Raw genomic sequence first — 115,343 nt, forward strand, 5'->3', positions numbered from 1 at the left:
CCTGAGCACGATCGCATCGGTCGCCGCCTCGAGTTCCATGCGCCTGACCGACAGGAACGGAAAGGCATCGTTGGACACGTCGCTATGCGTTATTTCTGCCAGAATCTGCCGCGCGTTCGGCCCGGCGAGCATCAGCCCGCTCCAGCCGTCGGACAGGTTCTCGACCGAAATGCCTGGTGTCTTGTGCGCATCGAACCAGCGCATATGCTGGCCCTGCATGGTGCCGGCGCCAAGCAGGAGATAGCTGCCGTCGTCGAGCTTCGACACGGTCAGGTCGCCGATCAGCCGGCCTTTTTCCGACAGCATCGGCGACAGCGCGACTGCGCCGGGTCGTTCAGGAATCCGTCCCGCCAGCAGCCACCGCAGCCAGCCGCAGGCGGCCTCGCCCGAGATGCGGTATTTGGCGAAGGTGGATATTTCGAACAGGCCGGCAGCACTGCGCACCGCCTTGCATTCCTCGCCAACCGTCTTCCACCAGTTCTGCCTGCTATAGCCGAAGATGTCGCGCTGCTCCTCGCCAGGCCGCGCAAACCACAGTGGCTGCTCCCAGCCATTGTTGAAGCCGAAGACGGCGCTCTTGGCCTTCTGTGTGGCGTAGGCCGGAAATGTCCGCAACGGCCGGCCGGCGGCGCATTCGAGATGCGGGTAGGGGCGCTCCTGCCGGTTCTCGTAGTAATATTTGGTCCGCTCGAAGGTGAAGCGCTTGCCGGCCCAGCGGCCGAAGCGGGCGACGTCCCAGAAATTCACGTCCATCTCCGGCTCGCCGTCGACGATCCATTCCGAGATCACCTTGCCGATGCCGGCGCCCTGGTTCAGGCCGCTCATCACGCCGCAGGCGCAGAAATAGTTCTTTAGCTCCGGATGCGGTCCGAGCAGCGGCCCGAGATCGGGCGAAAAGATCATCGGCCCGTTGATGACGCGCTTGATGCCGGCCTCGCCGAGACATGGCATGCGATCCATCGCCACCTCGAAATTGCGATCCATGCGGGCCAGGTCGTTGGGCAGCAGCTCGTGGCCGAAATCGAGCGGCGTGCCGTCGAAGGCCCAGTGATGGCAGGTGTTTTCATAGGCGCCGAGCAGGATGCCCTTGCCCTCCTGGCGTGAATAATAGCCGGCTTCGCTCTCGCCGATGGTCGGCAACTCATGGTCCATCGCTTCGATTTCGGGGATCGCTTCGGTCACCAGATAGTGGTGTTCGACCGGCAGCAGCGGCAGCTTGATGCCGGCCAGCGCGCCGACCTCGCGCGCCCACAGGCCGGCGGCGTTGACGACGAATTCGGCGTGGATGGTGCCGCCTGGCGTTTCGACGTCCCAGCCGCCATCTGCGCGCGGCGTCGTTGCCGTCACCGGTGTGTGGCGATGGATCTTCGCGCCAAGCTTGCGCGCCGCCGCGGCAAAGGCATTGGTCGCCGAGGACGGATCGACATGGCCCTTGATCGGCTCCCACAGCACCGCCTTGAGGTTTTTGGTGTCGAGGACCGGCGCTCGGTCCCTGGCCTCTTCAAAGGTGATCCATTCCGCCTCGACGCCGTTGCGCCGGGCGCGGGCCCGGGCAATCGCCAGCGTCGTGACCTCGTCGTTCGAGGCCGCCAGATGCATGCCGCCGGTTGGATGGTAGCCGACAGCCTGTCCGCTCTCGCGCTCGATCTCCGGATAGAGATTAATCGTGTAGACCTGCAGCCGCTGGGCATTGGAGGGCCTGGTCAGCGAGAACAGATTGCCGGCGGCATGCCAGGTCGAGCCGGATGTCAGTTCCGAGCGCTCCAGCAGCACCACATCCTTCCAGCCCTTTTTGGCCAGGTGATAGAGGATGGCGCAGCCGGTTATCCCACCGCCGATCACCACCACGCGGGCATGTGTATCCATTCCGTCAGAAATCCACTTTTGCTGTTTTCAATGGGTGCTAGCGCAGGGCTTCGAGTTCGATCTTGCGCCGAGCGACATAGTCCTCGAGCTCTTCGATCACGGCCGGGTCGATGGCGGGCGCCTCATACTCGTTGACCATCTGCTTCCAGATGCCGTTGGCGCGGCGCGCGGCGTCGGGGCTGCCCTTGTCCTGCCAGTTCTCGAAGTTCGACCAGTCGGAAACCAGCGGCTTGTAGAAGGCGTTCTCGTAGCGCGCCAGCGTGTGCGCCGTGCCGAAGAAGTGGCCGCCGGGACCGACCTCCTTGATCGAGTCGAGGCCGATCGTATCGGCGTTGACGGTGAGCGGCGTCATCCAGGCGCACATCATGCGCACCATCTCGATGTCGAGGATGAACTTCTCGTAGGAGCCGACCAGGCCGCCCTCCAGCCATCCGGCGCCATGGTTGAAGACGCTTGCGTGGCCGGTCAGCGCGCCCCACAGCGACATCATGGATTCGTAGGCCGCCTGCGCGTCCGGCGCGTTCGATGCGTTGACGTTGGACGAGCGCCACGGCAGGCCGTACCGGCGCGCCATCTGGCCGGTGGCCTGCGCGCCGAGCGTGAATTCGGGCGTGCCGAAGGCCGGCGATCCGGTCTTCATGTCGGCATTGCAGATGAAGCCGCCATAGATGTAGGGACAGCCGGGGCGGATGATCTGGGTCAGCGCGCAGCAAGCCAGCGTCTCGGCATTCTGCATCACCAGCGCTCCGGCGACGGTGGCCGGCGCCATCGCGCCTGCGAGGCCGAAGGGCGTCACGCAGACGACTTGTCCGAGCCGCGCATATTCTATGACGCCTTGTGCGATCTCGCCGTCGAGCACCAGCGGCGTGTTGGTGTTGGTGTTGACGAAGAACACCGGATTGGCGGCGAGGCTGTCCTCGTCCTCGCCATACCAGATCTTGGCCATCTCGATGGCGTCGCGGGCGCGATGGCGGCCGATGGTCAGCGGCTTCCACGGCTTGTCCGAAAGCTTGCAGCAGGCGAGGTAGAAATCGAGATAGCGTGTGTCGGCCGGCAAGTCCTGGGCCTCGACGCTGGTGCCGCCCTCGATCTGCAGCACGTCGGTCATATGCGTCATCTTCAGGAAATTTTCCTGGTCGCGAAACGTGCCGGCGCGGCGTCCGTGGTCGAGATCGGACACGAAGGGCGGACCGCTGACCGCTGTGAAGGCGACCTGGCCCTGGCCCATGAACAGCTTCTTGGCCGGATCGCGGCCACGCACGGTGACGACCGGCGGCGCCTTGGCGACCAGCGCCAGCAGGCCCTCGCGATCGAAGACGACACGTTCGGTGGCGTGGTCGACGGCAAAGCCGGCGCTGGCGAAGAGTTTTCGCGTTTCCTCGTCCTGGATGCGCATGCCGACATCCTCGAGCACCGACATCGAAGCGTCGTGTATCGCCTCGATCTGCTCTGCGGTCAGCACCTCGATCGGCGCATGCGGGTTGCGCAGTTGCAACCATTCCCTGGAGAATTCCAGTCTGCCGTCGCGCACCCTGCGCACTCTGGCCGTCGTTCGCATGCTTCCCCGCAGAGGTTCGATCTCAAGCGGCGAGTTGAGGAGCTTTGGCGACGAACGGCAATTGAAAACGCTTCAGCCGGCAATGAGGCGATTTCGTCGTCTGCGCCGTCATCACCACCACGCATGGAAGCCAACTACGACTTCGCCGCCACCGGCGCATACTCCAGCGCTACAACGCCGTTGCTGAACGGCGTGGCAGAAATCAGTTCGAGCGGCAGCGACTCGCCGGCTGGGAACAGCGGCTTGCCCTGGCCGACGGCGCCGGGATAGCTGAGCAGCCTGACGCGGTCGACCAGGCCATGGCGCAGCAATTCCTGTGCGACGCTGAGGCTGCCATGCACATAGATGTTGCCGCCACTGCCTTGCTTCAGGATCCTGACCGCTTCCGGCAGCGGTCCCTTCAGCAATTCGGCCGGCTTCCAGTCGAGCGCCTTCAGGCTGGTCGAGGCGACATATTTCGGCAGCGCGTTGAACCGGTCGGCAAAATCTCCGGTTTCCGTGGGCCAGGAGCCGGCAAAGATCTCATAGGTCGTGCGCCCCAAAAGCATGGCGCCGCTATCAGCAAGCTCGTCTTCCTTGAACCTGTTCATCGCGTCGTTCCAGATCACGCTGGGCAGCTTCTCGACCTCGGCAATGCCATCGACGCTGATGAATTCGGTGACGATAAGTTTTCGCATGGTGCTCTCCTTCTTCGGTCAAAGGACGGCCTGCGCATGCCCTTTGCGACATGTTTCGTGAAAAAACATAGCTTCACTTTGTTGGAGGATGGACTTTCAGCGCGAGCTTCCGAGAACCGATACCATGGGAAAAGTGAGGCCAGCCTGGACTAAAGTCCCCAAGTTCGGATTTTGGTGTTACATCCGAGGCGGTTGTTCCCAAAAAGGCATTGCAGGAGATCATGGGATTCGGGGTCTTCATTCACCGCTCGGATTCGCGATACAACGACCGCCCCGCAGAGCAATACCAGTTTCCTCGCCCGTATCTGCGCCGCGTTGAAGCATGTGTCGGCAAGTGGGTCATTTACTATGAGCCCAGCAAGGTAACCGATACCCGGGGCTACTATGCTGTGGCGAAAGTCCAGCAGATCATTCCCGATCCTGTCACACCAGACATGTACCTCGCTCTGATTAAGCCCGGAACCTACCTCGATTTCGTCAATCCTGTTCCATTTAGCGGATCTGATGGTCTCGTCGAGCGAGGGTTGCTCAACGATGAGGGGCGGATTTCCGGTCGTGCCCAATCTGCCGTCCGCGCCCTTAGCCCGAGTGACTTCAACCGCATCATCGATCTGGGCCTGGACACGAATGAGTTGTTGCTGCCGCGCGTTGATGAGGTCGGCACATTTGCCGGCTTTCAGGATGAGCAGGCGCCACTCGAATTCGAGCAGAGTCGTGATCGGGTAGGCTATATCGGATCGCGAATCGTGCGGGATCGCATTTTCCGTCGCATCGTCTTACGCGCCTATGATGAGCGCTGCGCGATCACCGGACTCAAGTTGATAAATGGCGGCGGCCGGGCAGAGGTTTCTGCCGCACATATTCGACCGGTCGAAGCGAACGGGCCTGATGTCGTCAACAATGGGATCGCACTGTCCGGCACTGCGCATTGGATGTTCGACCGTGGATTGATCAGCCTATCGGACGATTTGGAAATCCTGATCTCGCGACAGGTCAATGACTTCGACAGCGTGCAGGGCTTCATAAACAAGACGCGCCGCGCGCTTCCGCCTCGCCGACAGTTCGAACGCCCACATCCTCATTTCTTGCAATGGCACCGCGAGCACTGTTTCAAGCAATAAGCGGTGTCTCGAAGCTACCCGCCTGTCCATGGGGCTTTGCTTGCAGGCCTTTGGGCGAGAAGAACCCCCTCAGTCCTTCGCCCGCTCCACATAAGCCCCATCGGCCGTCATCACCACCACGCGAGTGCCTGGCGCGATGTGCGGCGGCACCAGGGTGCGCACGCCGTTGGACAGCACGGCCGGCTTGTAGGAGGACGAGGCCGTCTGGCCCTTGGTCGTCGGCTCGGTTTCCACCACTTCGAAGGTGGCGCGCTGCGGCAGCACCAGGGAAATGGCAATGCCGTTGAACTGCGACACCTGCACGGCCATGCCTTCCAGCAGGTAAGGCGCCATGTCGCCGACCACGGCTTCCGACACCGCGACCTGGTCGTAGCTTTCCGGGTTCATGAAATGAAAGCCTTCGCCGTCGCGATAGAGGAACGTGTGCTCGCGCTCTTCCACATAGGCGCGCTCCACTTGCTCGGTGGTGCGGTAGCGCTCCGAAACCTTCACCCCGTCGCCGATGCGGCGCATGTCGAGCTGCGTCACTGGGGTGCCCTTGCCTGGATGGATGTTTTCGGCAAAGAGGATCACATAAAGCTTGCCGTCCTTGTCGACGACGTTGCCTTTGCGGAGCGAACTGGCGATGACTTTCACCACGGTTTTAAATCCTGCAAGAAGAGTTGACTGGCGTTTGCCGGCTAGTGCGGCGCTGGATGGGGGCCTACCGCATCTTGGCCGCCGCCGCCAGCCCCATTCCACCATGATCTGAGCCCCATGACCGAAGCTTCGCCCTGGTGGACGCCGCATGTCCATGCCGACCGCCGCCCGCGGCTGATGCTGCGCAACGGCATAGCGGCCAGCCTGCGCGGCTGGTTCGCCGCCCATGATTTCGTCGAGGTGGAAACGGCCGCCTTGCAGGTCTCGCCCGGCAACGAGGCGCATCTTGCGGCTTTCGCCACGGAAGCGGTCGGGCCTGACGGCGCGCGGTCGCCACTTTATCTCCACACCTCGCCGGAATTCGCCTGCAAGAAGCTGCTCGCCGCCGGTGAAGTCAGGATTTTCAGCTTCGGTCCGGTCTACCGCAATCGCGAGCGGGGCCCCTTGCATCATCCTGAATTCACCATGCTCGAATGGTACCGGGTGGGCGAGGCCTATGAGAGCTTGATGCTGGATTGCGCCGCCTTTCTGGCGCTGGCCGCGACGAGGGCAGGGGCGACGCGCTTTTCCTTCCGGGGCCGCGACTGCGATCCGTTTGCCGAGCCGGAACGGCTGACGGTGGCGGACGCCTTCACCCACTATTCCGGCATCGACCTGCTGGCCACGGTCGCCGCCGACGGCGGCACCGACCGCGACGCGCTGTACGCCGCTTTGGACCAAGCCGGCTTGCGCACCGCGCCCGACGACAGTTGGGCCGACCTGTTCAGCCGGGTCATGGTGGAAAAGGTCGAGCCCTTCCTCGGGCAAAGGCGGGCGACCATCCTGTGCGAATATCCCGTGGCCGAGGCGGCACTGGCCCGACCGAACCCGCGCGACCCCCGCGTCGCCGAGCGCTTCGAGCTCTATTGCTGCGGCGTCGAACTCGCCAACGGCTTTGGCGAACTCACCGATGCCGACGAGCAGCGCCGGCGCTTCGTCATCGAGATGGACGAGAAAGAGCGCATCTATGGCGAGCGCTATCCGCTGGACGAGGATTTCCTCGCCGCCCTTGCCATCATGCCGCCGGCCAGCGGCATCGCGCTCGGCTTCGACCGGCTGGTGATGCTGGCGACCGGCGCGCAGAAAATCGAGGACGTGATCTGGACGCCGGTGGCTTGAGGAGTGACCAGGATCAGGCGGCCGCAACCGGCCGCCGCTGGCTGCGCCGGGCCAAGAGGTTGGCGACGACCAGCAGCACGATGGAAAGCCCCATCATCAAGGTCGCTGCGGCTGTGATGGCCGGGGAGAGCTTTTCGCGCAGGCCAATGAACATTTCGAGCGGCATGGTGCGCTGGTTGGCGCTGGCCAGGAACTGCACCACGACCACCTCGTCGAACGAGGTGACGAAGGCGAACGCCGCGCCCGAAAGCACGCCGGGCAGGATCAGCGGCAGCATCACCCGGAAGAACGAGGTCACCGGTTTGGCGCCGGAGATGGCGGCGGCGCGCATCAGATTGCGGTCGAAGCCGGTCAGGCTCGCCCCCACGGTAACGACGACGAACGGGCTGGCAAGTGCCGTATGCGCCAGGATGATGCCGGCATAGGTGCTGGCCAGGCCGACGCGGGCATAGAACAGATACGAGCCGACGGCGGTGATCACCACCGGGACGATCAACGGCGATAGCAGCAGCGGCATGACGATGCGGCGGCCGGGAAATTTGTCGTCGGACAGCGCGATCGCGGTGAGCGTGCCGAGCGTCGTTGCGATCAGCGTCGTTCCGAAGGCGACGATCAGGCTGTTGCCGATCGCCGACTGCCAGCGCTGGGTGCCGAGCACGACCTCGTACCAGCGTGTCGAAATCCCCTCCAATGGGAAGATGAAGAAGGCGCCGCTGTTGAACGACAGCGGCACCGGAATGAGGATCGGCACCAGCAGGAACAGGATGACCAGGCCGCACCACAACCACAGCAGGCCGATGCGGATGCGTTCGCCAAGGGTGGGGTAGGGGGACAACAGCATGGCTACACCAGCTTGAGGCGGTCGAGGCCGAGGATGCGGGCGAAGATGCCGAACAGCGCCAGTGTGAAGACCAGCAGGATGAAGCTGAGAGCCGCGGCCATTTCCCAGTTCAGCTCGACATTGACGTAATTGGCGATGAAGTTGCTGATCAGCTGATCGCTGGCGCCGCCGATCAGCGCCGGGGTGATGTAGTAGCCGAGGCACAGGATGAAGGTCAGCAGGCAGCCGGCCATGACGCCGGGAAAGACCTGCGGAAGGTAGACGCGGCTGAACGCGGTGAAAGGTTTTGCACCGAGCGAGTAGGCAGCCTTCATCTGCGAGGGCTGGATCGTGCGCATGACGCTGTAGATCGGCAGCAGCGTGAACGGCAGCTGGATGTGGGTCATGGCGATGATCAGGCCGATGCGGCTGTACATCAGGTCGAGCCGGGCGTCAGTGACGCCGAGCCACAACAGCAGGTCATTGACCAGGCCGAATTTCTGCAACAGCACCGTCCAGGCGGCGGTGCGCACCAGGATCGAGGTCCAGAACGGCAGCAGCACCGCGACGATCAGGATGGCGGCAAGGCCCTTCGGCACGCTGGCGATGAGATAGGCCAGCGGAAAGCCCAGGATCAGCGTCGCCAGCGTTACCGCGGCGGCGACGAAGAAGGTGCGCATGAACACCTGCAGGAAGATCGCCTGTTCGGGCGGCACGCGCTCAATGCCGCCGTCATTGTTCCAGCGCAGGTCGAGGGCGCTCATCAGATAGAACGAGGTGATGCTGTGGGTGCCGTTGGCAATGGCCGGCCAGGTGCCGGGCTGCGACCAGAATGGCACCGATTTCATGATGTCCAGCGGTGGCTTGTCGCCGGCGCCCTCGATCTGGCGCACCGTCTTGAGCACCTGGCTGCGGGCGCCGGGTAGACGGGCGTTCAGGCTCTTGGCAAGTTCATAGGCCGTGCCCTTGGCCTGGTTGCTCTTGAGGTCGGCGGCCAGCGCCAGAAAGGCGGCGTCGTCGGGCAGGCCTCGGCCGTTCCAGCCGCTGAGCGCCTGGGCGGTCTGCGGCAAGGCATTGGCAATCGTCGGATCGTAGACGGCGCGTGATAACAGAAGCACGATCGGGATGCCGAAGCTCAGCGCCAGAAGCACCAGCAGCGGTGCTGCCAGCGCCAGCGAGCGCAGCCGGTCGCCGAATTCGGCGCGCCGCAGTGCTGCCGCCACCGGCTTGGCCGGGCCGGTGGCTGACCGGCCGCGGGTTGTCCGCGACTGGTCGAGTTGCGTTGGCTCCAGCGCCGACATCTTGCCTACTGCGCCAGCCAGGCGTTGAAACGCTTGACCAGGTCCTCGCCATAGTCGCCCCAGAACTCGGTGTCGGCGACGAGGTAGGCGCCGGCCAGATGGTCGGGCGCGTTGGGCAGTTTCGGCAAGGCATCGGCCGCGACGAAGGATGCCGCATCGGTGCGCACCGGCCCGTAGGTTATGTAGCTGGCGAGCTTGGCGTTGTTTTCCGGCGTGCTGATATAGGCCAGATATTTGTAGGCCAGATCCGGATTCTTGGCGCCCTTCGGAATGGCGATCATATCGTATTCGAGGATCTGGTTGTTCCATACGATCTTGAACGGCTTCTTGTCGGTGTCGATGGCGTTCTGGATGCGGCCGTTCCAGGCCGTCGTCATCACCACTTCCTGGGAGGCGAGAAGCTGCGCCGGCTGTGCGCCGGCATCCCACCAGACGATGTCCTTCTTGATCGTGTCGAGCTTCTTGAAGGCACGGTCGACACCTTCCGGTGTGCCCAGCACCTTGTAGACATCGGCCGGCGCGACGCCATCGGCCATCAGCGCCCATTCGAGGTTCTGCGCCGGGAATTTGCGCATGGCCCGCTTGCCCGGAAATTTTTTCGTGTCGAACAGGTCGAGCACCGAGGTCGGCGCTTCCTTCAGCACCGTCGGGTCGTAGGCCAGGATATCGCCATAGGCGTCGAGGCCGACGCCGCAGTCGAGCGCCGAGCCTTCGATGAACTTGTCGCGCGGCGCGATCTTGGAATAGTCGAGACGCTCGAGAATGCCGGCGTCGCAGCCCTGCAGCACGGTCGCCGTCTCCACCGTCACCAGGTCGATCGGCACATTGCCCGTGTCGACCATGGCTTTGACCTTGCCGAGATCGCCGAGATATTCCTGCTCGACGATCTTGGTGCCGGTTTCCTTGCTGAACGGCTCGAACCACGCCTTGCGCTGCGCATCCTGCCAGGCGCCGCCGCTGGCCATGATCGACAGTTCGTCGGCGAATGCCGCGTGCCCGATGGTGGTGAAGGCTGTGGCCGCTGCGAGCACGAGCAGCCGGGTTTTGGTGATTTTCATTTTCTTTTACTCCCCTGTTTGAATATCGGCCTGTTTGAAGATCAGTCTGTTTGAAGATCAGTCTGTTTGAAGATTGGTCTGTTTCGGCGCGCCCGTTGCGGGATCGACCGGGAAAGCGCGGCAATCACCCAGCGCGCAGGAAACCATCACCGGCTCGCCATTCGCCATGGTTGCTTCCGGGCCGACCTTGACGGTCAGCACCTGTCCGTTGTCGAGCCGGGCCAGCAGCCGTTGGTGGTCGCCGAGATAGATGCGGCCATCGACCGTCGCCGCCAGTCTGTTTTCTGCCTGTGCGTCCGCCACCAGGCTGAGCCGCTCCGGGCGGATGGCGACATGACAGGCGGCACCGTCCGCGACGCCGATGGCTTGCGCGGTGATGGCTCCGCCGCCATCCAGCGCGATGCGGCATTCCTGGCCAATCACACGCTCGACCTTGCCCGCCAGCGTGTTGTTCTCGCCGATGAAGCTCGCCACGAACGAGCTTTGCGGCGTGTTGTAGAGATCGTCGGGTGAGCCGAGCTGTGCGATGCCGCCATTGTTGAACACGGCAACGCGGTCCGACATCGTCAGCGCCTCGCTCTGATCGTGCGTGACATAGACGATGGTGACGCCGAGCATCGTGTGCAGCTGTTTGATCTCGAGCTGCATGTGTTCGCGCAGCTTCTTGTCGAGCGCGCCGAGCGGCTCGTCCATCAGCACCAGGCTCGGCTCGAACACCAACGCGCGGGCCAGCGCCACGCGCTGCTGCTGCCCGCCGGAAAGCTGCGCCGGTCGCCGGTCGCCGAACTGCTTGAGACGCACCATGTCGAGTGCGCGCGCCACGCGGGTAGCGATGTCAGGCTTGTCGATCTTGCGCACGGACAGCGGGAAGGCGACGTTTTCCTCGACGCTCATATGCGGGAACAACGCGTAGTTCTGGAACACCATGCCGATGTTGCGTTCATAGGGCGGCAACCGGTCGACCGAGCGGCCTTCGAGTGTGATGACTCCGTTGGTCGGCCGCTCGAAACCGGCAAGCATGTTGAGCGTCGTCGTCTTGCCCGAGCCTGAGGGGCCGAGCAGCGTGAGGAACTCACCGCGGGCGACGCTGAGGTTCAGCCGCGTCACCGCAAAGGCGCGGCCGTCATAGGATTTCTCGACGTCGACGAACTCGACGAAGCCCTGGCGGCCGACATCGGCTCCTGGTGCCTGACCGGCGCTTTCGATCGATGCTTCTGCCGCTTTGGCGATCACCGGCGGGAATCCCTGAAGCGGCTGGAAGGCGCGCGAGTCGAAAAGAGCTGTTGCTTGCCGTGCATGTCCGAGTCTCGCATGACGCTGGCCGCGCAGGAGCGGCAATCCAAACTTGTATGCTCACACAATCGATGATTAATGGACCATAGATGCAGACAAGTTTGCCCGTCAAGCGGCATTTTGCGTAATTGTGTGAGATTTATGCGGCGGGATTTTGAATTTGACATCAGACAAGCGCTATTGTCCGGAACATTGTCTTATGCTAGATGCGCCGGTAGCCAGATCGTATCAACCCGCCGAAAGCCGCATGCTCCAAGACCTCCAGCTCGCCTCGGATGAAGGTCCGGTCTATCGCCGCCTTGCCGACGCGATTGCCGAACGCATCGCTGCCGGCACGCTCGCCGTCGGCGACCGGCTGCCGCCGCAGCGCGAGATCGCACGCGCGCTCGGCATCAATGTCACCACGGTGACGCGCGCGCTGTCGACGCTGCAGCAGCGCGGCCTGCTCGAAGCACGGCCAGGACGCGGCACCACGGTCGCTGCTCGCGACGCCGGCGACAGGCCGGGCTTCGTCTCGGCCCCGAGCGACGACACCGGCGTCATCGACCTTTCCGTCAACCGGCCGGCAACCTCCGCCTATCTTGACGCGCTGGCGCTGCTTTTGCCGCGCCTGGCCAAGGACCGCTGGTACCCGACGCTGCAGGACTATCACCCGCCCGAGGGGCCGCTATGGGCGAGGGTGGCGATTGCCGAATGGATGCGGCCGGTCGCGGGCGACGGCGATCCCGGCCGCGTGGTGCTGGCCGCCGGTGCCCAGCATGGGCTGGACTGCGTGCTCGGCGCGGTGACCAGGCAGGGCGAGGTCGTGCTCGCTGATGAGGTCACTTATCAGGGTATCAACGCGCTGTGCCGCGTGCATGGGCTGGATCTCCGAGGCGTTGGCATGGACCGCGGCGGCATGCGGCCCGACGCATTCGAAGCGGCCTGCGCGCAACTGCGTCCGCGCGCGGTGTTCCTGGTGCCGACACTGCACAATCCGACCACCATCACCCTCAGCGAACAGCGCCGGCACGAGTTGGTGACGGTCGCCCGGCGCCACAATGTCCTGATCATCGAGGATGACGTCTATCGTCCGCTGGCCGACAATCCACCACCATCGCTGGCCAGCATCGAACCCGAACTGACCGTCCATATCGGTGCTTTGTCGAAATGCCTGGCGCCGGGGCTGCGGCTTGGCTTCGTCATTGCGCCACGCACCATAGCCGGCCAGGTGGCGGCGGCTTTGCGCATCAATTGCTGGAGCATCAGTCCGTTGACGGCGCTGATCGGCACGCGACTGATCGAAGAAGGTGCTGCCGCCCGCATCATCGAGGCCCAGAAACAGGAATTACGCCAGCGCCAGGCTATCTTGAGTGAAATCCTCGGCCGTTACGATGTCCAGAGCTACGCCACTTCGACCCATGCCTGGCTGCGCCTTCCCGAACCATGGCGCGGTGCCGGTTTCGCCCGCACCTGTCTGGAACGCGGCGTGGCTGTCCTGCCCGGCGATGCCTTCGCCGTCGGCCGCGAGCCGGTGCAGCACGGGGTGCGCATCAATGTCGGCGCTGCCCGCTCGCTGGACGACCTGCGTATGGCGCTGACCACGATGTCGGAGCTGCTTGCGGCCGGCCATTTGCAGTTGCCCGGCTTCGTTTAGACCATGATCCCGAAAAGTGGGGGCCGGTTTTCGGACAAGATCATGGTCAAACAAGAAGATCCAACATTGTCAGCTTCTGAAACAGTCGAAATCGCCATTGTCGGCGCTGGCGTGGTCGGGCTGGCGACGGCGCTCCGCCTTGCAGCGGACGGTCGCGAAGTGTTGCTCATCGACCCCAATGAGCCGGGCTCCGGCGCCTCATCAGGCAATGCCGGAACGATTGCCGAATACGCTTGCATGCCGGTCGGCACGCCTGCCGTGCTGCGCGCGTTGCCAAAGCTGCTGCTCGATCCCGACAGCCCGTTTTCGCTGCGCTGGCCGGCACTGCTGCAGTTGGCGCCGTGGCTGGTCCGGTTCATGCGGCAATCGCTGCCGGCGGCGACCCGGGCCAATGCGCTGGCGCTTGCCGGACTGTTGGCCGACGCCTTGCCGGCCTGGGAGGAAATGGCTGGGGCGGCCGGCCTGGAGGATCTGCTGCGCCGCAATGGCTGCCTCTACCTCTATCGCCGCGAAAGTGATTTTGCCGCCGGGGCCGGCGGCCGGGCCATGCGCGCCGGGTTCGGCATTCATCAGGAGATCATGACGCCGCAAGAGGTGGCGGCACTTGAGCCGGGCCTGCCGGCGACTGCAACGCATGGCTTGTATTTTCCGGACTCGATCAATGTGACCGATCCGGCAACGGTGATGCGGCGACTGCTCGGTGCTGCGGCCGGCCGTGGCGCCTCGGTGAGGCAAGCGACGATCACCGGGCTGCAGGTCGAGACCGGCGCTGTCCGGCTCAGCGGCCCCGGCTTCAGCATCAAGGCGGGCACGGTGGTGATTGCCGCCGGTGCACGGTCGCGCGCGCTGGCCGCGCAGGCCGGCGACAGGATCCCGCTCGAGACCGAGCGCGGCTATCACCTGGAATTCCAGACCGACTCTCCGTTGCTGACACGGCCGGTCTGCCCCGTCGATCTCGGTTTCTACATGACGCCGATGGCCGGCCGGTTGCGGGTCGCCGGCACCGTCGAACTCGGCGGGCTTGCCGCGTCGCCAAATCCGCGCCGGCTGGCGCTGCTCGATCGTGGCGTCAGGCAATTCTTCCCCAAGCTCGGCCCGCCTTCATCGGAATGGCTCGGCTTCCGGCCGTCCCTGCCCGATTCCAGGCCGGTCATCGGCCCTTCGCGCGGCAGTTCCCGGGTGATCCATGCTTTCGGTCATGGCCATCTCGGCCTGACGCTGGCCCCGATCACGGCACGGCTGGTCGCCGACCTGATCGGCGGACGCGGCGATCCAGCGCGCGTCGCACCGTTTGCAGTGGATCGTTTCGGTCGCTGATCAATCGGTGCCTGCGTCCTGGTTTAGTGCGCGAAAACCTGCTCCAGAGAACGAAAACCCTTGAATTCCAAGGCATTGCCAGAGGGGTCGCGGATGAACAGCGTCGCCTGTTCGCCGGGCTCGCCCTTGAAGCGGACCATCGGCCGTTCCAGCCAATCGATGTCGTCGCGCGCCTCCAGCCGCGTCGCCAGGCGCTGCCAGTCGTCCATCAAAAGCACGGCGCCGAAATGCGGGATCGGCACGGTGATGCCGTCGACCTTGCCGTCACTGGGAGCCTGTGCGGCCTGCGGCCGCAGATGCGCCGACATCTGGTGGCCGAACAGGTCGAAGTCTACCCAGGTGGTTGACGAACGCCCGATCGCGCAGCCCAGCACCTCGCCATAGAAAACGCGGGTTTCATCGAGATCACGGACCGGAAAGGCAAGATGGAAGGGTGTCATCGAAAATGCTCCGAGCAGGCTGGGGACCGATTTTGCGTCACAGGGTTCGCGATTTGAACCGTCGTCCCGCATTTTGATTGAAGCCTATGCCATTGCACAAGCCGGACCGGAACAATAGATGGGTGGACAACGGCCAGACGCCGGCCGCACCAGCAGGATTTCAGGCATGACCGATATATCAGACGCAGCAAAATTGACCGACCGCGTCGCGGCTCTGGTCGAGGCTGCCAAGAAGGCCGGCGCCGATGCCGCCGACGCGGTGGCCGTGCGCGGCCGCTCGACCGGGGTGTCGGTGCGTCTCGGCAAGGTCGAGGGCACCGAATCGTCCGAGAGCGAGGATGTCGCGTTGCGCGTTTTCGTCGGCGGTCGGGTGGCGAGTGTCTCGGCGACGGCGGCCTCGGATCCGAAGGTGCTGGCCGAACGCGCCGTGGCGATGGCGAAAGTGTCGCCCCGGGATCCCTATCAGGGGCTGGCCGACCCGGCATTGCTCGCCAAACAGACGCGCGATCTCGACCTGTTCGATACCACCGAAGTGTCGGCCGACCAGTTGAAGGAGGCGGCACTTGCGGCGGAAGCGGCCGCCCTTGCCGTCAAGGGCGTGACCAATTCGGCCGGCGCCAGCGCCGGTGCGGGGCTGGGTGGCCTGGTGCTGGCCACCTCGCACGGCTTCCTCGGCCACTATATCGGCTCGCGTTTCTCGCGCTCGGCCAGCGTCATTGCCGGCGAGGGCACCGGCATGGAGCGCGACTATGAATTCTCCTCGCGCCAGCATTTTGCCGACCTCGACGCGCCCGAAGACATCGGCCGCAAGGCCGGCGAGCGCGCCGTGCGGCGCATTGGCGCGCGCAAGGCGGCGACCGGGCCGATCGACGTGGTGTTCGACCCGCGCGTCGCGCGCGGCATCGCCGGCCATCTTGCCGGCGCCATCAACGGCGCCTCGGTGGCGCGCAAGACGTCGTTCCTGCGCGACATGATGGGCAAGCAGGTGGCCGCGTCCGCCATCACCGTCACCGACGAGCCGCTCCGGCGGCGTGGCCAGGCCTCGCGTCCGTTCGACGGCGAAGGCGTTGAGGGCGAAAAGCTGTTCATGGTCGAGAAGGGCGTGCTCAACCACTGGTTCCTGTCGACATCGGCCGCGCGCGAGCTTGGTCTGACCACCAATGGGCGCGGCGCGCGCGGCGGCTCTTCCGTGACGCCATCCTCCACCAATCTCGCCATAGAGCCTGGCGAGCGGTCGCCGGAAGAGCTGATCAAATCGCTCAAGACCGGCTTTTACGTCACCGAGGTGTTCGGCCAGGGTGTCGACATGGTCACCGGCGAATACAGCCGTGGCGCGTCCGGCTTCTGGATCGAGAATGGCGAACTGGCCTATCCGGTCGCCGAGGTCACAATCGCCTCGAACCTGAAGACCATGTTCCTCAACATGGTGCCTGCGAGCGATCTCGACCGCAATTTCGGCACCGCGGCACCGACGCTCCTGATCGAAGGCATGACCCTTGCCGGAGCATGACCTGACCACTGCCGGGGCCACCGAAGACTTGCCGCTGCTGCGCGATGCCGCCCGCGAGGCGGGGGTCATCGCCATGCGCTATTTCGGCAACAAGCCGCAAGTCTGGATGAAGGGTGGCACATCGCCGGTCAGCGAGGCGGACCATGCCGCCGACGCCTATCTGCGCGAAACGCTGCTGGCAGCGCGACCGGACTATGGCTGGCTTTCGGAAGAAACAGTCGACGATCCGGTTCGGCTTTCGGCACGCCGCACCTTCGTCGTCGACCCGATCGACGGCACGCGCGGTTTCCTGGAAGGCCTGCGCACCTGGTGCGTCAGCGTTGCCGTTGTCGAGCGAGGCCGCACCCTGGCCGGCGTGCTGGAATGCCCGGCGATGGAGGAGACCTATTGGGCGCTGCCCGGCCAGGGCGCCTTCCGCAACGGCAAACGCATCGCGGTGCGCAAGCTGGCGGATACGGCCGAGATTTCCGGACTGAAGCAGTTGACCGACCTGATGCCGGCCGAATGGCAGGCGCGGCTGAAGCGGGCGCCCTACAGCCCTTCGCTCGCCTATCGGTTGGCCATGATTGCCAATGGCGCGCTGGATGCCACTTTCGTCAAACCGAACGCGCATGACTGGGACATTGCGGCGGCCGATCTCATCCTGCGCGAGGCCGGCGGCCAGTTGCTCGACCAGCACGGCCGCGCTCCGCTCTATGCCGGCGAGGTGACCCGCCACGGCGCGCTTGCCGCCGGCAGCGGTGAATTGCTGGCCGTGCTCGCCGGCGTCATCGCCGGGCTGGATGCGTGAAAGCGTTTTCCTAAGCGAGGTGAATTCATCTCGCTCTAAAGGTTCCAAAGTCGGCGGCTTTGGTCTAGACCTGTCACAAACTCACGATATGTGAAGGACCGACATGGCCGCGGAAGACGGAAAGAAACAGCTTTTGCATCTGGTGTTCGGTGGCGAACTGAAGAAGCTTGGCGGCACCGATTTCCGCGATCTCGACGGGCTCGACATCGTCGGCATCTATCCGGACTATCAATCCGCGCACACGGCGTGGAAAGCCAAGGCGCAAGCCAGCGTGGACAATGCCCACATGCGTTATTTCGTCGTTCATCTGCATCGCCTGCTCGACCCCGACAACAAGGCTACCGGTTGACCTCGATGGAGCATGATCTGGCGAAAGGGCCAGCGAACGAGGCCGCGCCCACGGGCAGGGGACGCAGCCGCACGACCAAGGCCTTCTGGCGCAAGATTCGCCAACCGCTGGCGCAGTCGCGATTCGTCAAGAACGCCATCGCCAGCCTGTTCGCCCAGTTCGTCCGGTTCGTGCGCCTCACCAATCGCCTCGTCGAAGGATCGGCGCGGTTTTCGGGCGGGGCCTATACCGAGTTCGAGCCTGGCATCATCGCCCTGTGGCACGGCCAGCATCTGCTGACGCCAGCCTACTACCCCAAGCGCAAGCCGCTCGTCGCCATGGTGTCACGCAGCGCCGATGCCGAGCTCAACGCGCTGATGCTGGAGAAATTCGGCATCGAAGCGGTGCGCGGCTCGGGTGGGCGAGAAAATGCCAGGCACCTCGACAAGGGCGGGGCAAAAGCACTTATCGCCCTGAAAAAGTCGCTCGGTGCCGGCAAGAACGTCGCCATGATAGCAGACATTCCGCACGGTACGCCGCGAGACGCAGGGCTTGGTATCGTTCTCCTGGCACGGCTCTCCGGTCGGCCACTGCTGCCTGTCGCCATCACCACCAGCCGCCGCAAGGTGCTGGAGAAGAGCTGGGACAAGACCACCATCAACCTGCCGTTCGGCCGCTCGTCGATCGTTATCGGCACGCCGATCTTCGTGGCGGCCGGCGCCGATGAAGCCGAAATGGAGCGCAAGCGTCAGGAAGTGACCGTCGCGCTCAATGCCGCGACCGCCGAGGCCTACCGTCTCGTGGATGCTCCGCGATGAGCGGTCGCTGGGCGCGAGCCATGCTGTCGGCATACCGTTTCGCGGGTGCGGCCGCTTATCCGCTGGTCGGACCCTATGTTGCCTGGCGCACCTCGCGCGGCAAGGAAGACCGTTACCGCCGCCGCGAGCGCTATGGCGTCGCCGGCCGCGCGCGCCCCGAAGGGCCGGTGATCTGGATCCATGCCGCGAGCGTCGGTGAGACCATAGCCGTCGTGCCGCTGGTCGAGAGCATTCTCGACTATGGCGTCAACATCGTACTGACGACGGGCACCGTCACCTCGGCGCAGGTCGCCGACGAGCGGCTCGGCGATCGCATCATCCACCAATATGTGCCGCTCGACCTCAAGCCGGCGGTCAGCCGGTTCCTCGATCACTGGCAGCCGGATCTGGCGATCATCGCTGAATCCGAGATCTGGCCGATGACCATCCTCGAGCTTGGTGCGCGCCGCGTGCCGCAGGTGCTGGTCAATGGCAGGCTGTCCGACCGCTCGTTCAAGTCGTGGAAAAAACGGGCCAACATCGCCGAGGCGTTGTTCGAGAACCTGGCTCATGTGGTGGCGCAGTCGGATGTCGATGGCGAGCGGTTTCTGGCGCTCGGCGCGCGGCCGGTGACGGTGTCGGGCAACCTCAAGGTCGACACGTCGCCGCCGCCGGTCGACGAACGGGTGCTGGCGACGCTGCGGCGGCAGATCGGCGCGCGCCCCACCTGGGCGGCGATATCGACCCATGACGGCGAGGAGGTGGTCGCTGCCGAGGTCCACGCGACACTGCACAAGCGTCACCACGGTCTTCTGACGATCGTCGTTCCGCGTCACCCCGATCGCGCTGAGGCGCTGGCGGCACAGATTTCCGGCATGGGCCTGAAGGTCGCGCGGCGCAGCAAGGGCGACAGGATCACTGCCGATACCGACATATTGCTTGGCGACACGATCGGCGAGATGGGGCTCTATCTCAGGCTGACGGAAATCGCTTTCGTCGGCCGCTCGCTGACCTCCGAGGGTGGCCAGAACCCGCTGGAGCCGGCCATGCTCGACACGGCGGTTCTTGCCGGGCGCAATGTGCAGAATTTTCGCGAGGCCTACCAGCGTCTGCTCGACAGCGGCGGCGCCAAGCTGGTGCGCGATCGCGACATGCTGGCCGGCGCCGTCAATTTCCTCCTGACCAACGAAGTGGCGCGCCACGAGATGATGGCGGCGGGCGTGGCGACCGTCGACGAGATGCGCGGTGCGCTGGCGCGCACGCTGAAATCGCTTGAGCCCTACATCCAGCCGCTGGTCGTTAAGTCGCGCCTGAAGGGCGCTAACGGGCGCTAGCGTGGCTTCCGAAGCACCACCATTCTGGTGGGAAGAGCCGGACTGGCGGGTCCTGGCTCTGTCGCCGCTATCGGCCATCTATGCGGCCGTCGCCGGCCGCGGCATGCGGCGGGCCAAGCGCGAGAAGATCGAGGCACCGGTTCTGTGCGTCGGCAATTTTACGGTCGGCGGCACCGGCAAGACACCGGTGGCCATCGCGCTCGCCGAACAGGCCAAGCGCATGCATCTCAAGCCGGGCTTCCTGTCGCGCGGTCATGGCGGCTCGTTCGCCGAGCCGCATGTTGTCGATGCCCATCATGACAGCGCCAAGCATGTCGGCGACGAGCCGCTGCTCCTCGCCGAACACGCGCCGGTGGCGGTGACGCCGAACCGCGCCGCCGGCGCCCGGCTGCTGCTGGAACGGCATGGCTGCGATTTCCTGATCATGGACGATGGATTCCAGAGCGCCCGCATCCACATCGACTACGCGCTGGTCGTCGTCGATGCGCGCTATGGGATCGGCAATGGCCGCGTCATTCCGGGCGGTCCGCTCCGCGCCAGGGTCGTCGACCAACTGGTCTTCACCAGCGGGCTGTTGAAGATGGGCGAGGGCACCGCGGCCGACGCCGTGGTCCGCCAGGCGGCACGCGCCGGCCGGCCGATCTTCGAGGCCCACACCGAGCCAAACGGTAAGGCAGGGCTTGCAGGCAAGCGGTTCCTCGCCTTCGCCGGTATCGGCCATCCCGAGAAATTCTTCGACACCGTGCGCGAGGCCGGCGGCGAACTGGCGTTGACGCGGCCGTTTCCGGACCATCATTTCTATGCCGAGGACGAGCTTGCCGAACTGGCGGCGACCGCACGCGCCGAAGGCCTAGGCCTCATCACCACGGCCAAGGACGCCGCCCGGCTGCGCCACGGCGCCTCACAGGACTTTCTCGATCGGCTCGAGGTGCTGGAGATCGATACGGTTTTCGAGCTCGACAATGTTCCCGAGCGCATCATCGGCGAAACGCTCGATGCCTGGCGCCAGCGTAAGCTGAAGGGCTAAAGCAATTCCAAGAAAAGTGTGAAACGGTTTTCCGTCCGGAATTGCGTCAAAACAACTAGCCCCGCTTACGCAGCTCCGGATGCGCCTCGATTTCGCGGCGCAGCGATGCGGTGGCGTTGATGTAGGGCTCTTGCCTGGCAACGCTCCAGTATTTCAACTCGTCGAGCGGAATGCTTTCGCCTGTTACCGCGCAGCGCACAAATGCGCCGGGGCTGGTAACCTGGAAGTCGCCATCGAGGTAGCGGATGCGGGCTTCCTTGCCGCCGGGGCCTTCGAAACGGTTCATCATGCAGGGACGCCGAGGTTCATGGGGATTTCATCGCCATAAATTCCCGGCGAGGTCAAGCATGCGACAAGCCTGAGACAATGCTGACCCCCTATTGTTGGGGAGAAAAATGCTGAAGTCGGGGCACTATGGACATTTCCTCCACTCGCCTTGCCGCCTTATCCAGGGAAGCGATGACGCCGCAAGCCGTGCCGTTGGCAAAGGCCGATCCAGTCATGGCGGCACTGGTCAAGGCTCTGGTCCAACCGCCTGCGCCGTCCATGCTTGCGCAACAAGCAGCACCGGCATTGTTGGCTTTGCCGGCGGCGCCGATGGCCGTCAAATCGCAGCAGATCGCCTCGGCTGGCATCGTCGAGGCCTATCTTGCCCAGCTCAAGACGGGGGAAGAAGCGGCGTTGGCAACGGTCGTGGCAAGAAAGGCAACGCCTGAACCCGAAACGCAACGAGCCGTCTTGCCGCCTTCGGCAACGGCCAATGACAATGCCCCCTCCCGGGTTGCGGGGTTGTCATTGCTGTCGCTTATCCCGCCGCAGGCTCCGGTCCCGCGCAGCGCTGCCGCCCTGAATACGCCGACGGGCCGGCACAGGCCGGCGAATCAATCCCATGGTGCGGCGCCGAACCCCGAGCGCCTGCTGGTGAAGATAGGCTTCGTTTCGACAATGGCCGGATTGTTGGGAACCGTGATCCTTGGGTTTGTTCTGTTGTTGCTTCGCTGAATTTCGGATCGGCTGGTTCTCGAGATATGCCGGGCGGAAGGCCTATCGCTCGGCTTCAATGAACGCCTCGATCTTTTCCGGCGCCAGCCCGGCCTGCACCGCGATACGGCGCGCCAGTTCCGCCGCGGCGGCACGCGGCCGTCCCATCGGCCGGTCGAGCCAGTAGGACACCGGATTGAGCGCGGTGCGTTCGTCGACGGGAGTGATGCGGCCCGACTTCAATTGATGCCCGGTCAGCGGTGGACGCGCCAGCGCGATGCCGAGCCCATAGGCGGTGGCGTCGAGCACAAGATTGTAGTCCTCGAAGCGGCGGTCCTGCGGGCGCGGGCGGTAGTCCATGCCTTGCGCAGCAAACCAGGCGCGCCAGGCCGACGCGTCGGAATCGTTGATCAGCGGAAATTTGAGTAGCCGGGCAGGGTCGCCGCGGCCGATCTCGCGGGCAAGCTCCGGCGAGGCGATGGGGAAGACATGTTCCTCGAAAAGCTGCACCGAGATACGGCCCGGAATGCCGCCGCGGCCGCAGCGGATGGAGAGATCGATACCCTCATCGGCAAGGTCGGCCTGGCGGATGTCGACATCGAGCACGATGCGCAGCTTGGAGGGATTGTTCTCCAGCGCCGCCATGCGCGGCATCAGCCACAGCCCGCTGACCGAGGGGATCGAGGTCAGCCGCACCACGGCGGTGCCGCGCGGCTCGACCCAACGGTCGGAATGGCTGGAAATCAGCGCGAAAGCTTCCGCTGTACGCAAATGCAGCCGGTTGCCTTCGATCGTCAGCGAAACGCCGCGCGCACCGCGATCGAACACTTTCAATCCCAGCCAGTCCTCAAGCTTGGCGATCTGCCGGCTGACCGCGCCGTGGGTGATATTGAGCTTTTCAGCCGCGGCCGAAAAGCTGCCTGTCCGCGCCGCCGCGTCGAAGGCGCGCAGCGTTTCAAGCGGCACCATTGTGTCTGAGCTGTGATCCATAGTCACAGGTGATCCTTGATTTGGTCGTTTGTCAATCGGCTCGAAAAGGCGTTTTCTGCCTTTCAAGACCGAAGAACACGAGGGTGGTGAGATGAGTGCGATGACGGGCACGTTGAATTCGACACAGCGGATGGACACCACGGCGGCCATCGCGGTGGCGCTGACTGTGGTTGGCTGGGCCTCTGCTTTTCCGGCGATCCGCGCCGGTCTCGCGGCCTTCGGACCGCTGGAACTGGGTGCGCTGCGCTTTGCCATTGCCGCCGTGCCGGCGGCGATCTTCCTCGCCGTCAAGCGCCCGGCGCTGCCCAGGCTGGACGAAGTGTGGCGCCTGGTCTTTGGCGGGGCCATCTTCGTCGCGCTCTACACCGTAATGCTCAATTTCGGCGAATTGACCGTCTCGGCCGGTGCCGCCGGCTTCATCATTAATGTCAGCCCGATCTTCACCGCCATCATGGCAATGGCGCTGCTCGGCGAACGCTTCTCGGGCATGGCCTGGGCCGGCACGATGATTTCCTTCGCCGGCATTGGCGTCATCGCCATGGCCGACGGGCATGGCCTGCATTTCAATGCCGGCGCTCTCCTGGTGCTTGGTTCGGCCTTGTGCTCGGCCGTCAACACCATCGTCCAGAAGCCGCTGTTTGCCCGCCACCATCCATTGACCATTTCGGCTTCGAACATGGTGCTCGGTGCGCTCTGCCTGTCGCCCTTCCTGCCGAGCGGCTTTGCGCAGGCAGCGGTTGCCAACACCGCCGGCCTCGGCGCTGTGATCTTTCTCGGCATCGTGCCCAGCCTGATCGCCTATGCCGCCTGGGCGACCGCGCTGTCGCGCCTGCCTGCGGCACGTGCCTCGAACTTCCTCTACCTTGTTTCGCCCATGTCTGCCCTGATCGGCTTCTTCTGGCTGGGCGAAGTGCCGACACTGCTAGGCATCCTCGGCGGCGCGCTGGCGCTGGGCGGCGTCATAGTGGTGAATTTGAAGAGGTAAAACAAAAGGCTGGAGCTGTTTGCGGACTCAAAGCGAGAACCGCCTTCGCCCGCATACAGACACCCAGGGCAAGGACAGCTATGGTGAGCTGCATTCGCTGGGGGACGGAATGGGAAAACTCTTCATATCGACACTCTTTTGCGTTTTGCTGCTGACCGGGGAAGCCTTCGCGGGTTGGTATCAGGTCGAAAATTACGAAGGGTCGATCGGGGCCAAACCAGTCCATCTGTCGTTGCAGAGGTATGACAGTTTCGGCAGCGGGATTACGGTCGAGGGGAACTATTTCTACGACGCCAAGCAAATCCCGATAGCGGTGTACGGCAAGATCAGTGGCACCAGCGTCTCCCTTTGCGAGATTGCGGACGACAAGGAATTCGAGCGGGTGCTGGCCATAGGGAAGAAAACGCCCGTCGACATCACCGGATGCCCGTTTTCTCTCAACGTCGGCAAAAGCGGCGCAACAGGGACCTGGAGCAAGGGCGCGGACGCATATCCGGTTGTCCTCAGGAAAGTCGCCAGCCTGGACGATACGGGCGAGGCAAAGATCGACGGGACCGTTGAGATTCCGTTCTGGGCTGAGACCGCCGCCGCCAGATTTTCCGGCGTTTACGTGAATACCAGCTCTGGCATTTGCATGACGAAAATGCTGGTCATCAAAAAGAACAGCGGCAAGGTCGTGCAGAAAATCCCCTTCGATGAAGATGATTGCGATGCGGGCATGCTGATGACGTCCATCTATATGAACGTCGAGAAAGGGGTGGAGCGTGGCAAGGACATCATTTCCGTGAATTTTCGCGGCGGTGGCGCCGGCCACACCACGGACTACGTCTTCAACCGTGCGACTGGGAAGTATCAGCAAAGGAAATGACGCAGCGTACCCAGCCTTGCAGTGGGCGGTTGGACAACCAGGACACGCCTAGCGCCGTCCGAACAGCCTTTCGATATCCGCCAGCTTGAGCTCGATATAGGTCGGGCGGCCGTGGTTGCAGGTGCCGGAGCCGGGCGTCGCCTCCATCTGCCGCAACAATGCATTCATCTCTTCGGCCTTGAGCAGGCGGCCGGAACGCACCGAGCCGTGGCAGGCCATGGTCGCGGCGATCTTGTCCAGCCGTTCCTTCAGCGTGTCGACCGTGTCGTTGTCGGCGATCTCGTCGGCGAGGTCACGCACCAGTTGCTGGACATTCGTTTCGCCGAGCATCGATGGCGTCTCCCGCACTGCGACGGCGCCCGGGCCGAAGCGCTCGATGCCGAGGCCGAAGCGGGCCAGTGTTTCCGAATGCAGCGCAAGCCGTTCTGCATCCTCTTCCGGCAGGTCGATGATCTCAGGCAGAAGCAGCATCTGCGAGGGCACGGGGCGCGAATGCAGCGCATTCTTCAGCGCTTCGTAGACCAGGCGCTCATGCGCCGCATGCTGGTCGACGATGACGAGCGAATCCTTGGTCTGCGCGACGATGTAGTTCTCATGCACCTGGGCGCGCGCAGCGCCCAGCACCGCGCCAAGCAGCGTCTCGGCCGCCTCATCCTGCCCGGCACGCACATCGGCGCTGGCAAGCGGGCCGGCATCGAACGCCGCCTGCTCGTTCTCACGCAAACCACGATGCTCGAAGCCCGCGCCCTCGAAACCCATGTCGAACGGCCGCTGCGGCGACCGGGCCGGATCGAAGCCGGACGGACCTGACGCGCGGTAGGCCGCGTCGTAGCTGCGGTGACCGTTTGCCGGGCCGCCGTGGCCGTAAGATGCAGCACCGGGCCGGAAGGCCGCCATCATGCCGGCCGCACCCGTGGTGGCGGCGCGGATGCCGGAATCGGCCAGCGCCTGGCGGATGGCGCCGACGATCAGCCCGCGCACGAGGCCGGGATCGCGGAAGCGGACATCGGCCTTGGCCGGATGGACATTGACGTCGACGATGGCCGGATCGAGCGACAGGAACAGCACCGTCACCGCATGGCGGTCGCGCGGCAAAACGTCGGCGAAGGCCCCGCGAATGGCGCCGGCGATCAGCTTGTCGCGCACCGGCCTGCCGTTGACATAGGCATATTGTTGCAGCGCGTTGGCGCGGGTGAAGGAGGGGATCGACACGTGACCGGTCAGGTGCACGCCTTCGCGCATCGCCTCGATGGCAATGGAATTGTCGGGAAAATCGGCACCCATCACCTGGGCGACGCGACGCAGGCTGCCTGCCGCACTGTCGTCCGTCGCCGGCAGTTCCAGCGTTGAGCGGTCGGAACCGGCCAGCGTGAAGCGCACGGCGGGGAAAGCGATGGCGATGCGCTTGATCACATCGCTGGTCGCCGAACTCTCGGCGCGCTCGCCCTTCATGAATTTCAGTCGGGCCGGCGTGGCGAAGAACAGGTCGCGCACCTCCACCGTGGTGCCGCGATTGGCCGCCGCCGGTCTGACGGGCAAGACGCGGCCGCCCTCGATGCCGATCTCGGCGGCACTGTCGCCGGCGGCCGTACGCGAACGGATCGACAGCCGCGACACCGAGCCGATCGACGGCAGCGCTTCGCCGCGGAAGCCGAGCGAGCGGATGTCGTTGATATCCTCGGTGAGCTTGGAGGTGCAGTGACGCGCAATCGCCAGCGACAGTTCCGGTTCGGGGATACCTGAGCCGTCATCGGTGACGCGGATCAGGTTCAGTCCGCCGCCTGATGTGACGATCTCGACGCGTGAAGCACCGGCGTCGAGCGCATTCTCGACCAGTTCCTTGACCACGCTTGCCGGACGCTCGATGACTTCGCCTGCGGCGATCTGGTTGATCATCGTTTCGGAAAGCTGGCGGATGGGCATGGCGGCACTATAGGCGGATTCGGGGCTTGCGGGAGAGGCATAGTCGCGAAAGCGGTGGATCAGTTCGCGGCATGGATTACGCTTGCGCCACCAGCCAATCCCTCACCTTCCGCGCATTGTCGCTGAGCTCGCGGTTCTTTGGCCAGATGACGTAGAATCCGATGCCGGTCCTCAGCACATGATCCGTCACCGGCACCAACAGTCCTGATGCCACGAGGCGCTCGACGAGATGCCGCCAGCCGAGCGAGATGCCTTGTCCCTCCATGACCGCCTGAATCACCAAGGCATAGTCATTGATGCGCAACCCGCGCTCGGCATTACGGAGGCTGGTTCCGGCTGCCGCGAACCATTCGTCCCAGTTCGGCGCCTCGCGGTAGGGCTCCTCGAGATGGATGAGCCGGTGCATGGCAAGTTCAGCGACGGTCTCCGGCAACCCAAACTTCGCCAGATAACTGGGGCCCGCCACCGGGAAGATCTCCTCGTCGGCAAGCGACAGCGAATGATAATCTGGCCAGTCGCGCGGCACGCCGCCGCGCACGCCGAGCGGGATGCCTTCGGCGATGATGTCGAGATCGCGGTCGGCGGTCTGGATGCGCAGATCAACGCCCGGCAGTTCGTCGCGGAATTGCTGCAGGCGCGGCATCATCCAGAACGAGCCGAATGCGGTCGAGGCGGCCAGCGTCACATGGCCGCCGGTCGCCTGCAGGCGCAGATCTTCCGCCGACTTGCGGATATGCGACAGCCCGAGCGAGACGTCGGCGTGGAAGCGCTCGCCGGCCTCGGTGAGGACGACTTGGCGGTGGCGGCGCTGGAATAGCTGGGCTCCGAGCTGTTCTTCCAGCCCGCGCACGGCGTAGGACACAGCCGCTTGCGTCATGCCGAGCTCGCGCCCGGCGGCGGTGAAGCTCGACAGCCGGCCGGCCGCCTCGAAGACGATCAGGCTGCCGGCGGAGGGCAGGAGATGGCGTAGGCTTCGCATAAGGAGAGTTTATACAAGAGATCAGGATTTTCCAGCGTCACAGCTACATTTCGTCTCGCTAAGTTGATGGGCAGTTGGAGGATGAGTTGCCATGAATGCACCGGCCGTTGCAGTGACCGAACACGCAAATCGCAGAAGCGGCGGCCGCCTGGGGCGCAAGGCGATACGGGGCGCGCCCATAGTCTCGTTCCCGACGCTGGTGCGCCAGATTCCCGCCTATCAGATGGTCCCTGACGAGGCGGTGGAGTTGATCCACCAGGAATCGCTCTTGATCCTCGAAGAGGTGGGCTGCGAGTTCCGCGACGACGAGGCGATCGCCCTGTGGAAGGCCGCAGGAGCCGATGTCTCCGAGACGCGCGTTCGCATCGACCGTGCGCTCTTGATGGAGTTGGTCTCGAAGGTCCCGCCGGAATTCACCCTCAATGCCCGCAACCCCGATCGTACCGTCCGCGTCGGCGGCAAGAACTCTATCTTCGTGCCGATGTATGGCGCACCCTACGTGCGCGACCTTGACAATAACCGGCGCTACGGCTCGCTCGCCGACCTCAACAATTTCCACAAGCTCGCCTATATGGCGCCGGCGCTGCACTCGTCGAGCTCGGTCATCTGCGAGCCAATGGAAATCGCGGTCCCGAAGCGTCACCTCCATATCATCCATTCGGCGCTGAAGTATTCCGATAAGCCGTTCATGGGCATCGTCACCTCGAAGGAGCGAGCGGAAGACACGATGGCGATGGCAGGCATCGTGTTCGGCGAGGAGTTCGTCCGCGACAACCCGGTCCTGGTGTCGATCACCAACTGCAACTCGCCGCTGGTGTGGGACGCCACCATGCTGGATGCGATGAAGGTGTATGCGCGGAGCAACCAGCCGCTGATCCTGGCGCCCTTCGCGTTGTGCGGCGCCTCGACGTCGGCTTCCGCAGTCGGCGCGGTCGCGCAGGTCAATGCGGAAGCGCTGGCCGGTGTCGCCTTCACGCAACTGCTGCGCCCGGGTTCGCCGCAGATCTACGGACAGTTCATGGTCACTGTGGACATGAAGACCGGCGCCCCCATGGGCGGCACGCCGGAGGCCGCGCAGATGATGTATCTCATGGGAGCGCTGGCGCGGAAATACCGGCTGCCATGGCGCACGTCCGGCTTCCATGTCGGGTCGAAGCTCAACGACGCCCAGGCCGGCTACGAGTCTAACATGCTGATGCATGCCGCCATACTCTCTGGCGCAAACTACATCTGGCACTCCGCCGGATGGCTCGAGGCCGGCCTGACCTGCGGCTATTCGAAATTCGCGACGGACTGCGAACAGCTCATCGGCTGGTACAAATATGCCGGCGGGCTGCCGTTCGACGATTTCAAGGAAGCGATGGCGGCGATCCGCGAGGTAGGCCCGCAGGGCCATTTTCTCGGTACCCAGCACACGCTCGAACATTTCGAGTCCGCCTTCTTCATGCCCAGCATCATGGACTTCAATTCGTACGAGCAGTGGAAGGCCGAAGGCGCAAAGGACCACGACACGCGCGGTCGCGAGAAAGCGCGCAACATGCTGGCCGATTATGAGGAGCCGAAGCTCGACGAGGGCATCGCCGAGGGTCTCAAGGATTTGATCGCGCGGCGTGAGGAAAAACTGCCGGACAGCGTTAGTTGATAAGACAGGCGAAGACCTGACGGAACCACCAAGGGAGGAAAACATGACGCTCTTCAGAAGCAATGGCGACCGCGTTCCAAGTGCTATCGAGACAATGGCGAAAGAGACGCGCGCGGGCCGGATGGACCGGCGCGAATTCCTGGCGCTGGCAAGCGCCTTCGGCGCCTCGACGGCTTTCGCCTATGGCATGATTGGCCTCGCTGCGCCAACAAAAGCCCTGGCCGATGAACCGAAAAAGGGCGGAACGCTGCGTGTCGCAATGTCGGTCAAGGCACAGAAGGATCCGCGCACTTATGACTGGACGGAAATGGCAAACGTCACCCGGACCTGGCTTGAGCCGCTGGTCCGCTACACGCACCAGTTCACTTTCGAGCCGGTCCTGCTCGAAAGCTGGGACGTCAATGACGACGCCACCGAATACACACTGCATCTGCGCAAAGGCGTCACCTGGAACAATGGCGATGCTTTCAACGCCGATGACGTGGTCTCCAATCTGAACCGCTGGTGCGAGAAGGGTGCTTCCGGCAACTCCATGGCGGCACGCGTCGGCGCGCTGATCGACACAAAGACCGGCAAGGCCAAGGATGGCGCCATCACCAAAGTCGACGACCAGACGGTCAAGCTGAAGCTGTCCGAACCCGACATCGCGATCATACCGGGCTTCACCGACTATCCGGCTCTGGTCGTGCATCGCGACTTCGACAAGGATGGCGCCGACCCGATCAAGAAGCCAATCGGTACCGGGCCTTTCGAACTGGTGTCCTATGCAGTGGGTACGAAGGCGGTCGTCAAGCGTCGCGAGAACGGCAAGTGGTGGGGTGGCGAAACGCCGCTCGACGGTGTCGAGTTCATCGACTACGGCACCGACTTCAACGCCACGCTGAATGCCTTCGATTCTGGCGAGATCGACCTCGATTTCGAAACGCCGGCCGACTTCATCGACGCCTTGGATAAGATGGATCTGGTGAAATCGGAGGTGGCGACGGCGACGACGCTGGTTGCCCGCACCAACATCACCCACAAGCCCTATGACGACCAGCGGGTGCGCAATGCGCTGCAGATGGCCGTTGACAACAATGCCGTCATGCAACTCGGCTACGCCGGGCTCGGAACGGTCGGCGAGAACCACCACGTCGCCCCGATCCATCCCGAATACTATCCGCTGCCCAAGAAGACGCGCGATGCTGCCGCCGCCAAGAAGCTGATGGCGGATGCCGGTCAGGCCGACTTCGAGCATGAACTCATCACTGTCGAGGACGAATGGCAGAAGAACACCGGCGATGCGATCGCCGGCCAGTTGCGCGATGCCGGCATCAAGGTCAAGCGCACGGTGCTGCCGGGTTCGACCTTCTGGAACGACTGGACGAAGTATCCCTATTCCATGACGATTTGGTACATGCGCCCGCTTGGCGTCCAGGTGCTGGCGCTCGGCTATCGCTCGGGCGAGGCCTGGAACGAAACCGCCTATGCCAACCCGGATTTCGACGCCAAGCTCAAGCAGGCGCTTTCGCTGGCCGATCCCGCCAAGCGCAAGGAGGTGATGAAGGACGTCGAGCAGATCCTCCAGGATTCCGGCGTCATCATCCAGCCCTTCTGGCAGAAGCTCTACTGCCACATGAACAAGAAGGTAAAGAACTACGGAATGCACCAGACCTACGAGATGGACTTCCAGAGCGTCTGGCTCGACGCCTGATATAATTCCCGAGACTTGCAAGAAAACGCTGCCGGCGCCCATCACAAAAGGTGCCGGCGGCCCGTGAAACACTGGCAGCAATTCGCGCAGGCAGCAAAATGTCCGACGACGAGATCATCCTTTCCGAACTTTCCGACGACGAGTTGGTGCAGCAGATGCACGACGATCTCTATGACGGGCTGAAGGAAGAGATCGAGGAAGGCACCAACATCCTGCTCGAGCGCGGCTGGGTGCCCTACAAGGTGCTGACCGAGGCGCTGGTCGAAGGCATGCGCATCGTCGGCGAGGATTTTCGCGACGGCATCCTGTTCGTGCCGGAAGTGCTGCTGTCGGCCAACGCGATGAAGGCCGGCATGTTCATCCTGCGTCCGCTGCTCGCCGCCACCGGCGCGCCCAAGCAGGGCAAGATGGTCATCGGCACCGTCAAGGGCGACATCCACGACATCGGCAAGAACCTCGTCGGCATGATGATGGAGGGCGCCGGCTTCGACGTCATCGACCTCGGCATCAACAATGCGGTCGAGAAGTATCTCGATGCGATCGAGCAGCATCAGCCCGACATCATCGGCATGTCGGCCCTGCTGACCACGACCATGCCCTACATGAAGGTCGTCATCGACACGATGAAGGAAAAGGGCATCCGCGACGACTATGTCGTGCTGGTCGGCGGCGCGCCGCTGAACGAGGAATTCGGCAAGGCCGTCGGCGCCGACGCCTATTGCCGCGACGCCGCGGTGGCGGTCGAGACCGCCAAGGACTACATGAAGCGCAAGCACAATGTGCGGGCTTGAGCACGGCAGTCGGCCCAAGTTTGTGACCGAGAGCGCCGTCATGCACTGGAATGGCGAGATGGCCAGAATCGCTTGGCTCGAAGGGGGCTAAGGTCCGTATGCGTATCGAGTCGATCAAAGTCTATCAGGTGCATCTGCCTGTCAAAGGCGGTGCCTACCGGATGGCCAGCGATACCGTGCAGGATCTGGACAGCACGCTCGTTGAAGTGACCACCGAGGACGGGCTGTCAGGCTGGGGTGAGACTTGCCCGGTCGGCCCTGTTTATCAGCCCCAACATGCTCTGGGTGCGAGAGCGGCAATTGCCGAAATAGCGCCTGGACTCGTCGGCGAGGACACTACGTCCATGCGCCGCCTGGCGAAAAGAATGGACGAGCGGTTGAACGGTCACAACTATGCCAAGGCGGCCCTGGATATAGCTCTCCTCGACCTCGCCGGCCAGCGGCTGGGCGTCCCGGTTTCAACACTTCTGGGCGGTGCGCTCACCGATCGTGTGCCGTCCTACTACTCGACCATTGTCGGTGCACCGGACGAGACGGCGCGCATTGCCGTCGACAAGGTCAAGGCCGGTTACCCACGCCTTCAGATCAAGATAGGCGGACGGGATCTCGAGCAAGACGTCGCCACCGTGCACAAGGTATGGGAAGCGGTTGGCTTCACGGCCCGGATAGCCGTCGACGCCAATCGTGGCCTCACCGCCGCGGCGGCGCTGCACATCGACCGGCTTTGCCCGACAATCCCGTTTGTGTTCGAACAACCTTGCAACACCATGGAGGAAGTTGCGAGCCTCAAGGGACGCGTTACCCATCCGGTCTACCTCGATGAGAGTGCCGAGGATTTGAATGCCGTCCTACGGGCAGTTTCTTCAGATATCGCGGACGGATTCGGATTGAAGGTCACCCGCCTTGGCGGCCTCACCAAGATGGTCACGGTCCGCGACCTGTGTGCGATACGATCTCTTCCGCACAGCTGCGACGATGCCTGGGGCGGGGACGTCATCGCCGCGGCATGCGTGCATCTCGCAGCTACCGTCGAGCCGAGACGTTTCGAGGGCGCCTGGATCGCACAGGAATACATCGAAGGGCATATCGACCCCGTAAATCCCGTCGTTATCGAAAACGGGCATATACGCGTCCCGCAGATGCCAGGGCTTGGTGTCAAACCTGAGCGCTCCCGGCTCAAGGGGCCTGTCGCGGCTTTCGGAGGCTGAGGATCCGTGATGTTTGTGGCAATTGTAGCTGGCTGGTGTCGTCGGCAGTTAACCGCGGAAGTGCTTTTGCGAACTTCCAGAACGTCAGGTGGCGCGCCTTGGGCTGGCGCTGCAGGACTTCATGAGCCGCAAAAAAGCCGATATGCAGGATACGTGGTACTGATGGGCTCAAGCCATCAAAAGCCGGAGATTCTGCATGAGACTGACAGTGCTCGCTGCCGCCCTTTCGATAGTCTTGCCGGCGGCCGCCGTCGCCGGGCCGGCGTCCAACGCCGTGAAGTTCTTCTATGTTCCGGCGGTCAAGTTCGAGGCCGACGAACAATATCGGGATCGATTCACCGAGCCGGTGACGAAACTGTTCGACCTGAACGACCAGGCAACGAAAAAGAACCCGGACCAGGTTGCCTGCATCGACTTCGATCCTGGTCTCGACGCCCAGGATTTCGATCAGAAGACCGTCTCGAAAACGCTGAAACTGTCTGAGAAGCTGGATGGCGACAACGCAGAGGTTACAGCGTCCTTCAGCCTGTTTTCGGAAGGCGACGATTCCAAACGTGAAATGGTCTGGTCGCTCAAGAAGATCGACGGCAAATGGAAGATATCGGACATCGCCTCCAAGACCAGCGACTGGAAGCTCAGCGCGCTGGAATGCATGGCCGGCCAGACACCGGAGTGATGCGATGGCCCGTCGCTTGTTCCTGGCACTGTCGACCATGTGCCTGCTGGCGGTGGGTCTGAGCGGTGCCGACGCCCAAGGTCTGTTGGGTGCGCCGCCGGCAAACGCCCCGGCCGACGCTGCGCCGGGCGACAGCGGGGCGCCCCCTGCAAATGCGCCCGGAGCCGGGGTGGAACCGGCAACGCCGCCGGTTGGATGGTCGCCAGCCGAAGCCGCACCGGCCGCACCGATCCAGCCGGGTTCGCCGACGGCGGTGGTGCGGCCGTTTTACGATCAGGTCGGGCTGGAGATCGATCCGTCAGAGCGCAGCCATTTCATCGATCCGGCGAAAGCCGTGCTCGACAAGAGCGACGCCTTGCGCAAGTCCGGGCAGGGCGAGTGCCTCGACCCCAACATGGCGCTCGACAATGCGGATTTTGACAAGGCCGAGATCGACAAGAGCCTGAAGACGCTCGAGGCGATCAACGGCGACCAGGCCAAGGTCATCGTCGCCTTCGTCGTGTCGGGCAACCCGCACCGGCTGGAATGGAAATTCAAGAAGGTCGACGGCGACTGGAAGATCACGGACCTATTGTCGGTGACCGGCGAATGGGCACTCAGCCAATATCAGTGCGAATGATGGCCGAGCTAGCCGCGCCCGCGATAGGGCGCCACCCCGGTGTCAGGCAGCCAACTGCCTTCCGGTGGCGCGCCTGTCTGCCAGAACACGTCGATCGGAATGCCGCCACGCGGATACCAATAGCCGCCTATGCGCAACCAGAGCGGCTTGGTTGCCGCCACAATGCGGCGGCCGATCATCACCGTGCAGTCCTCATGAAAGGCGCCGTGGTTGCGGAACGAAGTCATGAACAGCTTGAGCGACTTCGATTCCACCAGCAGCGTATCGGGTGCGTAGTCGATGACGATATGGGCGAAATCCGGCTGCCCGGTCACCGGGCACAGCGAGGTGAATTCCGGGCAGGTGAAGCGCACGATCGCCGGCGGCCCGTCGCCGCGTGTGTACGGCACGGTCTCCAGGACCGCTTGTTCGGGGCTCTGTGGCGTCTCGACGTGGGCGCCGAGCTGGGTGAGGGTTTTGGTATCGATCATCGCGGTTGTCCTTGGATTTGCCGCTCATTAGCACAATTTGAAAAAGCAGGAAGACGATGACGAGTAACGATCCGCTTCTCCAGCCCTACCAGCTCAAACATCTGACGCTGAAGAATCGGGTCATGTCGACCAGCCACGAGCCGGCCTATTCCGAGGACGGCATGCCGAAAGAGCGCTATCGGCTCTACCATGCCGAGAAGGCCAAGGGCGGTATGGCGCTGACCATGACCGCCGGATCGGCGATCGTCTCGCGCGACAGTCCGGCCGCCTTTGGCAATTTGCATGTCTATGACGATAAGATCGTGCCGTGGCTGGCCGAGCTCACTGACGCCTGTCACGAGCACGACTGCAAGGTGATGATCCAGATCACCCATCTCGGCCGCCGCACCGGCTGGAACAAGGCCGACTGGCTGCCGGTGCTCTCGGCCTCGCCGGTGCGCGAGCCAGCGCATCGTGCTTTTCCCAAGACCATCGAGGACTGGGACATCGAGCGCATCGTTGCCGACTATGCTTCGGCCGCGCAGCGCTGCCAGGCCGCAGGCCTCGATGGGATCGAGTTCGAAGCCTACGGCCACCTGATCGACGGCTTCTGGTCGCCGGCCACCAACCATCGCGACGACGAGTTCGGCGGCTCGCTCGACAACCGCCTGCGCTTCACCAACATGGTTCTCGACGCCGTGCGGTCGGCGGTCGGTGACAAATTCGTCGTCGGCATTCGCATGGTTGCCGACGAAGATTTCGAAAAAGGCCTGTCGAAGGCGGAAGGCGTCGAGATCGCAAAGCGGCTGGCCGACTCCGGCAAGGTTGATTTCCTCAACATCATCCGCGGCTCGATCGAGAGTGACGCGGCGCTGACCAAGGTCATCCCGGTGGCCGGCATGCGCTCGTCTCCGCATCTCGATTTCGCCGGTGAGGTGAGGGCGGCGACAAAATTCCCGACCTTCCATGCGGCGCGCATTTCCGACGTCGCCACCGCACGGCACGCCATCGCCACCGGCAAGCTCGACATGGTCGGCATGACCCGCGCCCATATCGCCGATCCGCACATCATGAAAAAGGTGATGGAGGGCCGCGAGCACGAGATACGCCCATGTGTGGGCGCCACCTATTGTCTCGACCGCATCTATGAAGGCGGCGAAGCGCTGTGCGTCCACAATGCGGCGACCGGCCGCGAGGCCGATATTCCGCACATCATCGTCAAGACAGAAGGACCGAAGCAGAAAATCGTCGTCGTCGGTGCCGGCGCCGGTGGCCTGGAAACGGCGCGGGTCGCGGCCGAGCGCGGCCACCAGGTGACGGTGCTTGAAGCGTCGAGCCAGGCCGGCGGCCAAATTCGGCTGGCGACGCAGAACCCGCGCCGCAAGGAATTGATCGGCATCATCGACTGGCGGCTGGCCGAACTCGACCGGCTCGGCGTCGAGATCCGCTACGACACCTGGGCGGAGAAGGACGACGTTCTGGCGCTGTCACCCGACGTGGTGGTGGTCGCCACCGGCGGTCTGCCGCAAAACCCGCCGTTGACGGCGGGCGACAACCTTGTCACCTCAAGCTGGGACATCATGGCCGGCAGCGTCAAGCCGGCCGAAAACGTGCTGCTCTATGACGACAATGGCGGCCATCAGGGCATGGGCGCGGCCGAGCTGATCGCCAATGCCGGCTCGAAACTAGAACTTGTCTCGCCGGAGCGCTTCTTTGCCCCGGAAATGGGCGGCATGAATCACGTGCCATACATGCGCGCCTTCCAGGAAAAGGGCGTCACCATCACCATCAACACACGGCTGCGTTCGGTGCGGCGCGAAGGCAACCAGCTGATCGCCGAACTGGCCTCGGATTTCGCCGACAGCTGGCGCGGTGAGCGGCGGGTCGACCAGGTGGTGGTCGAGCACGGCACGCTGCCGCTCGACGATCTCTATCTCTCGCTGAAGCCGCTGTCGAAGAATGGCGGCGCGGTGGATTACGAGCGTCTGGTGAGCGGTGGCGACATCTTTCCGGCCCGTAATCCGCAAGGCGGCTTCGTGATGTTCCGCATTGGCGACGCGGTCGCCTCGCGCAACATCCATGCCGCCATCTATGACGGCATCAGGTTCGGCTTGCGGATCTGAAATTAGGTATCGCGAGGATCGGTGGCGCGCGGTCGGACCTGCGTACGAGAGCCCGTGTACTTCGATCTGGCCGCGCGCCCGCACGTCATTGGCTCGTCGCCAGACAACGTACGATTCTGTGAGGAGGTGCGGCGTCTCAGACCATTCTCGCGACAGCCATGCACAGCACCGTCACGACCAGCAACCAGGCGGCAATGCGCTCGCCCGTCGCCATTCTGGCGCGCAGTTGCGTTTCGGTTTCCGCATTCGCATCGGCAAGTCGTCTGCTCGGCGCCCTGACCATGGCGCCGAGCACGCCGGCGGCGGCGAAAGCGGCCAGGATGCCAAGCGCGAGCACCATTTCCATCGAACCGAAATAGGCGCCGTGGAAGAAATACCAGAGCAGCGCTCCGGTCAGGAAAACCATGCCGGCCGCGCCCATCTGCGGCTGGATGAAGCGTTCGGCCCGGATATCGGGATCGCGCGCCAGCGTGATCGTGGTGCCTGCCCAGAAAACACCGGCCATGACATGAAGGCCGATAATGACGATGTAGACATACTGCATGACCGGATCTCCTCTCGCGCCCGCCATTGCACATAGAGTTAGATATCGAATGATTAGATGTCAATGTATAAAAGACAGCCAGTTCCATCTGCGGAAAACACCGTTTAGTGTCCTGCAATGACACCCTTCGAACGCCCGCCAGTTGGCATGAATCTCGGCCGAACCGCCAAGCTGGTTGCCCAGGCTTTCGACGCCGCCTTGGTCGAGGCCGGCGGTACGTTGCCGGTCTGGCTCACCCTGCTGTCGGTCAAGTCGAGCAGGCTTGCCAATCAGCGCGAACTCGCCGGCATGATCGGCATCCAGGGGGCGACGCTGACCCACCATCTCAACGCGATGGAGGCACAGGGCCTGCTGATGCGCCGCCGCGATCCCGTCAACCGTCGCGTTCATCTGGTCGAATTGACCGGGGCCGGAGAAGCAATGTTCGAGACATTGCGCAAAGCAGCGCTTTCCTTTGACAAGCGGCTGCGGGTGGGGTTGTCCGACGAGCGGCTGGCGGAGTTCGCGCAGGTGCTGGCGGCGTTGCGGGGCAATGTGGGAGGATAGGGGAGCGCGCACCCCCGATCATCGGTTCAGTCGTCGTAGCCCTGGATTGTCCCAAAGGTGTAATGGCGCAGCTTCAGCGCGGTGATCAAATTGGTCAGCTTCGTCTTGCCGTCGAAGCGGTCCTGGAACATCTCGTCATGCATCAACAGGATCAGCTTGCCGGGCTTGACGAAGCGGCCATAGCCGAAGAGGTGGTCGATCTCGCTGACCAGATGGTCGACGCTCTGCACCGGTTCGCCGTTGTCCTTGTGCACCCATTCGTGGTCCCAGCCGTAGAGATAGAAGCCTGAGGCCGCGACAAACTCGTAGTCGGGCTCTTCATGCCCCTCCTGGGCGAGGCCAAGCGAGGTGTCGTTCTTCGACATAGAGGGCAGCCTGAACACGTCGCGTCCCGGCAGCCGCGCATGCACCATCGGCTTCAAGCCAAGCACCGCGTTTGCCCGCATCATGTCGGCGACGACGCCTTCGGTGTCGGCGTAAAAATGCTGGTAGCGGTTGTTGGCGTGGCTGTAGCTGTGGTTGCCGAGCGTCACCAGCGCAAGCTGCTTGGCGCGTTGGACGAGCGCCCTGTTGCCGGCGCTCGCCTGCGCGTGCATGCCGACCATGAACATGGTCGCCGGAACCTGCTCGGCTTCCAGCACATCGAGGATGTTGCTTGTGCCGTTCAGCGGGCCATCGTCGAAGGTAAGATAGATGGTGCGATCGGCGCCATGGGCGGGGACCGCAAAAATCAACAGTGCCGCCAGGACAAACCGAAACGGTGTCATCACCCGCAATATCCGGTTGCAATCATGACAGGCGGCCATCCCCACAACGGCTTGTCAAGGCGAGCCGGTGCATGTCGCCCAAAAGTGCGCAGCGATTTTGGACAACGACATGCACAAACAAAAAGGCAAGCCTACGCCAGGCTTCCCTGCAGCACTGTCAGCTTGGCTTTCTTCGGCATGCGGGCGGTCAGCCATTCCAGCGCCTTGTCGTGCGGCATCGGGAAGGCGATGGAATAACCCTGCACCTGGTCGCAGCCGATCGCCATCAGCGAATCGAGCTCGGCCTCGGTTTCGGCACCTTCGGCAACGATCGAGATGCCAAGGCCACGCGCCAGCTCGGTGATGGCGCGCACGATCTTCGAGTTGTCGCCATTCTCATGGATGTTCTGGACGAAGCGGCGATCGATCTTCAGCCGGTCGATCTCGTTCGGGTTGACATGGCTGAGCGACGCATAGCCGGTGCCGAAATCGTCGAGTTCGAGATGAACGCCGGCTGCCCTGATATGGCGCAGCTTGGCGGCGATGCCCGTCTTCTCGTCGTCGAGGATGACGGATTCGACGATTTCCAGCGACAGTTTCTGCGGCGGCAGCCCGGCCTTTTCCAGCGTCTCGAACAAAAACGCATCGAAATCGTGCTCGCGCAGTTCGGTACCGGAAACATTGACGGCAAGCCGCCCGAAGGCAATCCCGGCGCGGTTCCATTCGGCCGCCTCGTTGATCGCCTTGGTGATGACGATGCGGCCGATCTCGGGCATGAAGCCGCATTTCTCGGCGACCGGAATGAATTCGCCAGGTGGGATCATGCCGCGCTCTGCATGGTTCCAGCGCACCAGCGCCTCGATGCCGCTGATCGTGCCGTTGGTCAGCGAAACCTGCGGCTGGAAATAGACCTGGAAGGCCCGCTCCGCGATGGCGACCTTGATGTCGTGCTCGAGTTGCTTGCGATAGTCGAGCTCGCGGCGCAACTCTTCGGAGAAGAAGGAGAAGTTGCCGCCGCCGAGCTTCTTGGCGGAGTAGAGCGCCAGATCGGCGTGGACCAGCAGGTCCTGGGCATTGTCGGCGTCGATCGGATAGACGGCGATGCCGGCGCTGGCGCCTGGTAGAATGGTCGTGCCCTGGAAGACGATCGGCTCGTTGATGTGCGCCAGGATGCGCCGCGCCAGCATGTTGATGTCTTCGGTGCCGCCGGCACCGCCGAGAATCATGACGAACTCGTCGCCGCCCAGCCGCACGCACAGATCCGACGCCCGGCAGGAATCGCGCATGCGCTGCGCCGTGACGACCAGCACATAGTCGCCGGCGGCGTGGCCGAGCGTATCGTTGATCTGCTTGAACCGGTCGAGGTCGAGCTGGACGACGGCAAGGCGCTCGCGGCGCCGGTGCGTGCCCTTGATCAGCGTGTCGAAATGGTCGGTCAGGAACGTGCGGTTGTGCAGGCCGGTGAGGCCGTCATGCACCGCGATGAAGGCCATGGAATTGCGGGCGTCGATCAGTTCATGCGTCTTGCGCAGGATGGCGTTCGACATCGGCCTGAAAATGAAGAGCGCCACCAGTATGATGACGCCGAGGGTGGCGTAGAACAATGTGCGGTGGAGGGCGAGCAGCTTCTCGGAGCGCTCATCGGCATCGGCGCTGATGCGCTGGCCAAGCGCGGCATAGCCCGACAAGGTCGCATTGGCGACAGAAGCATCGAGATTGACGCGCTCGTCGCCACCTTTGTAGCCGCCATTGCCCGTGAATCGCGATTCATAGGCCGAGATCAGGCGGTCGCCATTGGCGATCAGCCCGACCGAGAAATAATCGAGGTGAAAGGGCTTGGCGAAAAGGACACTTTCGATCGACTTCGAGTCGAGCTTGGCCGGCGATTGCGGATCGGCTCCCGTCTGCTCGAGCAGCAGATCGTAGTTCGTCTCGAACTCCGCCGTTGCCTGCTTGAGCGCGCTGACCAGCGCCGGCTGCTTGTCGCGCGAACCAGCAACCGTTGCACTGGCAAGGAAGACGATGCGCTGCGACAGCGTCTTTTGCGTGCTGACAATGTCGAGCAAGGTGTGGTTGTGCTGTTGGGTTGCCATCATCTGCTGCAGCAGGATGAAGGAGGCTATCACCATGGCCGCAATGATTAGCAGGGCCAGCCAATAGCCAGCCTTGATCAGCAATATGAGCTTGCCTGAAACGGTTTGCACCGGCTGCTGCGACATTTTCGGGGGCGGCCCTCTCGCCAACGGATTCCTGTATGAGCACCATTGAACTGCAAACGTTAACAGGACTGGAAATCGACAGCCGGCCGGCAAGGGGGAGCCGTGGAAAGATCGCGAAATGGTTATCGGCTCGTTTAGCGCTGTACCGACATTTGAGCGGTCGTCGGCCTGCCGCATTTGTCGTGGCCCCGCTTCTGCGGCCGCATGACAATCCACATCGGGGCCACATCGGGCCGCTTGCCACCGATCCGGTCGTTTTTGCGATGGATTTTTCGCGCGGACGAGACGACAGTCGGCCCACGTCAAACGAGGCTAGATCATGACCGCAGCATTCCTCTCCCACATCGACAGCGAGCTCGCGGGGCTCAAATCGGCAGGCCTCTACAAATCCGAACGGGTGATCTCTTCGACCCAGTCAGCCGAGATCGAGGTCGGCGGGCAGAAGGTGCTCAATTTCTGCGCCAACAACTATCTTGGCCTCGCCGACAGCGCCGACCTGCGTGCGGCGGCCAGCCAGGCGCTCGACCGCTATGGCTACGGCATGGCCTCGGTGCGCTTCATCTGCGGCACGCAAGAGGAGCACAAACAGCTCGAGGCGACGATTTCATCGTTCCTCGGCCTGGAAGACACCATCCTCTACGGCTCTTGCTTCGACGCCAATGGCGGCCTGTTCGAAACGTTGCTCGGTGAGGACGACGCGATCATTTCCGATGCGCTGAACCACGCCTCGATCATCGACGGCGTGCGGCTGTCGAAGGCCAAACGCTTCCGCTACGCCAACAACGACATGGCCGATCTCGAGGCGCGCCTGAAGGAAGCCAAGGACTGTCGCTTCCGGCTGATCGCCACCGATGGCGTGTTTTCGATGGATGGCATCATCGCTAACCTTCGGGGTGTCTGCGACCTCGCTGAGAAATACGACGCCATGGTGATGGTTGACGACAGCCATGCGGTCGGCTTCGTCGGCCAGAACGGCCGCGGCTCGGCCGAGCATTGCGGCGTCGAGGGCAGGGTCGACATCATCACCGGGACCCTCGGCAAGGCGCTCGGCGGCGCCTCCGGCGGTTACACCTCGGGCAAGAGCCAAGTGGTCGACTGGCTGCGCCAGCGCTCACGACCCTATCTCTTCTCCAACACGCTCATGCCGGCGATTGCCGGCGCTTCGATCAAGGTGTTCGAACTGATCCGCAATGGCGACGCCTTGCGCGAGCGCCTCTATGCCAATGCGGCGCGGTTCCGGTCGCAGATGGGCAAGCTCGGCTTCACGCTGGCCGGCGCCGACCATCCGATCATTCCGGTGATGCTGGGCGATGCCAGCCTGGCGCAGGAGATGGCCGCGCGCATGCTGAAGCGCGGCATCTACGTCATCGGCTTTTCTTTCCCGGTGGTGCCGAAGGGCCAGGCGCGCATCCGCACCCAGATGTCGGCGGCGCATTCCAGCGCCGACATCGACCGCGCGGTGGAAGCGTTTGCCGCCGTCGGGCGCGAACTCGGGGTCATTTCCTGAAAGGCCGGAATCGAAAAGCGACTCCGGATCAAGAGATTCAAGGGACAAACGCATGTCGAACATGATGAAGGCGCTGGTGAAGGCCAAGGCCGAACCGGGCATCTGGATGGAAGAGGTGCCGGTGCCGGAAATCGGCCCCAACGACGTGCTGATCAAGATCAAGAAGACGGCAATCTGCGGCACTGACGTCCATATCTACAATTGGGACCAGTGGGCGCAAAAGACGGTGCCGGTGCCAATGGTCACCGGCCATGAATTTGTCGGAACCGTTGCCGATTTCGGCGCCGCGGTCACCGAATACAAGGTCGGCCAGCGCGTGTCGGGCGAAGGCCACATCGTCTGCGGTCATTGCCGCAACTGCCGTGCGGGCAGGGGGCATCTGTGCCGCAACACCCTCGGCGTCGGCGTCAACCGTCCGGGCGCCTTCGGCGAGTATCTGGCGATCCCGCAGCACAATGTCGTGCCTATCCCCGACGATGTGCCGGACGAGATCGCCGCCATCTTCGACCCGCTCGGCAATGCCGTGCACACCGCACTCTCCTTCGATCTGGTCGGCGAGGATGTGCTGGTGACCGGCGCCGGGCCGATCGGCATCATGGGCGCGCTCGTCGCGCAATGCGTCGGCGCGCGAAAAGTGGTCATCACCGACATCAACCCGGTGCGGCTGGCGCTGGCGAAAAAGCTCGGCGTCCAGCATGTCGTCGATGCGTCGAAGGAAAAGCTGCGCGAAATCATGCCGGCGCTCGGCATGACCGAAGGCTTTGATGTCGGCCTCGAAATGTCGGGCGCTGCACCTGCCTTCCGCGACATGATCGACACCATGAACAATGGCGGCAAGATCGCCATTCTGGGCATTGCGCCGACCGGTTTCGAGATCGACTGGAACAAGGTCATCTTCAAGATGCTGCACCTCAAGGGCATCTACGGCCGTGAGATGTTCGAGACCTGGTACAAGATGATCGCGCTGGTGCAGGGCCCGCTCGATGTTTCCGGGCTTATCACGCACCGGATCGGCATCGACGATTTCCAGGCCGGCTTCGATGCGATGCGCAGCGGCAGTTCCGGCAAGGTGGTGATGGACTGGTAGGCGCCTAATAAGAGGCGTTGCGCTGTCCCGCTAATATGTCGGCATTTCTGTTCCCGACCTAGCCTTTGCCCAACGCAGCCTGCAGCGCCGCCAGTCCGTTCGCGATCGCTTCGCGTTCGCTGACGCTCAGTTTCGCCAGCAACTCCCGCTCGAACGCCTTCGCCAGCGGCACCATTTCGCGATAGGCGGCAAGGCCGGCCTTGGTCAGCGCCAGATGCTCGACCCGGCGATCATTCTCATCTGGTGTCCGCGTGAGCCAGCGCCGCCGTTCGAGTTCAGCAACAGCGCGCGACACCTTGGTCTTGTGCATTGCCGATTGCTCGCCGATTGCAGACGCCGTCATTGTTCCATGCTGCCCAAGCCCGGAAAGGGTGCGCCATTCCGGCCGCGTCAGGCCATGGCTGTCCTTGTATATTCGCGAGAATTCGCGGCTGACGGCGTCGGCAAGCCGGTAGAGCCGGTAGGGCAGGAAATTCTCCAGATTGAGAATTTCAGGCTCGTCGGACGCTTCGCTCTTGATCGCCATTTTTCAAAGTCGCCATTGATGGTTACATTTTCGATGGTTACAAATGAAACCAGTTTGGTCAATTGAGATCCATTCCGGGAGGAAGCAATGGCCTTTTCCTACATGCCGGGTTTCGGCAACGACTTCGAAACCGAGACGCTGCCCGGTTCGCTGCCGCAAGGACGGAACTCGCCGCAGCGGCCGGCCTACGGGCTCTATGCCGAGCAGCTTTCGGGCTCGCCCTTCACCGCCCCGCGCGGCACCAATGAGCGCTCCTGGCTCTACCGCATCAGGCCGAGCGTCAGGCACACCGGCCGCTTCAAGCCGGCGAGCTATCCCTTGTGGAAGAGCGCGCCCAATGTCGGCGATCACGAACTGGCGCTTGGCCAGTATCGCTGGAATCCGGTGCCGATGCCGAAGGAGCCGACCGATTTCATCGCCGGTATGCGCAGCATAACCACCGCCGGCGACGTGCTCGGGCAGACCGGCATGGCAGCCCACGTCTATGTCGCCAACACCTCTATGGTCGACGATCATTTCTTCAATGCCGACGGCGAATTGCTGATCGTGCCACAGGTCGGCGCTTTGCGCTTCGTCACCGAGATGGGCGTCATTGAGCTTCGGCCCGGCGAGATCGCGGTGCTGCCACGCGGCCTCGTCTTCAAGGTCGAGTTGGTCGACAGGCAAGTGCGTGGCTATGTCTGCGAGAATTGCGGCGCCAAGCTGACGCTGCCCGACCGTGGTCCGATCGGCGCCAACTGCCTGGCCAACCCGCGCGATTTCAAGACGCCTTGCGCCTGGTTCGAGGAGAAGGAAACGCGATGCCGGCTGACGGTGAAATGGTGCGGCAATTTCCATGTCACCGAGATCGGTCATTCGCCGCTGGATGTCGTTGCCTGGCACGGCAACTATGCGCCCTACAAATATGATCTGGCGACCTTTTCGCCGGTCGGAGCGCTGCTGTTCGACCACCCCGATCCGTCGATCTTCACAGTGCTGACGGCGCCGAGCGGCGAGGAGGGCACCGCCAACATCGACTTCGTCATCTTCCCGCCGCGCTGGCTGGTGGCCGAAGATACGTTCCGGCCGCCCTGGTATCACCGCAACATCATGAGCGAGTTCATGGGGCTGATCCACGGCCAGTACGACGCCAAGGAAGAGGGTTTTGTGCCCGGCGGCATCAGCCTGCACAATCTGATGCTGGCCCATGGGCCGGATGCGCCTGGCTTCGAAAAAGCCTCGCGCGCGGACCTGAAACCGGTCAAGCTCGACAACACCATGGCCTTCATGTTCGAGACCCGCTACCCGCAGATGCTGACCCGCTACGGCGCCGAACTGGAAACCCGGCAGGACAATTACATCGACTGCTGGGCGGACCTGAAGAAGCGCTTCAACGGCACGCCTGAGGGCGACTGGTCTTGAGCACAGAGCCAATGCCGGATCGGCTGGTGATTTTGGGTTCGAAGGGCGGCCCGGCGCTGCGGCCAGGTGGCCCATGGCCGAGTTCGTCGCTGCTGGAGATCGGCGGCCGCAGCATCGTCGTCGACTGCGGACTTGGCGTGACGCGTGGTCTGGTCGATGCCGGTATCAGCCTGAAGGCGCTCGACCTGATCTTCATCACGCATTTGCATTCCGACCATGTGCTGGAATTGGGGCCGTTGATCCACACCGCGTGGACAGCGGGCTTGGCGACGCCCGTCGGCGTGTTCGGTCCGCCCGGCACGGGTCATTACTGGCGGCGTTTTTGCCAGGCGATGGAGTTCGACATCGAGATCCGGATCGTCGATGAGGGCCGGCCGGATATTCGTGAGCTGGTTTCGATCGTCGAATTCGGCGAAGGCCAGGTGGTCGAACAAGGCGGCTTGACGGTTTCGGCGCTGCGCGTCGAGCATCCGCCGGTGGCCGACTGTTTTGCGCTGCGCTTCGAGCATGGCGCCAAAAGCGTGGTGTTCTCCGCCGACACGGCCTTTTATCCGCCGCTCGCCGATTTTGCCCGGAGCGCGGATATCCTGGTCCACGAGGCCATGCTGGAAGAAGGCATCGAGCGGCTGGTGGCCAAGACTGGCAATGGCGCGCGGCTGAAAGACCATCTGCTCGCCAGCCACAGCTTTGCCGAAGAGGCGGGACGCATCGCCAGCGATGCAGCCGTCCAGAGACTGGTGCTCAATCATCTCATTCCGGCCGACGATCCCGGGATCGGCGATGCCGACTGGATAGCCGCTGCCAGGAAAACATGGGGCGGCGACTTGACGATCGCCCGCGACGGCCTTGTTGTGGGGTTAAGCAGCGCCAAAGCTGCAGCAGGAGAGGAAACCGCATGAAGCTTGCCACATTGAAGGACGGGACGCGCGACGGAAAACTCGTCGTCGTCTCGCGTGACCTGACACGCTTCACCGACGCCTCGTTCCTGGTGCGCACGCTGCAGGCGGCGCTTGACGACTGGCGGCGCATCGCCCCACACCTCACGACAATAGCGGAATCGCTTGAGAACAATGCGGTGCCGGCGGAGCGCTTCCACGAGCATGACGCCCATTCGCCGCTGCCGCGTGCCTATCAATGGGCTGACGGCTCGGCCTATGTGAACCATGTCGAACTGGTGCGCAAAGCGCGCGGCGCCGAGATGCCGGCGAGCTTCTGGACCGATCCGCTGATCTACCAGGGCGGTTCGGACGCCTTCATTCCGCCACGCGATCCGATCCGCATGGCCGACGAAGCCTTCGGCATCGACATGGAAGGCGAAGTCGCTGTTGTCGTCGACGATGTTCCGATAGGTGCAAGCCTCGAGGAAGCGCGCGCCGCGATCAGGCTGGTGATGCTGGTCAACGACGTCACGCTGCGCGCGCTCACCGGGCCGGAGCTGGCCAAGGGATTTGGGTTTTTCCAGTCAAAGCCGTCCTCGGCGTTTTCACCCGTCGCGGTCACGCCGGACGAACTGGGCGACGCATGGGACGGCGGCAAGGTCAATCTGCCGCTGCTCGCCGATCTCAACGGCAAGCCGTTCGGCCGGGCCAATGCCGGTATCGACATGACCTTCGACTTTCCGGCGCTGATCGTTCACGCGGCAAGGACACGTCCATTGGCCGCCGGCACGATCATCGGGTCGGGGACTGTTTCCAACAAGCTCGACGGCGGGCCGGGCAAACCTGTCTCGGCTGGCGGCGCCGGCTATTCCTGCATCGCCGAACTGCGCATGACCGAGACCATTGTGTCAGGCGAGCCCAAAACGCCGTTCCTGCGCTTCGGCGACACGGTGCGCATCGAGATGAAGGACAAAGCTGGGCATTCGATCTTCGGCGCCATCGAGCAGAAGGTCGAGAAATACGAGAGGTAAGGGAATGGCGGGGGTCTATCTGCTGGCCGGTGTCTGGGCACTCGCCATACTGGCCGCGTTCATCCAGGCGATCCGGCTGAGTTACCGCATCGAGGCGCGCTCGCCTGACCTGACCAACCGCAGCGGCTTTCCGCGCAAGGCGATGATGTTCCACACCATCACCAATAGGAACGTCGCGCGGGACGTGGAAACGCAGGGCATGCGTCGGCGCATGAACCGGCTACTGCTGATCGTTCTCGCCGGTTTTGTCGTCATGTGGGCGGGCTTGTATCTGGTGCGGTCGACCGGATGACGTCATGAACCTGCTGGATCACCTGCGCCGCATGGCCTGCAACAATCTCTGGTCGAACGACCGGCTCTACCGCGCGGTACTGTCGCTCCAGCCGGGTGAGTTCGAGGCCGAACGCACCAGTTTCTTTCCGTCGATCAAGGCAACGCTCAACCACATCCTTGCGGTAGATCTTCTCTATCTCGATTTTCTCGAAGAGGGTGGTCTCGGTGCTGCGGCCCATGACGACTTCGTGTCGTTCGACGAGCCGCGAGCGTTGTTTTCCGCCCAGGTCGCAGCCGACCGGCGGCTGATTGCCTTTTGCGATAGGCTGTCGGAGGCTGATCTCGATCAGCAGGTTATCACCGACCGGCGCGAGGACGGCATGATCCCCGAGCGCATCGGCGATATCCTCGCCCACGTCTTCCTGCACGACATCCATCATCGCGGCCAGGTGCACGCAATGCTGTCCGGCACTTCGGTCAAGCCGCCGCAACTCGACGAGTTCCTGCTCGATTATGATGCGAAGCTGAGGGAGAAAGAGGTCGAGCGGTTGGGGCTCAAGATCTGAACTCGCTCATGACCCAAAAGCAGGGTCATGCGCAATCCGCCCGACCTGAACGCTATTCGGCCGCCTGAACCTTGATCACCCCGCGCTTGATCTGGTCCTGCTCGATCGATTCGAACAGTGCGCGGAAATTGCCTTCACCAAAACCCTCGTCGCCCTTGCGCTGGATGAATTCGAAGAAGATCGGGCCGATCACGGTTTTCGAAAAGATCTGCAGCAGGATCTTGGTCATGCCGCCATCGACCACGCCTTCGCCGTCGATGAGGATGCCGTGCTTCTTCATCCGCTCGATCGGTTCGTCATGGCCGTTCACCCGGTCGTACGACATGTCGTAATAGGTCTCCGGCGGGCCGGGCATGAACTTCAGCCCGTTCTCGGCGAGTCTGTCGGTGGCGGCATAGATCTCGTCGGTGCCGACAGCGATGTGCTGGATGCCTTCGCCATTGTACTTCTTCAGATACTCGGCGATCTGGCTGGTCTCGTCCTTGGACTCGTTCAGCGGAATGCGGATCTTGCCGCAGGGCGAGGTGATGGCGCGGCTGACCAGGCCGGTGATCTTGCCGTCGATGTCGAAGAAATGGATCTGCTTGAAGCCGAACAGATTGCGGTAGAAATCCCACCATTTGTCCATCTGGCCCCGATAGACATTGTGGGTCAGGTGATCGAGATAATAGAAGCCGACGCCTTCCGGCCGTGGGTCACGAGCGCCCAGCCACTCGAACTCGGCATCATAGGCCGAGCCCTTCTTGCCATAGGTCTCGATGAAATAGAGCAGCGAGCCGCCAATGCCGACGATTGCCGGCACGTCGAGCGCCTTGTCGGCGCCTTCGTAAGGCGTGGCGCCCTTGGCAACGGCATGATCGAAAGCGTGTTTGGCATCGACCACCCGCCAGGCCATCGAGGCAGCACAAGGCCCGTGCTTGTCGACGAATTTCATCGCATGCGAGCCGGGCTCGGCATTGACGACATAGTTGATGTCGCCCTGGCGCCAGATGGTGATGTCCTTCGTGCGGTGCTTCGCCACCGCGACATAGCCCATGCGGGTGAACAGTTCGGCCAGCTTCTGCGGCTCCGGATGCGCGAATTCGACGAACTCGAAACCATCGGTGCCCGCCGGGTTGTCCTTGCTGATCGTCGCGGGCGGGGCGTCGTGCGGGAAGGGACCCATGATATTCCTCCGAAAGCTGGTTTGGCCTGAAAAGGCCATCTGACGCCATCATAGCGCTGATGGAGTGCATGGTGCTTGCATTCAAACGCTTGAAATGATGATGTCGTGCGTGAAGTGTGCATGATGTGAGACAAAACCATGGATGAGACGCGTATTGATCAGTTTGATCGCAAGATAATGGCGCTGTTGCAGAGTGATGCGCGGTTGACCAACAACGATCTTTCGGAGCGGGTGAACCTGTCGGCGTCGCAATGCTCGCGCCGCCGCCAGCGGCTGGAAGAGGACGGCTTCATCAAGGGCTATCGTGCCGTGCTCGACCGCGACAAGCTCGGTTTTTCCCTGGTCAACGTCATCTCGGTCACGCTCGCCACCCACAACCGCGACAACGCACGGCGCTTCGGCGAACTGGTGGCACGGCTGCCGGAGGTGCAGGAAGCGCACGCGCTGACCGGTGAGATGGATTACATCCTGAAAGTGGTGACGCCCGACCTGAAGTCGCTGTCGGAATTCGTCAACGGCGTGCTCTTACCACACGAATCCGTGCAGCACGTGAAAACGGCGATCGTGCTGGAGACGCTCAAGGAAACCGGCGCGCTGCCGATCTAAATCTTGGGCCGATCTAACCCTTCGACTGCTGGATCAACCCATACAGATTCGTGCAGCGTGCGCCCGAGCGGCAGTAGGCAAAGACCGGGCCGTCAAGCTCATCCAGCGCCTCGGCCTGATCGTCGACATTCTCGGCCGTGATCTGGCCGCTGATAACGGGGATGTAGCGGAAGGCGAGGCCCGCGGCTTCGACCGCTGCCTTGACGGTGTCGGCGGAAGGCTGGCCCGGTTGTTCGTCATCGGGCCGGTTGCAGATGATGCTCTTGAAGCCGGCTTCCTTGATGGCGGCGACGTCTTCCGGCTGGATCTGGCCCGAGACCGAATAGTCCTCGCTGATTTCGCGGTATTCCATGGCAGTGTCCTCGCAATCTGATTTGGCGGGAGTCTTGCCACTCCCTGACGTGGCCGGCAACTCGAATCCTATGCCGCGGCCGGTTGAGCGAGCCTTGCCCTGGCGAAACGCGCCACGACGATGCCGGCAATCACCGCCGCAACGAAGATCGCTGTCGCCGAATAGCCAAGGCCAAGGGCAGGGATGGCTCCGCCGGGACAGAAGCCGGCAATGCCCCAGCCGATGCCGAAGACGGCGGCGCCGCCAACCAGCTCCGTGTCAATGACCCGCTTTGTCGGCAGCGCGAAGGAGGTTTCGAACACCGGCGTCTTGCGCCGACCGAATACGATGCGATAGCCGACGAAGGCGACCGCAAGGCCGCCCGCCATGACGAAGATCAGGCTTGGATCCCATGTGCCGGCAATATCGAAGAAATTCAGCACCTTTGCCGGATTGATCATGCCGGAAATGGCGATGCCGAGACCAAAGACCCCACCGATCAGAAATGCGGAGACGAGCTTGTTCACGGGTTCAGCCTCCGATCACGTGGCGGATGATGAAGACGGTGGCGAAGGCGGCGACCATGAAGGTCGCGACGGCGACCATCGAGCGTGGCGACAGCCGCGCTATGCCGCAAATGCCATGTCCGCTCGGGCAGCCGCCACCGAAATGCACGCCGATGCCGACCAGGAAGCCGCCGCCGACAAGTGCCAGCGTTGGCATAGGCACGCTGAGGGCGATGTGTCCGCCAGCAGCCTGATAGAGAAGCGGCGCCGCCACCGCGCCGGCGAGAAAGGCGGCCCGCCAGCGCCATTCGGGAGAAAGCGGCGGGATGACCCCGGTGAGGATGCCGGTCATCCCGGCAATCCGGCCATGCAAGGCCATCAAGAGCACCGCCGACAGGCCGATGAGAGCGCCGCCAAGCAGCGATTGGAGAGGCGTGAAGTTTGTCATGGCAATGCCGGCTTTCGAGCTGCGGTCGATCCGCGTCTTCGCGCGGCTTGACACCATAGCGCAGATAGACATTTCCGGCGAAGAATCCAACTCAGGCCCAGAGCGGAAACGGAAGGCGGAGACTGGCTCCGCCTTTCCGAGAAGAGCTTCGATCAACTACCGAGAATGGCGCCTTTGATCTGACGGATATTGTTGTGCATCATGTCGATATAGGTAGCAGCCGGGCCGTCGGGCTGCGACAGCGCGTCCGAATAGAGCGTGCCGCCCACCTTGATCCCGGTCTCGCTGGCGATCTGCTCGATCAGGCGCGGATTGGTGATGTTCTCGACGAAGATCGCCGCGGCCTTGTCCTGTTTCACCTGGGTAACCAGCTTGGCGACGTCGGCGGCGGACGGTTCGGAGTCGGTCGAGATGCCTTGCGGGGCGAGGAAGGTCAGGCCGTATGCGTGTTCGAAATAGCCGAAGGCGTCATGCGAGGTGATGACGACGCGCTTGCTCTCCGGGATCGAGGCGATCGCCGCTTTCACTTCACCTTCGACCGCGTCGAGCTTCTTGGTGTAGGCGGCGGCGTTGGTCTGGTACCTGACGCAGCCGTCCGAATCGGCCGCGCAGAAGGCCTCGGCGATGTTCTTCACGTAGATCCTGGCATTGGCGATCGACTGGAAGGCGTGCGGATCGGTGACCGTCTTGCCGCCGCCGGTGCCGGCACCTTCGGCTGCGTCGGCATCGGCGAATTCAGGCTTGAAATCGATTGGCGTCACCCCCTTGGTCAAGGTGATGATCGAGGCCTTGGTGGCGCTGGCGTCGACCAGTCGCTGCAGGAAACCTTCGAAATGCAGGCCGTTGACCAGCACGATGTCGGCCTTGGCCATTGCTACCGCATCGGCCGGGCTCGGCTCGTAGACATGGGCATCGCCATCCGGCCCGACGATGGTGGTGACATCGATGCGGTCGCCGCCGACATTTTTGGCGAAATCGGCAATGACGGTGAAGCTGGCGACCACTTTCAGCGGTGCAGCGAAGGCCGACGATCCGCCAAAGGCAGTTAATGTTATAACGCTCATCGCCAAGGCGGCATGGATCGATTTCAGCATAGGCGGGTCTCCTTTTAGGGGCGGGGGATCAGGCCGTTCTGTGACGGTGGTGGATGATGCGCGCGCGCAGAATGCCGCGCGTGCCAAACAGGATCGAGGCGAAATAGACGACGCCGGCCGACAGGATGATCGCCGGGCCGGACGGCAGCGACGCATGATAGGACAACAGAAGCCCGGCGACGCAGGAGGCAAAGCCTATCAGCACGGCCAGCACGCACATCGGCTCGACGCGTACGGTCCAGAAGCGGGCGGCGGCGGCTGGCAGCATCATCAGTCCTACCGACAGAAGCGTGCCTAGTGCCTGGAAGCCGCCGACGAGGTTGAGCACGACGAGGCCGAGGAAGATGAAATGCACCGGACTGCCGAGCCGGCTGACCGAGCGCAGGAACAGCGGGTCGAGGCATTCAGCGACCAGCGCTCGCCAGAAGATGGCAAGGCTGACCAGTGTCACCGCGACGATGCCGCCGATCAGCGTCAAGGCTTCATCGTTAAGCGCCAGCACGGTGCCGAACAGCACATGCATGAGATCGACGCTGGAGCCCCGGATCGACACCATCAGCACGCCGATGGCGAGCGAAATCAGATAAAACGCGGCCATCGAGGCGTCCTCACGCTGGATCGTGAAGCGCGAGACGGCGCCGGCGCCGAGCGCGACGATGACGCCGGCGATCAGGCCGCCGATGGTCATCGGCAGGATTTCCAGCCCATAGAACAGGAAGCCGGCGGCGGCACCGGGCAGGATGGCATGCGCCATGGCGTCGCCCGACAGGCTCATCCGCCGCAGCATCAGGAAGACGCCGATCGGGCAGGCGCCGAGCGACAGCATCAGCGAACCGATCAGGGCTCGCTGCATGAAGCCGAAATCGGCGAAGGGTGCGATGAAAAGACCGTAAAGCGTATCCATCAGGCAGCCCTCGGTCCGACGCCATGGTGATGATCATGGCCATGATGGTCGTGATCGTGACCATCAGCGTGCTCGCCTGGCTCGCACCAGGGCGCATTCTCTTCCCAGGCTTCGTGGAAACGGCGGGCGCGCAACAGGTTTTCAGGCTTCAGCGTTTCCCTGGTTTCGCCCCAGGCAATCGGCTGGCGGGCAAGCAACAGTGTTTCGGGGAAATTCTGTCGCACCAGGTCCAGATCGTGGACGACCACCATGATGGTGCGTTCCTCGCCGTGCCAGTGCTTGATCAGGGCAATAAGGTCGCCGACCGTCTTGGCGTCGACGGCGTTGAAGGGTTCGTCGAGCAGGATGAGGTCGGCGTCCTGCAGGAGGACACGCGCAAACAGCGTACGCTGCAACTGGCCGCCCGAAAGCGTGTCGATCGGCCGCTTCTCGAAGCCGCCGAGGCCGACCGCCATCAGCGCTTTGCTGACATCATCGCGATCTTGCTTGCTGTAGCGGCCAAGCAGGCCGCGCCGTGGCCACAGGCCGAGCGAAACCAGATCCACTACCCGCGCCGGAAAGCTGCGGTCGAGCTCGGACTGCTGCGGCAGATAGGCGGCGCGAACGCCGGGCGCGCGGATAACCTCGCCGGCCATCGGCTTCAGGACGCCGACAATACCTTTCATCAGCGTCGATTTGCCGGAGCCGTTGGCGCCGACGACGGCCGTCAGCGAGCCCTTGCGGATGGTGCCGTCGAGATGATGGATTGCAGGGTGGCTGCCGTAGCCAAGCGTCAGGTCGCGGAATGTCAGGCAGGTGTTTGTCATTCTGCGATCCGTGAGGGCGGCGAAATCCGGCTGCGGGCAGCGGCCGATTGGATATGTGATGTTATTACATTAGTCAACAAGCCAATCCGGCGGAATTGCGGCTGGCGGGTCAACTTGCCGTGTGGGGATATCATATGCCCTTGGCCCAAGGGGATTCGACTTGGCGACCTTGCCCGAAGCTGGCGGCAACTCTAAAGAGGCGCAACCGCCACAGGAAGGAACCATCCAATGAGCATTCGTCGCATCGATGTTGGCCCGCGCATGAGCCAGATCGTCATTCACGGAGATACCGTCTATCTGGCCGGTCAGGTCGGTCAGCCGACCGGCAACGTCGCTTCGCAGACCAGGGATATCCTGGCGGCTGTCGACGAACTGCTGGCCAAGGCCGGCTCCGACAAGACCAAGATCCTGCAGGCGATCATCTGGCTGGCCGACATGAGCACCTTTGCCGAGATGAACGCGGAGTGGGACAAGTGGGTGCCGCAAGGCAACACGCCGGCCCGCGCCACCGGCGAAGCAAAGCTCGCCACCCCGGAATATCTGGTCGAGGTTATTATTACGGCTGCGATTTGATCGGCGGTTTTCTACCTCCCCCTTGTGGGGAGGTCGGACCGAAGGTCCGGGTGGGGGTTGGCGCCGCTGCCCTCCGCTATGGCTCCGGGCGTTAGGCGTTCGAAAAGCCAAATCGTTGGCTTTTCGCCAGCCTGCGGCTGGACACGCCTCACCCCTGCGACGGCCTGAACCTTGCCACCAGCGTGTGGCTCTCGGCCGGGTAGGTAAAGCGCACATGGGTGACCGGGTGATCGGCGCTCCATGTCCGTCGCTCGACCACGAGGCACGGCGCGCCGGCTTCGATATCGAGCGCGGCCGCGATATGCCTGTCGGCGGCGACAGCGCGAATCCGGTGCTCGGCTTCGCTCCACGGCACGCGGCCAATCAGCCATGGTCCTGGTGCTATGGCCACGAATTCCTCGTCTGCTGCCTCGGGCACGGCGGTGAGATTGATCAGCCGCTGTTCATGCGCGAACGAACGCTCGCCGGCGAAATGCCCGCACTCCAGCGCCAGCACTGGCCCGGCCGCGCCCAGCTCCAGCAGGGCGCGATCCTCGGCGCTGCTACGCCTTTTGTGTCGCGCGACGCGCTCGTAGCGGTAGGGTAGGCCGAGCGCTTCGACCTCGATGCGGATATCGTGGATTTCCAGCACCGCCGCTTGCGACTGCGGCCGGCGCACAAAACTGCCTGAGCGGCGGCGCCGCTCGATCAGCCCAGCCTTGGCAAGCTGCGACAGCGCCTTGTTCACCGTCATGCGCGAGCAATTGTATTGCGTGCTCAGCTCGTGCTCGAACGGAATGCGGTGACCAGGCGCCCAGGCACCGGACATGATGCGTTCACTGATGTCGGACAGGATGCGCTGGTGCAGCGAGACGCTACCTTCAGCATCCGCAGTCTCGACAATGCTCATGCCGAAAGCGCCATCATAACGCTGCGAAACCGCTCGGTGATGGCCTCGCGCTTGACATGCCTGCCGCCGCTGACCTGTTTCTGGCCATGCACCCAGACGCAATCGACCTTGCTGCCATTGGCGAAGATCCAGGCGTCGAGGATTGCGTCACCGGTCTTGCCGGCCAGCGAGGGATTGTTGGCGTCGAGCGAGACGAGATCGGCGGATGCGCCGGCTGCGATTGCGGAGGCGCCGGCGCCAAGGGCGACGCTGCCGCCGTCGAGTGCGGCGTCGAACAGCGCGCGGCCGGTCGAGCCGCCCGCGACCGCCAGCACATTGCGGGCGCGGTGGGCGAGGCGCTGGGAATATTCGAGCTGGCGCAACTCGTCGGGCAGGCCGATCAGCACGTTGGAATCGGAGCCGACGCCAAAGCGGCCGCCATGTTCTCTGAACAGCGGCGCTGCAAAAGTGCCGTCGCCGAGATTGGCCTCGGTGATCGGGCAAAGACCGGCGATGGCCCCGCTTTTGGCCATGGCGATCGTTTCCGCATCGGTCATGTGAGTGGCGTGGATCAGGCACCAGCGCTTGTCGACTTTGGCATGGCCAAGCAGAAATTCGACCGGCCGCGCGCCCGACCAGGCAAGGCAATCCTCGACTTCCTTCACCTGCTCGGCAATGTGGATGTGGATAGGCCCATCCGGCACCATCTCGGCCACCTCAATCAGTTCTTCCGGTGTCGCCGCGCGCAAACTGTGCGGGGCAACGCCGACAACCGCTTGATTCAAAGTGCGAACGCATTCCCGGCTTTTCTCAACAAGCCGCGAGAACCGATTCACATCGTTGATGAATCGCCGCTGGCCTTCGTTTGGCGCGGCACCGCTGAAAGACGAATGTGCGTAAAACACCGGCAGCAGCGTCAGGCCGATGCCCGTTTCGCCGGCCGCGGCCGCAATGCGCTCGGCCATCTCGGCGAGGTTGGCGTAGGGTTTTCCATCGCGGTCGTGATGCAGATAGTGAAATTCGCCGACGCGTGAAAAACCGGCCTCCAGCATCTCGACATAGATCTGCGCTGCAACCGCCTCGACCTGATCGGGCGTCATCGACAGGGCGAAACGGTACATCACCTCGCGCCAGCTCCAGAAACTGTCGGCGGAGGGGCCGCGAAGCTCGGCAAGGCCGGCCATGCCGCGCTGGAAGGCGTGACTATGCAGGTTGGGCATGCCGGGCAACAGGATCGCGTGGCGTTCGTCGCCGGCTGCCGCTGCGGCGCCAGGCTGAACGGCTGAAATGCGTCCCTCGGCCAAGGTGAGCCGCACATTGTCGTGCCAGCCATTGGGAAGGAGTGCCTGCTCCGCGAAGATATCAGTCACTTTTCTCTCCGGTTCTCTGTCTCTCATGCGATGATGGCACTTGCAGCGCTTTTCAATATGTATATACATAATCACTATCGATTGAAACGGAAAAGATGATGGCCGCAGAGAGCAAAAGCCGGGCAGGGGGTCTTCGTCTGTGGCGCAATGCGCGCCTGGCGACCATGGCCGAAAGTTCTGCGGGACTTGGCATCGTCGAACAGGGCGCGATCGCTGCGCGGGATGGCCGCATAGTGTACGCCGGTCCCGAAGCGGAGCTGCCCTCAACACTTGCCCAGGGCGCTGAGACGGTCGATTGCGAGGGCCGCTGGATCACGCCCGGCCTGATCGACTGCCACACCCATCTGGTCCATGCCGGCAACCGCGCCAACGAATTCGAGATGCGGCTGGCCGGCGCCAGCTATGAAGAAGTCGCCAGGGCCGGCGGCGGCATTGTCTCTTCGGTCAAATCCTTGCGCGCCGCCAGCGAAGACGATCTGGTCACCCAATCGCTGCCGCGCCTCGATGCGCTGATCGCCGAGGGTGCTACCACGGTCGAAATCAAATCGGGCTACGGCCTCGATCTCGAAAACGAAAAGAAGTCGCTGCGTGCGGCCCGCCAATTGGGTGAAAAGCGGCCTGTGACGATCCGCACGACTTTCCTCGGCGCCCACGCGCTGCCGCCGGAAGCCAGGGGCGACAAGGACGCTTTCATCGATCTGGTCGCCAAGGAAATTCTCCCGGCGGTTGCCGCCGAGGGGCTGGCCGATGCCGTCGACGGGTTTTGCGAGGGCATCGCCTTTTCGCCGGACCAGATGGCGTGCGTCTTCGATGCCGCCAAGGCCGCCGGCCTGCCGGTCAAGCTTCATGCCGACCAGCTGTCCAACCTGCATGGCGCCGAACTTGCCGCCCGCTATGGCGCGCTGTCGGCCGACCATCTCGAATACACCGATGAGGCGGGTGCTGCGGCGATGGCCAAGGCCGGAACCGTGGCGACGATCCTGCCCGGCGCCTACTATTTCATTCGCGAAACAAAGAAGCCGCCGATCGGCCTGTTTCGCCAGCACGGCGTCAAGATGGCTGTCGCCACCGACAACAATCCCGGCACCTCGCCGCTGACCTCGCTGCTTCTGACCATGAACATGGCCGCGACTCTGTTCGGCCTGACCGTCGACGAATGCCTTGCCGGCGTCACCCGCGAGGCGGCCCGTGCGCTTGGTCTGCTGGGTGAAACCGGCACGCTTGAGGTCGGAAAATCCGCCGACCTGGCGATCTGGGACATCGAGCGCCCCGCCGAACTCGTCTACCGCATGGGCTTCAACCCGCTGCATGCCCGCATCTGGAGAGGACAATGACCGAACTGACCCTGAAGCCCGGCAATGCGACGCTGGCCGACTGGCGCGCGATCTATCGTGGCGCCGCACTGAAGCTCGACGATGCCTGCCGACCGAAAATCAAGGCGAGCGCCGAGGCCGTCGCCAGGATCGTTGCCAAGGGCGAGCCGGTCTATGGCATCAACACTGGCTTCGGCAAACTGGCGAGCGTCCGCATTCCGGCCGAAGACCTGGAGACCTTGCAGCGCAACATCGTGCTGTCGCACGCCGCCGGCGTCGGCGAGCCGATGCCATCAGCCGTTTGCCGGCTGATGATGGCGCTGAAGCTCGCCAGCCTGGCGCAGGGCGCCTCCGGCGTGCGGCCGCAAACCATCGAGTTGCTCGAAGCGATGCTGGCCAACGACGTCATCCCGGTGGTGCCGGCGCAAGGCTCGGTCGGCGCCTCCGGTGACCTTGCCCCGCTGTCGCACATGACGGCGGTGATGATCGGCGTCGGCGAATGCTTCACCCCGCATGGTCGCTTCCCGGCCAAGGTCGCCTTTGTCTCGCATGGGCTGGAGCCGGTGACATTGGGCGCCAAGGAAGGCCTGGCGCTGCTCAATGGCACGCAGTTTTCGACGGCCTATGCGCTGGCCGCTTTGTTCGAGGCCGAAGTGCTCTACCAGTCGGCGCTGGTCGCCGGCGCCTTGTCGACCGACGCCGCAAAAGGCTCCGATGCACCCTTCGATCCGCGCATTCATGCCTTGAGAAAGCATCGCGGCCAGATCGAGACGGCGGACGCGCTGCGCAATCTGATGGCCGGCAGCGCCATCCGTGAATCGCACCGGGTTGGCGACGAGCGTGTGCAGGATCCGTATTGCTTGCGCTGCCAGCCACAGGTCATGGGCGCGGCACTCACCGTGCTGCGCCAGGCGGCCGACACGCTGGGCACCGAGGCCAATGGCGTCACCGACAATCCGCTGATCTTCGCCGAGGATGACACCGCACTGTCCGGCGGCAATTTCCACGCCGAGCCGGTGGCCTTCGCCGCCGACATGATCGCGCTCGCCGTCTGCGAGATCGGCTCGTTGTCGGAACGCCGCATCGCCATGCTGGTCGACCCGGCATTGTCGGGGATGCCGGCCTTTTTGACGCCGAAGCCCGGTCTGAACTCCGGCTTCATGATCCCGCAGGTGACTGCGGCGGCGCTCGTCTCCGAAAACAAGCAGAAAGCCTATCCGGCCAGCGTCGATTCCATCCCCACCTCGGCCAACCAGGAAGATCACGTTTCGATGGCGGCGCACGGTGCGCGCCGGCTGATCGGCATGGTTGAGAACGCCACCGCGGTGATCGGCATCGAACTGCTGGCCGCGGCGCAAGGCTGCGACTTCCATGCGCCGCTGGCGTCGAGCGCGGCGCTCGAGGCCGTGCGCAAGCTGGTCCGGGCCGAGGTGTCGCATCTCGACAATGACCGGCATTTCCACCCCGATATGGAAAAGGCGATCGCCATGGTGCGCAGCGGCGCGACCATCAAGGCAGCCGGCGCGATAGCGCTGCCGTCGATTTCCGGAGCGGCATGATGGCAAGCACGCCCTGGCTCACCGTCACGCCCGGCACCGCCCCGTTGCTGGTGTCGATCCCGCACACCGGAATCGATCTCGCTGGCCTCGAGAACCGGCTGGTGTCGCCCTGGCTCGGCCGCCGCGACTGCGACTGGTGGATCGACATGCTCTACGATTTCGTGACCGACCTCGGTGCAACTGTCGTGCACACCGCGATCTCTCGCACCGTCATCGACGTCAACCGTGATCCATCCGGCGCATCGCTCTATCCCGGCCAGGCGACGACCGGCCTCTGCCCGACAGAAACCTTCGACGGGGATCCGCTCTACCGCGAAGGCGAGGAGCCGGGACCTTCAGAGGTTGATGAGCGGCGCGAAAAATTCTTCGTGCCCTACCATGCCGCCTTGCAGGCCGAAATCGGCCGCTTGCGCGGGCTGCACGAGAAGATCGTTCTCTATGACTGCCATTCGATCCGCTCGGTGCTGCCGCGCCTGTTTGAAGGCACACTGCCGGTGTTCAATCTCGGCACCAATGACGGCAAGAGCGCCGATCCGACCTTGCAGGCGATGGTCGATCAGATCATCGCCGAGACCAGCGAGACCTCTGTCGTCAATGGCCGTTTCAAGGGCGGCTGGATCACGCGCCATTTCGGACAACCTCAAGATGGCGTGCATGCGCTGCAGATGGAGCTGTCCAACCGTGGCTACATGCGCGAGCCGGAAGGTAAGGGCATGCCGGACAACTGGCCGGTGCCTTACGATGCCGAGTTTGCAGCACCGATCCGCGCCACGCTGCGGAAAATCCTCGAGACCGCGACATCCTGGGCGCGCGTCTGACATCAGATCCTTTTATGGAGTGACGCCATGAATAATCCTCGCCACAACATCCGTGAAGTCCGCAGCCCGCGTGGCACCGAAATCAGCGCCCGCTCCTGGCTGACGGAAGCGCCGCTGCGCATGCTGATGAACAATCTCGACCCGGACGTCGCCGAAAACCCCAACGAGCTGGTCGTCTATGGCGGCATCGGCCGGGCGGCGCGGACCTGGAACGATTTCGACCAAATCGTCGCCTCGTTGAGGACACTGGCCGATGACGAGACTTTGCTGGTGCAGTCGGGCAAGCCGGTCGGCGTCTTCCGCACCCATCCCGACGCACCGCGCGTGCTGATCGCCAATTCCAATTTGGTGCCGCACTGGGCGACCTGGGAAAAATTCAACGAGCTCGATAAGAAAGGCCTGATGATGTACGGCCAGATGACGGCCGGCTCGTGGATCTACATCGGCACGCAAGGCATCGTGCAGGGCACCTACGAGACCTTCGTCGAGGCCGGACGCCAGCATTATGGCGGCAATCTCAAGGGAAAATGGATCCTGACCGGCGGGCTCGGCGGCATGGGCGGCGCCCAGCCGCTGGCCGCCGTCATGGCCGGCGCCTGTTGCCTGGCGATCGAATGCAACCCGGACTCGATCGATTTCCGCCTGCGCACCCGCTACGTCGACGAGCGCGCCGACACGCTCGACGAGGCGCTGGAAAAGATCGAGCGCTGGACCAAGGCCGGCGAGGCGAAGTCGGTCGGACTGCTCGGCAATACGGCCGAGATCGTGCCGGAAATGTTCAGGCGTGGCATTCGCCCCGATATGGTCACCGACCAGACCTCGGCGCACGATCCCATCAACGGCTATCTGCCGAAGGGCTGGACGATGGCCGAATGGCGCGAGAAGCGCGTCAGTGACCCGAAGGCAGTCGAAAAGGCGGCACGCGCGTCCATGCGCGAGCATGTCGAGGCGATGGTGGCGTTCTGGAACGCCGGCGTGCCGACGCTCGACTATGGCAACAACATCCGCCAGGTGGCCAAGGAGGAGGGCTTCGAGAACGCCTTCGCCTTCCCCGGCTTCGTGCCGGCCTACATCCGTCCGCTGTTTTGCCGCGGCATCGGCCCGTTCCGCTGGGCAGCCTTGTCGGGCGATCCCGAGGATATCTACAAGACCGATGCCAAGGTGCGCGAGTTGACGCCCGGCAACACCCATCTTCACAACTGGCTCGATATGGCGCGTGAGCGCATTGCTTTCCAGGGGCTGCCGGCGCGCATCTGCTGGGTCGGCCTCGGCGACCGGCATCGGCTGGGCCTCGCCTTCAACGAGATGGTGGCCAAGGGCGAGCTGAAGGCGCCGGTCGTCATCGGCCGCGATCACCTCGATTCCGGCTCGGTCGCCTCGCCGAACCGCGAAACGGAATCGATGAAGGACGGCTCGGACGCCGTGTCCGACTGGCCGCTGCTCAACGCACTGCTCAATACGGCGTCTGGCGCCACCTGGGTGTCGCTGCACCATGGCGGCGGCGTCGGCATGGGCTTTTCCCAGCACGCCGGCATGGTCATCGTCGCCGACGGCACGCGCGACGCCGCCAGGCGCCTGGAACGGGTGTTGTGGAACGACCCGGCGACCGGTGTCATGCGCCACGCCGATGCCGGCTACGACATCGCCATCGAATGCGCCAAGGAGCACCAACTCAACCTGCCTGGCATTCTCGGGTAACGGACTGATCTCATGCGCATCCTGCGGGCAGCCGAATACCGGTCGATGCCGTGGAAGAACGGCGGCGGCGTGACGACGGAAATCGCCGTCTCGCCCACCGGTGCCGGGCTCGACGACTTCGGCTGGCGCGTCTCGATGGCGCGTGTCGAATCGAGCGGTCCGTTCTCGCAGTTTGCCGGCATCGATCGCACCCTTGCCGTGCTCGAAGGCGAGGGCATTGTCCTCGAGATTGCCGGCTACCCGCCGACATCCATAAACAGGGCGACCGCCCCGTTTTCCTTTCCGGCCGACGTGCAGACCTCGGCCGCGCTGATTGGCGGGCCGATCACCGATCTCAATGTCATGACCCGCCGAAGCCGGATGACGCATTCGGTCGAACGCCTGGTGATTTCGGCTCCCGTGGAAATCCGGACTGAAGCCGGCACAACCCTTATCCTGTGCTTGAACGGCGAAGTCATCGTGCCCGCCGCCGAACCGGTTCGCCTCGGGCCGCTCGACACGCTGCTGCCCGAGCCGGACAGCGCCAGCCTGCTTGTCCAGCCCGCCCATGAGACAACGCTGTTCGTGATCCGGATCGGCGGCATCTCCGGCAACGATTAACGCTTGTTTCCAAACATGATCGCGATGCCGGCGAATTATAGCGTAAGCTGACGGCGGGCATCACGAAAAAGCCCGAATCCTCCCCGTCGATCGATCTCGACGGGAGGAGGGGCGCTCGTCGTTGTTTTTCGCTGAGGGATGACGCCCTGTCGTGGTGCGGAAACAAACTTTCGGCAAATGGGGTTTATGCAACCAATTGCATTTGAATCGGTTTTAGGGCCATTGCCGTGGCGGTGACGCCGCTGACTGCCCGCTTACGGAATTTTCAATGAATATTCAGACGAACCCTGCCCAAATCGAGAAGACAAGCGCGAGCTTCCCGGCCATCACCGAAGAGCCGATCCGCTCCAATTACCTGCCCGAAGAGCGCCTTCGGCTGCTCGGTGAAAGCCTGGCAAAAGGCGACCTCACCGATCTGTTCGGCCTGACGCCCTTCGATTTTCAGGCGCGTGTCCGCGACAGCGCCAAGAAGATCCTGGAAGTCTACCGGTCAACCAATGCGGCGCAGGCGAGAGGCGAGACGATCACGCCGGCGGCACAATGGCTGCTCGACAACAACTATCTGGTCGAAGAGACCATTTTCCAGGTCAAGCGCGACCTGCCGCGCCGCTTCTATCGCCAGCTGCCGACCTTGAAACTGCCTGACAATGGCAGCGTGCCGCGCGCGCTGGCGCTGGCATGGACCTATGTGGCGCATTCGGACAGTTCCGTGTCGGCGACGATGTTCAAGGCCATCGTTCAGGGCTTCCAGTCGGTCGAGCCGCTGAAGATCGGCGAACTTTGGGCGCTGCCTTCGCTGTTGCGCTTCGTCCTGATCGAGAATCTCCGCCGGCTGGCGGTCAGGGTCAATCGCACCCGTCAGATGCGCCAGATCGCCAATGATGTGGCGGACAAGGTTCTGGCGACCGACGACAGCGCCGACCGGCAGGCGATCCTGTCCAACTTCAGCGCCCACGCGCAGGACACCACCTTTGCCACCCAACTGCTCTATCGCTTGCGCGATGGATCGCAGAATGCCGGCAAGGCCCTGGAATGGCTGGAAGGCGAACTCGAAAAGACCGGCTCCGATGCCGAGGAAATCATCATTTCCGAACACCACACCCTGTCCAGCGGCAATGTGACGACGGGCAACATTATCCGCGGCCTGCGCCTCATCAACGACGTCGACTGGACCGTGTGGTTCGAAGGCGTCAGCCGCATCGACACCGTGCTGCGCGAGCGCACCGATTTCGCCGCGCTCGACTTCTTCTCGCGGGACCAGTACCGGACCGCGATCGAGGAACTCGCGCGCCGCTCGGATCTTTCGGAATATCGCGTCGCCGAAAAGGCCATTGAGTTGGCCGGCCATGCCGCCAGCGAGACCATGCTAGGCGATGGTGAAAGCGATGCGGGTCCGATCTTATCCGCCCACACCGATGTCGGTTTCTTTCTTGTCGGCCCACGCCGGCTGGAGCTGGAGAAGGCGATCGGCTACCGGCAGACCATCAGCCAGACGGTCAAGCGCGCCTTCCGCAAGACCGGGTGGCTTGGCATCGTCGTACCGGTGTTTGCGCTGACGGCCCTGCTTCTCGTCCTCTCCGGCAACGCACTCGCCAATCTCGGCCTGTCGGTGCCGTCGATCGTCCTGATGCTGGCGCTGTTCGCCGTGCCGGCCAGCGAGGGCGCGCTCGCCTTCTTCAACACTGTCGTTTCGCTGTTCCTCAAACCGACGCGCCTTGTCGGCTACGATTACAGGCACGGCGTACCGCCCGAGGCGCGCACGCTTGTTGTGGTGCCGTCGCTGATCGGCTCGCGCGACGATGTCGAGGAAAACATCCGCAACATCGAGGTGCATCATCTCGCCAACACCGCCGATGAAATCCATTTCGCGCTGTTGTCGGACTGGCCCGACAGCAAGACCGAGATCGATGCGGCGGATACCGAAATCCTCGAATTCGCCCGCGCCGAGATCGCCCGTCTCAACGCCCGCTATCCCTCCGAAGGCGCGCCTCGTTTCTACATCCTGCACCGGCGCCGGCTGTTCAATGCGGCTCAAGGGTCCTGGATGGGCTGGGAGCGCAAGCGCGGCAAACTGCACGAACTCGACCTTCTGCTGCGCGGCGACAGCGACACCACGTTCCTGCCGCTCGACGTGCCGCTGCCGGAGAACGTCGTCCATGTGATGACGCTCGACGCCGACACGCGCACCACCCGCGACGCTGTCGCGACCCTCGTCGGCAAGCTTTGCCACCCGCTCAACCGCCCGCATTTCGATGCCAGCAAGCGCGTTGTCACCGCCGGCTATGCGATCCTGCAGCCGCGCATCACCGCGTCGCTGACCAGCGGCGACGATGCGTCGTTTTTCCAGCGGGTCTTTTCGGCCAATCGCGGCCTCGACCCCTATGTCTTTGCCGTGTCCGATCTCTATCAGGACGTCTTCGGCGACGGTTCTTTCACCGGCAAGGGCCTCTATCACGTCGACGCCTTCGAGGCGGCGCTGCAGGGCCGCATCGAGGAAAACACCATCCTCAGCCACGATCTGCTGGAAGGCGCGCTGGCGCGCTCGGCGCTGGTCACCGACGTCGAACTGGTCGAGGATTATCCGACCCGCTACTCGGTCGACGCCTCGCGCCACCACCGCTGGGCGCGCGGCGACTGGCAGCTGCTCGGCTTCATGCTCGATCCGCGCTCCGGCGTGCCAGCCCTGTCGCGCTGGAAGATGATCGACAATCTACGCCGCTCGCTCACGCCGATCTTCTGGGTGATGGCGGCGATCGCCGGCTGGACGCTGCTGCCCTTCACGCAGGCCGCGCAATGGCAGGCCCTGCTGATCCTCAGCCTGTTCATGGCGCCGACATTCGACATCGTCAACGCCATCCTGCCCAAGAGCGGCGACCAGACGCCGCGCGGCCATTTCTCGGCCCTGGCGCGCGATGTCGCCTTCGGCACCGCCATGGTGGCGCTGAAGATCGTGCTGATGGCGCACAACGCCTGGATGATGGGCGACGCCATCGTCCGCACGCTCTACCGACTGTTCGTCAGTCGCCAGAACCTTTTGGAATGGCGCACCGCCTCGCAGGCGCACAAGGCGGGCGACAACGATATCGGATCGTATTACGGCATGATGTATGGCGCCGTGATCATCGGCTTCGTCGGCCTTGCCATTCCGGTGCTGGCCGATTCGACCGGCGCCTTCGTTGCCTTCTTTTTCGCCCTGTTCTGGATTGGCTCGCCCGCCATCGCCAGCTGGATCAGCCGTTCGGCTGAAACCGAGGACCGCTTGCGCATATCGCAGGCTGATATCCATACGTTGCGCACGGTGGCACGGCGCACATGGCACTATTTCGAAAGCTTCGTGACGTCAGAGCATCACCATCTGCCGCCGGACAATTTCCAGGAAAGCCCGGCGCCGGTCGTCGCACCTCGCACCTCGCCGACCAATATCGGCGTCTATCTGCTGTCCGTCGTCTCTGCCCGCGACTTCGGCTGGATCAGCCTGTCCGACGCCATCACCCGCATCGACGCCACCATGACGACGATCGAGGGCATGCCGCGTGATCGCGGCCACCTCTTCAACTGGTATGATACGACGACGCTGAAGCCGCTCTATCCGCTCTACATCTCGGCTGTCGACAGCGGCAATCTCGCCGGCCATCTGGTGGCGGTGGCGGCAGCTTGCGCCGAATGGGCCGAAGCGCCCTCCGTCCATCTCCAGGGTGATTTCGAAGGCATTCTCGACACCGTCACCATTCTCGGCGAAAGCCTTGATGAGCTGCCCGACGACCGCCGCCAGCTGAGACCCCTGCGCCAGCGCCTCGCCGACCGTCTCGACGGCATGCGGCGCGCGGTCGACACCATCAAGGCGCAGCCGGAAATGGCGTCGATCCGCACCATCAATCTGGCCGTGCTGGCCGGCGAGATCCGCAAGCTTGCCACAGCCATCCACACCGAGGCGGCGTCGCCGCAGAGCGACGTCATCGTCGACTGGGCGGCAAGGCTCGAAGCCACCTGCGAAGCGCACGTTCATGACGCGCACAGCGACGACAATGCCGTCGAAGCGCTGCGTGCCAAGCTGCTCACCTTGCGCGAGCGCACGCGTCGCTTCGCCTTCGAAATGGATTTCTCCTTCCTGATGCGGCCGGAGCGCAAGCTGCTGTCCATCGGTTACCGGGTCGAGGAACACCAGCTCGATGAAAGCTGCTACGACCTTTTGGCTTCCGAGGCGCGGCTGACCAGCCTGTTCGCCATCGCCAAGGGTGACCTGCCGACCGAGCACTGGTTCCGGCTGGGCCGGCCGATCGTCGAGATCGGGTTCCAGGGCGCGCTGATGTCCTGGTCCGGCTCGATGTTCGAATATTTGATGCCGCCGCTGGTGATGAAGGAGCCGCAGGGCTCGATTCTCAACCAGACCAGCAAGCTGATCATCAAGCGCCAGATCCAGTACGGCCGCCAGAAGAACGTGCCGTGGGGCATTTCGGAAGCGGCCTACAACGCCCGCGACCGTGAACTGACCTACCAGTACACCAATTTCGGCGTTCCCGGCCTGGGGCTGAAGCGCGGCCTTGGCCAGAACACGGTGATCGCGCCTTACGCCACCATATTGGCGGCCCAGTTCAACCCGCGCGAAGCCGTGCAGAACCTCGCCCGATTGCGGGAGATCGGCGCGCTTGGCCGCCACGGATACTATGACGCCGTCGACTTCACGCCGCAGCGCGTGCCGGAAGGCTCGGACCATGTCGTCGTGCAGAACTACATGGCCCACCATTCGGGCATGTCGATCGTGGCGGTTGCCGACGCCATCTTCGAAGGCCGTATGCGCGACCGTTTCCACAGCGATCCGGTCATCGAATCGGCCGAACTTTTGCTGCAGGAGAGGGCGCCGCGCGATATCCCGACCGCGACCGTCAGGACAGAGGCCGACGAACGCGCCAAGGACGAGACCGAAGTCGACAGCCCCGACACCCGCATCGTGCTCAACCCACTGCAGTCGCTGCGGTCGACCAGCGTCATGTCGAACGGCCGCTATTCGGTGATGGTCACCGCGACCGGCTCGGGCTACAGCCGCTGGGGCGATCTCTCCGTCACCCGCTGGCAGCCGGATCCGACCGAGGACCGGCTCGGCTCCTACATCTTCCTGCGTGACGCCGGCACCGGCGACTGGTGGTCGGCGACGGCTGAGCCGAAGCGTGCGGCCGAGGAAAAGGCGCAGACTTTGTTCTCCGACGACAAGGCGAGCTTCGTCAAATCGGTGGGCACGTTGCGCTCCGAGGTCGAATGCATCGTCATCTCGGAAGGCAATGGCGAGGGCCGTCGGGTCACGCTCTATAATGATGGTCCGTCCGACCGTCACATTGAAGTGACCTCCTTCGCCGAGCTGGTACTCGGCCTGGAAGCGTCCGACAACGCGCATCCGGCCTTCTCGAAGATGTTCGTGGAAACCGAGATTGCATCGAATAACGCGGCGATCTTCGCCACGCGGCGCAAGCGCGAGACCAGCGAGCCGGATATCGCCATGGTGCATTTCGTCACCGATCCGTCCGGATCGGCGCGCGATGCCGAGGCCGAGACCGACAGGCGCGCCTTCATAGGCCGTGGCCGTACCATTGTCGACGCGGCCGCCTTCGATCCGGGCGCCAGGCTTGGCGGCCATTCGGGCTTCACGCTCGATCCCGTCGCCTCGCTGCGCCGTCAGGTGCGCGTGCCGGCCAACAAGAAGATATCGCTGACCTTCTGGACCGTCGTCGGCACCGGCCGCACTGAGCTGGACGAGGCAATCGCCCGGCTAGACCACCCGGAGAGCTTTGCCCGCCAGGCCATGCTCGCTTGGACGCGCAGCCAGGTGCAGACCCGCCATATGGGCCTCAGCCTGACCGATGCCGCCAATGTGCAGAAGCTGGCGCGCTACCTGATCTATCCGGATCCGTTCCTGCGTCTTCCCGCCGAATCCATCGCCTCGGGGCTGGGCAAGCAGTCGAGCCTGTGGCCGACCAGCATTTCCGGCGATTTCCCGATCTTCCTGGTCAGGATCGGCGACGTTGCCGATCTCGAAATCGTCGCCCAGGCGCTGCGTTTCCAGGAGTATATGCGCACCCGCGGCATGATGATCGACTTCGTCGTCGTCAACGAGCAGGCGTCCTCCTATGTTCAGGACCTGCAGCGGGCGGTCGAGACTCTGTGCGAAAACAGCCGTTTGCGCGGCAAGGAGCTCGGACCTCGCCAGCACATTTTCGCGGTGCGCCGCGACCTGATGGACGAGACGACCTACAAGACGCTGCTCGCCGTCGCCCGGGTGGTCCTGCACACGCGCAACGGCACCATCTTCGATCAGATCGAGCGGGCCGAGGCGGCCGCCCTGCAGGCACGCGACGCCCTGCTGCCGGCCGCACTGCCGGTTCTGCGTGAATTACCATCGCTTACGCCCACGACGCATGCATCTGCCTCGCAGGCGGTGGCGAATGTCAGCGCCGATGGCAGCGGGCTCAGCCAGTGGAACGGGTTTGGCGGTTTCGATGGCGACGGGCGGCACTATGTCGTGCGCCTGGCTGGCCGGCGCACCACGCCGCAGCCGTGGATCAACGTCGTCTCCAACGCCTCGTTCGGCTTTCACACCTCCGCTGAGGGGGCTGCCTTTACCTGGAGCCGAAACAGCCGCGACTACCAGTTGACGCCATGGTCGAATGATCCGGTCTCGAACCGGCCGGGCGAGGGCCTCTACATCTACGATCAGGCCAGCGGCAAGGCGTTTTCGCCGCTCGCCGCCATGGTGCGTGATCCCTCGATGACCTACGAGGCCTGGCATGGCCAGGGTTTCTCGACCTTCCGCTCGAAGCGCGGGCCGTTGTCGATGGACCTCACCCATGTCGTCGATCCGGTCGATCCGGTGAAGATTTCGCGGCTGCGCATCCAGAATTCCGGCTCGGTGCCGGCGCGGCTGCGTGTCTATGCCTATGCCGAATGGGTGCTCGGCGGGCATCGGTCGCGCACAGCGGCAACCATCGTCCCGTCGAGGGACGCCGCCACCGGGGCGTTGCTGGCACAAAACCCCTACGGGCTCGATTTCAGCGAACGGGTGGCCTTCCTTGCCGCCGACGGCGGCGTGCACTCGGTGACATCAGACCGCTCGGAGTTCCTCGGCCGGCATGGCTCCAGCGAGCTGCCGCAGGCGGTGCTGAGTGGTGCTGCGCTATCGGGCCGTGTCGAGGCCGGCGATGATCCGTGCGCGGCGATCGCCCGCGACATCGAGATTCCGGCCGGCGGCGACGTGACCCTGCTCTGGTTGCTCGGCGACGCCGAGTCCGTCGAGGAGGCGAGCGCGCTGGTCCAGGAACATCGGGTCAAGGATTTCGACCAGCGGCTGGCCGACAATGAGCGCGTGTGGCGCGGCTTTCTCGACACCATCCAGGTCGAGACACCGGACAAGGCGCTCGACGCCATGGTCAATCACTGGCTGCCCTATCAGAGCTTGGCCTGCCGCATCCGTGCCCGCTCCGCCTTCTATCAGGCCAGCGGTGCCTTCGGCTTCCGCGACCAGTTGCAGGACACGCTGGCGTTGCTGGCGCATGATCCGCAACTGGCGCGCGACCAGATACTCAACGCGGCGCGGCGGCAGTTCCCCGAAGGCGACGTGCAGCATTGGTGGCTGCCACGCACGGGCGCCGGCGTGCGCACGCTGATCTCCGACGACGTGGTCTGGCTGGCCCACGCCACGGCGCGCTACCTGCTGGTCACCGGTGACGCCACCATCCTCAAGGAGCAGTTGCCCTTCATCGACGGGCAGCCGCTGGGCGAGGGCGAACATGATGCCTTCTTCATCCCGGAGATTTCGAAGAAGACGGCGTCGCTCTACGACCATTGCGCGCGTGCGCTCGACCTGGCCATCAAACGCAGCAGCCCTGCGGGCCTGCCGCTAATCCTCGGCGGCGACTGGAACGACGGCATGAACCGCGTCGGCGAGCACGGCAAGGGCGAGAGCGTCTGGCTTGGCTGGTTCCTGCTGAAGACGCTGGGCGACTTCGCCCCCGTTGCCAAGACCGAGGGCGATGCCAAGCGTGCACAGGCCTGGGCAAAACATGCCGATGTTTTGAAGCGGGCGCTTGAGAGCACGGCATGGGATGGCGAATGGTACCGGCGCGGCAGCTTCGACGACGGCACCCCTCTGGGGTCTCGCAACTCGCAGGAGTGCAAGATCGACTCCATTGCCCAGTCCTGGAGCGTGCTTTCGGGGGAGGGCGATCCGGCACGGTCGACGACGGCGATGGAGCAGGCGACGAAGCTGCTCGTCGACGACAAGCTCAACATCGTCAAGTTGTTCACGCCGCCCTTCTCCAAGACGGAGAAGGACCCGGGTTACATCAAGAGCTATCCGCCCGGTGTGCGCGAGAATGGGGGCCAGTACACCCATGCCGCCACATGGTTCGTCATCGCGCTCGCCGAGATGGGGCAGGTCGACGAGGCCTATCGCTGTTTCTCGATGCTGAATCCGGTCAACCATGCGACCGACGAGGCGTCGGCCGAGCACTATCGTGTCGAACCCTATGTCGTGGCGGCCGATATCTATGCCGGGGACGACAATGCCGGCAACAGCAAGGGCGGCCGTGGCGGCTGGACCTGGTACACCGGCTCCGCCGGCTGGCTTTACAGGGCGGCGGTCGAAGGCATTCTGGGTATCGAACGGCGCGGCAAGCGTGTCCAGTTCAAGCCGAAGCTGCCGAGTCACTGGGATGGGTATTCGGCAAATCTCAAGATGCTGGGGGCGGAACTCAGGGTTCGTGTCATCCGCGACAATAAGGCCAAGGCCGTGTCGCTGGAGGTGAATGGGGCCAAGACCAAGGTTTCGGCAGTCGAACTCAAGGACGGCGAAGTTGCCGAAATCCTCATCAGGATCCCGGCCTGAGGCACTTTACCCAACAGCATTCCCCTCGGGCTCAAGCCCGGGGGAGGCAGCGGTTTTCGGCTCACGACAGGATGAAAGGGCGGCATGCCGCCCGTGTTGCCATCGGCCCGCCCGCATGGCATGCGGCTGAGAGGCTTATAAAATCAAAGACTTGATGCCCATCGCAGGGCTCGCGCCAGGCGGCGAGGCTCGGCGTCCCGTATTCTTGGGCGCGCGCAAAGCCGCTTAGTTTTGACCTATACTGTGCAGACGGCGATTTCGGTCTTAGTCATCCGCCCGACATTGTAGCTGATTAAAATTGTGGCAGCACGCTCCAACTGCCATGATTTCGCCGCATGCCTGACATTTTACCTGTCTTCTCAAACCGTTAGGTGATCACGGCAGATTTCGGAACGTCGCCATCTTTTGTTCGCTCTGAGGGAACTGAAGAGGTACACGGCCATTGTTTTGCGACGTATCAACCGGTACGAGTCAAATGATGCAGTGCACAATAAACAGCGTGGCGGAGTAACTGGGGTGACCCTTCTGCAAATCTACTGGCGAGCACTCGGATATCTGGCCGCGGACAGGAAACGCGTCGCGTTGATCTGTTCGGCCAACGTGGCGCTCGCCATCGTAGCGCTTCTCGAGCCGATTATGTTCGGTCGCGTCATCGGCGCCATCTCCGAGCGCGGCTCTGTCTTCACCACGCTGGTGATGTGGGCTGGTCTCGGCGCCTTCAACATCGTTGCTTTCGTCATGGTGGCGCGCGGCGCTGACCGCTTTGCCCATGCGCGGCGCAGCGAAGTTCTGTGCCAGTCCTTCGAGCGCGTGATCACCATGCCGCTCGCCTGGCACCATCAGCACGGCACCTCCAATGCGTTGCACACGATGCTGCGCGCCGTCGAAACCCTGTTCAGCCTTTGGCTTGAATTCATGCGCCAGCATCTGTCCACGGCTGTCGCCCTCGTACTGCTGGTCCCAACCGCGATCAGCATGGACCTGCGCATGTCGCTGGTGCTGCTTGGCCTCGGACTGCTGTATGTCGGCATCGGCCGGATGGTAATGCGCCGCACCAAGGCGGGCCAGGCTGCGGTCGAGCGCCACTACCACAAGGTGTTCGAGCATGTGACCGACTCGGTCAGCAACGTTGCGGTGCTGCAGAGCTACAATCGCCTCGGCCACGAGGCCGATACGCTGCGCCGCTACGTCAAGAACCTGCTCGACGCGCAGAATCCTGTGCTCGACTGGTGGGCGCTGGCCAATGCCTTGCACCGTCTGTCATCGGCAATCTCGATGCTGATCGTGTTGTCGATCGGCTCCTATCTCGTGACTCATGGTCAGTTGGGTATCGGCGACGTCATCGCCTTCACCGGTTTTGCCACGATGCTGATCGCTCGCCTCGACCAGATGTCGGCTTTCGCCAACCAGATTTCCGAGGCGCGCGCCAAGCTTGAAGATTTCTACCAGCTCGAGGACTCCGCGGCCGACGCAGCCGAGCCGGATGGGTTGCGCGATCTCGCCAACATCACCGGGCATGTCCGCTTCGAGAATGTCGGCTTCGAATTCGCCAATTCGGGCCAGGGCATCGACGACGTGTCGTTCGAAGTCCAGGCCGGCCAGACCGTTGCCATCGTCGGACCGACCGGCGCCGGCAAGACCACGCTCATCAATCTGCTGCAGCGTGTCTTCTCGCCGTCCCATGGCCGTATCCTGATCGACGGCGTCGACACACGCACCGTGACCCGCAAGTCGCTGCGTCATTCGATCGCCACCGTGTTCCAGGATGCCGGCCTGCTCAACCGCTCGATCGAGGACAACATCCGCGTCGGCCGCGCCGATGCGACCAATGACGAGATCCATGCCGCTGCCAACGCGGCCGCGGCGCAGGACTTCATCCTGTCCAAGAGCAATGGCTACGACACGGTGGTCGGCGAACGTGGCGGCCAGCTGTCGGGTGGCGAGCGTCAGCGCATCGCCATTGCCCGCGCCGTGCTGAAGGATGCCCCGATCCTGGTGCTCGACGAGGCGACCAGCGCGCTCGACGTCGAGACCGAGGACCGCGTCAAGGATGCGATCGACGAATTGCGGCGCGACCGCACCACCTTCATCATCGCCCACCGCCTGACCACCGTCCGCGACGCCGATCTGGTCGTGTTCATGGACAAGGGCAGGGTGGTCGAAATGGGCGGCTTTGCCGAACTGTCGCTGCGCAACGGCCGCTTTGCCAGCCTGCTGCGCGCCGGCGGTCTGCTCAACGACGAGGAGGTTCGCCGCCTCAGCCGCACCGTGCAGCAACAGCAGGAAGCGGCCGCCTGATCTTGGCGTCTCTCTGCCTTCTCCCCCTGGGGGAGAAGGCAAGGCTGGCCTGCGACATCACCGCTCGATTGCCCCAAACGCACCGGCGGTCTATGTAGAGCCGTATGAGCGACACGACTTCACGCCTGACCGGCTGGATGGATCTCGCCAACCCGACGCGCTTCGTCGGGCTGGCCGACAGGCTCGTGCCGTGGCTGGCGTCCATCGCCGCACTCATCCTCGCCGTCGGGCTCTATATGAGCTTCGCCGCGCCTGAGGATTTCCAGCAAGGCATCACCGTGCGCATCATGTACATCCACGTGCCTTTCGCCTGGCTGGCCATGATGTGCTACACGCTGATGGCGGTTTCCGCACTTGGAACGCTGGTCTGGCGGCATCCGCTGGCCGATGTCGCGCTGAAATCCGCCGCACCCATCGGCGCTGTCTTCACCGCGCTGGCGCTGATCACCGGCTCGATCTGGGGCAAGCCGATGTGGGGCACCTGGTGGGTCTGGGATGCGCGGCTGACCTCGGTCTTCGTGCTGTTCCTGATGTATCTCGGCATCATCGCGCTGACCCGCGCGCTCGATGATGCCAGCCGCGCCGCCTGGGCCGCCGCCATCATCACGCTGGTCGGTTTCATCAACATCCCGATCATCAAATTCTCGGTCGACTGGTGGAACACGCTGCATCAGCCGGCTTCGGTGTTCCGCATGGGCGGCTCGACCATCGATCCCAGCCTGCTGTGGCCGCTGCTGGTGATGGCGATCGGCTTCACCGTGCTGTTCTTTGCGCTGCACCTGATGGCAATGCGCACCGAAATCCGCCGCCGCCGGGTCATTGCCATGCGTCGCGTCGCCGCCAGGCAGGCCGAGCGGATCTAAGGCGCCATTGCGCCGGTGCACCAACAGATCAAGCGTTCATCGTCTCTGAACAGCTTGTCATTTCTGCAGATTGTGAACCTCGAACGTGGTCTCCTGAGGCGGCGAGGTGAACCCACCCTTGATGCCCGTTTTCATTTGAGGCATCAGGATATCGTCCCGGAATTGCTCCCAACTCTTCTTGGATTCGTGAACCGCAACAATTGACCAGCCACCGGCCGACGGGCCGGCAACATGGAAGAGTTGGCCTTTTGGCAGGCTTTTTCCGCCTGCTGGATGCACAGCAGCGATTGACGCCTCGTATTGTTCCTTCGTGCCGCCAGGAAAATAGTGCGTGATTGCGTAAGCCATTCTGTTTTCCTCCCGAGCAAGCCGCAAACCATCCAATGGCCGGCTTGCTGAAGCCAGATTGACGTAAGGGAACACCGGGGACAAGCAGGACCTTAGACAGGGTCGACCATGCACCATGCCCTGGACACGGGTTTGGATGTTCGCGTCAGCCGGTGCGGCCGCGTGCAGCCACCGGCAGCGTTTCCAGCACCTTTTCACCTGAGATCAGATGCACCAGGTCGAACAGGTTGGTGACGACGCAGCAATGGTCGGGCACGACGCGGACGCGTTCGCCGATGCGCAGCTTGGCCTGGTCCGAAAGCGTGACGGTGCCGTGCTCCTCGCTCAAGCCGGTCACCCGCGCGCCCGCAACGCCGAGCAACTCGCCGAAATCGGCGAGCCCAAGCGTGTCGCTGGACAGCGCCTTGCTGCCGGCATCCAGAATGGCACGCGTCGCTGTGGGATGGCTGACCACCGTCGACAGCACCGTCAGTGCGCAGTCGTCGAGAGTGCCGACGCCTTTGGCGACCTGATAGCGGTCGAGATAGATGTAGGTGCCGGGGCGGTACTCCGTGACCACCGATGCCTCGCTCGAGCGCCACATATCCGGCGTGCCGCCACTTGAGATGCGTTCGCAGGCGAGGCCCGACGCGGCCAGCGCCTGCTTGGCGTCAGCCAGCCACGCCTCGGCCTCCGCCGCGCGACCGGCGGCCGGGTAGGTCATCAGCCCGCCGAAGGCGAGGCCACCGGCCTTGTCGATCTGTCTTGCCAGCGCAACTGCTTCGTCAGCCGTCTGCACGCCGCAGCGGCCCATGCCGGTGTCGCATTCGACCAGTACCGGCAGACGATGACCGGCATCGGTGAAAATGGCGGCCAATCCTTCGAGTGTTTCTCTGCTGTCAGCCGTAACCGACAGTGTCACACGGCGGTGTAGCGCCAGAAGCCGCTCCAGCTTGGCGCGCCCAAGGATGTTGTAAGGGAGAAAAATGTCGGTCAGCCCGGCGTCGGCCATCACCTCGGCCTCGCCGATCTTCTGGCAGGTGATACCGACGGCACCGGCCGCGACCTGTTTATTCGCCCAGTAGGGCAGTTTGTGCGTCTTGATATGCGGCCGCAGTTTCAGCCCGTTCTTGTCGGCATGGGCCTGGGCGCGGGCAATGTTGGCTTCGGCGCGCGCGGCGTCGATCAGGATCGATGGCGTATCAAGGTCGTGGACGGTCGGCATCATCTGTTATCCCATAGAAAATCCGCAGGGGTTATGGCCTCGAACGGGCGCGATGTCACGCGGCCAGCGCAGCGGATCTGTTGTCCATGCGCTGAAGGAGCAAGGCCGGGCGGAGCGGCAAGACGGATCGACACCGCATCGACGTTCGGCTATGCGATTTGCCAGACAAATCGGCACGAAGGACCATGATCATGAAACGCTCCGCCATCAACGACATCATCCGCGAAGCCGACGCTTTCATCCGCTCGTTCGGCTACATCATGCCGCCCTTCGCCTACTGGTCGCCCGAGGAGGCGAAGGCGCGCCAGACCGACTCCGCGGCCGTGTTTACCTCCCGGCTCGGCTGGGACATCACCGACTACGGCCAGGAGAAGTTCAAGGAACTCGGCCTGTTCCTGTTCACCGTGCGCAACGGCCGCTACGAGGACATGAAGAAGGGCATGGGCATGCTCTATGCCGAGAAGATCATGATCTCGCGCAAGGACCAGCTGTCGCCGATGCACCGCCACAACATCAAGGCCGAGGACATCATCAACCGTGGTGGCGGCAAGCTGGTGCTGGAACTGTTCATGCACGATCGCGACGGCGGCATCGATCCCAAGGCCGAGGTATCGGTGCCGGTCGACGGAACCATCCACAGGCTGCCGGCGGGCGGGCTGTTGAAGCTCGACCCGGGCCAGAGCGTCACGCTTTTGCCCGGCGTCTGGCATGCCTTCTGGGCCGAGGGCAAGGATGTGCTGATCGGCGAGGTGTCGACCGTCAATGACGATCTCACCGACAATGTCTTTCGCGAACCGATCGGCCGTTTTTCCAACATCGACGAGGACGTTGCCCCCGTGCACCTGCTGGTGTCCGACTATGAGAAGTGGCTGGGCTGAGGCAACGCGCCGGGCAGCCAGCCTCAATGACAGCAGCTTGGGGCTGATTGCACACTCGTCCTGCAGAGGCAGGACGAGCTGATCGGCACATCTGCTCTCGCCAACGCCGTGGCGAGTCTTGCCTGCAACGCCGGCAGTTCTTCGCTCTCGCCGCGTCGTTTCAGGCATTCCACTAGCCCGTGCAGCGCCCAGACATTGTTCGGATGCTGGGCGCAGCGCTGCACCTTGCCGCTCAGGCCGATATCATCGCGATAGACCTGTTCGGCTTCTGCACAGTGGCCCTGGTCAAGAAGCAGAGCTGCCAGCGCATGGCGTGGCGGATGCATCCACGCCCATGGCTCGGTGTAGGACAGATTGTCGTCGAGCTCGACCGCTTGCCGCAGATGGCCGTAGGCGTCGTCATGCCGGCCCTGGTGATAGGCAAGCTCGCCGTCGAGCAGGGCAGCCCCGACAGCCAGAGAAGCGCGCGTCGGGTTGCTGAGGAAACGCCGCTCGGGCGCAATGCCTTCCAGATGCCGATGGAATTTTTCGCGCGCTCGCTCGGCCTCGGTGAAATGCCCGAGCGTCGCATGCGCGACACCCTTCGCGTAGTGCTGCATGGCCGCGGTCAGCACATAGAGCCCCGACTCCTCTGTTTCAGGCTCGTCGATGATCTCCTGCCAGCGACCGAAGCGCACCTGCACATGCGATTTCATCGCGTGGTAGCCTTCCACCGTCTGGGTGAGCTTGGGCCGGTCCTGGATGGCGACCACGTCGCGCGCGACCAGGCTGCGCACCTTGTCGGCGGCCCACAGCGCCGGCCTGTACTGGCCTGACAACATGCAGGTGAACATCATCAGATGCAGATCGTGGCAGCAGCCGAGCAGGTAGTAGGTCGGCTCGTCCGCATAGGCGAGATAGAGGTCGTTGGCGCGAATCGCCTTCTCGCTGGCAAGCTTCGCCTTTTCGTATTCGCCGCACAGCACATAGATATGCCCCGGCATGTGGTTCATGTGCCCGGCATCGGGGCACATTGCGCCCAGCAGATCCGCCGAGCGCATGCCGCGCTCTGGCATGGTGGACATTTCCAGGAGATGGATGTGCAGGTGGACGATCGCCGGATGTTGTGCGGCGCCACCCTCGTCGGCAAGCCGGATTGACCGCTCGCAAACGTCGAGCGCCTCGACCACATCGGAATTCGGCGCCGGCGCGCCGGTCTTGAGGTTCCACAGCCGTCGCACGGTGCGCATCATCAGCGCCTCGACTAGCAGCGCCATCACATCATGATCGTCGGGGAAGCTGGCGTAGAGCCGCCGCATCTCGGCGGCGTAGGCATCATCCCACTGCTCGAATTCTTCGGGGCTCACCCGGCGCGGCTTCTGAAAGCGGGCGGCCAGCGCCTCGATCAACCGCCTCTCGATCTCGCTGGCGGAAGCCGCATTGGCGCGCGCCAGCCGGACATGCTCGAAGCAGCGCTTTGTCGCGCTGTTGGCTTCGGCCTCGCCATGCTCTTTCCAGGTCAGATTGTAAAAGGGGCCGGCGGCATAGGCGATGCCCCAATGCACAAAGGCGCAATCAGGATCCGTCTCCAGCGCCTTCTCAAAGCACTTGATGCCTTCCTCATGGTTGAAGCCGTAGCACCAGTTCAGCCCGATATCGAACCAGCGCTGGGTTTCGGTTGAGCGGGTGGAGATGGAGCGACGGTAGGCGCCGAGGTCGAAGCGGTCCATGAAGTCTCATTTCAATTCTGATCGCCAACGAGGCAGGCTCTGGTCAGATTCCTTCGTCATCAGTGTGTGACGAAATCTCCAGGCATGGCAAACGCAACGCGTGCCGCCCTTAGCTGGTCTCTTCGGGCGGTGTTTCATCTTGCCAGCCAGCCAGCTCAGGCAGGTCGTCCAGCCAACTTTTTTCCGTCATCAGGGCATCGCCGGCCTGCGGGGCAGCCTCGGTGGCATTTTGAATGAGCCAGTCCATCCACTTCCGATAGGCAACCGGGTCCAGCTGTGGCGGCAGCACCTTGGCCTTGGCCAGCATGCGTTTGCGGAAACTAACCTGCCTGCGGAGTTTGGTCGTCGTGAATTTGATTGCCTTGCCCTGGTATTCAACCGTCCAGCGCCCATCTCCATGGCTGGTGAGCCTGTCGATGGCGAAACCGGCATCGACCGGCCTATCCCGCCAAGGAAGCTCGACGGCATTCTTCCTCAGATCGAGTGCCCATCGCCTGTAGGCGGTCCCGGCACGCTGGGGCGGCAGCACACCGGCCTGTTCGAGTATCTTCCTGCGGAAGGTAGGCTGCTTCTTAAGCTGGCCTGTCGTTAGCTCGACGCGATGCCCACGGAATTCGACGTGCCATCGGATCCTCCCGTTGCCGAAATACTTCACCAGCCTGTCGATGAAGAACTCGTCGTCGGTGAGCGCCACGCAGCCTTGGCTGATGCTTTCGAGAATGTACTGGCTATCACTGGGCATTACGCGGCCTCGTGCAGGAATCTTTCACGAAGCTTAGCCGTTGGCACGCACGGGCGGCCACCAATTTGCTCTGGGAATCTCGCCTGCCTCAATCAGCCCAAACTGATGCGCGGGTTGCCATAGATATGCAAGGCGGTGGCACGCTCACCGCAGACGATAGCCTTGGAGGGAGCGTAAGGCCCGTGGACGAGTGGCTGAAGTTCATCACCCGGCCGCTGGACGGCGCGAGGCTCGTTACTTCTGGCGAAACGCGGAGTGGAACGACACGACCAGCGGGCCCAGGATATAGTCGAGTGCGGTGCGTTCCTCGGTAACGATCATGACCGACGCCGGCATGCCCGGATAAAGCGCGATCTGTGGGGCTGCAGCCAATTCCACCGGATCGACCGCTACATCGGCAAGATAGTAGGGAAACCCGGTCTTGCTGTCGGTAATGCGATCCGCCGAAATGCGGGTGACGCGTCCGTGGATTATGGGTATCGAGCGCTGCTTGTATGATGTGAAACGAACTTCGGCTGCCATGTCGGGTCGCAGGTTTGATATGTCCTCGACGCGAACCTGCGCCTGGACGATCAGCGAATTCTCGGTCGGCACGATGTCGAGGATGGTCTGGCCTGGCGAAACGATCGCGCCGATCGAGAAGACGCTGAGATCCATCACCTGGCCGTCATAGGGCGCGCGCACTTCGGCTCGGTCCATTGCAGCCTGGGCGGCAAACATCTTGGGCACGAGGTCGGCAAGGCTCGATTGCGTATCGATCAGCATGGCCGACAGCTTGGCCCGGCGCTCATATGTCAATTGCGCGATCTGGCCCTCGAGTTCGGCTTTGCTCTGTTTGCTGCCGGCTATGGCGCCGAGGTTCTCGTCGATCAGGCCCTGCAGATCCGAGGCGGATCTTTCCAGCTCCAGGATGCGTGGGCGGGTCGTCAATCCGGCCTTGAGCAGCTTTGACAGGCTGGCCTTCTCGTCGATCGTCGATTGCATCTGGGCCTGGTAGGATTCGACCCGAGCCTGCTTGCCCTGAATCTGCTCCTCGAGCTCGGCAATCCGCCGCTCGAGGATCTGCCTGGCGCCGGCCATCGAGGCGCGCTGGCTCTCCAGGTCGGCGATCTGGTTTGCCATCGCATCCCTGAGGTAGGCCTCGTGCTCCTTCAGGATGTCCTTCGGGAAGGCAACAGCCTTGCTGCCGTCCAGTTCGGCCCGGATCCTGGCATCGGTTGCACGCAGCAGAGCGTATTGCTGGGCATAGAGATTGAACTCGGACCTGATCCTGGTGTCGTCCAGCTTCAGCATTATGTCGCCCTTCCTGACGACGTCGCCATCCTTGACGCGGATCTCCTTCACCGTTCCGCCGTCGAAGTGCTGTACGCTCTTGCGATTGCCTTCCACCTTGACGATGGCGTCGGCGAGTACGGCGCCGTTCAGCGGAGCAAAGGCTGCCCAGCCACCGAAGACGCCGAAGAAGGCGACGATGATCAGCAGGCCGATATAGGCCGGCACCCGGATCGAATCCGGGGCCAGGATACCGGTTTCGCCTGGCAGGCTCCGGTAGGTGAGGGCGCCGTCGCTCATCGATCTCTCCGGCCACAGCTCATTGGGTTGCCACCGCCATTGGAGCCGCGCGCTGGTTGAGCAGCGCCACGATCTCGTTTCTCATGCCGAAGGCCTCGACCGCGCCATCGCGCAACAGAAGGATCTTGTCGACATTCGCCAAGGTAGAGGGCCGGTGCGAGACGATGATCACCGTGCTGCCGCGGCGCTTGAGTTCGATCGCGCAGTCGCTCAGCGCGCGGTCGCCATCGGCGTCGAGATTGGAGCTCGGCTCGTCGAGAATGATCAGGTTCGGCGTTCCGAACACCGCACGGGCAAGAGCGATCCGTTGCCGATATCCTCCTGACAGCACTGCGCCGCCTTCGCCGATCTGGGTCTCATAGCCCTGCGGCAGGCGGATGATCATCTCGTGCACGCCGGCGAGCCGCGCGGCCTCGATCACCTCCTGGTCGACATTGGTCTTGAAGCGGCCGATGTTGGCGGCGACCGTGTCGGAGAAGAGTTCGATATCCTGCGGCAGGTAGCCGATGTGGTCGCCGAGCGCGTCGTGCCCCCATTGCGACAGGTCGGCCCCGTCCAGCCTGACGGTGCCGCGGCTGGGTTGCATGACGCCCGCGAGATGACGCGCCAGCGTCGACTTGCCGGCGCCCGAAGGGCCGACGATTCCGAGCGTCTCGCCTGCTTCCAGCCGGAACGATACGTCCCGGAGAAGCACCTTCTGCTGGCTGGCAATTGCAAAGCTGACCTGCTCGACCGAGATCTTGCCGGTGGGCTTGGGCAGGTTGAACGATCTTTCGTTCCGCGCGCCCCCGTCCAGCAGCTTTTCGACCCTTGCCAATGCAGCCCGCCCCAGGATCAGGCTGCGCCAAAGGCCGACGATCTGCTCGACCGGCTGTAGCCCCCGGCCCAGCAAGAGGCTGGCCGCGAACATGGTGCCGCCGGTGATCTGCCGCTCGATCACCAGATAGGCGCCGAGGCCGAGGATCAGCGACTGCATGGTGAGCCGCAGGAAACGGATCAGGCCGGACATCAAGGCGGCGCGATCGCTTGCCTCCGCCTGGCGCCGCAGCGCCAGATTGCGGTCGCGCCCCCAGCGGCGGATGAGACCGTCGATCATCCCCATGGCGCGAACGACTTCCGAGTTTCTGAGGCTCATCTCGGTAAAATTATAGTTGGTCGTCGCCAGGTCGTTGGCCTGCTTCAGCGGCGAACGCACGAGATTCTCGTTGAGCACGGCCATGGCGATCAAGAGCAGCGAGCAGCCCAGTGCGAAGAAGCCGAGCCACGGATGCAGCAGGAAGATGATGCCGATGTAGATGGGCGACCATGGCAGGTCGAACAGGGCATGGATGCCGCTGCCGGTGATCACCTGCCTGAACGTGTCGAAATCGCGGATCGGCTGGCTTTGCGAGGAGCCCGGCGATGGCGTCTCGACCGACGCGGCGAGGACTTTTGCCGAGAGCAGCCGGTCGAGCCGCGCGCTGGCACGCGTCAGGATGGAGGCGCGCACCAGGTCGAGGCCGGCCAGCGAAAGGAAAGCCGCCAGCAACACCAGGGTCAGCATCACCAGCGTGGTTTCGCTGCCGCTGGTGACGACCCGGTCGTAGATCTGCAGCATATACAGTGGGGACGCGAGGTAGAGCAGATTGATAGCCAGGCTGAATGCCGCCGCGACCAGGAAATAGCGGCGGCAGGCCCGAAGCGCATCCTTCACAATTCGCGATTTGCTATCCACTTCCAGAACCCCACTCAAAACTCGTCAGGCCAGGTGGGCCGCCGCTGACGGCGGCCCTTTGGTTCACACCACGAAGTCGCTTGAAATTGCTCCATTGCCGACGCCCGTCAGCGTGAACTCCGCCGGATTGTACGAGACGGCGGTATGACCTTGGCCATCATCGGCAAGCTTGAAGCCGTTCGCATCATAGGAGCCGACCAGATGCAGCGCGGTACCGTGGGTGCCGTCCGAAATAGTCAGCGTTCCGCCGCTGCCATCCTGGTTTGCCTGGTAGACGGCCGTCGTGCCCGCACCGAACAGGATGTCCTCTAGCTCCAGCCTGTCGTCATTGGTGATGCCGCCGATGTGCCCGCTGAAATCGAAGGAATCGTCGAGCTGCAGCGTGCCGGCCGCATCGTGCGCGAAGGTGACGTCCGTCGACGAGGCGCCGCCGAATTCGATCTTCGACAGATTGCCGATCGTGGCATCGCCATCGCCGGTAACCTGGCCGTGGATGACGATGTCGCCGCCATTGGCCAACAGCATGCCGGAATTCGCCAGCCCGCCGGTGACCGTCAGGCCACCTGACCCGGTCGCCTCCAATGTTCCGGAGTTGGTGACGACGCTGCCCCCTGTGTCGATGACCAGCGCATTCGAACCGGTGGCGATGATGGTGCCCTGGTTGTCGAGGCTCAGCATCCCGCCGCCCAACTGGCCAGCACCGGATATCGTGTTGTCGACATTGACCAGAGTGACGTCCGGCCCCGTGCCGGAGATCACGTTGGCGGCACTGTCGGACAGCAGGATCTGTCCGCCGCCCTGCAGCGTCACGCCATGCTGGATGATTTGCAGCAGCGTTTCGCTGCCCGTCGAGTCCAGCGAGATAAGGCCCGTATTGTTGATCGTGCCGCTCAGCGGCAGCAAGGCGCCGTCGCCGATCGTCATGGTGCCTGGATTGTTGACCACCGGCGTCTGGTCGAAGACGAAATTGCTTGCCGTCAGGGCGCCCGAGTGGACGCCGTCCAGCGTGATCGACTGCCCGTCGCCGAGCGCAATCACCGCGTTGCCGTTGGCATCGTCGGCTATATGAGTCTGCAGGTCGGCAAAGTCTGCCAATCCGTTGTAGCCGATAAGGTCGATCTGGTCGGCCGCGGCGTCGAAATTATGCACCGTATCGGCACCGATCGGCTGCGAGAAGACGAAGAGGTCGTTGCCGCTGGAGCCGGTCAGCACGTCGTCGCCCGACCAGGCGAAGATCGGCGAACCCGGAGCGTACGCCTCGACATTGTCGGCGATCGACGCGCTGCCCGTCGTGCCGTCGGCATTGGTCCAGGTCAGTTGCACGTCGAGCACCGCGGCGCCGGTGAATTCGACCGGTGTGGTCACGGTCAGCCCGTGCAGGTCGTTGGTCTGTGTCGTCCAGCTTCCGTCGGCGTTATGGGTTGCGCCGTCGATGGTCCAGCCCGAAGGCACGTCCTTCACCGTGACGGTGATGAGCGCGCCTTCATGTGAAGGGTCGGTCAAGGCGAGATTGATGGGCTCGCCGGAGGTGCCGGCGGGCAGGCTGAATGCCGGCGTGCCGACCCCGGGATTGCCAGCTATGTCGGTCCAGGACGACGTTCCGGTGCCACTGGACACGACTTGCACGGTATGCGCGCCACCGCCGACCGGCTTCGTGACGTCCAAGGTGTAGATGTCGTGTCCGGTGCCATCGATGCCGACATGTACGAAGGTCCCGGCCGTCGCGGTTGCTCCTACCAGCGCGATGTCATTGATGTCGAAGCCCGAGACGGCCTCACTAAAGGTGAAGGTGATCGTCTGCTTGGCGCCGTTGTTGTCGTGCGAAATGACGACCGTCGGCGCCGTTGTATCGCCGCCCGTCACATTGATCGTTGCGGTCGCCGAGCCCGTGTCGGTGCCGCCGTTGGCCGTGCCATCGCCGTCCACCAGTGTATAGGTCACGGTCTTTGCGATGGTTCCGCTGGTTGCGTTTGCATAGAGGATGTGATCGGCAAGGGCCTGCGCGGCCGCTGCGGTGGCATTGGCGTTGAACGTCACGACTAGGTTCGACCCGTTCGTGCCGCCGCTGAAGGTACCTATGAGTGTGCCACCATAGCTCACATTATTGCCGCTGACAGTGATCTGGCCGGCGCCGGGGGCTTGGTTCTGAATCGTAAGCTGGTCCGTGGCCGCGCCGTTTGCCGTGAACCCGACAGTGAGCGAGCCGCCGCCGAAGTTGGCGGAGTCGATATCCGTTATCGTCGCCGAAGGGGCGATGGTAGCGGCGGCGGACCCGGCCGTGTAGCTCAGGCTTGTAGATGTTCCGGCCGTCCCGCTGTTGAGATCTATGGCCGGGGCGTCGTTCGTGCCCGCGATGTTGATCGTCACCGAGGTGGTGGTGCCGTCGGCGCTGGCCACGTTGAAGGTGTCAGTGTAGGTGGTGCCGGCGACGAACTCGTTGTGCGCAGAAGACGCCGTGTAGGTCCAGGCACCGGCTGCGTTGATGGCAAACGTGCCATAGGTTCCAACATTGGCCGCCTGGGCGACGAAGGTCGCCGCGCTGTCGACGTCCGAGACGGTGAGAGTGCCCGAGGTCGAGATGTTGGCGGCAGCATTGGTCTCGGTCAGATTCACCGAGGCGGAGGAGAGCACCGCAGCATCGTTGGCGCCATTGATGGTAACGGTGAGTACTGCTGTATCGGTCAGGCTGCCGTCGCTGACCGTGTAGTTGAACGTGTCGGTGGTGGAGCCGCCGGTGTTGAGGGCTTGCACCGTCAAGTCGTTCTCGTTGACCACGTAGGTATAGCTGCCGTCGGCGGCGATGGTGAGCGTGCCGTGCGCGCCAACCAGGCCGACACCCAGCGAACCGCCCGTGCCTGAGCCTTCGACGCCACCGGTGCGGATCGCGCTCACCGTCAGGCCGGCGCTGTCGACATCGCTGTCGTTGGTCAGCACGTTGCCGGAGCCATTGTTGCCGCCGGATCCGTTCAGCGTGCCGCTCTTCTCGGTTGCGGCAATCGCACCCGCGCTGGCGCTGGTGTCATTTGCACCGACAGGCGCGTCATTTGCACCATTGATGGTAACGGTGAGTACTGCCGTGTCGGTCAGGCTGCCGTCGCTGACCGTGTAGTTGAACGTATCGGTGGTGGAGCCGCCGGTGTTGAGGGCTTGCACCGTCAAGTCGTTCTCGTTGACCACATAGGTGTAGCTGCCGTTGGCGGCGATGGTGAGCGTGCCGTGCGCGCCGACCAGGCCGACACCCAGCGAACCGCCAGTGCCTGAGCCTTCGACGCCACCGGTGCGGATCGCGCTGACGGTCAGGGTGGCGCTGTCGACATCGCTGTCGTTGGTCAGCACGTTGCCGGAACCATTGGTGCCGCCGGATCCGTTCAGCGTGCCACCCTTCTCGGTTGCGGCAATCGCACCCGCGCTGGCGCTGGTGTCATTTGCCGCGACCGGGGCGTCATTGACGCCGGTGACGGTGATGGTCAGCGAGGCGCTGGAGGTGGCGCCATGCTCGTCGGTGACGGTGTAGTTGGCCACGACATCGGTGGTGGCGCCGGCCGCCAGGTGCTGGTAGGCGGCATTGCCGGCGTCGAGGCTGTAGCTGCCGTTGGTGTTCAGGGTCAGGCCGGCGACCGGCGCATTGAGGGCATAGCTGAGCACGGCACCGTCATCGACATCGCTGTCGTTGGTGGCGACGGTTCCTGTGATGGTGGTGTCCTCGAGGCCGGAGTTGATGTCGGCGACCGCGACCGGGGCGTCGTTGACGCCGGTGACGGTGATGGTCAGCGAGGCGCTGGAGGTGGCGCCATGCTCGTCGGTGACGGTGTAGTTGGCCACGACATCGGTGGTGGCGCCGGCCGCCAGGTGCTGGTAGGCGGCATTGCCGGCGTCGAGGCTGTAGCTGCCGTTGGTGTTCAGGGTCAGGCCGGCGACCGGCGCATTGAGGGCATAGCTGAGCACGGCACCGTCATCGACATCGCTGTCGTTGGTGGCGACGGTTCCTGTGATGGTGGTGTCCTCGAGGCCGGAGTTGATGTCGGCGACCGCGACCGGGGCGTCGTTGACGCCGGTGACGGTGATGGTCAGCGAGGCGCTGGAGGTGGCGCCATGCTCGTCGGTGACGGTGTAGTTGGCCACGACATCGGTGGTGGCGCCGGCCGCCAGGTGCTGGTAGGCGGCATTGCCGGCGTCGAGGCTGTAGCTGCCGTTGGTGTTCAGGGTCAGGCCGGCGACCGGCGCATTGAGGGCATAGCTGAGCACGGCACCGTCATCGACATCGCTGTCGTTGGTGGCGACGGTTCCTGTGATGGTGGTGTCCTCGAGGCCGGAGTTGATGTCGGCGACCGCGACCGGGGCGTCGTTGACGCCGGTGACGGTGATGGTCAGCGAGGCGCTGGAGGTGGCGCCATGCTCGTCGGTGACGGTGTAGTTGGCCACGACATCGGTGGTGGCGCCGGCCGCCAGGTGCTGGTAGGCGGCATTGCCGGCGTCGAGGCTGTAGCTGCCGTTGGTGTTCAGGGTCAGGCCGGCGACCGGCGCATTGAGGGCATAGCTGAGCACGGCACCGTCATCGACATCGCTGTCGTTGGTGGCGACGGTTCCTGTGATGGTGGTGTCCTCGAGGCCGGAGTTGATGTCGGCGACCGCGACCGGGGCGTCGTTGACGCCGGTGACGGTGATGGTCAGCGAGGCGCTGGAGGTGGCGCCATGCTCGTCGGTGACGGTGTAGTTGGCCACGACATCGGTGGTGGCGCCGGCCGCCAGGTGCTGGTAGGCGGCATTGCCGGCGTCGAGGCTGTAGCTGCCGTTGGTGTTCAGGGTCAGGCCGGCGACCGGCGCATTGAGGGCATAGCTGAGCACGGCACCGTCATCGACATCGCTGTCGTTGGTGGCGACGGTTCCTGTGATGGTGGTGTCCTCGAGGCCGGAGTTGATGTCGGCGACCGCGACCGGGGCGTCGTTGACGCCGGTGACGGTGATGGTCAGCGAGGCGCTGGAGGTGGCGCCATGCTCGTCGGTGACGGTGTAGTTGGCCACGACATCGGTGGTGGCGCCGGCCGCCAGGTGCTGGTAGGCGGCATTGCCGGCGTCGAGGCTGTAGCCGCCATTGGTGTTCAGGGTCAGGCCGGCGACCGGCGCATTGAGGGCATAGCTGAGCACGGCACCGTCATCGACATCGCTGTCGTTGGTGGCGACGGTCCTGTGATGGTGGTGTCCTCGAGGCCGGAGTTGATGTCGGCGACCGCGACCGGGGCGTCGTTGACGCCGGTGACGGTGATGGTCAGCGAGGCGCTGGAGGTGGCGCCATGCTCGTCGGTGACGGTGTAGTTGGCCACGACATCGGTGGTGGCGCCGGCCGCCAGGTGCTGGTAGGCGGCATTGCCGGCGTCGAGGCTGTAGCCGCCGTTGGTGTTCAGGGTCAGGCCGGCGACCGGCGCATTGAGGGCATAGCTGAGCACGGCCCGTCATCGACATCGCTGTCGTTGGTGGCGACGGTTCCTGTGATGGTGGTGTCCTCGAGGCCGGAGTTGATGTCGGCGACCGCGACCGGGGCGTCGTTGACGCCGGTGACGGTGATGGTCAGCGAGGCGCTGGAGGTGGCGCCATGCTCGTCGGTGACGGTGTAGTTGGCCACGACATCGGTGGTGGCGCCGGCCGCCAGGTGCTGGTAGGCGGCATTGCCGGCGTCGAGGCTGTAGCTGCCGTTGGTGTTCAGGGTCAGGCCGGCGACCGGCGCATTGAGGGCATAGCTGAGCACGGCACCGTCATCGACATCGCTGTCGTTGGTGGCGACGGTTCCTGTGATGGTGGTGTCCTCGAGGCCGGAGTTGATGTCGGCGACCGCGACCGGGGCGTCGTTGACGCCGGTGACGGTGATGGTCAGCGAGGCGCTGGAGGTGGCGCCATGCTCGTCGGTGACGGTGTAGTTGGCCACGACATCGGTGGTGGCGCCGGCCGCCAGGTGCTGGTAGGCGGCATTGCCGGCGTCGAGGCTGTAGCTGCCGTTGGTGTTCAGGGTCAGGCCGGCGACCGGCGCATTGAGGGCATAGCTGAGCACGGCACCGTCATCGACATCGCTGTCGTTGGTGGCGACGGTTCCTGTGATGGTGGTGTCCTCGAGGCCGGAGTTGATGTCGGCGACCGCGACCGGGGCGTCGTTGACGCCGGTGACGGTGATGGTCAGCGAGGCGCTGGAGGTGGCGCCATGCTCGTCGGTGACGGTGTAGTTGGCCACGACATCGGTGGTGGCGCCGGCCGCCAGGTGCTGGTAGGCGGCATTGCCGGCGTCGAGGCTGTAGCTGCCGTTGGTGTTCAGGGTCAGGCCGGCGACCGGCGCATTGAGGGCATAGCTGAGCACGGCACCGTCATCGACATCGCTGTCGTTGGTGGCGACGGTTCCTGTGATGGTGGTGTCCTCGAGGCCGGAGTTGATGTCGGCGACCGCGACCGGGGCGTCGTTGACGCCGGTGACGGTGATGGTCAGCGAGGCGCTGGAGGTGGCGCCATGCTCGTCGGTGACGGTGTAGTTGGCCACGACATCGGTGGTGGCGCCGGCCGCCAGGTGCTGGTAGGCGGCATTGCCGGCGTCGAGGCTGTAGCTGCCGTTGGTGTTCAGGGTCAGGCCGGCGACCGGCGCATTGAGGGCATAGCTGAGCACGGCACCGTCATCGACATCGCTGTCGTTGGTGGCGACGGTTCCTGTGATGGTGGTGTCCTCGAGGCCGGAGTTGATGTCGGCGACCGCGACCGGGGCGTCGTTGACGCCGGTGACGGTGATGGTCAGCGAGGCGCTGGAGGTGGCGCCATGCTCGTCGGTGACGGTGTAGTTGGCCACGACATCGGTGGTGGCGCCGGCCGCCAGGTGCTGGTAGGCGGCATTGCCGGCGTCGAGGCTGTAGCTGCCGTTGGTGTTCAGGGTCAGGCCGGCGACCGGCGCATTGAGGGCATAGCTGAGCACGGCACCGTCATCGACATCGCTGTCGTTGGTGGCGACGGTTCCTGTGATGGTGGTGTCCTCGAGGCCGGAGTTGATGTCGGCGACCGCGACCGGGGCGTCGTTGACGCCGGTGACGGTGATGGTCAGCGAGGCGCTGGAGGTGGCGCCATGCTCGTCGGTGACGGTGTAGTTGGCCACGACATCGGTGGTGGCGCCGGCCGCCAGGTGCTGGTAGGCGGCATTGCCGGCGTCGAGGCTGTAGCTGCCGTTGGTGTTCAGGGTCAGGCCGGCGACCGGCGCATTGAGGGCATAGCTGAGCACGGCACCGTCATCGACATCGCTGTCGTTGGTGGCGACGGTTCCTGTGATGGTGGTGTCCTCGAGGCCGGAGTTGATGTCGGCGACCGCGACCGGGGCGTCGTTGACGCCGGTGACGGTGATGGTCAGCGAGGCGCTGGAGGTGGCGCCATGCTCGTCGGTGACGGTGTAGTTGGCCACGACATCGGTGGTGGCGCCGGCCGCCAGGTGCTGGTAGGCGGCATTGCCGGCGTCGAGGCTGTAGCCGCCATTGGTGTTCAGGGTCAGGCCGGCGACCGGCGCATTGAGGGCATAGCTGAGCACGGCGCCGTCATCGACATCGCTGTCGTTGGTGGCGACGGTTCCTGTGATGGTGGTGTCCTCGAGGCCGGAGTTGATGTCGGCGACCGCGACCGGGGCGTCGTTGACGCCGGTGACGGTGATGGTCAGCGAGGCGCTGGAGGTGGCGCCATGCTCGTCGGTGACGGTGTAGTTGGCCACGACATCGGTGGTGGCGCCGGCCGCCAGGTGCTGGTAGGCGGCATTGCCGGCGTCGAGGCTGTAGCTGCCGTTGGTGTTCAGGGTCAGGCCGGCGACCGGCGCATTGAGGGCATAGCTGAGCACGGCACCGTCATCGACATCGCTGTCGTTGGTGGCGACGGTTCCTGTGATGGTGGTGTCCTCGAGGCCGGAGTTGATGTCGGCGACCGCGACCGGGGCGTCGTTGACGCCGGTGACGGTGATGGTCAGCGAGGCGCTGGAGGTGGCGCCATGCTCGTCGGTGACGGTGTAGTTGGCCACGACATCGGTGGTGGCGCCGGCCGCCAGGTGCTGGTAGGCGGCATTGCCGGCGTCGAGGCTGTAGCTGCCGTTGGTGTTCAGGGTCAGGCCGGCGACCGGCGCATTGAGGGCATAGCTGAGCACGGCACCGTCATCGACATCGCTGTCGTTGGTGGCGACGGTGCCTGTGATGGTGGTGTCCTCGAGGCCGGAGTTGATGTCGGCGACCGCGACCGGGGCGTCGTTGACGCCGGTGACGGTGATGGTCAGCGAGGCGCTGGAGGTGGCGCCATGCTCGTCGGTGACGGTGTAGTTGGCCACGACATCGGTGGTGGCGCCGGCCGCCAGGTGCTGGTAGGCGGCATTGCCGGCGTCGAGGCTGTAGCTGCCGTTGGTGTTCAGGGTCAGGCCGGCGACCGGCGCATTGAGGGCATAGCTGAGCACGGCACCGTCATCGACATCGCTGTCGTTGGTGGCGACGGTGCCTGTGATGGTGGTGTCCTCGAGGCCGGAGTTGATGTCGGCGACCGCGACCGGGGCGTCGTTGGTGCCGGTGACGGTGATGGTCACCGTCTGCGTGTCGATGCCGGTGTGGCCGTCGTCGGCCTTGATCGAATAGGTGAGCGTCAGGGTTTCGCCCTGGGCGAGGAAGTCGAAGGCCTGCGGTGCCGAGCTAAACGACCAGTTCAAATTGTGGGTGTCGGTCGGATTGGCCGCAAGCGAGGCGGGCGAGACCGTCAGCATGCCGATGACGGCGGCGCCGTTCAGCCCGCCCGTAGTGCCGCCGAGCGACACCGAAGTCACGCTCGCGGTCACCGTGTCGGAGACATCGGCATCGGTCACCGTCAGGGTACCGTTCACCGTCAAGGGCGCGTTGGTCTCGTTCAACGAGGCGGCCGCGCTATCGCCAGCGCCAACGGTGATGTCCGGCGTGTCGTTGGTGCCAGTGATGGTGATCGTCACCGTCTGCGTGTCGGTGCCGCCGAGGTGTCCATCGTCGGCCTTGATTGTATAGGTCAGTGTCAGTGTCTCGCCTTGGGCGAGGAAGTCGAAGGCCTGTGGTGCCGAGTTGAAGGTCCAGCCCAGATTGTTGGTTTCGCCCGGGTTGGCCGTCAATGAGGTCGGCGAGACCGTCAGCATGCCGAGCACGGCGGTGCTGTTCAGCCCGCCCGTGGTGCCGGTGAGCGACACTGAGGCGACACTTGCGGTTACCGTGTCGGAGACATCAGCGTCGTTCACAGTCAGCGTGCCGCTTTTCGTCAGAGCCGAGTTGGTCTCGATCAGAGAGGCCGCCGCACTGTCGCTCGTCACCAGATGGATATCGGGTTTGTCGTTGGTGCCGGTGAACTGAACGGTGGCCGTGGCCCAGCTCAACGTGCCATTGCCGAGCTGAATGGCGTAGGTCACCTTGTCGACGAGAACCTGACCCGCGGAAAGTGCCTGTAGCTGCGCAGCGATACTCGCCGTGTCGTAGTGGATCGTGCCATCGCTGGCCATCCAGATCTTGGCTCCCAACAGGCTTGTGTCGGTGCTCCCGGCGGCTCCCGAACTATCGGTAGAATATGTCGTGTCACGCGCGAGCAGATCTGCCGGGGCATATGTCTTGGTTGCGGTCGACAAGCTGTCTGCGTTGTCGATGGAGTAGAGTTGTTTGGCCGCTCCGCCCAGATCGTTCGCCAAAACATTCAGGGATAGGATGCCCGTGACGTCTTCCGAATAGGTGAAAACATCATCCTTCGCCTGCGGCGTGTTGGAGAAAGACGTCGTGGTGCCGCCGGCACCGGTGACTTGAGTAGCCATTTTCAACCCCTTGTTTAAGAACAGATGCCCCATCTGTTTATCGACAGTACTGAACGGCCGGCTGCTTCCAGCCGAAGAATAGCCGCGCGATCGGTGTGCGAATTCGGGGAGGCATCAATTCTCAGTGCCATCCAGACAGGCCACCGCATTGCGAACAACCGGCTTGAGCTGGCTGTTCACGGATGGATGGTGGCTCGATGATGATGGCAGCGACGACTTTGGTCGCCGCGCTGCTTGTTCCTACCCCGACTGCAACGTCTCAACTCGTTGGTTACCGATCACGAGTTTTAGAAAGCCCTTATATTAGGGGATTCTTAACCCTACCGGAGGGGGAGCGTCAATGGCCAACTTGACGGAACAGTTAATAGTCGAAGTGAAAGTCAAAGTATCCGCAACGGTCCTACTGGCCGGCTGGAGTTTTCCCACCACACGGGTAAATGAACGGGCGGGCACGTTTGCAGGCCGAACATCGCTAGCATTGGAGCTACGGCATTCGTCCAGGACTGGGCGTCTGCCCGACGATTCGCGCGAAAGCCGCAGCCTCAACCCTGGCGGCCGACAAACCGGTGACGGCCCACATCGTGAGCGCCCTGAGAAGCCTCACCGGTGCTTGGGGTAGAGGCGGCGCCGGGCGAACAGGTCCACGCCACAAGCCCACAGGGGAGCAACGCCGCCGCGTGTTGCAGTCATGCTGCACTGACGGCAGGGAACAGGTTGGGACACTGTCGGGTTGGCACAACGGGACAAGACGCAAACGTCCTGCCACGACGCTACTAGCTAACTGACTGATTATATTGCGAAAATAGTTGGCTGGGGAACCTGGATTCGAACCAGGACTAACGGAGTCAGAGTCCGTGGGTCTACCGTTAACCTATTCCCCAGCAGGCACGGTCATGAACCGTGCGGGCCGAGCGACCGGAGCCGCTTGAGCGCTGCCTTGTAGCCGCCGGTGGAAAATAGTCAAGCCTGCCCGACAGTTCAACCGCAACCTTTTGTCTTCCGGGTTCAGGCGTCACGTTTCAAACGCTGGGCAGGGCCTCCAGCCCAATCGCACGTCTCAACTCTCCGTCCGGCTGAACTGCGAGCGTTCGAAGAACAGCACGACGCCCAGACCCAGAATCAGCGGGATGATCAGGTAGAACAGCCGGAACACCAGCAGCGCCGCCAGCACACCGACCGGGTCCATGTCGGACAGGCCGGCGAGGAACACTACCTCGAACACGCCGAGGCCGCCCGGTGCGTGCGAGATCTGCGCGATCGAGAAGGAGACGAGGAAGACGCCCAGCACGACGAAATAGCCGGGATTGTGGGCTTCGGGCAGGGCAAAGAAGATGATCGCGGTGGCCGCCAGAAGTTCGATCGGGCCAATCAGCAGCTGTCGCGCGACGATCGGCAGCGCCGGATAGTGCAACTGAAAGCCGGCGATCTTCAGCGGGGGCAGATGCAGCCAGCTGCCGAAGATGTAGGCGGCGACCAGAATCAGCATTGCGATGCCCGCTGCCTCCGACAGGCCGTGATGGGCGATGCCGGAAAACCGGTCGAGAATCTGCGGCTCGAAGACCAATACGAGGCCTGAGGCGAGAATCGTCGACAGCACAAAGGTGATCCAGCAGACGGCCACCAGCACACCGATATCCTGGCCGGTCAGGCCCCTGGTGCCGTAGGCGCGGTAGCGGATGACGGCGCCGGAAAACACCGAACCGCCGATGTTGTGCGACAGTGCATAGGTGGTGAAGGAGCAGAGCGTGACGAACAGCCACGACACGCGCTTGCCGATGTGCAGGAGCGCGATGTGGTCGTAGCCGGCGAGCGAGGCATAGGCGATGACCGAACTCACGCCCGCGAGAACCCAGCCGCGGGCAGGGATAGCAGTGATGCCGTCCCAGACATCGTCGAGCGAAATGCCGCGCAGTTCGTGCCAGAGCAGCAGCAGTGAGAAGATCACCGCCGCGATGCCGACGACCGGCCAGAAATAGCGCCTCCAGTTCATTGCCTGACTGCCATGCGTTGCGGGTCCGCTTCCTTTTCTGTTGGTGATGGGAGGAGACCGGTCGCGCCGGATTCTTCCGCTCATTTCAGAAATGCCTCATTGAAGCCGGCTATTCAACTGCGAACGTTTTTCACCGCGACTACCGGCAAGCTTTGTCCGTGTTGCAAAATGAATGCGAGCCGGCAGGGGCTGCGCGTAGCAATCCAGGCTTGCGAATACATTACGCAATGCTGCCGAAACGACGGTTTGCTGGCCCAGTCGGCAAAATTCGGCACGCGGCTCTTGGTGATCGGGCGCGGCACTGTTAGTCTGACGGCAACTTAAAACACTGAAGCGCCTGCTGCGTCCGTTATCGGTTCGCGCGGCGCCGGAAGGAACGACAGTGGAAGACCACGACACCGGCGCCGGCGCGCCGGAGGTGGGCGTGTCCAGCGCTTCCCAAGGGTCAACTGGCCCTGGAACCGCCAGCTGGCAGCAACGCCGCCCGACGGAGCCCCGCTCCGCAGACGGGCAGGCGGGCGACGCGCCCCAGAAGGGCAAGCCCAAGAAGCGGCGCAAGCGAAGGCGCGGGCGCAAGGTTTTTGCGCGCGACGAAGCGCGTCCCACGGAGAATGGAGCGCCGGCGCCAGGCAAAACCGGTGCTCCGGCGGTGGAAGCGCACAGGCCGGCGGAATCGGTGGCCTCGCCCGCCGCTGCGGTGGCGCGGCCCGAACAGGGCACCCGTCGGCCGCCAGTGTACGAGCTTCCGGTGTTTGCGGCGCTTGACCTCGGCACCAACAACTGTCGGCTGCTGGTTGCCGTGCCGACGCGGCATGGCCAGTTCCGCGTCATCGACGCCTTTTCGCGCATCGTCCGGCTGGGCGAGGGGCTCACCGCCAATGGCCGGCTCGGCCAGCCGGCGATGGATCGCGCTGTCGAGGCGCTGAAAATCTGCGGCGACAAGCTGCGCAACCGCAAGATCCGAAAAGCCCGGCTGATCGCCACCGAAGCCTGCCGCACGGCCGACAACGGCGTCGAGTTCCTCGACCGCGTCGAACGCGAGGCCGGCCTGAAGCTCGAGATCATCGATCGCCAGACCGAAGCGCGGCTGGCGGTTTCCGGCTGCGGTTCGCTGGTCGAGCGCGACACGCAAGGTGTCGTGCTGTTCGACATCGGCGGCGGCTCATCCGAGATTGCGTTGATCGACCTCGCCGGCCGCCGCTCGCCAAGGCTCGCCAACCACATCGTGTCGTGGACCTCGCTGCCGGTCGGCGTCGTCTCGCTGGCCGAGCGCTTTGGTGGCCGCACGGTGACGCGCGAGATCTTCGCCGCCATGGTCGACGACGTCGCCGGCCGGCTGGCCAGCTTCGACGGCCGCGACCGGCTGAGCCATCTCAAGGCCAGCCCGAATTTCCATCTGCTCGGCACGTCCGGAACGGTGACGACGCTCGCCGGTGTTCACCTCGACCTCGAGCGCTACGACCGTCGCCGTGTCGACGGGCTGTGGATGGACCGCGACAGCGTCGACCGCATGGTCGAAAAGCTGGTCGGCTGGGATTTCCAGCAGCGCTGCGCCAACCCTTGTATCGGCGCCGATCGCGCCGATCTGGTGCTGGCCGGCTGTGCTATCCTCGAAGCGATCCGCGCGGTGTGGCCGTCGGAGCGACTGCGCGTCGCCGATCGTGGCCTGCGCGAAGGCATATTGAGCGAACTGATGGCCGATGACGGCGTCTGGCGCAATGATGGACGTGGCAGAGCATGATCCCGAACCTCAGGACCGCGTTAGCGAAAAGTGGCGACCGGTTCTCGGAAAAGGTCATGCTCAGACAAGAGGGCATGAACCGGTTTTCGCTGGAAATGATGCTCGGACAAGAAATCAGGCAATGACCAAGAAACCGGAAAAACCAGGATCAGCCAGCATTCGCGTGCTGAAGACGCGGATCAAGAAGAAGAGCGGCTTGAAGGAATCGTCGCGCCGCTGGCTGCAGCGCCACATCAACGATCCCTATGTCCAGCGCTCCAAGGCTGACGGCTATCGCTCGCGCGCGGCTTACAAGCTGATCGAGATCGACGACAAACATCATCTTTTGAAGCCCGGCATGAAGGTGATCGACCTCGGTGCGGCTCCCGGCGGCTGGTGCCAGGTCGCCGCCGCGCGCACGAAATCAACGGCCGACAAGCCGCATGTCATCGGCATCGATTATCTGGAAATGGACGCCGTGCCCGGCGCGCCGGTGCTGTTGATGGATTTCCTCGATCCGCTGGCGCCGCAAAAGCTGGCCGAGGCGCTGGGAGGCGATCCGGATATCGTGCTGTCCGACATGGCCGCACCGACCACTGGCCACAAGCGGACCGACCATATCCGCACCATGCATCTGTGCGAGGTGGCGGCCGACTTCGCGCTGTCGGTGCTGAAGCCGGGCGGGCATTTCCTTGCCAAGACCTTCCAGGGCGGCGCCGAAAACGAGCTGCTCTCCATGCTCAAGCGCAACTTCCGCTCGGTCCATCACGTCAAACCGCCGGCCTCACGCGACGAATCGGTGGAACTCTACCTGCTGGCGAAAGACTTTAAGGGGCGGGAGCCGTCGTCAGCCGGATCGGAACGTCCGGAGGGCGAGCCCGAAGCGTAAGCCGCATCAATTGCCGGGCGGGCTTACCGCTTCCAACGTCTTGGGCGTGGTCAATCGACCATGTCCGGAGACAGCGTTGCCGGCATCGGGCGCCAGCCGCATGAACGACAGGGACGCGGCGGCGGAAATCACCGCGACGACGAAGAACGCGGTGTGGAAATCCGCCAGCGTCAGTGACCTGTCGTTCAGGCTTGTGGACACTTCCAGGATGCCGCCGGCCACCGCCACGCCAAGCGCGATCGACAGCTGCTGGAAGACGGCGGCAATCGGCGTGGCTTTGCTGGTGTCTTCAGCTGAAACCTCGGCGTAGGCGAGCGCATTGACGCCGGTGAAGAACATCGAGCGGATGAAGCCGCCGACGAGCAGCATGGCCAGCGTCAAGAGATAGGGTGTGTCGGGCGTGAACAGTCCGTTGATGGCGATCGAGGCCGCGGCGACCAGCGAACCGACAACCAGCACGCGGCGGAAGCCAGCGACGCGGAAGATCAGTGCGGTGACGAATTTCATGCCGATGGCGCCGATCGCCGAGACGAAAGTGATCATGCCGGACTGGAACGGCGTCAGCCCGAAGCCGATCTGGAACATCAGCGGCAGCAGGAACGGCACCGCGCCAATGCCGATGCGGAACAGCCCGCCGCCAAGCACCGAGGAGCGGAACACCTGGTTGCGGAACAGTTCGAGCGCCAGCAGCGGGTTTTTGGCGTGGCGCGCATGCAGCAGATAGAGCGCGCCCGACACGAGGCCAACCGCAACGGTGATGACACCGACGATTGGCGGCAGATAGGGCAAGCTCACCACTGACAGGCCGAACACCACGCCGGATGCCGCCAGCCCACTCAGCACGAAGCCGATGAAATCAAGTGGTGGGGTCTGCACGGGTTCGGTCTTCGGTAGGAAACGCGTCGCCAGCCAGATGCCGACCAAGCCGATCGGCACATTGATCAGGAAAATCCAGTGCCAGGTGAAATAGGTTGTGATGAAGCCGCCGACGGGCGGCCCGACCAGCGGCCCCACAAGCGCCGGAACGGTCAGCCAGGACATTGCCGCGACGAGTTCGCTTTTCGGTGTCGCGCGCACCAGCACCAGCCGCCCGACCGGCGTCATCATGGCGCCGCCAATGCCTTGCAGGAAGCGTGAGACCACGAAAGCCGGCAGCGAACCGGAGAGCGCGCAGGCGATCGAGCCGACGATGAAGACCGCGATCGCGGCGCGAAAGACAGTCTTGGCGCCAAAACGGTCGGCCATCCAGCCGCTGATCGGAATGAAGATCGCCAGCGATACCAGATAGGCAGTCAGCGCCAGCTTGAGCGCGATCGGGCTGGTATGGATGTCGATTGCGATCGCCGGCAGTGATGTCGCGATGACGGTCGAATCCATGTTTTCCATGAAAAGGGCGACCGCCAGTATGAGCGGGATGGTGCGGTTCAAGGAACGCGTCCAGACTTGAATGTTGCGTTGCCGGTTGCATGTCGGCCTTGAGGCGGGCGGTTACCATGCCTTCGCCGGGATGTCGCATTAATTTGCTGTCACTTTTGTGCGACCGGCAACCACAGGTGGCATCTTTTTCGGGCGAAAAGTCACCTTTGCGGGAGCGCGAAATCATCGGCTTTTCATCGGCGCCGGGACGTGGTACCAGCCAGCGCCAATCCTGAAAGGGAAGAAACGAGTCGGCGCTGTCCATTCCGGTCCAGCGCTTTTTTGTATTCCGAGGGCTGGCCATGGCAAAAATCATCGAAACGTCCACCGGCGCATTGGCGCTGACCTTTGACGACGTGCTGCTGCAGCCCGGTCATTCCGAGGTCATGCCCGGCGAGACCGATGTCCGCACCTGCATCGCCGGCGACATCGACCTCAACGTGCCGATCCTCTCGGCGGCGATGGATACCGTCACCGAGGCGCGGCTTGCCATCGCCATGGCCCAGGCCGGCGGCATTGGCGTCATCCACCGCAATTTCTCGCCGGCCGAACAGGCCGAGCAGGTGCGGCAGGTCAAGAAATTCGAATCCGGCATGGTAGTCAATCCCGTCACCATCGGCCCCGACGCGACGCTAGCCGACGCGCTGGGCCTGATGCGCAGCTATTCGATCTCGGGCATTCCTGTGGTCGAGAACGGCGGCAGCGGCGGCCACAAGATCGGACGGCTGATCGGCATCCTGACCAATCGCGACGTGCGCTTTGCGTCCGATCCGGCGCAGAAGGTCCATGAACTGATGACCCGTGACAACCTGATCACGGTCAAGGAGAACGTCGACCAGGATGAAGCCAAGCGGCTTCTGCATCAGCACCGTATTGAAAAGCTGGTGGTCGTCGACAGGCAGGGCAATTGCGTCGGGCTGATCACCGTCAAGGATATCGAGAAGTCGCAGCTCAACCCGCACGCCACCAAGGACGCGCAGGGCCGCTTGCGCGCCGCCGCCGCCACCAGCGTCGGCGATGACGGTTTCGAGCGCGCCGAACGCCTCATCGATGCGGGCGTCGACCTTCTGGTGATCGACACCGCGCATGGCCACTCGCAGCGCGTTCTGGACGCGGTGACTCGCGCCAAGAAGCTCTCCAACTCGGTTCGCATCCTGGCCGGCAACGTCGCCACCGCCGCGGGCACGCAGGCGCTGATCGATGCCGGCGCCGACGCCGTCAAGGTCGGCATCGGTCCGGGGTCCATCTGCACCACCCGCATCGTGGCCGGCGTCGGCGTGCCGCAGCTTTCGGCCATCATGTCGGCTGTCGAGACGGCGCACAAATCAGGCGTCTCGGTGATCGCCGATGGCGGCATCAAATATTCCGGCGATCTCGCCAAGGCGCTCGCCGCCGGCGCAAGTGCCGCCATGATCGGCTCGCTGCTGGCCGGAACCGACGAAAGCCCGGGCGAGGTCTATCTGCACCAGGGCCGCTCCTTCAAGGCGTATCGCGGCATGGGCTCGGTCGGCGCCATGGCCCGCGGCTCCGCCGATCGCTACTTCCAGGCCGAGGTGCGCGACACGCTGAAACTGGTCCCGGAAGGCATCGAAGGGCAGGTTCCTTACAAAGGACCTGTGTCTGGCGTGCTGCACCAGCTTGCAGGCGGGCTGAAAGCCGCTATGGGTTATGTTGGTGGCCGCGACCTTGCCGATTTCCGCGAGCGCGCCACTTTTGTGCGCATATCCAATGCCGGACTTCGTGAAAGCCACGCCCATGACGTCACGATTACCCGCGAAAGCCCGAACTATCCCGGCGGAGCCTGACCAGTACGGGCTCGGGCGGAGCCTGACGGCGACGATCCTGCGGCTGTCGCGCCATGTGGGCGCGCTCTGTTTCCTGTCGGCGGTGGTTTTCATCGCCATGACGGTGCTGGAATTCTTCTACTTTCGCCAGTTGAGCGGTGGCTTGCCGTCACTCGACATGCGTATTTTCGGCTTCACCCCGGACGAAGGCATGGCCTGGCTGACGGCGCTCGGCCGGCGCGGTGGCGAGATCATTCTCGTCTGGCACTATCTGACCTTCGATCTGCTGTTCCCGGCGCTGCTGTCGGTGACGCTGGTCAGCCTGATCCTGGCAACCGGTCGGCGATTAAGGGCTTTCCGTGTGTTGCCGGGGCAGCTGCAGTCGATCTTCGCGCTGGTTCTGGTTCTGCCCTACACGCTTGCCGACTACGTCCAGAACATCGCGGTGGCGCGGCTTCTGTCAGATTTCCTGTCGGCGAACCCGGATTCGCTGTCTTTCGCCTCGTTGCTGATCGTGACCAAATTCGCGCTTTTAGCTATCCCGGCGATCGTCATTGCCGCCTTCTGGCTGGCAGGCCAGGCACGCCAGGCTTGATGCCGCACACAAAGCCCACCCGGGCAGGGGGCACTTCATGAACCAGACCACGATCTTTTGGCCTGTTCTGGCGCATGTGCTGCTGATCTACATCGTCTACTGCGTCCTGGGTCGGCGCAGATACGGCGCAGTCAGGTCAGGCGAAGCCAAAGCCGGTCAGTTCAAGGTGCGCTCGACCGAGCCGGCCTCCAGCATCACCGTTGCCGCCAATCTCACCAACCAGTTCGAGCTGCCGGTGCTGTTCTATGTGCTGTGCCTGACGCTGCACCTGACCAACGGCGTCAACTATCTGACCCTGGCGCTGATGTGGATTTTTGTCGCGTCGCGCTATTTCCATGCCTGGGTTCACCTGACGAGCAACAACCTGCTGCTGCGCAGCCGCTCTTTCTTCGTCGGAGCGGTGATTCTTCTGCTGGGATGGATCTGGTTCGCGCTGCACCTGCTCGGCGTGGTTTGAGCAGGTGTTTACCCTCCCCAAGGGGAGGGTAGCTCCGCAAAGCGGAGCGGTGTGGGGGTACAGCGGCTACAGGTCGAACACGGCGATCTTGCGCTTGTCGAACTTGATGCCGATCTCGCCGCGCACCAGCTTGAGCGCCGCCTCGCCGAACACCGCGCGCCGCCAGCCCTGCAGGGCCGGCACGTCGGCATCCTCGCCCTCGGCGGCGATGCGATCGATGTCGTCGCTGGAGGCCAGCACTTTCGAGGCCACGCCTTCCTTTTCGGCGACGATCCGCAGCAGCACCTTCAACAGTTCCGCCGCAGCGCTCGAGCCCTCGGGCGGCTGGAAATTCTTCGGCAGCTTCGGCATCTGCTCTTTGGGCAAGGCAAGCGCGGTGTTGACCGCGCCAAGCAGCGCCGTCGCCGTCGAGGAACGCTCCCAGCCTTTCGGCGTGGTGCGCAGCTTGCCAAGGGCTGCCGCGTCGCGCGGCGCCTGCTGCGCCACCTCGTAGATCGCGTCGTCCTTGAGCACGCGGCCGCGCGGCACGTCGCGTTCGCGCGCCTCGCGCTCGCGCCACGCCGCCACGCCCTGCACGATCGCCAGTTCCTGCGGCTTGCGCAGCCGCATCTTGAGGCGCTTCCAGGCGTCCTCGGGGTGCGGATCATAGGTCTCGCGCGAGGTCAGGACCTCCATTTCCTCGTTGAGCCAATGGGCGCGGTTTTCCCGCTCCAGTTCGGCGCTGAGGTGTTGATAGACCTCGATCAGATGGGTGACGTCGGCCAGCGCGTAGTCGAGCTGCTTGTCGGAAAGCGGCCGGTGGCGCCAGTCGGTGAAGCGCGACGACTTGTCGAGCCGCGCGCCGGTGATCCGCTGCACGAGCTGATCGTAGGAAACACTGTCGCCGAAGCCGCAGACCATCGCCGCCACTTGCGTGTCGAACACCGGATGCGGAACCAGATCGCCGAGATGGACAATGATTTCGATGTCCTGCCGCGCGGCGTGGAAGACCTTGACCACCGCTTCGTTGGCCATCAGCTTGAAGAACGGCTTCAGGTCGATATCGGGCGCCAGCGGATCGATCAGCGCCGTCACGCCGGGTGCGGCCATCTGGATCAGGCACAGAATCGGCCAAAAGGTCGTTTCTCGAATGAATTCGGTGTCGACGGTGACGAAATCCGACTTTTCGAAAGCGGCGAGAACGGTCTCGAGTTCTTTCTGGGTGGTGATGACGTGCATCAAATCGCTTTTGGCAGGAGTAAGGTCTTCCTAGATTTCAGCCGGCGGGGCTTTCGTCAAGCTTTGGCGCTATCGTCACGACCCAGCTGGCCCGTCGGAATCGGCGTTTCTCTTGGCCAGCCGTGCGAAAACCGTCGAGGTGCGCAACAGAGCGGTGAAGCGGCTGCGCCTGCCTGCCGGCACGCCGGACCGGGCCTGCATCCGGTAGAGGATGACGGCGATGAAGATCGCATAGACCATGGCGCTGAACACGAACAGCGCGCTCGGCCCGAAATACTGCATCGCCGTCGAGGCGGCGAACGGGCCGCCAATGGCGCCGAAGGAATAGAACAGCATCAAGGCCGCATTGATCAGCACGAACTCGCCCGTGTCGGCACGGTCGTTGGAATGCGCCGCCGACAGCGAATAGAGCGGCATGGCGAAACAGCCGAAGATGAAGATGATGATGAAGTTGAGCAGCGGATTGCTGCCAGCGATGAACACCAGCGCCAGTGCCGAAACCATCGCGCAGCAGGTCGTTATCAGCAGCACCCGGCGCCGGTCCCAGCGGTCGGAGAGGTAGCCGAGCGGATACTGGATGATGGCGCCGCCGAAGATGCCGACGCTTACGAAGGTGACGACATCGGCGACCGACATGCCGATCTGCTCGGCATAGACCGGCGACAATGTGCGAAAGGCGCTGTTGGTGACGCCGACCGCGATACAGCCGAAGCAGCCCAGCGGCGAAATCCGCCAGACGCGCGCCAGGTCGAGCTTGACGTCTTCGGGCGGCGTCGGATTGGAGCGGTCGCCAAGCGAGACCGGCACCAGCGACAAGGTGATCATGATCGACATGATGGCGAAGATGGTGAAGCCGCCGGCGCCGAAGACCGGGATCAGGAACTGGGCGCCGGTGACGGAACCGGTGTCGACCATCCGGTAGATCGCTAGCACGCGGGCGCGATCCTTGTTGGCGACGCCGGAATTCAGCCAGCTTTCGACGATGGTGAACAGCCCGGCAAAGCAGAAACCGCCGGCAAAGCGCACCGCGCACCACATTACCGGATCGGGAACCAGCACCAGCAGCAAGGTGCCCGCCGAGGCGATCGCTGCCAGCGCCGAAAATGCCCTGATATGGCCGACCGCCTTCATGATGCGGGTGATCGCCAGGCAGCCGAGCAGGAAACCGGCGAAATAGAAGGTGCCCATCAGGCCGATGTCGGAAGCGGAAAACCCTTCCTGCGCGCCACGCAGCGCGATCAGCGTGCTCTGCAGCCCGTTACCGCCGAGCAGGATGCCGGCGGCGAGAAGGAGCGGGATCAGCGGACGGATGGAGGACATGAAGCAATCACGTGTCAGTGATCCCTTCTTGAACCATTGCCTTGGCCAATGCCAGCGGCAATTCCCGGCTAACTACAACGAGGATATGTCCAATTGCTCGTGGCAGGTCCCCCACGCCACGAGAACGGTCAATCCTTGCCGGCCCGCACCAGCATCTTGTCCCGCGTTGGTTCGAGCGGCTCGTCCGCCGGCGCGGCGGATTTGTCCGCGGCCGGCCGCCGGCCAAGTGATCCAGCGGTCAGCAGGCTGAGGACGACGAAGGGGACGCCGATGCCAAAGGCCGAGCGGATGCCCCAATGGTCGGAGACGAAGCCGAGCAGCGGCGGGCCGAGCAGGAAAGCGACGAAGGAGATCTGCGACAGCGCCGCGACATTGATCGCCGCCGGCCGATCCGTCCGCTGGGCGGCGGCCGAGATCGCCAGCGGGAAGAGGGCACTGGTGCCGATCCCCAGAAAGGCAAAGCCCAGCATGGAGAAGAACGGCGCAGGCGAGAAAAAGATAATCAGCACGCCGGCGGCCATCATTACCAGCAGCACCCGCGCCACGCCGCTCGGCGAATTGCGGTCAACGAAACTGTCGGCGAAGAAGCGCGTGGTTGCCTGGGAAAAGGCGAACAGCGCCACGGTGAAGCCGGCGACGAAGGGGCCCGATTCGAACACGGTGCGCATGTAGATCGCCGACCAGTCGATGCTGGCGCCTTCCATGAGCATCGCGGAGAGCGTCACGGCCACGAGGACGAGGATCGGCAGCGTCGGCCGTGCCAGCACGGGCGCCTTCTCGCCGGTGCCGGCGAAGCGGCTCGGCGCTGGCTGGTAGCCGCCGAGGAACAGCGCCATCGAGATCGCGACTATCGGCACGATCAGCGCCAGATGCAGTTGCGGCGATATGCCGAGATGCGCGAGCGCCGCGCCGAACAGGCCGGCGCCGAAAAAGCCCATGCTCCAGAACGAATGCGCGCGGTTCATGATACGTCGCTTGACCAGGAATTCGGTCCTGTCAGCCTCGACATTGAGCATGATCTCGACGCTGCCGATCATCAGGCCGACGGGAAAGAGCATCAGGAAAAGCGCTAGCGGGCCTGGCGCATGCACCGCGATGGCATAGGCAAGCGCCACCAGCGGGACCAGGACAAGCAGCGCGCGGCGGAAGCCGACGCGCTCGAGAAGCGGCGTCGCCAGCGTCAGCGCCGTCAAGGTGCCGATCGGGGTTCCGATCAGGCTGAGCCCGAGGGTGCCATCCTCGATGTTCATGGCGTGCTTGATGTCGGGCAGCCGTGGAAAAATGTTGCCCATGGCGAACGAATAGATCGCGAACCCGGCATAGACGCGATGTTGGGGGGCAAGGTTGAGGCCAAGGCTCATCGCGGTGCTTTCAAAGGAAGAGAGACTGGGCTTTATCCGGCAGTCGGGCAGGCCCTTCCTTGCATAAACGTGCAAAACATGCAAGAACGTGCACAAACAAAACAGGATCATGCAATGCTGACCGATGAGCGGCATCGAATCATCCGCGACCGCCTGGCGGCGGAGGGAAGTGTGTTGGCCGGCGAACTGGCGACCCGCTTCGGCGTCTCGGAGGACACTGTCCGCCGCGACCTGCGGGAGTTGGCGAAGTCCGGTCAATGCCGCCGCGTCTATGGCGGCGCGGTCGCATCGGCGCCGTTTGCGGATGCTCCCATCAGCCTGCGCGGCGGTCACGCCGTTGAGGAGAAGATGCGGTTGGCGAGCGCGGCTGTGGCGCTGCTTTCCCCTGGACAGTCCCTGTTTATCGACGGCGGCAGCACCAACACCGCTCTCGCCAGGGCCATTCCCCGCGACCTCGAGCTGACAATTGCCACCAATTCGCTCGGCGTTGCCTCGGCGCTGTCCGATCACCCATTAGTCGAGCTGATCGTGCTGGGTGGCAGGTTCGTCCGCGACCTCGGGACCTGCGTCGGCGCCGATACGCTGGCCGCCGTCGCGCAGCTCGGCGCCGATCTGTTCTTCCTGGGCTCATGCGGTCTCGACGCCGCGCGTGGCGTAACGGCGTTCGATCCGGCCGAGGCCGAGGTCAAGCGGGCCATGGCTCGGAACAGCGCTGGCATTGTCGTCGCCGTGACCGACGACAAGCTGGCAACCGCGGCGCCCTACCGCGTCGCCGGGGCAGAGGCGATCCGCCATCTGGTGGTCGAAAAGACTGCACCGGCCGCAATCCTTGCGGATTTCGAACGTCAAGGCGCCGAAATCCACTTCGCATGAGGGCGAGGCGAGACGGGGCCGGTCACCGCACTTTGGTTTGGGGTTCGGCCGAAGTCCCGGGCTGAAGGTGAAAGAAGCGCAGGCGACCTGCTTGCCTTGACAAATCCAACCTCCCATGCGCTTTTCGCGCAAATTTTCAGGCCGGGCCGTGATGCTTCGGCCCGCAACCCAGCACCCCGGACTTTACCAATGACAATGCACCGTTACCGCAGCCATACCTGTGCCCAGTTGAGGAAGAGCGACGTCGGTTCGACCGTTCGCCTGTCGGGCTGGGTGCATCGCGTGCGCGATCATGGCGGCCTGCTCTTCATCGACCTGCGCGACAATTATGGCCTGACCCAGATCGTCGCCGATCCGGATTCGCCTGCCTTCAAGGTTGCCGAGACCGTGCGCGGGGAGTGGGTCATCCGCGTTGACGGCGAGGTCAAGGCGCGTTTGCCCGAGACCACCAACGCCAATTTGCCGACCGGTGAGATCGAGATCTTCGCCCGCGAGATCGAAGTGCTGTCGGCGGCCAAGGAATTGCCGCTGCCGGTGTTCGGCGAGCCGGACTATCCCGAGGATATCCGCCTGAAATACCGCTTCCTCGACCTGCGCCGCGAGACGCTGCACAAGAACATCATTGCGCGGACAAAAATCATCGCCGAGATGCGCAGGCGCATGACGGATGTCGGCTTCACCGAATTCTCGACGCCGATCCTGACCGCCTCATCGCCGGAAGGCGCACGCGACTTCCTGGTGCCGTCGCGCATCCATCCCGGCACCTTCTACGCGCTGCCGCAGGCGCCGCAGCAGTACAAACAGCTGATCATGGTGTCGGGCTTCGACCGCTACTTCCAGATCGCGCCCTGCTTCCGCGACGAGGATCCGCGCGCCGATCGTCTGCCGGGTGAATTCTACCAGCTCGACCTCGAAATGAGCTTCGTCGAGCAGGACGACGTGCTGTCGACCATGGAGCCGGTCATGCGCGGGGTCTTCGAAACCTTCGCCAACGGCAAGCCGGTGACGCAGAAATTCCAGCGCATCCCCTATGATGTCGCCATGCGCAAATACGGTTCCGACAAACCGGACCTGCGCAACCCGATCGAGATGCAGGCCGTCTCCGATCATTTTCGCGATTCCGGCTTCAAGGTGTTCGCCAACATCCTGGCCAACGACCCGAAGGCCGAGGTGTGGGGCATTCCGGCAAAGACCGGCGGCAGCCGCGCCTTCTGCGACCGCATGAATTCCTGGGCGCAGGGCGAGGGGCAGCCGGGGCTGGGCTATATCTTCTGGCGCAAGGAGGGCGACAAGCTCGAAGGCGCCGGCCCGCTGGCCAAGAACATCGGCGAGGAGCGCACCGAGGCGCTCCGCCTTCAGCTCGGCCTTGCCGATGGCGACGCCGCCTTCTTCGTCGCTGGCGATCCGAAGAAGTTCGTCTCCTTTGCGGGGGCTGCGCGCACGCGCGCCGGCGAGGAGCTGAACCTTGTCGACCGCGAGCGTTTCGAACTGTGCTGGATCGTCGACTTCCCGTTCTTCGAATGGAACGAGGAAGAGAAGAAGATCGACTTCGCCCACAATCCGTTCTCGATGCCGCAAGGCGGCATCGATGCGCTGAATGGCGAGGACCTGCTCGGCATCAAGGCGTTCCAGTATGACATGGTCTGCAACGGCTTCGAAATCGCTAGCGGCGGTATCCGCAACCATCTGCCCGAAACCATGGTCAAGGCGTTCGAGACGGTCGGGCTGGACCGCGCCACGGTCGAAGAGCGCTTTGGCGGCCTCTACCGCGCCTTCCAGTATGGCGCGCCGCCGCATGGCGGCATGGCCGCCGGCGTCGACCGCGTCGTGATGCTGCTGCTCGGGGCGAAGAACCTGCGCGAGATCACCATGTTCCCGATGAACCAGCAGGCCTATGATTTGTTGATGAACGCGCCTTCGGAAGCGAGCCCGCAGCAGCTTCGCGACCTGGCACTGCGCGTTGCTGTGCCCAAGAAGGACGCCTGACCACGCTCGGGCGATGCTTTAGAGAACCGCCCGAACCGATTCTTTCGATTCGCTAATCCCATAAAAAAGCCCGGCATCGCTGCCGGGCTTTTTCGCTTATTGAGATCGCTTCGATCAGTCTTCGTTGGCCTTGACGGTGACGCCGAGCGTCTTCGGCAGGTCGAGCGGGTTGGACATGGCGCCCGCCATGATCAGCGCGAACGGCACTGATGCCGGCGGCTCGGCCGAGATTTCGAGGCTCTTCGGATCGTCGAGATACTTGCCGACCGCGGCCGTGACCTGTGCCGTCAGCTCGGGATTGTTGAGCTGCGCCATGCCGAACGGCACGATCGCCTTGGCCTGGTTGGCGATGTCCTTGCCGGACATGCCTTGCTGCTTGCCGACATAGTCCAGCACCTTGTTGGTCAGCGAATCGTCGTCGAAGCGGATCGAGGCGCTGTTGAACGAAAGCTGCTGCAACAGGCCGAGCATGGCCATGCCTTGCGCCGAATTGTCGGCGCCTTCGGGCTGTGCCGCCATCTTCTTCTGCATTTCCTGCAGCGACTTGATGAAGTCCATCGTGTAGCCGCCGAGATCGAAGGTCATGCCGAGCGTGCCGGCATTCTCGACGGAGATGTCGTATTTCGACAGTTCCATCTTGCCGTCCGAAGGCTGCCAGGTGCCGGCCATTTCGAGATTGCCCGCGATGTTCTGGTAGCCGAGCGCGTTGATGACTTCCTTGGACTTGGGATCGTCGACCAGCGTCAGGTCGGCGTTGAACTTTTCCGTGGTGGCGGTGAATTCCATCGCCTTGCCGTCCGCCGGCGGCGTGATCTCGATGGCAAGCCCGTCCATCGAGAAGGCGGTCTTGTCGGCGACCTTGACGGTCATGTTCGAGAGTTCGGCGGACTTGTACATCATCAGCGAACCAAGCGGGCCGGTGGAACCATCCGCCGGAACCGTCATGTCGTGGATGACGAAGGGGCTGAGATCGAGGGTGACGCCATCCTTGCTGTGCGTGAAGGCAGCCGTCGACACGGTGGCGATGTCATAGCCGCCATTTGCCTCGGTGACGCCTTCGAGCTTGACGTCGCCGATGGTGAGCGCTTCCTTTTCCGCCGCGGGTTTGATGGCAACGCCCTGCAGCACCATGCTGGTGTTGTCACCGGTCACGCCGGTCCAGGTGATGTCGACGCCCTGGGCGGAAAGTGCTGCCTTCAGCCGGTCGGCAACCGCCGCATCCTGTGCGAGGGCCGCATTCAGCGGCAGGGTGAGCAAAAAGGTCGAAAGGGCGAATTTCCTAAGAGTTGAGCGTTTGATTGTCATCGCAAGGTCCCTGAGAGTGTGCTGAAATTGTTTTTCAATTCTTTGCGCCATCACCATTCCGTGACGAACTGGACGGGAAGAAGGCGTGTCCCGGCACAATGGTCAAAAATCACGGTGAAAGGCAAACTCGATCCCACCGTCTTTGCGCAAACCGGTGAATTTGTCATGAAGAGCCGGTTGCCTGATATCATCGTGCTTGGCCTTAGAACCCGCATGTAACAGGCTGATGTTGGTCGACATCCCTTGGCGGATGGTTTCATGTTGCAGAAGGGTCGGTATGTCGGCCTGCCCCTTGCTGCGAATCACCCGCTCGGTTAGTCCCAGCCCATGGGAAAAAGGCTTTTGCCGCCTGAAAATGGCGGTGGCGATCATATCGAGCCGGTCGATCTGAAGAAGGCGCTGGAAGAGCGCTATCTGGCCTATGCGCTGTCGACCATCATGCACCGGGCGCTGCCCGACGTGCGCGACGGACTGAAGCCGGTCCATCGCCGCATCATGCACGCCATGCGCCTGCTGCGGCTCAATCCTGACCAGGGCTTCGCCAAATGCGCCCGCATCGTCGGCGAGGTGATGGGCAAGTTCCACCCGCATGGTGACCAGTCGATCTATGATGCGCTTGTGCGGTTGGCGCAGGATTTCTCGATGCGCTACCCCTTGGTTGACGGGCAAGGCAATTTCGGCAACATCGACGGCGATAACGCCGCCGCCATGCGCTACACCGAAGCGCGCATGACCGATGTGGCGACCGAACTGTTGTCCGGCATCACCGAGGACGCCGTCGACTATCGGCCGACCTACAACGAAGAAGACGAAGAGCCGGTGGTTTTGCCCGGCGCCTTTCCGAATCTGCTGGCCAACGGCTCGTCCGGCATCGCGGTTGGCATGGCGACATCGATCCCGCCGCACAACGCGGCCGAGCTTTGCGACGCGGCACTTCACCTGATCGAACACCGGGACGCGCCGGTGGCGAAGTTGATGGACTTCGTCCAAGGGCCGGATTTCCCGACTGGCGGCATCATCGTCGACAGCCGCGCCTCTATCCTCGAAGCCTATGAAACCGGCCGCGGTGGCTTTCGCGTGCGGTCGAAGTGGATCCAGGAGGACCAGGGCAGGGGCACCTGGAGCATCGTCGTCACCGAAATCCCCTATGGCGTGCAGAAGGCGCGGCTAATCGAGAAGATCGCCGAGCTGCTGATGGCACGCAAGCTGCCGCTGCTCGAGGATATCAGGGACGAGAGCGCCGAGGACGTCCGCGTCGTGCTGGTGCCGAAGAGCCGTTCGGTCGACCCCGGCATCCTGATGGAATCGCTGTTCAAGCTGACCGAGCTCGAAAGCCGCTTCCCGCTCAACATGAACGTCCTGTCGCGCGGCAAGGTGCCCAACGTGCTGTCGCTGAAGGGCGTGCTGCAGGAATGGCTCGAGCACCGCCGCGAGGTTTTGATCCGCCGCTCGAAACATCGGCTTGGCGAGATCGAAAGACGGCTGGAGATACTTGCCGGCTATCTGATTGCCTATCTCAACATCGATGAGGTGATCAGGATCATCCGCGAGGAGGATGAGCCAAAGCAGGTCATGATGGCCCGCTGGTCGCTCACCGACAACCAGGCCGAAGCCATCCTCAACATGCGGCTGCGCGCTCTGCGCAAGCTTGAAGAATTCGAGATCCGCAAGGAATTCGACGGCCTGAGCGCCGAGAAGAAGCAGATCGAGGCATTGCTTGCTTCAAACGAGAAGCAGTGGGCGACGATCAGGTGGGAAGTCACCAACATCCGCGACAAGTTCGGCCCGGAGACCGAACTCGGCAAGCGCCGCACCCAGTTCGCCGACGCGCCCGAGCATGATCTGACCGACATTGCGCACGCCATGATCGAGCGCGAGCCGGTCACCGTGGTTGTCTCGGAAAAGGGCTGGCTGCGGGCGATGAAGGGGCATCTGGCCGATCTCTCGACGCTGACCTTCAAGGAGGGCGACAGCCTCAAGCTCGCCTTCCACGCCCAGACCACCGACAAGGTGCTGGTCTTCACCACCGGCGGCAAGTTCTACACCATCGGCGCCGACCGGCTGCCTGGCGGGCGCGGCCATGGCGAGCCGATCCGCATCATCGTCGACATGGACAACGACCAGGACATCGTCACCGCCTTCGTTCACGATCCGAAGCGCAAGCTGCTGCTGGCCTCGCATGACGCCAATGGTTTTATCGTGTCGGAGGAGGAAGTCGTCGCCAACACCCGCAAGGGCAAGCAGGTGATGAACGTCAAGGCGCCGGACGAAGCCAAGCGCTGCATCCCGGTCACCGGCGATCATCTCGCCATCGTCGGCGAGAATCGCAAGATGCTGGTGTTCGCGCTCTCCGAGATTCCGGAAATGGGCCGCGGCAAGGGTGTACGCCTGCAGAAATACAAGGACGGCGGCCTTCTCGATCTCAAGCCGTTCACGCTGGAGAGCGGCCTCTCCTGGCAGGATTCAGCCGACCGCACCTTCACCCGGTCGCGCGAGGAATTGGCGGAATGGATCGGCGCCCGCGCCTCGGCCGGACGCATGGTGCCGAAGGGGTTCCCGAGGACGGGGAAATTTGGATGACGCTGCTAATCTCCTCTCTCGAGGGGGAGATGTCGCCAAAAGGCGACAGAGGGGGTCGGTACGACTGGACGCGACCTTCTACCTTTGAAAGAGGATGTCGGCTCTCGACGCGCGGCGACCCCCTCTAGCCCGCCGGCCGTTCGTCGTTCGGAAAGCCAAGCAGTTGGCTTTCCGTCCGCTGCGCGGACCCTCCTCAACCCCCTCAAGGGGAGATCCCCAGCCATTTGGACTATCGTCACGATTGCTGCACTATATCAGTGCATAGAAGGGAAGGGTGTTTGGGAGAGGCAGGCGTTTGAAGGAAGCAAGAATCCAGAAACCGGAACGGCAGCAGCGCCTGTTCGGCCTGTCGACGCCGTTGCGGGCGGCCGTCATTCCGCCGCTGTCGGCGGCGCGCTGGCTGCTGGTGCTGATCGTCGCCGCGGGCGTCTATTTCTTCCATGGCTTCCTGTTTCCTGTGCTGGCGGCGCTCGTCATCGCTTTCGCCAGCTGGCCGCTCTACCGCCGCCTGCTTGTTGCAGTCAGCGGCAACCGCACCATCGCCGCGACCTTTGCCATCCTCTTCATCCTCGCCTTCCTGGTGATACCGATCGCGCTGGCCGGCACCTATGCGATCAACGAGGTCCGCGAATGGGTCGCCTGGGCGATCGAGACCAACCGTCACGGTGCCGTGACACCGCACTGGATCGCTACCATGCCTGTCGTGGGCGAGTGGCTGAACGAGCAGTGGACGACCAATTTTGGCCATCCCGGCGGCATTGGTGAACTGATCCAGCTGGTCAGCGGCGCCAACATCGGCAGCATCTATCGCGGCGTGCTGGCCGCCGGCGGCAGCGCTTTCGGCCTGCTCCTGACGCTGCTGTTCATGATGATCGCGCTGTTCTTCGCCTATCGCGACGGCGAGCATTTTGCCGGCCAGGTGGACCGCCTTGGCGAGCGCATCCTGCCGGCCAGATGGGAACGGATCTCGCGCGTCGTGCCGGCAACGATCTCGTCGACGGTGACCGGCATGACGGTCATCGCCATCGGCGAGGGGCTGGTGCTGGGCATTGCCTATTGGCTGGCCGGCGTGCCGTCACCGGTGACGCTTGGCGCCCTGACCGGCGTCATGGCGCTGATCCCCGGCGGTGCACCATTGTCCTTCACCCTGGTCTCGATCTACCTCGCTGCCAGCGGGTCGCCGATGGCCGGGCTGGCGCTGTTCCTCTGGGGCGCGGTCGAACTGTTCATCGTCGACAAGACATTGCGCCCGAAACTCGTCGGCGGACCGATAAAGCTGCCCTTCCTGCCGACCTTTTTCGGCCTGATCGGCGGCGTCAAGACCATGGGTTTTCTCGGCCTGTTCATCGGCCCGGTGCTGATGGCCCTGCTGGTCGCGATCTGGCGCGAGTGGCTGCGAGAGGTGGAACTGACCGACGAAATCATCCCGGGCTCGCCAGCCGAAATCGAAGCCGGCCCGCAAATCGAGGTCCTGCCGGAACCTGACGTGGCGAAGAAAGCCAGCGCCTGATCTCGAAAGCCGGCCTGCGCTACACCGGATGATGCACCGCAAGGTCGGCACGGCGCTTGCGCCCTTCATGCAGTTGCCACAGCGAATGCGCAATCAGCGTGACGATCAGGATCGCGCCGCCGATCAGGCTGTTGCGCGACGGCGTCTCGGCAAAGATCATCCATACCCAGACCGGCGCCAGAACCGTTTCCAGGAGATAGAACATCGCCACCTCGGGACCTGAGATGTATTTCGGCCCGTTGGCGAGGCAGAAGAACGCTATCGGCATGATGACGGCGCCGTTGAGGATGATCCACCATGGCGCCTCCACCTGAAAGCCGGTCTTCGAAACCATGAAGGCGGCGACGGCAAAAGGCAGCACCACCCCGATCAGCGCGGTGAAGCCCATATCCTTGCCGCTCGCCCGCGAGATGGTGATGGCGCAGGCGACGCACAGGGCCGAGCACAAGGCCATGATGTCGCCGAACAGATATCCGTTGCCGATGGAGTCGCCGACGATGATGGCAATCCCAACGATCATCAATGCCAGCGCCACCAGAGTCAGAGGTCGTGGCCGCTCCTTCAGGAACAGCCAGGAAAGCAGCGCCGAGAACATGGTGGTGAAGGCGAGGATGAAGACGAGGTCGGCGGTCGAGGTGTTGTAGACGGCGGTAATGAAGGCGATCGAGCCAAGCCCATAGAGCGTTGCTACCGCAAGTCCCAGCCGTCCGGGAACGAGCTGTGGCGCCCTGTCGCTCAACGAGCGCCACACCGTCCAAATGACAAGCCCGGCAAGAACGGTGCAGCCGGTGCGCAGCAGCAAGATCGTCCACGCCTCGCCATGGGCGAGCCGGATCAGCGGGATGTCTACGGTCAGCGTCAGTCCGCCAAATGCGGTGAGCAGAAGTCCTTTGGTGTGAGCATCGTGAGACGACATCCAGCGGCTTTCGCAATGAATTCGGGAGAGGACGGCGGATCGGCGCAATCGCACACTCTCCGCCAACCAGCGGAAAGACCGGCATCATCTCAGTTGAAAATGTTTAGGCCCGGACTTGGGAAAGAGTAATTAGCGTGTGACCGCTTCGTTGGTGTAGCGCTCCCAGCCTTTCGGGCCGAGATGCTCCTGCGGCATGAAGCGCATCTTATAATTCATCTTGCGCGAGCCGTTGACCCAGTAGCCGAGGTAGACATGGGGCAGGCCCATCGCCCTGGCGCGGGCGATGTGGTCGAGGATCATGAACGTGCCGAGCGAACGCTCCTCGAAATCGGGATTGAAGTAGGAATAGACCATCGACAGGCCGTCGGCCATCTTGTCGGTGAGCGCCACCGCGATCAGCTCGCCCTGTCCCTTGCCGGTGATGAAGGTGTCGGGCCCGCGCCGCCGATACTCGATCACCTTGGTGTCGACATGGGTGTCCTCGACCATCATCGCATAGTCGAGCACCGTCATGTCGGACATGCCGCCACGGCGGTGGCGGGCATCGAGGTAGCTGCGGAACAGGGAATATTGTTCGGTCGAGGGCTCGGCATTGTGCATATGGCCGACGAGGTCGGAATTGTGCTGCAACACGCGCTTCATGTTGCGGCTGGCGACGAATTCCTGGGCCAGGATGCGTACCGAAACGCAGGCGCGGCATGTCTCGCATGCCGGCCTGTAGGCGATGTTCTGCGAACGCCGGAAGCCGCCTTGCGTCAACAGGTCGTTCATCTCCGCCGCCTTGTCGCCGACCAGGTGCGTGAACACCTTGCGCTCGAATTGGCCGTCGAGATAGGGACACGGC

At 63.6% G+C, this 115,343-nt stretch carries 94 protein-coding genes and 1 tRNA gene (2 of these 95 running past the window's edge); 49 read left to right on the plus strand and 46 right to left on the minus strand.

The window, feature by feature from the left end:
* The 3 genes from EJ076_RS17310 to EJ076_RS17320 all read right to left on the minus strand — a co-directional run.
* Nucleotides 1–1,866, minus strand: partial view of an FAD-dependent oxidoreductase gene (locus tag EJ076_RS17310; RefSeq protein ID WP_126068701.1) — the 5' portion only. Its footprint begins 552 nt before the window's first position; only the first 1,866 of its 2,418 coding nucleotides appear in the window; its start codon is at nucleotides 1,864–1,866; its stop codon lies beyond the left edge, outside the window.
* A gap of 37 nt (nucleotides 1,867–1,903) precedes the next feature.
* Nucleotides 1,904–3,424, minus strand: a complete 1,521-nt coding sequence (locus tag EJ076_RS17315) for a trimethylamine methyltransferase family protein (RefSeq protein ID WP_126068702.1) — start codon at nucleotides 3,422–3,424, stop codon at nucleotides 1,904–1,906.
* A gap of 134 nt (nucleotides 3,425–3,558) precedes the next feature.
* On the minus strand, nucleotides 3,559–4,101 hold the full coding sequence (locus tag EJ076_RS17320; protein WP_126068703.1) for a dihydrofolate reductase family protein: 543 nt from the start codon (nucleotides 4,099–4,101) through the stop codon (nucleotides 3,559–3,561).
* Between the two features lie 221 nt (nucleotides 4,102–4,322).
* On the opposite strand from EJ076_RS17320, the gene EJ076_RS17325 reads away from it, so the two are divergent.
* Entirely contained in the window at nucleotides 4,323–5,222 is a 900-nt protein-coding gene (locus EJ076_RS17325) for an HNH endonuclease (protein ID WP_126068704.1), read from the plus strand.
* A 69-nt stretch (nucleotides 5,223–5,291) separates the two neighbouring features.
* Here the strand turns inward: EJ076_RS17325 and efp are convergent, their stop codons facing one another.
* Nucleotides 5,292–5,861 carry an elongation factor P gene (gene efp, locus EJ076_RS17330; protein ID WP_027038615.1) on the minus strand — a complete coding sequence of 190 codons (570 nt, stop codon included), beginning with the start codon at nucleotides 5,859–5,861 and terminating at the stop codon, nucleotides 5,292–5,294.
* 117 nt (nucleotides 5,862–5,978) lie between these two features.
* Here efp and epmA point away from each other — a divergent pair, with 117 nt between their 5' ends.
* Nucleotides 5,979–7,019: an EF-P lysine aminoacylase EpmA gene (gene epmA / locus EJ076_RS17335; protein ID WP_126068705.1), complete on the plus strand. Its 1,041-nt coding sequence runs from the start codon at nucleotides 5,979–5,981 to the stop codon at nucleotides 7,017–7,019.
* A 13-nt stretch (nucleotides 7,020–7,032) separates the two neighbouring features.
* Here the strand turns inward: epmA and EJ076_RS17340 are convergent, their stop codons facing one another.
* Genes EJ076_RS17340 through EJ076_RS17355 form a run of 4 tightly spaced genes read right to left on the minus strand, consistent with a single transcriptional unit; the run spans nucleotide 7,033 to nucleotide 11,404 of the window.
* A complete protein-coding gene (locus tag EJ076_RS17340; RefSeq protein WP_126068706.1) occupies nucleotides 7,033–7,860 on the minus strand; it encodes an ABC transporter permease in 828 nt (275 codons plus the stop codon).
* 2 nt (nucleotides 7,861–7,862) lie between these two features.
* A complete protein-coding gene (locus tag EJ076_RS17345) occupies nucleotides 7,863–9,140 on the minus strand; it encodes an ABC transporter permease (RefSeq protein ID WP_126068707.1) in 1,278 nt (425 codons plus the stop codon).
* 5 nt (nucleotides 9,141–9,145) lie between these two features.
* Nucleotides 9,146–10,198, minus strand: coding sequence for an ABC transporter substrate-binding protein (locus tag EJ076_RS17350; protein WP_126068708.1), 1,053 nt, complete (start codon nucleotides 10,196–10,198; stop codon nucleotides 9,146–9,148).
* Between the two features lie 57 nt (nucleotides 10,199–10,255).
* Entirely contained in the window at nucleotides 10,256–11,404 is a 1,149-nt protein-coding gene (locus EJ076_RS17355; protein ID WP_245463095.1) for an ABC transporter ATP-binding protein, read from the minus strand.
* 334 nt (nucleotides 11,405–11,738) lie between these two features.
* On the opposite strand from EJ076_RS17355, the gene EJ076_RS17360 reads away from it, so the two are divergent.
* Together EJ076_RS17360 and EJ076_RS17365 are read left to right on the plus strand one after the other, a co-directional pair.
* The gene (locus EJ076_RS17360; RefSeq protein ID WP_126068710.1) at nucleotides 11,739–13,127 is read left to right on the plus strand and encodes a PLP-dependent aminotransferase family protein; all 1,389 of its coding nucleotides are present in this window, start codon (nucleotides 11,739–11,741) and stop codon (nucleotides 13,125–13,127) included.
* 66 nt (nucleotides 13,128–13,193) lie between these two features.
* Nucleotides 13,194–14,444, plus strand: coding sequence for an FAD-dependent oxidoreductase (locus tag EJ076_RS17365; protein ID WP_126068711.1), 1,251 nt, complete (start codon nucleotides 13,194–13,196; stop codon nucleotides 14,442–14,444).
* A 23-nt stretch (nucleotides 14,445–14,467) separates the two neighbouring features.
* On the opposite strand, the gene EJ076_RS17370 is transcribed toward EJ076_RS17365, so the two are convergent.
* Complete coding sequence (locus EJ076_RS17370; protein ID WP_126068712.1) at nucleotides 14,468–14,884, minus strand: VOC family protein; 417 nt, start codon at nucleotides 14,882–14,884, stop codon at nucleotides 14,468–14,470.
* Between the two features lie 166 nt (nucleotides 14,885–15,050).
* Between EJ076_RS17370 and EJ076_RS17375 the strand changes: the two genes are divergently transcribed.
* The 6 genes from EJ076_RS17375 to lpxK all read left to right on the plus strand — a co-directional run bounded on the left by EJ076_RS17375 (nucleotide 15,051) and on the right by lpxK (nucleotide 20,670).
* Nucleotides 15,051–16,394, plus strand: a complete 1,344-nt coding sequence (locus EJ076_RS17375) for a TldD/PmbA family protein (protein WP_126068713.1) — start codon at nucleotides 15,051–15,053, stop codon at nucleotides 16,392–16,394.
* A complete protein-coding gene (locus EJ076_RS17380; protein ID WP_126068714.1) occupies nucleotides 16,381–17,184 on the plus strand; it encodes a 3'(2'),5'-bisphosphate nucleotidase CysQ in 804 nt (267 codons plus the stop codon). Before EJ076_RS17375 ends, EJ076_RS17380 begins: the two co-directional genes overlap by 14 nt.
* 103 nt (nucleotides 17,185–17,287) lie before the next feature.
* The gene (locus EJ076_RS17385; protein ID WP_126068715.1) at nucleotides 17,288–17,533 is read left to right on the plus strand and encodes a DUF4170 domain-containing protein; all 246 of its coding nucleotides are present in this window, start codon (nucleotides 17,288–17,290) and stop codon (nucleotides 17,531–17,533) included.
* 5 nt (nucleotides 17,534–17,538) lie between these two features.
* Nucleotides 17,539–18,330, plus strand: coding sequence for a lysophospholipid acyltransferase family protein (locus EJ076_RS17390; protein WP_109663161.1), 792 nt, complete (start codon nucleotides 17,539–17,541; stop codon nucleotides 18,328–18,330).
* A complete protein-coding gene (gene waaA, locus EJ076_RS17395) occupies nucleotides 18,327–19,643 on the plus strand; it encodes a lipid IV(A) 3-deoxy-D-manno-octulosonic acid transferase (RefSeq protein ID WP_109663164.1) in 1,317 nt (438 codons plus the stop codon). Before EJ076_RS17390 ends, waaA begins: the two co-directional genes overlap by 4 nt.
* Nucleotide 19,644: 1 nt before the next feature.
* A complete protein-coding gene (gene lpxK, locus EJ076_RS17400) occupies nucleotides 19,645–20,670 on the plus strand; it encodes a tetraacyldisaccharide 4'-kinase (protein ID WP_126068716.1) in 1,026 nt (341 codons plus the stop codon).
* A 55-nt stretch (nucleotides 20,671–20,725) separates the two neighbouring features.
* Here lpxK and EJ076_RS17405 read toward each other — a convergent pair whose 3' ends face one another.
* Nucleotides 20,726–20,959 (minus strand): DUF2093 domain-containing protein, encoded by a 234-nt coding sequence (locus EJ076_RS17405; protein WP_126068717.1) that lies wholly within the window; start codon nucleotides 20,957–20,959, stop codon nucleotides 20,726–20,728.
* A 125-nt stretch (nucleotides 20,960–21,084) separates the two neighbouring features.
* On the opposite strand from EJ076_RS17405, the gene EJ076_RS17410 reads away from it, so the two are divergent.
* Nucleotides 21,085–21,672 carry a hypothetical protein gene (locus EJ076_RS17410; protein WP_126068718.1) on the plus strand — a complete coding sequence of 196 codons (588 nt, stop codon included), beginning with the start codon at nucleotides 21,085–21,087 and terminating at the stop codon, nucleotides 21,670–21,672.
* 42 nt (nucleotides 21,673–21,714) lie between these two features.
* Here the strand turns inward: EJ076_RS17410 and EJ076_RS17415 are convergent, their stop codons facing one another.
* Nucleotides 21,715–22,641 carry a LysR family transcriptional regulator gene (locus EJ076_RS17415; protein ID WP_126068719.1) on the minus strand — a complete coding sequence of 309 codons (927 nt, stop codon included), beginning with the start codon at nucleotides 22,639–22,641 and terminating at the stop codon, nucleotides 21,715–21,717.
* Between the two features lie 91 nt (nucleotides 22,642–22,732).
* On the opposite strand from EJ076_RS17415, the gene EJ076_RS17420 reads away from it, so the two are divergent.
* On the plus strand, nucleotides 22,733–23,626 hold the full coding sequence (locus EJ076_RS17420; RefSeq protein ID WP_126068720.1) for a DMT family transporter: 894 nt from the start codon (nucleotides 22,733–22,735) through the stop codon (nucleotides 23,624–23,626).
* Between the two features lie 109 nt (nucleotides 23,627–23,735).
* On the plus strand, nucleotides 23,736–24,494 hold the full coding sequence (locus tag EJ076_RS17425; protein WP_126068721.1) for a hypothetical protein: 759 nt from the start codon (nucleotides 23,736–23,738) through the stop codon (nucleotides 24,492–24,494).
* 48 nt (nucleotides 24,495–24,542) lie between these two features.
* Here the strand turns inward: EJ076_RS17425 and mutL are convergent, their stop codons facing one another.
* Both mutL and EJ076_RS17435 read right to left on the minus strand, forming a co-directional pair.
* Nucleotides 24,543–26,417 carry a DNA mismatch repair endonuclease MutL gene (gene mutL / locus EJ076_RS17430; protein ID WP_126068722.1) on the minus strand — a complete coding sequence of 625 codons (1,875 nt, stop codon included), beginning with the start codon at nucleotides 26,415–26,417 and terminating at the stop codon, nucleotides 24,543–24,545.
* A gap of 76 nt (nucleotides 26,418–26,493) precedes the next feature.
* A complete protein-coding gene (locus EJ076_RS17435) occupies nucleotides 26,494–27,396 on the minus strand; it encodes a LysR substrate-binding domain-containing protein (protein ID WP_126068723.1) in 903 nt (300 codons plus the stop codon).
* Nucleotides 27,397–27,487: 91 nt separating this feature from the next.
* On the opposite strand from EJ076_RS17435, the gene EJ076_RS17440 reads away from it, so the two are divergent.
* The 6 genes from EJ076_RS17440 (at nucleotide 27,488) to EJ076_RS17465 (ending at nucleotide 34,025) form a co-directional block, all read left to right on the plus strand.
* The gene (locus EJ076_RS17440; RefSeq protein ID WP_109663186.1) at nucleotides 27,488–29,038 is read left to right on the plus strand and encodes a trimethylamine methyltransferase family protein; all 1,551 of its coding nucleotides are present in this window, start codon (nucleotides 27,488–27,490) and stop codon (nucleotides 29,036–29,038) included.
* Between the two features lie 43 nt (nucleotides 29,039–29,081).
* Nucleotides 29,082–30,731 carry an ABC transporter substrate-binding protein gene (locus EJ076_RS17445; protein WP_109663188.1) on the plus strand — a complete coding sequence of 550 codons (1,650 nt, stop codon included), beginning with the start codon at nucleotides 29,082–29,084 and terminating at the stop codon, nucleotides 30,729–30,731.
* A gap of 98 nt (nucleotides 30,732–30,829) precedes the next feature.
* Nucleotides 30,830–31,522 (plus strand): B12-binding domain-containing protein, encoded by a 693-nt coding sequence (locus EJ076_RS17450; RefSeq protein ID WP_126068724.1) that lies wholly within the window; start codon nucleotides 30,830–30,832, stop codon nucleotides 31,520–31,522.
* A gap of 98 nt (nucleotides 31,523–31,620) precedes the next feature.
* Complete coding sequence (locus EJ076_RS17455; RefSeq protein ID WP_126068725.1) at nucleotides 31,621–32,730, plus strand: mandelate racemase/muconate lactonizing enzyme family protein; 1,110 nt, start codon at nucleotides 31,621–31,623, stop codon at nucleotides 32,728–32,730.
* Nucleotides 32,731–32,926: 196 nt separating this feature from the next.
* A complete protein-coding gene (locus EJ076_RS17460; protein WP_126068726.1) occupies nucleotides 32,927–33,406 on the plus strand; it encodes a DUF3828 domain-containing protein in 480 nt (159 codons plus the stop codon).
* Nucleotides 33,407–33,410: 4 nt separating this feature from the next.
* A complete protein-coding gene (locus tag EJ076_RS17465; protein ID WP_126068727.1) occupies nucleotides 33,411–34,025 on the plus strand; it encodes a hypothetical protein in 615 nt (204 codons plus the stop codon).
* A gap of 8 nt (nucleotides 34,026–34,033) precedes the next feature.
* On the opposite strand, the gene queF is transcribed toward EJ076_RS17465, so the two are convergent.
* Nucleotides 34,034–34,495, minus strand: a complete 462-nt coding sequence (gene queF / locus EJ076_RS17470; RefSeq protein WP_126068728.1) for a preQ(1) synthase — start codon at nucleotides 34,493–34,495, stop codon at nucleotides 34,034–34,036.
* Between the two features lie 56 nt (nucleotides 34,496–34,551).
* On the opposite strand from queF, the gene EJ076_RS17475 reads away from it, so the two are divergent.
* Nucleotides 34,552–36,597, plus strand: coding sequence for an NADH:flavin oxidoreductase (locus tag EJ076_RS17475; RefSeq protein ID WP_126068729.1), 2,046 nt, complete (start codon nucleotides 34,552–34,554; stop codon nucleotides 36,595–36,597).
* A 136-nt stretch (nucleotides 36,598–36,733) separates the two neighbouring features.
* Here EJ076_RS17475 and EJ076_RS17480 read toward each other — a convergent pair whose 3' ends face one another.
* Nucleotides 36,734–37,141, minus strand: a complete 408-nt coding sequence (locus EJ076_RS17480) for a hypothetical protein (RefSeq protein ID WP_126068730.1) — start codon at nucleotides 37,139–37,141, stop codon at nucleotides 36,734–36,736.
* 117 nt (nucleotides 37,142–37,258) lie between these two features.
* Here EJ076_RS17480 and EJ076_RS17485 point away from each other — a divergent pair, with 117 nt between their 5' ends.
* The gene (locus tag EJ076_RS17485; RefSeq protein ID WP_126068731.1) at nucleotides 37,259–37,687 is read left to right on the plus strand and encodes a MarR family winged helix-turn-helix transcriptional regulator; all 429 of its coding nucleotides are present in this window, start codon (nucleotides 37,259–37,261) and stop codon (nucleotides 37,685–37,687) included.
* Nucleotides 37,688–37,713: 26 nt separating this feature from the next.
* Here EJ076_RS17485 and EJ076_RS17490 read toward each other — a convergent pair whose 3' ends face one another.
* Both EJ076_RS17490 and EJ076_RS17495 read right to left on the minus strand, forming a co-directional pair.
* Nucleotides 37,714–38,454: a polysaccharide deacetylase family protein gene (locus EJ076_RS17490; protein ID WP_126068732.1), complete on the minus strand. Its 741-nt coding sequence runs from the start codon at nucleotides 38,452–38,454 to the stop codon at nucleotides 37,714–37,716.
* 131 nt (nucleotides 38,455–38,585) lie between these two features.
* Entirely contained in the window at nucleotides 38,586–40,652 is a 2,067-nt protein-coding gene (locus EJ076_RS17495) for an EAL domain-containing protein (RefSeq protein WP_126068733.1), read from the minus strand.
* A 35-nt stretch (nucleotides 40,653–40,687) separates the two neighbouring features.
* On the opposite strand from EJ076_RS17495, the gene EJ076_RS17500 reads away from it, so the two are divergent.
* The 3 genes from EJ076_RS17500 to tdh are packed head-to-tail and all read left to right on the plus strand — an operon-like array spanning nucleotide 40,688 to nucleotide 43,246.
* The gene (locus tag EJ076_RS17500) at nucleotides 40,688–40,975 is read left to right on the plus strand and encodes a hypothetical protein (protein ID WP_126068734.1); all 288 of its coding nucleotides are present in this window, start codon (nucleotides 40,688–40,690) and stop codon (nucleotides 40,973–40,975) included.
* The gene (locus EJ076_RS17505) at nucleotides 40,972–42,159 is read left to right on the plus strand and encodes a glycine C-acetyltransferase (protein WP_126068735.1); all 1,188 of its coding nucleotides are present in this window, start codon (nucleotides 40,972–40,974) and stop codon (nucleotides 42,157–42,159) included. The genes EJ076_RS17500 and EJ076_RS17505 overlap by 4 nt, the downstream gene beginning before the upstream one ends.
* 52 nt (nucleotides 42,160–42,211) lie before the next feature.
* Nucleotides 42,212–43,246, plus strand: coding sequence for an L-threonine 3-dehydrogenase (gene tdh / locus EJ076_RS17510; protein WP_109672387.1), 1,035 nt, complete (start codon nucleotides 42,212–42,214; stop codon nucleotides 43,244–43,246).
* Nucleotides 43,247–43,304: 58 nt separating this feature from the next.
* Here tdh and EJ076_RS17515 read toward each other — a convergent pair whose 3' ends face one another.
* Entirely contained in the window at nucleotides 43,305–43,772 is a 468-nt protein-coding gene (locus tag EJ076_RS17515) for a MarR family transcriptional regulator (protein WP_109672389.1), read from the minus strand.
* A gap of 87 nt (nucleotides 43,773–43,859) precedes the next feature.
* Here EJ076_RS17515 and hmgA point away from each other — a divergent pair, with 87 nt between their 5' ends.
* The 5 genes from hmgA to EJ076_RS17540 are packed head-to-tail and all read left to right on the plus strand — an operon-like array spanning nucleotide 43,860 to nucleotide 47,921.
* On the plus strand, nucleotides 43,860–45,173 hold the full coding sequence (hmgA, locus tag EJ076_RS17520; protein WP_126068736.1) for a homogentisate 1,2-dioxygenase: 1,314 nt from the start codon (nucleotides 43,860–43,862) through the stop codon (nucleotides 45,171–45,173).
* A gap of 11 nt (nucleotides 45,174–45,184) precedes the next feature.
* Nucleotides 45,185–46,072, plus strand: a complete 888-nt coding sequence (locus EJ076_RS17525; RefSeq protein ID WP_164548858.1) for an MBL fold metallo-hydrolase — start codon at nucleotides 45,185–45,187, stop codon at nucleotides 46,070–46,072.
* The gene (locus EJ076_RS17530) at nucleotides 46,069–47,082 is read left to right on the plus strand and encodes a fumarylacetoacetate hydrolase family protein (protein ID WP_126068738.1); all 1,014 of its coding nucleotides are present in this window, start codon (nucleotides 46,069–46,071) and stop codon (nucleotides 47,080–47,082) included. Before EJ076_RS17525 ends, EJ076_RS17530 begins: the two co-directional genes overlap by 4 nt.
* 4 nt (nucleotides 47,083–47,086) lie before the next feature.
* The gene (locus EJ076_RS17535; RefSeq protein WP_126068739.1) at nucleotides 47,087–47,374 is read left to right on the plus strand and encodes a hypothetical protein; all 288 of its coding nucleotides are present in this window, start codon (nucleotides 47,087–47,089) and stop codon (nucleotides 47,372–47,374) included.
* A 4-nt stretch (nucleotides 47,375–47,378) separates the two neighbouring features.
* Nucleotides 47,379–47,921, plus strand: coding sequence for a DinB family protein (locus EJ076_RS17540; protein ID WP_126068740.1), 543 nt, complete (start codon nucleotides 47,379–47,381; stop codon nucleotides 47,919–47,921).
* Nucleotides 47,922–47,973: 52 nt separating this feature from the next.
* Here the strand turns inward: EJ076_RS17540 and hppD are convergent, their stop codons facing one another.
* Nucleotides 47,974–49,086, minus strand: coding sequence for a 4-hydroxyphenylpyruvate dioxygenase (gene hppD, locus EJ076_RS17545; RefSeq protein WP_126068741.1), 1,113 nt, complete (start codon nucleotides 49,084–49,086; stop codon nucleotides 47,974–47,976).
* 138 nt (nucleotides 49,087–49,224) lie between these two features.
* Between hppD and EJ076_RS17550 the strand changes: the two genes are divergently transcribed.
* Nucleotides 49,225–49,692 carry an Lrp/AsnC family transcriptional regulator gene (locus tag EJ076_RS17550; protein WP_109672406.1) on the plus strand — a complete coding sequence of 156 codons (468 nt, stop codon included), beginning with the start codon at nucleotides 49,225–49,227 and terminating at the stop codon, nucleotides 49,690–49,692.
* Between the two features lie 13 nt (nucleotides 49,693–49,705).
* Here the strand turns inward: EJ076_RS17550 and EJ076_RS17555 are convergent, their stop codons facing one another.
* From EJ076_RS17555 to aztA, 6 genes are all read right to left on the minus strand, one after another.
* Nucleotides 49,706–50,044, minus strand: coding sequence for a TIGR01244 family sulfur transferase (locus tag EJ076_RS17555; RefSeq protein WP_126068742.1), 339 nt, complete (start codon nucleotides 50,042–50,044; stop codon nucleotides 49,706–49,708).
* Nucleotides 50,045–50,112: 68 nt separating this feature from the next.
* Nucleotides 50,113–50,550 (minus strand): DUF6691 family protein, encoded by a 438-nt coding sequence (locus EJ076_RS17560; protein WP_109672412.1) that lies wholly within the window; start codon nucleotides 50,548–50,550, stop codon nucleotides 50,113–50,115.
* Nucleotides 50,551–50,554: 4 nt separating this feature from the next.
* The gene (locus tag EJ076_RS17565) at nucleotides 50,555–51,034 is read right to left on the minus strand and encodes a YeeE/YedE thiosulfate transporter family protein (protein ID WP_342770068.1); all 480 of its coding nucleotides are present in this window, start codon (nucleotides 51,032–51,034) and stop codon (nucleotides 50,555–50,557) included.
* Between the two features lie 95 nt (nucleotides 51,035–51,129).
* On the minus strand, nucleotides 51,130–52,071 hold the full coding sequence (aztC, locus tag EJ076_RS17570) for a zinc ABC transporter substrate-binding protein AztC (RefSeq protein ID WP_126068743.1): 942 nt from the start codon (nucleotides 52,069–52,071) through the stop codon (nucleotides 51,130–51,132).
* 28 nt (nucleotides 52,072–52,099) lie between these two features.
* A complete protein-coding gene (gene aztB, locus EJ076_RS17575) occupies nucleotides 52,100–52,975 on the minus strand; it encodes a zinc ABC transporter permease AztB (protein WP_109672416.1) in 876 nt (291 codons plus the stop codon).
* Entirely contained in the window at nucleotides 52,975–53,781 is an 807-nt protein-coding gene (gene aztA, locus EJ076_RS17580; protein ID WP_126068744.1) for a zinc ABC transporter ATP-binding protein AztA, read from the minus strand. The genes aztB and aztA overlap by 1 nt, the downstream gene beginning before the upstream one ends.
* 228 nt (nucleotides 53,782–54,009) lie before the next feature.
* Between aztA and EJ076_RS17585 the strand changes: the two genes are divergently transcribed.
* Nucleotides 54,010–54,354 (plus strand): RidA family protein, encoded by a 345-nt coding sequence (locus EJ076_RS17585; RefSeq protein ID WP_126068745.1) that lies wholly within the window; start codon nucleotides 54,010–54,012, stop codon nucleotides 54,352–54,354.
* Between the two features lie 148 nt (nucleotides 54,355–54,502).
* Here the strand turns inward: EJ076_RS17585 and hutC are convergent, their stop codons facing one another.
* Nucleotides 54,503–55,243: a histidine utilization repressor gene (hutC, locus tag EJ076_RS17590; RefSeq protein WP_126068746.1), complete on the minus strand. Its 741-nt coding sequence runs from the start codon at nucleotides 55,241–55,243 to the stop codon at nucleotides 54,503–54,505.
* On the minus strand, nucleotides 55,240–56,592 hold the full coding sequence (locus EJ076_RS17595) for a formimidoylglutamate deiminase (protein ID WP_126068747.1): 1,353 nt from the start codon (nucleotides 56,590–56,592) through the stop codon (nucleotides 55,240–55,242). The genes hutC and EJ076_RS17595 overlap by 4 nt, the downstream gene beginning before the upstream one ends.
* A 98-nt stretch (nucleotides 56,593–56,690) precedes the next feature.
* On the opposite strand from EJ076_RS17595, the gene hutI reads away from it, so the two are divergent.
* The 8 genes from hutI to EJ076_RS17635 all read left to right on the plus strand — a co-directional run bounded on the left by hutI (nucleotide 56,691) and on the right by EJ076_RS17635 (nucleotide 74,613).
* Complete coding sequence (hutI, locus tag EJ076_RS17600) at nucleotides 56,691–57,926, plus strand: imidazolonepropionase (RefSeq protein ID WP_126068748.1); 1,236 nt, start codon at nucleotides 56,691–56,693, stop codon at nucleotides 57,924–57,926.
* Nucleotides 57,923–59,464, plus strand: coding sequence for a histidine ammonia-lyase (gene hutH / locus EJ076_RS17605; RefSeq protein WP_126068749.1), 1,542 nt, complete (start codon nucleotides 57,923–57,925; stop codon nucleotides 59,462–59,464). Before hutI ends, hutH begins: the two co-directional genes overlap by 4 nt.
* Nucleotides 59,464–60,282, plus strand: a complete 819-nt coding sequence (gene hutG / locus EJ076_RS17610) for an N-formylglutamate deformylase (RefSeq protein ID WP_126068750.1) — start codon at nucleotides 59,464–59,466, stop codon at nucleotides 60,280–60,282. The genes hutH and hutG overlap by 1 nt, the downstream gene beginning before the upstream one ends.
* Nucleotides 60,283–60,309: 27 nt before the next feature.
* On the plus strand, nucleotides 60,310–61,980 hold the full coding sequence (hutU, locus tag EJ076_RS17615; protein WP_126068751.1) for a urocanate hydratase: 1,671 nt from the start codon (nucleotides 60,310–60,312) through the stop codon (nucleotides 61,978–61,980).
* A 12-nt stretch (nucleotides 61,981–61,992) separates the two neighbouring features.
* Nucleotides 61,993–62,580, plus strand: a complete 588-nt coding sequence (locus EJ076_RS17620; protein ID WP_126068752.1) for a HutD family protein — start codon at nucleotides 61,993–61,995, stop codon at nucleotides 62,578–62,580.
* Nucleotides 62,581–62,848: 268 nt separating this feature from the next.
* Nucleotides 62,849–71,452, plus strand: coding sequence for a glucoamylase family protein (locus tag EJ076_RS17625; RefSeq protein WP_126068753.1), 8,604 nt, complete (start codon nucleotides 62,849–62,851; stop codon nucleotides 71,450–71,452).
* Nucleotides 71,453–71,968: 516 nt separating this feature from the next.
* On the plus strand, nucleotides 71,969–73,750 hold the full coding sequence (locus EJ076_RS17630) for a glucan ABC transporter ATP-binding protein/ permease (RefSeq protein WP_126068754.1): 1,782 nt from the start codon (nucleotides 71,969–71,971) through the stop codon (nucleotides 73,748–73,750).
* 104 nt (nucleotides 73,751–73,854) lie between these two features.
* The gene (locus EJ076_RS17635; protein WP_126068755.1) at nucleotides 73,855–74,613 is read left to right on the plus strand and encodes a heme ABC transporter permease; all 759 of its coding nucleotides are present in this window, start codon (nucleotides 73,855–73,857) and stop codon (nucleotides 74,611–74,613) included.
* Nucleotides 74,614–74,670: 57 nt separating this feature from the next.
* Here EJ076_RS17635 and EJ076_RS17640 read toward each other — a convergent pair whose 3' ends face one another.
* Nucleotides 74,671–74,961: a hypothetical protein gene (locus EJ076_RS17640; protein ID WP_109672448.1), complete on the minus strand. Its 291-nt coding sequence runs from the start codon at nucleotides 74,959–74,961 to the stop codon at nucleotides 74,671–74,673.
* Nucleotides 74,962–75,106: 145 nt separating this feature from the next.
* Nucleotides 75,107–76,165, minus strand: coding sequence for a D-TA family PLP-dependent enzyme (locus EJ076_RS17645; protein ID WP_164548859.1), 1,059 nt, complete (start codon nucleotides 76,163–76,165; stop codon nucleotides 75,107–75,109).
* 191 nt (nucleotides 76,166–76,356) lie between these two features.
* Here EJ076_RS17645 and EJ076_RS17650 point away from each other — a divergent pair, with 191 nt between their 5' ends.
* Complete coding sequence (locus EJ076_RS17650) at nucleotides 76,357–77,043, plus strand: D-lyxose/D-mannose family sugar isomerase (RefSeq protein WP_109672468.1); 687 nt, start codon at nucleotides 76,357–76,359, stop codon at nucleotides 77,041–77,043.
* A 23-nt stretch (nucleotides 77,044–77,066) separates the two neighbouring features.
* Here the strand turns inward: EJ076_RS17650 and EJ076_RS17655 are convergent, their stop codons facing one another.
* The 9 genes from EJ076_RS17655 to EJ076_RS17690 form a co-directional block, all read right to left on the minus strand.
* Complete coding sequence (locus EJ076_RS17655) at nucleotides 77,067–78,752, minus strand: hypothetical protein (RefSeq protein ID WP_126068757.1); 1,686 nt, start codon at nucleotides 78,750–78,752, stop codon at nucleotides 77,067–77,069.
* A 109-nt stretch (nucleotides 78,753–78,861) separates the two neighbouring features.
* A complete protein-coding gene (locus EJ076_RS17660) occupies nucleotides 78,862–79,494 on the minus strand; it encodes a hypothetical protein (protein WP_126068758.1) in 633 nt (210 codons plus the stop codon).
* A gap of 234 nt (nucleotides 79,495–79,728) precedes the next feature.
* Entirely contained in the window at nucleotides 79,729–81,066 is a 1,338-nt protein-coding gene (locus EJ076_RS17665) for an HlyD family type I secretion periplasmic adaptor subunit (protein WP_126068759.1), read from the minus strand.
* A 19-nt stretch (nucleotides 81,067–81,085) separates the two neighbouring features.
* Nucleotides 81,086–82,780: a type I secretion system permease/ATPase gene (locus EJ076_RS17670; protein WP_126068760.1), complete on the minus strand. Its 1,695-nt coding sequence runs from the start codon at nucleotides 82,778–82,780 to the stop codon at nucleotides 81,086–81,088.
* Nucleotides 82,781–82,843: 63 nt separating this feature from the next.
* Complete coding sequence (locus EJ076_RS17675; protein ID WP_126068761.1) at nucleotides 82,844–87,925, minus strand: VCBS domain-containing protein; 5,082 nt, start codon at nucleotides 87,923–87,925, stop codon at nucleotides 82,844–82,846.
* Nucleotides 87,886–88,224: a VCBS domain-containing protein gene (locus EJ076_RS35250; protein ID WP_164548672.1), complete on the minus strand. Its 339-nt coding sequence runs from the start codon at nucleotides 88,222–88,224 to the stop codon at nucleotides 87,886–87,888. The genes EJ076_RS17675 and EJ076_RS35250 overlap by 40 nt, the downstream gene beginning before the upstream one ends.
* Complete coding sequence (locus tag EJ076_RS17680) at nucleotides 88,185–92,579, minus strand: VCBS domain-containing protein (RefSeq protein WP_164548673.1); 4,395 nt, start codon at nucleotides 92,577–92,579, stop codon at nucleotides 88,185–88,187. Before EJ076_RS17680 ends, EJ076_RS35250 begins: the two co-directional genes overlap by 40 nt.
* Before the next feature lie 807 nt (nucleotides 92,580–93,386).
* Nucleotides 93,387–93,460 (minus strand) — tRNA-Gln (locus tag EJ076_RS17685).
* Between the two features lie 176 nt (nucleotides 93,461–93,636).
* Nucleotides 93,637–94,569, minus strand: coding sequence for a lysylphosphatidylglycerol synthase domain-containing protein (locus EJ076_RS17690; protein ID WP_126068762.1), 933 nt, complete (start codon nucleotides 94,567–94,569; stop codon nucleotides 93,637–93,639).
* A 382-nt stretch (nucleotides 94,570–94,951) separates the two neighbouring features.
* On the opposite strand from EJ076_RS17690, the gene EJ076_RS17695 reads away from it, so the two are divergent.
* A complete protein-coding gene (locus EJ076_RS17695; protein WP_126068763.1) occupies nucleotides 94,952–96,310 on the plus strand; it encodes a Ppx/GppA phosphatase family protein in 1,359 nt (452 codons plus the stop codon).
* A gap of 121 nt (nucleotides 96,311–96,431) precedes the next feature.
* The gene (locus tag EJ076_RS17700; protein ID WP_126068764.1) at nucleotides 96,432–97,178 is read left to right on the plus strand and encodes an RlmE family RNA methyltransferase; all 747 of its coding nucleotides are present in this window, start codon (nucleotides 96,432–96,434) and stop codon (nucleotides 97,176–97,178) included.
* 6 nt (nucleotides 97,179–97,184) lie between these two features.
* Here the strand turns inward: EJ076_RS17700 and EJ076_RS17705 are convergent, their stop codons facing one another.
* A complete protein-coding gene (locus tag EJ076_RS17705) occupies nucleotides 97,185–98,606 on the minus strand; it encodes an MFS transporter (RefSeq protein ID WP_126068765.1) in 1,422 nt (473 codons plus the stop codon).
* A gap of 290 nt (nucleotides 98,607–98,896) precedes the next feature.
* Between EJ076_RS17705 and guaB the strand changes: the two genes are divergently transcribed.
* Genes guaB through EJ076_RS17720 form a run of 3 tightly spaced genes read left to right on the plus strand, consistent with a single transcriptional unit; the run spans nucleotide 98,897 to nucleotide 101,430 of the window.
* The gene (gene guaB / locus EJ076_RS17710; RefSeq protein WP_109668522.1) at nucleotides 98,897–100,399 is read left to right on the plus strand and encodes an IMP dehydrogenase; all 1,503 of its coding nucleotides are present in this window, start codon (nucleotides 98,897–98,899) and stop codon (nucleotides 100,397–100,399) included.
* A complete protein-coding gene (locus tag EJ076_RS17715) occupies nucleotides 100,350–100,973 on the plus strand; it encodes a hypothetical protein (RefSeq protein WP_126068766.1) in 624 nt (207 codons plus the stop codon). Before guaB ends, EJ076_RS17715 begins: the two co-directional genes overlap by 50 nt.
* A 37-nt stretch (nucleotides 100,974–101,010) precedes the next feature.
* The gene (locus tag EJ076_RS17720) at nucleotides 101,011–101,430 is read left to right on the plus strand and encodes an MAPEG family protein (RefSeq protein WP_126068767.1); all 420 of its coding nucleotides are present in this window, start codon (nucleotides 101,011–101,013) and stop codon (nucleotides 101,428–101,430) included.
* Nucleotides 101,431–101,496: 66 nt separating this feature from the next.
* Here EJ076_RS17720 and rnd read toward each other — a convergent pair whose 3' ends face one another.
* The 3 genes from rnd to EJ076_RS17735 form a co-directional block, all read right to left on the minus strand.
* Nucleotides 101,497–102,648, minus strand: coding sequence for a ribonuclease D (rnd, locus tag EJ076_RS17725; protein WP_109668530.1), 1,152 nt, complete (start codon nucleotides 102,646–102,648; stop codon nucleotides 101,497–101,499).
* Nucleotides 102,649–102,723: 75 nt separating this feature from the next.
* Nucleotides 102,724–103,968 carry an MFS transporter gene (locus tag EJ076_RS17730; RefSeq protein ID WP_109668533.1) on the minus strand — a complete coding sequence of 415 codons (1,245 nt, stop codon included), beginning with the start codon at nucleotides 103,966–103,968 and terminating at the stop codon, nucleotides 102,724–102,726.
* Between the two features lie 128 nt (nucleotides 103,969–104,096).
* Nucleotides 104,097–105,329: an MFS transporter gene (locus EJ076_RS17735; RefSeq protein WP_109668536.1), complete on the minus strand. Its 1,233-nt coding sequence runs from the start codon at nucleotides 105,327–105,329 to the stop codon at nucleotides 104,097–104,099.
* Between the two features lie 114 nt (nucleotides 105,330–105,443).
* On the opposite strand from EJ076_RS17735, the gene EJ076_RS17740 reads away from it, so the two are divergent.
* Together EJ076_RS17740 and aspS are read left to right on the plus strand one after the other, a co-directional pair.
* Nucleotides 105,444–106,202: a DeoR/GlpR family DNA-binding transcription regulator gene (locus EJ076_RS17740; protein ID WP_109668539.1), complete on the plus strand. Its 759-nt coding sequence runs from the start codon at nucleotides 105,444–105,446 to the stop codon at nucleotides 106,200–106,202.
* Between the two features lie 195 nt (nucleotides 106,203–106,397).
* The gene (gene aspS, locus EJ076_RS17745) at nucleotides 106,398–108,188 is read left to right on the plus strand and encodes an aspartate--tRNA ligase (protein WP_164548861.1); all 1,791 of its coding nucleotides are present in this window, start codon (nucleotides 106,398–106,400) and stop codon (nucleotides 108,186–108,188) included.
* A gap of 114 nt (nucleotides 108,189–108,302) precedes the next feature.
* Here the strand turns inward: aspS and EJ076_RS17750 are convergent, their stop codons facing one another.
* On the minus strand, nucleotides 108,303–109,493 hold the full coding sequence (locus EJ076_RS17750) for a hypothetical protein (RefSeq protein WP_109668544.1): 1,191 nt from the start codon (nucleotides 109,491–109,493) through the stop codon (nucleotides 108,303–108,305).
* Nucleotides 109,494–109,595: 102 nt separating this feature from the next.
* Nucleotides 109,596–109,865 (minus strand): hypothetical protein, encoded by a 270-nt coding sequence (locus EJ076_RS17755; protein ID WP_126068768.1) that lies wholly within the window; start codon nucleotides 109,863–109,865, stop codon nucleotides 109,596–109,598.
* On the opposite strand from EJ076_RS17755, the gene parC reads away from it, so the two are divergent.
* Both parC and EJ076_RS17765 read left to right on the plus strand, forming a co-directional pair.
* Nucleotides 109,821–112,073, plus strand: coding sequence for a DNA topoisomerase IV subunit A (gene parC / locus EJ076_RS17760; protein WP_109668549.1), 2,253 nt, complete (start codon nucleotides 109,821–109,823; stop codon nucleotides 112,071–112,073). The two genes, EJ076_RS17755 and parC, sit on opposite strands and share 45 nt — an antisense overlap.
* A gap of 295 nt (nucleotides 112,074–112,368) precedes the next feature.
* On the plus strand, nucleotides 112,369–113,583 hold the full coding sequence (locus tag EJ076_RS17765; protein WP_109668551.1) for an AI-2E family transporter: 1,215 nt from the start codon (nucleotides 112,369–112,371) through the stop codon (nucleotides 113,581–113,583).
* Nucleotides 113,584–113,602: 19 nt separating this feature from the next.
* Here the strand turns inward: EJ076_RS17765 and EJ076_RS17770 are convergent, their stop codons facing one another.
* Complete coding sequence (locus EJ076_RS17770) at nucleotides 113,603–114,499, minus strand: EamA family transporter (RefSeq protein ID WP_109668553.1); 897 nt, start codon at nucleotides 114,497–114,499, stop codon at nucleotides 113,603–113,605.
* 129 nt (nucleotides 114,500–114,628) lie between these two features.
* Nucleotides 114,629–115,343, minus strand: the 3' portion of a protein-coding gene (locus tag EJ076_RS17775) for an arginyltransferase (protein ID WP_109668555.1). It continues 50 nt past the right edge of the window; 715 of the gene's 765 nt are visible here — the last part of the coding sequence; the start codon falls outside the window, past its right edge; it ends in the stop codon at nucleotides 114,629–114,631.

This window comes from Mesorhizobium sp. M7D.F.Ca.US.005.01.1.1 (assembly GCF_003952545.1).
Classification (GTDB): Bacteria; Pseudomonadota; Alphaproteobacteria; order Rhizobiales; family Rhizobiaceae; genus Mesorhizobium; species Mesorhizobium loti.

Bases quoted from the DNA above. Each gene is read 5' to 3' on its own strand.
- EJ076_RS17315 (WP_126068702.1), bottom strand. From the start codon at position 3,424: ATGCGAACGACGGCCAGAGTGCGCAGGGTGCGCGACGGCAGACTGGAA.
- EJ076_RS17320 (WP_126068703.1), bottom strand. From the start codon at position 4,101: ATGCGAAAACTTATCGTCACCGAATTCATCAGCGTCGATGGCATTGCC.
- EJ076_RS17325 (WP_126068704.1), top strand. From the start codon at position 4,323: ATGGGATTCGGGGTCTTCATTCACCGCTCGGATTCGCGATACAACGAC.
- epmA (WP_126068705.1), top strand. From the start codon at position 5,979: ATGACCGAAGCTTCGCCCTGGTGGACGCCGCATGTCCATGCCGACCGC.
- EJ076_RS17340 (WP_126068706.1), bottom strand. From the start codon at position 7,860: ATGCTGTTGTCCCCCTACCCCACCCTTGGCGAACGCATCCGCATCGGC.
- EJ076_RS17345 (WP_126068707.1), bottom strand. From the start codon at position 9,140: ATGTCGGCGCTGGAGCCAACGCAACTCGACCAGTCGCGGACAACCCGC.
- EJ076_RS17350 (WP_126068708.1), bottom strand. From the start codon at position 10,198: ATGAAAATCACCAAAACCCGGCTGCTCGTGCTCGCAGCGGCCACAGCC.
- EJ076_RS17360 (WP_126068710.1), top strand. From the start codon at position 11,739: ATGCTCCAAGACCTCCAGCTCGCCTCGGATGAAGGTCCGGTCTATCGC.
- EJ076_RS17370 (WP_126068712.1), bottom strand. From the start codon at position 14,884: ATGACACCCTTCCATCTTGCCTTTCCGGTCCGTGATCTCGATGAAACC.
- EJ076_RS17375 (WP_126068713.1), top strand. From the start codon at position 15,051: ATGACCGATATATCAGACGCAGCAAAATTGACCGACCGCGTCGCGGCT.
- EJ076_RS17385 (WP_126068715.1), top strand. From the start codon at position 17,288: ATGGCCGCGGAAGACGGAAAGAAACAGCTTTTGCATCTGGTGTTCGGT.
- EJ076_RS17390 (WP_109663161.1), top strand. From the start codon at position 17,539: ATGGAGCATGATCTGGCGAAAGGGCCAGCGAACGAGGCCGCGCCCACG.
- waaA (WP_109663164.1), top strand. From the start codon at position 18,327: ATGAGCGGTCGCTGGGCGCGAGCCATGCTGTCGGCATACCGTTTCGCG.
- EJ076_RS17405 (WP_126068717.1), bottom strand. From the start codon at position 20,959: ATGATGAACCGTTTCGAAGGCCCCGGCGGCAAGGAAGCCCGCATCCGC.
- EJ076_RS17410 (WP_126068718.1), top strand. From the start codon at position 21,085: ATGGACATTTCCTCCACTCGCCTTGCCGCCTTATCCAGGGAAGCGATG.
- EJ076_RS17415 (WP_126068719.1), bottom strand. From the start codon at position 22,641: ATGGATCACAGCTCAGACACAATGGTGCCGCTTGAAACGCTGCGCGCC.
- EJ076_RS17420 (WP_126068720.1), top strand. From the start codon at position 22,733: ATGAGTGCGATGACGGGCACGTTGAATTCGACACAGCGGATGGACACC.
- EJ076_RS17425 (WP_126068721.1), top strand. From the start codon at position 23,736: ATGGGAAAACTCTTCATATCGACACTCTTTTGCGTTTTGCTGCTGACC.
- mutL (WP_126068722.1), bottom strand. From the start codon at position 26,417: ATGCCCATCCGCCAGCTTTCCGAAACGATGATCAACCAGATCGCCGCA.
- EJ076_RS17435 (WP_126068723.1), bottom strand. From the start codon at position 27,396: ATGCGAAGCCTACGCCATCTCCTGCCCTCCGCCGGCAGCCTGATCGTC.
- EJ076_RS17440 (WP_109663186.1), top strand. From the start codon at position 27,488: ATGAATGCACCGGCCGTTGCAGTGACCGAACACGCAAATCGCAGAAGC.
- EJ076_RS17445 (WP_109663188.1), top strand. From the start codon at position 29,082: ATGACGCTCTTCAGAAGCAATGGCGACCGCGTTCCAAGTGCTATCGAG.
- EJ076_RS17450 (WP_126068724.1), top strand. From the start codon at position 30,830: ATGTCCGACGACGAGATCATCCTTTCCGAACTTTCCGACGACGAGTTG.
- EJ076_RS17455 (WP_126068725.1), top strand. From the start codon at position 31,621: ATGCGTATCGAGTCGATCAAAGTCTATCAGGTGCATCTGCCTGTCAAA.
- EJ076_RS17460 (WP_126068726.1), top strand. From the start codon at position 32,927: ATGAGACTGACAGTGCTCGCTGCCGCCCTTTCGATAGTCTTGCCGGCG.
- EJ076_RS17465 (WP_126068727.1), top strand. From the start codon at position 33,411: ATGGCCCGTCGCTTGTTCCTGGCACTGTCGACCATGTGCCTGCTGGCG.
- queF (WP_126068728.1), bottom strand. From the start codon at position 34,495: ATGATCGATACCAAAACCCTCACCCAGCTCGGCGCCCACGTCGAGACG.
- EJ076_RS17475 (WP_126068729.1), top strand. From the start codon at position 34,552: ATGACGAGTAACGATCCGCTTCTCCAGCCCTACCAGCTCAAACATCTG.
- EJ076_RS17480 (WP_126068730.1), bottom strand. From the start codon at position 37,141: ATGCAGTATGTCTACATCGTCATTATCGGCCTTCATGTCATGGCCGGT.
- EJ076_RS17485 (WP_126068731.1), top strand. From the start codon at position 37,259: ATGACACCCTTCGAACGCCCGCCAGTTGGCATGAATCTCGGCCGAACC.
- EJ076_RS17490 (WP_126068732.1), bottom strand. From the start codon at position 38,454: ATGACACCGTTTCGGTTTGTCCTGGCGGCACTGTTGATTTTTGCGGTC.
- EJ076_RS17495 (WP_126068733.1), bottom strand. From the start codon at position 40,652: ATGTCGCAGCAGCCGGTGCAAACCGTTTCAGGCAAGCTCATATTGCTG.
- EJ076_RS17500 (WP_126068734.1), top strand. From the start codon at position 40,688: ATGAGCACCATTGAACTGCAAACGTTAACAGGACTGGAAATCGACAGC.
- EJ076_RS17505 (WP_126068735.1), top strand. From the start codon at position 40,972: ATGACCGCAGCATTCCTCTCCCACATCGACAGCGAGCTCGCGGGGCTC.
- tdh (WP_109672387.1), top strand. From the start codon at position 42,212: ATGTCGAACATGATGAAGGCGCTGGTGAAGGCCAAGGCCGAACCGGGC.
- EJ076_RS17515 (WP_109672389.1), bottom strand. From the start codon at position 43,772: ATGGCGATCAAGAGCGAAGCGTCCGACGAGCCTGAAATTCTCAATCTG.
- hmgA (WP_126068736.1), top strand. From the start codon at position 43,860: ATGGCCTTTTCCTACATGCCGGGTTTCGGCAACGACTTCGAAACCGAG.
- EJ076_RS17525 (WP_164548858.1), top strand. From the start codon at position 45,185: ATGCCGGATCGGCTGGTGATTTTGGGTTCGAAGGGCGGCCCGGCGCTG.
- EJ076_RS17530 (WP_126068738.1), top strand. From the start codon at position 46,069: ATGAAGCTTGCCACATTGAAGGACGGGACGCGCGACGGAAAACTCGTC.
- EJ076_RS17535 (WP_126068739.1), top strand. From the start codon at position 47,087: ATGGCGGGGGTCTATCTGCTGGCCGGTGTCTGGGCACTCGCCATACTG.
- EJ076_RS17540 (WP_126068740.1), top strand. From the start codon at position 47,379: ATGAACCTGCTGGATCACCTGCGCCGCATGGCCTGCAACAATCTCTGG.
- hppD (WP_126068741.1), bottom strand. From the start codon at position 49,086: ATGGGTCCCTTCCCGCACGACGCCCCGCCCGCGACGATCAGCAAGGAC.
- EJ076_RS17550 (WP_109672406.1), top strand. From the start codon at position 49,225: ATGGATGAGACGCGTATTGATCAGTTTGATCGCAAGATAATGGCGCTG.
- EJ076_RS17555 (WP_126068742.1), bottom strand. From the start codon at position 50,044: ATGGAATACCGCGAAATCAGCGAGGACTATTCGGTCTCGGGCCAGATC.
- EJ076_RS17565 (WP_342770068.1), bottom strand. From the start codon at position 51,034: ATGGTGTCAAGCCGCGCGAAGACGCGGATCGACCGCAGCTCGAAAGCC.
- aztC (WP_126068743.1), bottom strand. From the start codon at position 52,071: ATGCTGAAATCGATCCATGCCGCCTTGGCGATGAGCGTTATAACATTA.
- aztB (WP_109672416.1), bottom strand. From the start codon at position 52,975: ATGGATACGCTTTACGGTCTTTTCATCGCACCCTTCGCCGATTTCGGC.
- aztA (WP_126068744.1), bottom strand. From the start codon at position 53,781: ATGACAAACACCTGCCTGACATTCCGCGACCTGACGCTTGGCTACGGC.
- EJ076_RS17585 (WP_126068745.1), top strand. From the start codon at position 54,010: ATGAGCATTCGTCGCATCGATGTTGGCCCGCGCATGAGCCAGATCGTC.
- hutC (WP_126068746.1), bottom strand. From the start codon at position 55,243: ATGAGCATTGTCGAGACTGCGGATGCTGAAGGTAGCGTCTCGCTGCAC.
- hutI (WP_126068748.1), top strand. From the start codon at position 56,691: ATGGCCGCAGAGAGCAAAAGCCGGGCAGGGGGTCTTCGTCTGTGGCGC.
- hutH (WP_126068749.1), top strand. From the start codon at position 57,923: ATGACCGAACTGACCCTGAAGCCCGGCAATGCGACGCTGGCCGACTGG.
- hutG (WP_126068750.1), top strand. From the start codon at position 59,464: ATGGCAAGCACGCCCTGGCTCACCGTCACGCCCGGCACCGCCCCGTTG.
- hutU (WP_126068751.1), top strand. From the start codon at position 60,310: ATGAATAATCCTCGCCACAACATCCGTGAAGTCCGCAGCCCGCGTGGC.
- EJ076_RS17620 (WP_126068752.1), top strand. From the start codon at position 61,993: ATGCGCATCCTGCGGGCAGCCGAATACCGGTCGATGCCGTGGAAGAAC.
- EJ076_RS17625 (WP_126068753.1), top strand. From the start codon at position 62,849: ATGAATATTCAGACGAACCCTGCCCAAATCGAGAAGACAAGCGCGAGC.
- EJ076_RS17635 (WP_126068755.1), top strand. From the start codon at position 73,855: ATGAGCGACACGACTTCACGCCTGACCGGCTGGATGGATCTCGCCAAC.
- EJ076_RS17640 (WP_109672448.1), bottom strand. From the start codon at position 74,961: ATGGCTTACGCAATCACGCACTATTTTCCTGGCGGCACGAAGGAACAA.
- EJ076_RS17645 (WP_164548859.1), bottom strand. From the start codon at position 76,165: ATGCCGACCGTCCACGACCTTGATACGCCATCGATCCTGATCGACGCC.
- EJ076_RS17650 (WP_109672468.1), top strand. From the start codon at position 76,357: ATGAAACGCTCCGCCATCAACGACATCATCCGCGAAGCCGACGCTTTC.
- EJ076_RS17655 (WP_126068757.1), bottom strand. From the start codon at position 78,752: ATGGACCGCTTCGACCTCGGCGCCTACCGTCGCTCCATCTCCACCCGC.
- EJ076_RS17660 (WP_126068758.1), bottom strand. From the start codon at position 79,494: ATGCCCAGTGATAGCCAGTACATTCTCGAAAGCATCAGCCAAGGCTGC.
- EJ076_RS17665 (WP_126068759.1), bottom strand. From the start codon at position 81,066: ATGAGCGACGGCGCCCTCACCTACCGGAGCCTGCCAGGCGAAACCGGT.
- EJ076_RS17680 (WP_164548673.1), bottom strand. From the start codon at position 92,579: ATGGCTACTCAAGTCACCGGTGCCGGCGGCACCACGACGTCTTTCTCC.
- EJ076_RS17690 (WP_126068762.1), bottom strand. From the start codon at position 94,569: ATGAACTGGAGGCGCTATTTCTGGCCGGTCGTCGGCATCGCGGCGGTG.
- EJ076_RS17700 (WP_126068764.1), top strand. From the start codon at position 96,432: ATGACCAAGAAACCGGAAAAACCAGGATCAGCCAGCATTCGCGTGCTG.
- guaB (WP_109668522.1), top strand. From the start codon at position 98,897: ATGGCAAAAATCATCGAAACGTCCACCGGCGCATTGGCGCTGACCTTT.
- EJ076_RS17715 (WP_126068766.1), top strand. From the start codon at position 100,350: ATGACGTCACGATTACCCGCGAAAGCCCGAACTATCCCGGCGGAGCCT.
- EJ076_RS17720 (WP_126068767.1), top strand. From the start codon at position 101,011: ATGAACCAGACCACGATCTTTTGGCCTGTTCTGGCGCATGTGCTGCTG.
- rnd (WP_109668530.1), bottom strand. From the start codon at position 102,648: ATGCACGTCATCACCACCCAGAAAGAACTCGAGACCGTTCTCGCCGCT.
- EJ076_RS17730 (WP_109668533.1), bottom strand. From the start codon at position 103,968: ATGTCCTCCATCCGTCCGCTGATCCCGCTCCTTCTCGCCGCCGGCATC.
- EJ076_RS17735 (WP_109668536.1), bottom strand. From the start codon at position 105,329: ATGAGCCTTGGCCTCAACCTTGCCCCCCAACATCGCGTCTATGCCGGG.
- EJ076_RS17740 (WP_109668539.1), top strand. From the start codon at position 105,444: ATGCTGACCGATGAGCGGCATCGAATCATCCGCGACCGCCTGGCGGCG.
- aspS (WP_164548861.1), top strand. From the start codon at position 106,398: ATGCACCGTTACCGCAGCCATACCTGTGCCCAGTTGAGGAAGAGCGAC.
- EJ076_RS17750 (WP_109668544.1), bottom strand. From the start codon at position 109,493: ATGACAATCAAACGCTCAACTCTTAGGAAATTCGCCCTTTCGACCTTT.
- parC (WP_109668549.1), top strand. From the start codon at position 109,821: ATGGGAAAAAGGCTTTTGCCGCCTGAAAATGGCGGTGGCGATCATATC.
- EJ076_RS17755 (WP_126068768.1), bottom strand. From the start codon at position 109,865: ATGATCGCCACCGCCATTTTCAGGCGGCAAAAGCCTTTTTCCCATGGG.
- EJ076_RS17770 (WP_109668553.1), bottom strand. From the start codon at position 114,499: ATGTCGTCTCACGATGCTCACACCAAAGGACTTCTGCTCACCGCATTT.